At 54.5% G+C, this 115,343-nt stretch carries 103 protein-coding genes, 2 tRNA genes and 2 pseudogenes (1 of these 107 only partly in view); 46 read left to right on the top strand and 61 right to left on the bottom strand.

All coding sequences use genetic code 11. From position 1 onward, the window contains the following. The 4 genes from HS105_00800 to galU form a co-directional block, all read right to left on the bottom strand. Positions 1-2,325 carry the 5' portion of a BamA/TamA family outer membrane protein gene (locus HS105_00800; protein MBE7515140.1) on the bottom strand. The gene continues 936 nt to the left of window position 1, outside the view, so the window shows 2,325 of its 3,261 coding nt (coding positions 1-2,325); it begins with the start codon at positions 2,323-2,325; the stop codon falls past the left edge of the window. 45 nt (positions 2,326-2,370) lie between these two features. Further along, the gene (locus HS105_00795) at positions 2,371-7,467 is read right to left on the bottom strand and encodes a translocation/assembly module TamB domain-containing protein (GenBank protein MBE7515139.1); all 5,097 of its coding nucleotides are present in this window, start codon (positions 7,465-7,467) and stop codon (positions 2,371-2,373) included. A gap of 12 nt (positions 7,468-7,479) precedes the next feature. Next, complete coding sequence (gene ribB / locus HS105_00790; protein MBE7515138.1) at positions 7,480-8,607, bottom strand: 3,4-dihydroxy-2-butanone-4-phosphate synthase; 1,128 nt, start codon at positions 8,605-8,607, stop codon at positions 7,480-7,482. A gap of 119 nt (positions 8,608-8,726) precedes the next feature. Then, positions 8,727-9,602: a UTP--glucose-1-phosphate uridylyltransferase GalU gene (gene galU / locus HS105_00785; protein ID MBE7515137.1), complete on the bottom strand. Its 876-nt coding sequence runs from the start codon at positions 9,600-9,602 to the stop codon at positions 8,727-8,729. Positions 9,603-9,724: 122 nt separating this feature from the next. Between galU and serS the strand changes: the two genes are divergently transcribed. Genes serS through HS105_00770 form a run of 3 tightly spaced genes read left to right on the top strand, consistent with a single transcriptional unit; the run spans position 9,725 to position 11,601 of the window. Next, complete coding sequence (gene serS, locus HS105_00780; protein MBE7515136.1) at positions 9,725-11,008, top strand: serine--tRNA ligase; 1,284 nt, start codon at positions 9,725-9,727, stop codon at positions 11,006-11,008. A 33-nt stretch (positions 11,009-11,041) separates the two neighbouring features. Next, positions 11,042-11,290 (top strand): AbrB/MazE/SpoVT family DNA-binding domain-containing protein, encoded by a 249-nt coding sequence (locus HS105_00775; GenBank protein ID MBE7515135.1) that lies wholly within the window; start codon positions 11,042-11,044, stop codon positions 11,288-11,290. Further along, complete coding sequence (locus tag HS105_00770; protein ID MBE7515134.1) at positions 11,278-11,601, top strand: type II toxin-antitoxin system PemK/MazF family toxin; 324 nt, start codon at positions 11,278-11,280, stop codon at positions 11,599-11,601. Before HS105_00775 ends, HS105_00770 begins: the two co-directional genes overlap by 13 nt. A gap of 153 nt (positions 11,602-11,754) precedes the next feature. On the opposite strand, the gene HS105_00765 is transcribed toward HS105_00770, so the two are convergent. Together HS105_00765 and mazG are read right to left on the bottom strand one after the other, a co-directional pair. Next, the gene (locus HS105_00765) at positions 11,755-12,405 is read right to left on the bottom strand and encodes a hypothetical protein (GenBank protein MBE7515133.1); all 651 of its coding nucleotides are present in this window, start codon (positions 12,403-12,405) and stop codon (positions 11,755-11,757) included. 260 nt (positions 12,406-12,665) lie between these two features. Continuing rightward, on the bottom strand, positions 12,666-13,469 hold the full coding sequence (gene mazG, locus HS105_00760) for a nucleoside triphosphate pyrophosphohydrolase (protein MBE7515132.1): 804 nt from the start codon (positions 13,467-13,469) through the stop codon (positions 12,666-12,668). 80 nt (positions 13,470-13,549) lie between these two features. Here mazG and HS105_00755 point away from each other — a divergent pair, with 80 nt between their 5' ends. Then, positions 13,550-14,143 (top strand): DUF1844 domain-containing protein, encoded by a 594-nt coding sequence (locus HS105_00755; protein ID MBE7515131.1) that lies wholly within the window; start codon positions 13,550-13,552, stop codon positions 14,141-14,143. A 45-nt stretch (positions 14,144-14,188) separates the two neighbouring features. After that, on the top strand, positions 14,189-14,956 hold the full coding sequence (locus tag HS105_00750; GenBank protein MBE7515130.1) for an MBL fold metallo-hydrolase: 768 nt from the start codon (positions 14,189-14,191) through the stop codon (positions 14,954-14,956). A 54-nt stretch (positions 14,957-15,010) separates the two neighbouring features. Here HS105_00750 and HS105_00745 read toward each other — a convergent pair whose 3' ends face one another. The 7 genes from HS105_00745 to mqnC all read right to left on the bottom strand — a co-directional run bounded on the left by HS105_00745 (position 15,011) and on the right by mqnC (position 19,162). Then, a complete protein-coding gene (locus HS105_00745; protein MBE7515129.1) occupies positions 15,011-15,409 on the bottom strand; it encodes a type II toxin-antitoxin system VapC family toxin in 399 nt (132 codons plus the stop codon). Continuing rightward, the gene (locus HS105_00740) at positions 15,406-15,651 is read right to left on the bottom strand and encodes a type II toxin-antitoxin system Phd/YefM family antitoxin (GenBank protein ID MBE7515128.1); all 246 of its coding nucleotides are present in this window, start codon (positions 15,649-15,651) and stop codon (positions 15,406-15,408) included. The genes HS105_00745 and HS105_00740 overlap by 4 nt, the downstream gene beginning before the upstream one ends. A 60-nt stretch (positions 15,652-15,711) precedes the next feature. Next, entirely contained in the window at positions 15,712-16,344 is a 633-nt protein-coding gene (locus tag HS105_00735; protein ID MBE7515127.1) for a hypothetical protein, read from the bottom strand. A gap of 7 nt (positions 16,345-16,351) precedes the next feature. Continuing rightward, positions 16,352-17,212 (bottom strand): hypothetical protein, encoded by an 861-nt coding sequence (locus tag HS105_00730; protein ID MBE7515126.1) that lies wholly within the window; start codon positions 17,210-17,212, stop codon positions 16,352-16,354. Positions 17,213-17,346: 134 nt separating this feature from the next. Next, entirely contained in the window at positions 17,347-17,754 is a 408-nt protein-coding gene (locus HS105_00725) for a putative toxin-antitoxin system toxin component, PIN family (protein ID MBE7515125.1), read from the bottom strand. Further along, on the bottom strand, positions 17,751-17,966 hold the full coding sequence (locus HS105_00720; protein MBE7515124.1) for a hypothetical protein: 216 nt from the start codon (positions 17,964-17,966) through the stop codon (positions 17,751-17,753). Before HS105_00720 ends, HS105_00725 begins: the two co-directional genes overlap by 4 nt. Before the next feature lie 29 nt (positions 17,967-17,995). Then, positions 17,996-19,162, bottom strand: a complete 1,167-nt coding sequence (mqnC, locus tag HS105_00715) for a dehypoxanthine futalosine cyclase (protein MBE7515123.1) — start codon at positions 19,160-19,162, stop codon at positions 17,996-17,998. 133 nt (positions 19,163-19,295) lie between these two features. Here mqnC and HS105_00710 point away from each other — a divergent pair, with 133 nt between their 5' ends. Beyond that, the gene (locus HS105_00710) at positions 19,296-19,835 is read left to right on the top strand and encodes a DUF1905 domain-containing protein (protein MBE7515122.1); all 540 of its coding nucleotides are present in this window, start codon (positions 19,296-19,298) and stop codon (positions 19,833-19,835) included. Here HS105_00710 and HS105_00705 read toward each other — a convergent pair. Beyond that, positions 19,828-20,724 carry a menaquinone biosynthesis protein gene (locus tag HS105_00705; GenBank protein ID MBE7515121.1) on the bottom strand — a complete coding sequence of 299 codons (897 nt, stop codon included), beginning with the start codon at positions 20,722-20,724 and terminating at the stop codon, positions 19,828-19,830. The genes HS105_00710 and HS105_00705 overlap by 8 nt on opposite strands. A gap of 63 nt (positions 20,725-20,787) precedes the next feature. Here HS105_00705 and HS105_00700 point away from each other — a divergent pair, with 63 nt between their 5' ends. From HS105_00700 to HS105_00690, 3 genes are all read left to right on the top strand, one after another. Then, positions 20,788-21,495: a hypothetical protein gene (locus HS105_00700; protein ID MBE7515120.1), complete on the top strand. Its 708-nt coding sequence runs from the start codon at positions 20,788-20,790 to the stop codon at positions 21,493-21,495. Continuing rightward, on the top strand, positions 21,492-22,130 hold the full coding sequence (locus HS105_00695) for a cyclase family protein (GenBank protein ID MBE7515119.1): 639 nt from the start codon (positions 21,492-21,494) through the stop codon (positions 22,128-22,130). The genes HS105_00700 and HS105_00695 overlap by 4 nt, the downstream gene beginning before the upstream one ends. Before the next feature lie 110 nt (positions 22,131-22,240). Continuing rightward, positions 22,241-22,603 (top strand): MGMT family protein, encoded by a 363-nt coding sequence (locus HS105_00690; GenBank protein MBE7515118.1) that lies wholly within the window; start codon positions 22,241-22,243, stop codon positions 22,601-22,603. A gap of 11 nt (positions 22,604-22,614) precedes the next feature. Here the strand turns inward: HS105_00690 and HS105_00685 are convergent, their stop codons facing one another. Further along, positions 22,615-23,466 carry an NAD(+)/NADH kinase gene (locus tag HS105_00685; protein ID MBE7515117.1) on the bottom strand — a complete coding sequence of 284 codons (852 nt, stop codon included), beginning with the start codon at positions 23,464-23,466 and terminating at the stop codon, positions 22,615-22,617. Between the two features lie 173 nt (positions 23,467-23,639). Here HS105_00685 and HS105_00680 point away from each other — a divergent pair, with 173 nt between their 5' ends. From HS105_00680 to HS105_00670, 3 genes are all read left to right on the top strand, one after another. Continuing rightward, complete coding sequence (locus HS105_00680) at positions 23,640-25,634, top strand: SurA N-terminal domain-containing protein (protein ID MBE7515116.1); 1,995 nt, start codon at positions 23,640-23,642, stop codon at positions 25,632-25,634. Positions 25,635-25,712: 78 nt separating this feature from the next. Beyond that, positions 25,713-27,560, top strand: coding sequence for an asparagine synthase (glutamine-hydrolyzing) (asnB, locus tag HS105_00675; protein MBE7515115.1), 1,848 nt, complete (start codon positions 25,713-25,715; stop codon positions 27,558-27,560). 1 nt (position 27,561) lies between these two features. After that, positions 27,562-28,674, top strand: coding sequence for a glycosyltransferase (locus tag HS105_00670; protein MBE7515114.1), 1,113 nt, complete (start codon positions 27,562-27,564; stop codon positions 28,672-28,674). A gap of 51 nt (positions 28,675-28,725) precedes the next feature. Here HS105_00670 and HS105_00665 read toward each other — a convergent pair whose 3' ends face one another. Beyond that, positions 28,726-30,585, bottom strand: coding sequence for an amino acid permease (locus HS105_00665; protein ID MBE7515113.1), 1,860 nt, complete (start codon positions 30,583-30,585; stop codon positions 28,726-28,728). Positions 30,586-30,612: 27 nt separating this feature from the next. Further along, entirely contained in the window at positions 30,613-32,142 is a 1,530-nt protein-coding gene (locus HS105_00660; GenBank protein ID MBE7515112.1) for an amino acid permease, read from the bottom strand. 204 nt (positions 32,143-32,346) lie between these two features. Between HS105_00660 and HS105_00655 the strand changes: the two genes are divergently transcribed. Genes HS105_00655 through HS105_00645 form a run of 3 tightly spaced genes read left to right on the top strand, consistent with a single transcriptional unit; the run spans position 32,347 to position 34,629 of the window. Continuing rightward, positions 32,347-33,810 carry an amino acid decarboxylase gene (locus HS105_00655; GenBank protein ID MBE7515111.1) on the top strand — a complete coding sequence of 488 codons (1,464 nt, stop codon included), beginning with the start codon at positions 32,347-32,349 and terminating at the stop codon, positions 33,808-33,810. A 54-nt stretch (positions 33,811-33,864) separates the two neighbouring features. Further along, the gene (locus HS105_00650) at positions 33,865-34,323 is read left to right on the top strand and encodes a thioredoxin family protein (GenBank protein MBE7515110.1); all 459 of its coding nucleotides are present in this window, start codon (positions 33,865-33,867) and stop codon (positions 34,321-34,323) included. A 9-nt stretch (positions 34,324-34,332) separates the two neighbouring features. Beyond that, positions 34,333-34,629, top strand: a complete 297-nt coding sequence (locus HS105_00645) for a Dabb family protein (protein ID MBE7515109.1) — start codon at positions 34,333-34,335, stop codon at positions 34,627-34,629. A 6-nt stretch (positions 34,630-34,635) separates the two neighbouring features. On the opposite strand, the gene guaA is transcribed toward HS105_00645, so the two are convergent. Then, the gene (gene guaA / locus HS105_00640; protein MBE7515108.1) at positions 34,636-36,186 is read right to left on the bottom strand and encodes a glutamine-hydrolyzing GMP synthase; all 1,551 of its coding nucleotides are present in this window, start codon (positions 36,184-36,186) and stop codon (positions 34,636-34,638) included. A gap of 219 nt (positions 36,187-36,405) precedes the next feature. Here guaA and HS105_00635 point away from each other — a divergent pair. After that, positions 36,406-36,480, top strand: a tRNA-Asn gene (locus HS105_00635). A 416-nt stretch (positions 36,481-36,896) separates the two neighbouring features. After that, positions 36,897-40,340, top strand: coding sequence for a TM0106 family RecB-like putative nuclease (locus HS105_00630; protein MBE7515107.1), 3,444 nt, complete (start codon positions 36,897-36,899; stop codon positions 40,338-40,340). A gap of 134 nt (positions 40,341-40,474) precedes the next feature. Here the strand turns inward: HS105_00630 and HS105_00625 are convergent, their stop codons facing one another. The 6 genes and pseudogenes from HS105_00625 to HS105_00600 all read right to left on the bottom strand — a co-directional run bounded on the left by HS105_00625 (position 40,475) and on the right by HS105_00600 (position 45,332). Then, positions 40,475-41,371, bottom strand: a complete 897-nt coding sequence (locus HS105_00625; protein MBE7515106.1) for a pirin family protein — start codon at positions 41,369-41,371, stop codon at positions 40,475-40,477. Positions 41,372-42,066: 695 nt separating this feature from the next. Next, positions 42,067-42,358, bottom strand: a pseudogene (locus HS105_00620) (putative addiction module antidote protein). 257 nt (positions 42,359-42,615) lie between these two features. Next, positions 42,616-43,251 (bottom strand): class I SAM-dependent methyltransferase, encoded by a 636-nt coding sequence (locus HS105_00615; GenBank protein ID MBE7515105.1) that lies wholly within the window; start codon positions 43,249-43,251, stop codon positions 42,616-42,618. After that, a complete protein-coding gene (locus HS105_00610) occupies positions 43,248-43,877 on the bottom strand; it encodes a response regulator transcription factor (GenBank protein ID MBE7515104.1) in 630 nt (209 codons plus the stop codon). The genes HS105_00615 and HS105_00610 overlap by 4 nt, the downstream gene beginning before the upstream one ends. A gap of 6 nt (positions 43,878-43,883) precedes the next feature. Further along, complete coding sequence (locus tag HS105_00605; protein ID MBE7515103.1) at positions 43,884-44,726, bottom strand: hypothetical protein; 843 nt, start codon at positions 44,724-44,726, stop codon at positions 43,884-43,886. Positions 44,727-44,783: 57 nt separating this feature from the next. Beyond that, positions 44,784-45,332 (bottom strand): RecX family transcriptional regulator, encoded by a 549-nt coding sequence (locus HS105_00600; protein ID MBE7515102.1) that lies wholly within the window; start codon positions 45,330-45,332, stop codon positions 44,784-44,786. Between the two features lie 83 nt (positions 45,333-45,415). On the opposite strand from HS105_00600, the gene truB reads away from it, so the two are divergent. The 3 genes from truB to HS105_00585 are packed head-to-tail and all read left to right on the top strand — an operon-like array spanning position 45,416 to position 48,090. Further along, positions 45,416-46,309 (top strand): tRNA pseudouridine(55) synthase TruB, encoded by an 894-nt coding sequence (truB, locus tag HS105_00595; protein ID MBE7515101.1) that lies wholly within the window; start codon positions 45,416-45,418, stop codon positions 46,307-46,309. Between the two features lie 27 nt (positions 46,310-46,336). Continuing rightward, on the top strand, positions 46,337-47,338 hold the full coding sequence (locus HS105_00590; GenBank protein ID MBE7515100.1) for an alpha/beta hydrolase: 1,002 nt from the start codon (positions 46,337-46,339) through the stop codon (positions 47,336-47,338). After that, complete coding sequence (locus HS105_00585; protein MBE7515099.1) at positions 47,335-48,090, top strand: aminotransferase class IV; 756 nt, start codon at positions 47,335-47,337, stop codon at positions 48,088-48,090. The genes HS105_00590 and HS105_00585 overlap by 4 nt, the downstream gene beginning before the upstream one ends. Positions 48,091-48,148: 58 nt before the next feature. Here the strand turns inward: HS105_00585 and HS105_00580 are convergent, their stop codons facing one another. The 3 genes from HS105_00580 to HS105_00570 form a co-directional block, all read right to left on the bottom strand. Next, entirely contained in the window at positions 48,149-48,349 is a 201-nt protein-coding gene (locus HS105_00580; GenBank protein MBE7515098.1) for a hypothetical protein, read from the bottom strand. Positions 48,350-48,493: 144 nt separating this feature from the next. Continuing rightward, complete coding sequence (locus HS105_00575) at positions 48,494-50,059, bottom strand: serine hydrolase (GenBank protein ID MBE7515097.1); 1,566 nt, start codon at positions 50,057-50,059, stop codon at positions 48,494-48,496. 52 nt (positions 50,060-50,111) lie between these two features. After that, positions 50,112-51,146, bottom strand: a complete 1,035-nt coding sequence (locus HS105_00570; protein MBE7515096.1) for a flippase-like domain-containing protein — start codon at positions 51,144-51,146, stop codon at positions 50,112-50,114. A 95-nt stretch (positions 51,147-51,241) separates the two neighbouring features. Here HS105_00570 and HS105_00565 point away from each other — a divergent pair, with 95 nt between their 5' ends. Both HS105_00565 and HS105_00560 read left to right on the top strand, forming a co-directional pair. Next, a complete protein-coding gene (locus HS105_00565) occupies positions 51,242-52,417 on the top strand; it encodes an acyl-CoA dehydrogenase (GenBank protein MBE7515095.1) in 1,176 nt (391 codons plus the stop codon). A gap of 235 nt (positions 52,418-52,652) precedes the next feature. Continuing rightward, positions 52,653-53,177 carry a GNAT family N-acetyltransferase gene (locus HS105_00560; GenBank protein ID MBE7515094.1) on the top strand — a complete coding sequence of 175 codons (525 nt, stop codon included), beginning with the start codon at positions 52,653-52,655 and terminating at the stop codon, positions 53,175-53,177. 248 nt (positions 53,178-53,425) lie between these two features. On the opposite strand, the gene HS105_00555 is transcribed toward HS105_00560, so the two are convergent. The 9 genes from HS105_00555 to HS105_00515 all read right to left on the bottom strand — a co-directional run bounded on the left by HS105_00555 (position 53,426) and on the right by HS105_00515 (position 67,511). After that, complete coding sequence (locus HS105_00555) at positions 53,426-55,336, bottom strand: hypothetical protein (GenBank protein MBE7515093.1); 1,911 nt, start codon at positions 55,334-55,336, stop codon at positions 53,426-53,428. Between the two features lie 2 nt (positions 55,337-55,338). Then, entirely contained in the window at positions 55,339-56,037 is a 699-nt protein-coding gene (locus HS105_00550) for a DUF305 domain-containing protein (protein MBE7515092.1), read from the bottom strand. Positions 56,038-56,219: 182 nt separating this feature from the next. Continuing rightward, positions 56,220-58,361 carry a dehydrogenase gene (locus HS105_00545; GenBank protein ID MBE7515091.1) on the bottom strand — a complete coding sequence of 714 codons (2,142 nt, stop codon included), beginning with the start codon at positions 58,359-58,361 and terminating at the stop codon, positions 56,220-56,222. Between the two features lie 115 nt (positions 58,362-58,476). Beyond that, positions 58,477-59,547 carry an SDR family oxidoreductase gene (locus tag HS105_00540; protein ID MBE7515090.1) on the bottom strand — a complete coding sequence of 357 codons (1,071 nt, stop codon included), beginning with the start codon at positions 59,545-59,547 and terminating at the stop codon, positions 58,477-58,479. Positions 59,548-59,657: 110 nt separating this feature from the next. Beyond that, a complete protein-coding gene (locus HS105_00535) occupies positions 59,658-60,638 on the bottom strand; it encodes an NAD(P)H-quinone oxidoreductase (GenBank protein ID MBE7515089.1) in 981 nt (326 codons plus the stop codon). Next, the gene (locus tag HS105_00530) at positions 60,638-62,332 is read right to left on the bottom strand and encodes a TolC family protein (protein MBE7515088.1); all 1,695 of its coding nucleotides are present in this window, start codon (positions 62,330-62,332) and stop codon (positions 60,638-60,640) included. Before HS105_00530 ends, HS105_00535 begins: the two co-directional genes overlap by 1 nt. 5 nt (positions 62,333-62,337) lie before the next feature. After that, positions 62,338-65,529 (bottom strand): efflux RND transporter permease subunit, encoded by a 3,192-nt coding sequence (locus HS105_00525; GenBank protein ID MBE7515087.1) that lies wholly within the window; start codon positions 65,527-65,529, stop codon positions 62,338-62,340. Between the two features lie 11 nt (positions 65,530-65,540). Next, entirely contained in the window at positions 65,541-66,839 is a 1,299-nt protein-coding gene (locus HS105_00520; protein MBE7515086.1) for an efflux RND transporter periplasmic adaptor subunit, read from the bottom strand. Positions 66,840-66,860: 21 nt separating this feature from the next. Next, positions 66,861-67,511, bottom strand: coding sequence for a TetR/AcrR family transcriptional regulator (locus tag HS105_00515; protein MBE7515085.1), 651 nt, complete (start codon positions 67,509-67,511; stop codon positions 66,861-66,863). Between the two features lie 225 nt (positions 67,512-67,736). Here HS105_00515 and HS105_00510 point away from each other — a divergent pair, with 225 nt between their 5' ends. Beyond that, entirely contained in the window at positions 67,737-68,096 is a 360-nt protein-coding gene (locus HS105_00510) for a DUF883 family protein (GenBank protein MBE7515084.1), read from the top strand. Between the two features lie 64 nt (positions 68,097-68,160). Here the strand turns inward: HS105_00510 and HS105_00505 are convergent, their stop codons facing one another. Further along, positions 68,161-69,933 (bottom strand): M61 family metallopeptidase, encoded by a 1,773-nt coding sequence (locus HS105_00505; protein MBE7515083.1) that lies wholly within the window; start codon positions 69,931-69,933, stop codon positions 68,161-68,163. Positions 69,934-70,054: 121 nt separating this feature from the next. On the opposite strand from HS105_00505, the gene HS105_00500 reads away from it, so the two are divergent. The 4 genes from HS105_00500 to HS105_00485 all read left to right on the top strand — a co-directional run bounded on the left by HS105_00500 (position 70,055) and on the right by HS105_00485 (position 75,429). Then, complete coding sequence (locus tag HS105_00500) at positions 70,055-70,870, top strand: DUF3828 domain-containing protein (protein MBE7515082.1); 816 nt, start codon at positions 70,055-70,057, stop codon at positions 70,868-70,870. A gap of 1 nt (position 70,871) precedes the next feature. Then, positions 70,872-72,077 (top strand): hypothetical protein, encoded by a 1,206-nt coding sequence (locus tag HS105_00495; protein ID MBE7515081.1) that lies wholly within the window; start codon positions 70,872-70,874, stop codon positions 72,075-72,077. A 67-nt stretch (positions 72,078-72,144) separates the two neighbouring features. Next, positions 72,145-74,220, top strand: a complete 2,076-nt coding sequence (locus tag HS105_00490) for a tetratricopeptide repeat protein (protein ID MBE7515080.1) — start codon at positions 72,145-72,147, stop codon at positions 74,218-74,220. A 96-nt stretch (positions 74,221-74,316) separates the two neighbouring features. Continuing rightward, a complete protein-coding gene (locus tag HS105_00485; GenBank protein MBE7515079.1) occupies positions 74,317-75,429 on the top strand; it encodes a hypothetical protein in 1,113 nt (370 codons plus the stop codon). A 3-nt stretch (positions 75,430-75,432) separates the two neighbouring features. Here HS105_00485 and HS105_00480 read toward each other — a convergent pair whose 3' ends face one another. The 4 genes from HS105_00480 to HS105_00465 form a co-directional block, all read right to left on the bottom strand. Next, a complete protein-coding gene (locus tag HS105_00480; protein ID MBE7515078.1) occupies positions 75,433-76,209 on the bottom strand; it encodes a hypothetical protein in 777 nt (258 codons plus the stop codon). Between the two features lie 73 nt (positions 76,210-76,282). Continuing rightward, a complete protein-coding gene (locus HS105_00475; GenBank protein ID MBE7515077.1) occupies positions 76,283-77,026 on the bottom strand; it encodes a hypothetical protein in 744 nt (247 codons plus the stop codon). Between the two features lie 242 nt (positions 77,027-77,268). Then, positions 77,269-77,634 (bottom strand): helix-turn-helix domain-containing protein, encoded by a 366-nt coding sequence (locus tag HS105_00470; GenBank protein MBE7515076.1) that lies wholly within the window; start codon positions 77,632-77,634, stop codon positions 77,269-77,271. A 490-nt stretch (positions 77,635-78,124) separates the two neighbouring features. After that, entirely contained in the window at positions 78,125-78,928 is an 804-nt protein-coding gene (locus HS105_00465) for a CbbQ/NirQ/NorQ/GpvN family protein (protein MBE7515075.1), read from the bottom strand. A 60-nt stretch (positions 78,929-78,988) separates the two neighbouring features. On the opposite strand from HS105_00465, the gene HS105_00460 reads away from it, so the two are divergent. Next, complete coding sequence (locus HS105_00460) at positions 78,989-79,468, top strand: GNAT family N-acetyltransferase (GenBank protein ID MBE7515074.1); 480 nt, start codon at positions 78,989-78,991, stop codon at positions 79,466-79,468. Positions 79,469-79,558: 90 nt separating this feature from the next. Here the strand turns inward: HS105_00460 and HS105_00455 are convergent, their stop codons facing one another. The 8 genes from HS105_00455 to HS105_00420 form a co-directional block, all read right to left on the bottom strand. Beyond that, positions 79,559-81,322, bottom strand: a complete 1,764-nt coding sequence (locus HS105_00455) for a M20/M25/M40 family metallo-hydrolase (GenBank protein ID MBE7515073.1) — start codon at positions 81,320-81,322, stop codon at positions 79,559-79,561. A gap of 73 nt (positions 81,323-81,395) precedes the next feature. After that, positions 81,396-81,980, bottom strand: a complete 585-nt coding sequence (locus HS105_00450) for a hypothetical protein (protein MBE7515072.1) — start codon at positions 81,978-81,980, stop codon at positions 81,396-81,398. A gap of 174 nt (positions 81,981-82,154) precedes the next feature. Beyond that, entirely contained in the window at positions 82,155-84,719 is a 2,565-nt protein-coding gene (gene topA / locus HS105_00445; GenBank protein MBE7515071.1) for a type I DNA topoisomerase, read from the bottom strand. A gap of 348 nt (positions 84,720-85,067) precedes the next feature. Next, positions 85,068-86,186 carry a DNA-protecting protein DprA gene (gene dprA / locus HS105_00440; protein ID MBE7515070.1) on the bottom strand — a complete coding sequence of 373 codons (1,119 nt, stop codon included), beginning with the start codon at positions 86,184-86,186 and terminating at the stop codon, positions 85,068-85,070. 23 nt (positions 86,187-86,209) lie between these two features. Beyond that, positions 86,210-86,307, bottom strand: a tRNA-Sec gene (locus tag HS105_00435). Positions 86,308-86,333: 26 nt separating this feature from the next. After that, positions 86,334-87,485 (bottom strand): M20 family metallopeptidase, encoded by a 1,152-nt coding sequence (locus HS105_00430; GenBank protein ID MBE7515069.1) that lies wholly within the window; start codon positions 87,483-87,485, stop codon positions 86,334-86,336. Further along, the gene (locus tag HS105_00425; GenBank protein MBE7515068.1) at positions 87,486-88,457 is read right to left on the bottom strand and encodes a S1/P1 nuclease; all 972 of its coding nucleotides are present in this window, start codon (positions 88,455-88,457) and stop codon (positions 87,486-87,488) included. 540 nt (positions 88,458-88,997) lie between these two features. Then, positions 88,998-89,732: a hypothetical protein gene (locus HS105_00420; protein ID MBE7515067.1), complete on the bottom strand. Its 735-nt coding sequence runs from the start codon at positions 89,730-89,732 to the stop codon at positions 88,998-89,000. A 169-nt stretch (positions 89,733-89,901) separates the two neighbouring features. Here HS105_00420 and HS105_00415 point away from each other — a divergent pair, with 169 nt between their 5' ends. Continuing rightward, on the top strand, positions 89,902-91,365 hold the full coding sequence (locus HS105_00415) for an MATE family efflux transporter (GenBank protein MBE7515066.1): 1,464 nt from the start codon (positions 89,902-89,904) through the stop codon (positions 91,363-91,365). A gap of 44 nt (positions 91,366-91,409) precedes the next feature. Here the strand turns inward: HS105_00415 and dnaN are convergent, their stop codons facing one another. Both dnaN and dnaA read right to left on the bottom strand, forming a co-directional pair. After that, the gene (gene dnaN, locus HS105_00410; protein MBE7515065.1) at positions 91,410-92,615 is read right to left on the bottom strand and encodes a DNA polymerase III subunit beta; all 1,206 of its coding nucleotides are present in this window, start codon (positions 92,613-92,615) and stop codon (positions 91,410-91,412) included. 364 nt (positions 92,616-92,979) lie between these two features. Beyond that, positions 92,980-94,359, bottom strand: coding sequence for a chromosomal replication initiator protein DnaA (dnaA, locus tag HS105_00405; protein MBE7515064.1), 1,380 nt, complete (start codon positions 94,357-94,359; stop codon positions 92,980-92,982). Between the two features lie 459 nt (positions 94,360-94,818). Here dnaA and HS105_00400 point away from each other — a divergent pair, with 459 nt between their 5' ends. Beyond that, positions 94,819-95,211, top strand: coding sequence for a hypothetical protein (locus tag HS105_00400; protein MBE7515063.1), 393 nt, complete (start codon positions 94,819-94,821; stop codon positions 95,209-95,211). A 6-nt stretch (positions 95,212-95,217) separates the two neighbouring features. Here HS105_00400 and HS105_00395 read toward each other — a convergent pair whose 3' ends face one another. Both HS105_00395 and HS105_00390 read right to left on the bottom strand, forming a co-directional pair. Further along, the gene (locus HS105_00395) at positions 95,218-96,843 is read right to left on the bottom strand and encodes a DUF445 family protein (protein MBE7515062.1); all 1,626 of its coding nucleotides are present in this window, start codon (positions 96,841-96,843) and stop codon (positions 95,218-95,220) included. 51 nt (positions 96,844-96,894) lie between these two features. Next, positions 96,895-97,278, bottom strand: coding sequence for a hypothetical protein (locus tag HS105_00390; GenBank protein MBE7515061.1), 384 nt, complete (start codon positions 97,276-97,278; stop codon positions 96,895-96,897). Between the two features lie 177 nt (positions 97,279-97,455). On the opposite strand from HS105_00390, the gene HS105_00385 reads away from it, so the two are divergent. The 5 genes from HS105_00385 (at position 97,456) to HS105_00365 (ending at position 99,783) form a co-directional block, all read left to right on the top strand. Continuing rightward, positions 97,456-97,779, top strand: coding sequence for an AbrB/MazE/SpoVT family DNA-binding domain-containing protein (locus HS105_00385; GenBank protein ID MBE7515060.1), 324 nt, complete (start codon positions 97,456-97,458; stop codon positions 97,777-97,779). Continuing rightward, entirely contained in the window at positions 97,733-98,116 is a 384-nt protein-coding gene (locus HS105_00380) for a PIN domain-containing protein (protein ID MBE7515059.1), read from the top strand. Before HS105_00385 ends, HS105_00380 begins: the two co-directional genes overlap by 47 nt. A 4-nt stretch (positions 98,117-98,120) precedes the next feature. Then, on the top strand, positions 98,121-99,167 hold the full coding sequence (locus HS105_00375) for a phosphoribosylformylglycinamidine cyclo-ligase (protein ID MBE7515058.1): 1,047 nt from the start codon (positions 98,121-98,123) through the stop codon (positions 99,165-99,167). Positions 99,168-99,171: 4 nt separating this feature from the next. Continuing rightward, the gene (locus HS105_00370; protein ID MBE7515057.1) at positions 99,172-99,411 is read left to right on the top strand and encodes a DUF433 domain-containing protein; all 240 of its coding nucleotides are present in this window, start codon (positions 99,172-99,174) and stop codon (positions 99,409-99,411) included. A gap of 72 nt (positions 99,412-99,483) precedes the next feature. After that, a complete protein-coding gene (locus tag HS105_00365; GenBank protein ID MBE7515056.1) occupies positions 99,484-99,783 on the top strand; it encodes an HNH endonuclease in 300 nt (99 codons plus the stop codon). A 25-nt stretch (positions 99,784-99,808) separates the two neighbouring features. Here the strand turns inward: HS105_00365 and HS105_00360 are convergent, their stop codons facing one another. The 3 genes from HS105_00360 to HS105_00350 all read right to left on the bottom strand — a co-directional run bounded on the left by HS105_00360 (position 99,809) and on the right by HS105_00350 (position 101,330). Continuing rightward, positions 99,809-100,084 (bottom strand): Txe/YoeB family addiction module toxin, encoded by a 276-nt coding sequence (locus HS105_00360; GenBank protein ID MBE7515055.1) that lies wholly within the window; start codon positions 100,082-100,084, stop codon positions 99,809-99,811. After that, the gene (locus HS105_00355; protein MBE7515054.1) at positions 100,068-100,361 is read right to left on the bottom strand and encodes a type II toxin-antitoxin system prevent-host-death family antitoxin; all 294 of its coding nucleotides are present in this window, start codon (positions 100,359-100,361) and stop codon (positions 100,068-100,070) included. Before HS105_00355 ends, HS105_00360 begins: the two co-directional genes overlap by 17 nt. Positions 100,362-100,493: 132 nt before the next feature. Beyond that, a complete protein-coding gene (locus HS105_00350; GenBank protein MBE7515053.1) occupies positions 100,494-101,330 on the bottom strand; it encodes a hypothetical protein in 837 nt (278 codons plus the stop codon). Positions 101,331-101,440: 110 nt separating this feature from the next. On the opposite strand from HS105_00350, the gene HS105_00345 reads away from it, so the two are divergent. Further along, the gene (locus tag HS105_00345; protein MBE7515052.1) at positions 101,441-102,373 is read left to right on the top strand and encodes a tetratricopeptide repeat protein; all 933 of its coding nucleotides are present in this window, start codon (positions 101,441-101,443) and stop codon (positions 102,371-102,373) included. Positions 102,374-102,397: 24 nt separating this feature from the next. On the opposite strand, the pseudogene HS105_00340 reads toward HS105_00345, so the two are convergent. The 3 genes and pseudogenes from HS105_00340 to HS105_00330 form a co-directional block, all read right to left on the bottom strand. After that, positions 102,398-102,601, bottom strand: a pseudogene (locus HS105_00340) (nuclear transport factor 2 family protein). Positions 102,602-102,631: 30 nt separating this feature from the next. Next, positions 102,632-103,096: an SgcJ/EcaC family oxidoreductase gene (locus HS105_00335; GenBank protein ID MBE7515051.1), complete on the bottom strand. Its 465-nt coding sequence runs from the start codon at positions 103,094-103,096 to the stop codon at positions 102,632-102,634. Between the two features lie 111 nt (positions 103,097-103,207). Further along, entirely contained in the window at positions 103,208-103,765 is a 558-nt protein-coding gene (locus HS105_00330) for an NAD(P)H-dependent oxidoreductase (GenBank protein MBE7515050.1), read from the bottom strand. Positions 103,766-103,922: 157 nt separating this feature from the next. On the opposite strand from HS105_00330, the gene HS105_00325 reads away from it, so the two are divergent. Then, positions 103,923-104,135, top strand: coding sequence for a hypothetical protein (locus tag HS105_00325; GenBank protein MBE7515049.1), 213 nt, complete (start codon positions 103,923-103,925; stop codon positions 104,133-104,135). 16 nt (positions 104,136-104,151) lie between these two features. Here HS105_00325 and HS105_00320 read toward each other — a convergent pair whose 3' ends face one another. Further along, positions 104,152-105,174, bottom strand: coding sequence for a 4Fe-4S dicluster domain-containing protein (locus HS105_00320; protein ID MBE7515048.1), 1,023 nt, complete (start codon positions 105,172-105,174; stop codon positions 104,152-104,154). A 356-nt stretch (positions 105,175-105,530) separates the two neighbouring features. On the opposite strand from HS105_00320, the gene HS105_00315 reads away from it, so the two are divergent. Genes HS105_00315 through HS105_00305 form a run of 3 tightly spaced genes read left to right on the top strand, consistent with a single transcriptional unit; the run spans position 105,531 to position 108,091 of the window. Next, entirely contained in the window at positions 105,531-107,060 is a 1,530-nt protein-coding gene (locus HS105_00315; GenBank protein MBE7515047.1) for a glycosyltransferase family 39 protein, read from the top strand. Then, complete coding sequence (locus HS105_00310; GenBank protein ID MBE7515046.1) at positions 107,060-107,629, top strand: phosphoribosylglycinamide formyltransferase; 570 nt, start codon at positions 107,060-107,062, stop codon at positions 107,627-107,629. Before HS105_00315 ends, HS105_00310 begins: the two co-directional genes overlap by 1 nt. Then, positions 107,630-108,091: a GNAT family N-acetyltransferase gene (locus tag HS105_00305; protein ID MBE7515045.1), complete on the top strand. Its 462-nt coding sequence runs from the start codon at positions 107,630-107,632 to the stop codon at positions 108,089-108,091. Between the two features lie 45 nt (positions 108,092-108,136). Here HS105_00305 and HS105_00300 read toward each other — a convergent pair whose 3' ends face one another. Beyond that, the gene (locus tag HS105_00300) at positions 108,137-108,493 is read right to left on the bottom strand and encodes a hypothetical protein (protein MBE7515044.1); all 357 of its coding nucleotides are present in this window, start codon (positions 108,491-108,493) and stop codon (positions 108,137-108,139) included. 227 nt (positions 108,494-108,720) lie between these two features. Between HS105_00300 and rpmH the strand changes: the two genes are divergently transcribed. The 6 genes from rpmH to mnmG all read left to right on the top strand — a co-directional run bounded on the left by rpmH (position 108,721) and on the right by mnmG (position 115,251). After that, positions 108,721-108,867, top strand: a complete 147-nt coding sequence (gene rpmH, locus HS105_00295) for a 50S ribosomal protein L34 (protein ID MBE7515043.1) — start codon at positions 108,721-108,723, stop codon at positions 108,865-108,867. 380 nt (positions 108,868-109,247) lie between these two features. Next, positions 109,248-109,457, top strand: coding sequence for a membrane protein insertion efficiency factor YidD (gene yidD / locus HS105_00290; protein MBE7515042.1), 210 nt, complete (start codon positions 109,248-109,250; stop codon positions 109,455-109,457). Next, positions 109,457-111,364 carry a membrane protein insertase YidC gene (yidC, locus tag HS105_00285; protein MBE7515041.1) on the top strand — a complete coding sequence of 636 codons (1,908 nt, stop codon included), beginning with the start codon at positions 109,457-109,459 and terminating at the stop codon, positions 111,362-111,364. The genes yidD and yidC overlap by 1 nt, the downstream gene beginning before the upstream one ends. Positions 111,365-111,376: 12 nt before the next feature. After that, a complete protein-coding gene (locus tag HS105_00280; protein MBE7515040.1) occupies positions 111,377-111,826 on the top strand; it encodes an RNA-binding protein in 450 nt (149 codons plus the stop codon). An 86-nt stretch (positions 111,827-111,912) separates the two neighbouring features. Next, a complete protein-coding gene (mnmE, locus tag HS105_00275; GenBank protein MBE7515039.1) occupies positions 111,913-113,295 on the top strand; it encodes a tRNA uridine-5-carboxymethylaminomethyl(34) synthesis GTPase MnmE in 1,383 nt (460 codons plus the stop codon). 81 nt (positions 113,296-113,376) lie between these two features. Further along, positions 113,377-115,251 carry a tRNA uridine-5-carboxymethylaminomethyl(34) synthesis enzyme MnmG gene (gene mnmG / locus HS105_00270; GenBank protein MBE7515038.1) on the top strand — a complete coding sequence of 625 codons (1,875 nt, stop codon included), beginning with the start codon at positions 113,377-113,379 and terminating at the stop codon, positions 115,249-115,251. Positions 115,252-115,343: the final 92 nt, after the last annotated feature.

Raw genomic sequence — 115,343 nt, 5'->3', positions numbered from 1 at the left:
GCGGACGAAAAGGATGCTTCGGTCGCGGCGGCTGAGCGTCCGGCTCGTCTCGGCGGACAGCGTCAGACGGTTGATCGTAGGGCGGCCCGCGGCATTGCCGAATTCATCGATCGGCACGCCATGTTCATCAATTCGCTGCACAATGCCGAACGTGCCTTTATCAAAAGCTGACCTGAAGAACCGCGTTACGGTCGAGTCGCGTTGATACTGAACCGAAATGGTCAGCGGCGCGAACTTATCCTTTTCGCGGATGAACCGCGGGTTGAACAGGTCGAGCTGAGCAAGCTGCTGGCGTCGGCTCAGGCGAACTCGTGCGCCGCCCTGCCAAAGCTTGCCCAAAAGATCGACGTGCCTGATATCAAAAAAGCCGTTCGGGCCGAGTTCCGTCGAAAAGCCGCCGCCGTATGTCATAAGCCTTGCGGGCTGCTCAGAGACGTTGATGATAAGATCGCTAAGCTTCTCGCCGGAATCGGTACGGCCGACCTCACGCGGCTTGACCGTAACTTTATCGAATGCATCCGTCGCGTAGAGGTTCTGTTCGGTCGCATAGACATCGCGCGAACGCAGAAGGTTGCCGGTACGCAGCGGCGACGCCCGCAGCACCGCAGAAGGCCGTACATTCTTTTGACCGTCAACCAACACGCGGTTGATGCGTACCGGCGTACCCTCATTCTCTACCTTGAATTCGATATCGATCCGGCGTGTTTCGCTGTTCGGAATGGCAGGCACTTCAGATACGGTGAATGAGACCCGTGCGTCATAAAAGCCTTGCTCCGAATAATATTCCGAGAGTTTGCGCGTCGCATTTCGGAACTTCGCACGCGAATATGCCTCGCCCGCAAGCGGCGGAAGCACTGCACGCAGCGTTGCATCCGAAACGGCTTTATTGCCTGCTATCGTTACATTGCGGACGAATGTCCGCGGGCCTTCATCCACCTGAAAAGTGATAATGAGGTCGTCGCTTGTGATGCCGACACCTTGGTTGACATGAACCTCAGCCTCGCGATAACCAAGCTCCGCCATAAGCGATGCTATGGTCGCCGCATCTGCCTCGAGCGTTGGTGTGCTTGTATAGCCGCGGCCGTAGCCGAATAGCGGTATTACGCCGAGCAGATTTGCCTCCTGTGTGGAGAGCACGGTACGGATGTCCTCGATACTCATTGCGGACGTGCCGCGTATCGTCATACGCCGTAGGTTAAATTTGCGGTTGAGATAAGCGTTGTATTTTATATCGACCTTATGTTCTGCTAGGTCAGAACTGCCGAGCGCAGAACAAAGGAACTCATTGCCGTTCGCCATCGGTTGGCCGTTGCTGTCGATGAGCTGCGGTTCGACCGAGCATACGGCGCGGACGTCGGCAAAGAAGTAGCCCAATTCCTGAAAATGCGTTTCAAGCCTGCGTTCGCCTTCGACGATCGCCGCATAGTCGAGCGTACCCTCGCGTTTTACCGGCAGCAGCTTATTCAGGCTCCCTTCGGATACCTTTTGCTTCTTGCCCATTGCGTCGATCGAAACCTTGATGGCCGGCCCGACCCTGCCCGTGATCGAGACTGAAATAAGGTTCTTCTCGCTGTCATAAACGACTCGCGGATCATCAATGAACGGCGCGTAGAACTCCTTTTGACGCAGTACCTTACGTATTGTCTGCATTTCGCGGTCGAGCCGGTCGCGTGAATACAGGCCGCCCGCTTCAAGGCCGAGTTTCTCTGTCGAAAACGTACCGGGAAAGCCGTCGATCTTTATTTCGACACCCTCGACCCTCGCTTGTACACCCGGCGTTACCGTGAAGACGGCGTTGATGTCATTCACGTTCGCGGCTGTGGTCTTTACAAATGTAGCTTCACTCTGATAAAAGCCGCGCTCACGCAGGTATTCAAGTATCTGATCGACATTGTTACGCAAGACGTTGTCGCTAACGGCGACACCCGATTCGAGAATATTGAGTTTGAAGAGCAGCTCCTGCTCAGTCACCTTATCACCGACCGTCTCGCCTACCTTGACCGTTACCCTGTCGATCCTGGTCTTTTCGCGAACTTTGAAATCCAACGCGACACCGCCCTTGTCATTGAGCGATGCCGTAACCACTACCGACGCGGCAAGGCGTGTGTCATAGATGGCGGTTATCGCATCGTGGACGGCCGTCGATGAATATATCGTTCCGGCGAGCGGCGCAACGATCGCACGGATCCGCTCAGCGTCTGAAAGGTCCGGTTCGCCGACATCGAAAGACACCCGGGCCGAGTCGATCCTGCGAAACTCGTACTTGCTTTGCCCGAAGCCAAGGAGCACACACGCAAAGATCGACATCACGGCAAACATTGCCATTATCAAGCATTTATGACGTCTCGGATGTTCTTTCACTCTGAGGGCCTAGAATCTTCTCCTAAAACGTACTTCGAAGCTGAAGTTATCGCGGTTGCGTGTTACGTTCGTCAGCGAACGCTGCTCGTATTGGGCAACAAACGACAGTTTATTCGAGACCCTGTATTCGAGTGCGAGCACCTGATTCTGGTCCTGCGAAAGATTCGTCGCGTAAGTAACACGGAGATTGTTATTGATCTGCCGCCCGACCGTCAGCCGTGCCGAGGCACCGACGCCGGCCTGCTGTCCCGAGATGATCGGGTCGATCTCAAAGACGTTAAGCCCGAACAGCTTGTTCGTTGCACGCCGTGCCGGTGCATTTATTATAGAATCCGTAATTATCTCAGCAGCAGTGTTGATGCCGCTTTGTGCCAGCGTCGGAATGCCGCCTGCGGTGTTCGCAAGGCTTCCGGTCGTTATCAGCGAGACAACATCGTCGCTCGGCAGTGCAGGCACTGAGCGGACATTTGCGGTCAGCCTTTCAGTATCCTTAAGCGGCCCCGAAAGATTGACGAATATCTGATAGCCGTTTATTTCGCTCTCGGCCTGCAGATCGATGACAGGCTCGATGGTGGTGTCGGGCGGGAACTCCAGTACGCCGCGTTGGATGTCGTAGCGGTCGTTGCGGTAGAACATCGTGCCGCTGTTCGCCGTGATGCGGCCCGAAAGTCTCGGCTCATTTGCGTCGCCTGTGAGCACAAGCGAAACTGACGCGGTCAGATCGGCAATGTTATTTCTCACGGTCAAGGCATCGCGGCCCTCTATCACGAGGTCGAATCGCGGCGGTGCGATCGAACTCGGGCCGGATGAGATCGGCCGCTCGTGCCGGGCACCGATCACGTTAGCAAGGTCGATGTCATGCGAATAGAGGCTGCGGCGTGCATATACGCGGCCTCCGATAGTAACCTGCAAGACGTTCGCACTGCCGCCTCTTATGCCGGTGATGTCGATGCGCGCATCGCCCGTCGTTATAAAATCCTGCGGCAGCGGAACCGTAACATTGCTTCCGTTCAGCGAAAGGCGGAATGACTGTACGCTGAGGCCATTCAATATCGCACCGCCGCCGGCTGTGAATTTTCCCCCGCCTAGATAACCCGACATATTCTCGATATCGGCTTGATCGGATGAGAAAATGACCCGCGCTCGGATCCTGTCGAGCGTGAGGCGATCGGTGCCGATAAAAGCGGCGAACGATGCATTCTCGGTCGAAGCGGTACCGGAAAGGCGGCTTTGCGTATTCTGCCCCGTGATCCTGACCGCAACATCTGCAAGGCCCGCGTAGAATGTGTCCTTTGTAAAAAGATTGACCAGATTGAGACTGATACGGCCGTTGATCGAAAGGTCGTTGACGGCATCGGCGGCAAGCGCCTTCGTGCCCGCTATGGCCATGTTCGAGCCGCTGCCGGCGAACTTTGCATTCTCAAAGACGACCTCGCGTGCGTTGAACTTGATCGATACGGGTTCAGCGGCCGCAAGCGGCGTATCCTGGATCGTCATCGAGAGCTGTGAGAATTGAGCCGAACCGCTAAGGCCCCGGGAAGAAAATTCAGGCTGCCCGCTGCTGTTCGGCTGCCGCAGCGTTCCGCTCAGCTCGACACGGCCGGTGGCCTTGCCCGTGATCGGAATGTCCTTGAGCTGCGGAAAGAAGGCCAAATACGGCGTGAGCGAGTTATCGTTCAGTACGGTCGATGCCTCAAATGGCAGCATCGCATCGTCAAAGTGCATTGTTCCTGCGATGGTCTGGAGACGGCCGTCCAGCGTTGCCGAAAGGTTTGCGGTCAGCTTTTGATCGGCCGTTCTGCCCTCAAAAACAACATCGCCGAACGGGCTCTCGCCGATGGTTACGGCGCGTGCAACCCCGTTGAAGTTGATGTTGTATGTTGAGGTCATGTCGGCTTCGCCCTGTGCCGTGCCTTCGACATCAACAAGCCCTGTTATCGCAGGTATGCTGTCATTTGGCGGCAGCAGCGACAATACAAGCGGGAACGGCAACGCCTTTGCATCGAGGCTGAGGTCGAAGCGCGTGGTCGCTCGGTCGTATTCGCCGGTTGCGGCCATGTACCCTTGCCCGAGCTTGATATTCGCCGTTTCAAAGCGGATCAGCGTATTTTCAAATGTCGCCTTCGCGTGCAGCTCATCAAAATCGTGCTTAGCGATCTGGCCGTTGACGGCTGTCAGGTCAAGACTGCCCGTTGCCTTGTTCGGCAGGCCGGAGATCTTGACCGTCCCTGTGGTTCGGCCGTTGAGGTCGGCTATGCGGGACGGAAGGTCAATGGGCAAGGCCCCCAACAGGTCTCCGGCATTGACTCCATCAAGGACGGCATCGATCGCAACGCTGTTCGGTATCCCGAACGGTGCCTTTATCTCAAAGGCTGCCTTGCCTCCGCCCTGCTGTGTCAGCACACCATTGCGGAGCGTAACGGAATTGGCGTCGGTAAGAATATCTGCGGTTACCCTGCCGACAGCACGCTGCCTCATTATCACTTGCTCAGCCGATGCCTTTGCGTCCATATTCGGCTCGAAGATGTCGCCCGTAAGACGCGCCGTCATCGCAAAATTGCCCGCAACGCTAAGCTGCAGGTCGTGAAGCTGGTCATTCAACTCCGGGAACGCACCCGTAACCTCAAAGATCCGCTGCACCTCGCTTCCGTCCGTCGAGTTCAGCGACAGAGCAAGGTCGGAATCCTGCCCGCGCATATCAAAGCGTCCTGTTCCGGTCAGCTTTGATGACCCTGTTGAGAGGTCAAGATCGGCGATCGAAACAAGGCCGTTAGCGGCACTCAGGCCGAAACGGCCGCTGATAGGCACCCTGTCATCGCCGCTGCCGAGAGTATTCGCCGTTATGGTTCCTTTCACTTCACCGCTCGATGTACGGTAATCGGTTCCGCCGAATTTCAGATGGACCGAGCCGTTCGCGGTTCCGTCAAGCGGTACGATGCGGCCGGCCTGCACGGCGATAAGCTTTGATAGGTCGATGCCGGCAAAGTCAACGTCAACTGCCGAGCGTTTTCGGTTGCTCAGACCGACGCGGATCGTGCCGTCGATGCTGCCGTTCATCGCCTCGGCTGTGAGCGATGTAAGATCGACCGCGTCATTGTCGATCGTAACTTTGGCAGAGCCGCGGCCGAGCGCGATGCTGCCGACCGTTCCGCCGCCGATGCTCATATCGGCACTTGCACGATATCGGCCCGCGGGTTCGACAACAAAAACCGGCTGTCCGAACTTGACCGCATCAAGGCTGCCTCCGGGCGAGCCCTTGCCTTTTACAAGAGCTATATTGCCCGCATCTATGTCGTTCGAACTGCCTTGCACGATGCCGTTGCGGATCGAGAGGCGTATGCCGCCGATATTCACCTCGCCGAGGCGTGCCGAGCCTGTATCGATCGCAGCAACACGCGAATGGTCAGAGTAAATAGTTGTCAGGCCGGGCGTGTGGCCGATGGTTACTTCCGGAGCGTCAATGCCGCTTATGACCGTGCCGTCCGATTCGACCCTTGCGGCACTCACGTCGGAGAAGGTCATTTGCGTGTCGCGTTTCTTGTCCAGAAGGCGGAAAGCACCGGCGGTGAGATCTATGATGCCGGCACCCGCGATACTGCCGTTGGGCGAGTGAACATCATTTACCGCAACCTCTGTGTCCGAACCGGCGTGCTTTACTGTTATGCCGCGTCCGGTAACGCCGTCAAAGGCGTACTCAGGCGCGGCGAGGCGCTTCGCCGAAGCGGCCGGTGCGGAGATCTCAAGCCTTCCTTTCGGCAGCAGCAGCCGCATATCGCGTGTACGAAGTGCATCAAAGGTAAGGTCGCCGATGCTGAACTTTTGTGCAACGCCGTCACCGACCGCGGCCCGCAGTTCGCGGTCTTTATACTCGGCAAGCGCATCGCGCAGAAAGAGTTTCCCGAAGGTCAAAGCTCCCGTTTCGGCAGCTGCCGCCTGCAGTTCGCCGACCCACCGAAAGTCCGTTCCGGTGCCGCGAATGTTGCCGAAAAGGTTGAGCATATTGACCTTGAAGTCACCGAATGTCAGCATCTCGGCCACAGCACGTCCGTTGCCCTCATAGTTGGCATTTGTGCCGTTCATAGTTGCCGACACATTCACGGCTTTCAGGTAAACACCGTCGGCACGAAGGGCTTCCGAATCGATCGTCCCTTCGATCTTGTACTGTTCACCGGCCCCGCTGACCTTCCCTTTGAAATTGCCTACGCCGCGCAATGCTGTCGTGCTAGCAAGGAGCATCGAGGCTTGTGTAAGATCGACCGTCGAGTTGATATCGCCCGAATAGTTCAAGTTCTTCCAGTCGTCAAGCCGTCCGCTCGCAGAAGCCTCGCCCAGCGGCGAGCGGACAGTAACCTCAGTAAGGTCTGCACCCGTACCATCGATAACACCGTTCGCACGGATATCGAGGTTTTCGACCGTCCTGTCATCATAGGAGAAGGCAGAACCTGATGAAGACAAGTTGAATCGAAAACGCGGGTCACCCGCCGCCGTCCTTTCGCCGGTCGGTGTCAGCCCGATACCGAGATCCTTTGCCTCGCCGGCGATCTTGTGCGAAATGTCTCCAAAATGTACTACGCTGTCGCGCACGGCAACATTGACCGCATCATAGCGGAAGCTCAGGCGGCTGCCTTCCTCGCTTTCGATCAAGTGAATGCCTGAGAAATTCGAACGGCCGTTCTCGTCAAATTTTATAAAGAGTTCAGCTCCGTCGATCTCAGTTCTGTCGATGCTGATCTCGCGTGAGAGCTTCAACGCCAGCATATCGATGAGCGTGAATTTGAAACGCGCATCACGAACGATAAGCAGCGTCTCGCCGTTAGCCTTGTTGCTGAAAACGGCATTTTCGAGACGGAGTTCGAGCGGTGAAGGAAAAACGCGAAATGCGTCGGCCTTAAAGTCCACGCCCATTTCGTCGAGCCGCGCGATGAATTGGCTCTTTATGTAACCGTCAAAAACGCCCGCACGGAAGAGGCCGTAGATCAGAGCTGTGCCGAGAACGGCCAATATGGCCAGAAAGCCTGCCGCGGCCAGCAGTTTACGGCGTAGAGGGAAAGGCCTGCGATCTGCGTTCTCATCCGGCCTTTCCGAATTTTCATCCCTATCACTCATCAATTGTGCGGGTCAAACGTTAACCGTTCCGACGATCTCAAAACCGAACGCGTCCACAGCATGTCCTTTCGGCGGACGGTTCGTAAGAAGCCTGATCTTTTGTATGCCGAGGTCTTTAAGTATCTGAGCACCGATGCCGATGTCGTGATGTTTGCCGTAACCGGTCTCTTTTCGTGCTGTCGCAAGGTCAACGCCCTTTTCCTGCATAACCTTATAGGTGCGAAGTTGGTGCACAAGGTCGAGGTTGTTCTCACGCTGCCGCAGATAAAGGATGACGCCGCGGCCCTCCTTTTCTATCTCTCGAAAAGCGGCCTGCATGGCATTTCCCGCCTCGCCGATCTTTGAACCGAACATTGCGAACGTAACGTTCTCGGTTTGGACGCGGACGAGTATCGGCACCGTTGCATCGGAAATGTCGCCCATGATAAAAACTGCGTGGATCTCGCCGTTCATCACGTTCTCGTAAAGTATGGTTCGCCATGTGCCGTGATCGGACGGCAGATCGGCTTCAATAAGGCGGCGAACCAGCGTCTCTTTCGAGATGCGGTATTTTACAAGGTCGGCGACCGATATGATCTTGAGGCCGTGCTTTTCCGCAAATGCGGTCAACTGCGGCATTCGGGCCATCGTGCCGTCATCATTCATTATCTCGCAAATAACGGCCGCAGGCTTGAGACCCGCGATGCGTGCAATATCTACGCTCGCTTCGGTTTGGCCGACGCGCACGAGGACACCGCCGCGCTTTGCCCGCAGCGGGAAAACATGGCCCGGACGCGCCAGATCGCTCGGCTTTGATGCGGGATCAACGGCCGTAAGTATGGTCTTGGCACGGTCAGCGGCCGAGATGCCCGTCGTAACACCCTCGCGCGCCTCGATCGAGACTGTGAACGCCGTCCCCATGCTCGATGTATTCTCGGAAGTTTGAGCCGTCAGCTGCAACTCGTCGCAGCGTTCCTCGGTAAGCGGCAGGCAGATGAGGCCGCGGCCGTGTACGGCCATGAAGTTGATGATATCCGGCGTTACCTTCTCGGCCGCGCAAACAAGGTCGCCCTCGTTCTCGCGATCTTCATCATCGACAATGATGATCATCTTGCCGTCACGGATGTCTTGAACGGCCGCTTCGATGGGGTCAAGGGACATATTTTTTGCTTTCGAACACGGCAAATGCCGGCGCGTCAGTGCCTTGCCTAAATCTTATCGAAACCCTTGAAAATAAGCCACTAAATGCTGTACCGGCGGCTCCTTTCTGCTGTACGGCATCATTGATCGAGATCGAGGCCTTTTAGGTATTCGCGAAAACCTTCGCCGAGGTCGTCGCGCTTGAGCGCATATTCGACCGTTGCGATCAAAAAGCCCATCTTATCTCCGGCATCGTGCCGCTTGCCGTCAAGCTTTACGGCATACATCGGCCGCGATCTGAGCAATATCCGCATCGCATCGGTTATCTGGATCTCGCCGCCCGCTCCGGGCTGTGTATCCTCAATAGCGGCAAAGATATCAGGTGTAAAAATATAGCGGCCGATGATCGCAAGGTCGGACGGCGCGTCCTCAAAACGCGGTTTCTCGACCATATCCTTTATACGAAAGATGTTCGGCTCTACCTCATCCGCGTCAATTACGCCGAAGCGCGAGATCGCCTCACCCTCGACCTGCATCGTCGCAATAACCGGTGCATGAAAGCGCTCATAAACATCCATCATTTGACGAAGTGCGGGCACCTCTGCATCGACAAGGTCATCAGCAAGCAGCACCGCGAACGGCTCGTCGCCGACAAAATCACCTGCCTGCTGTATCGCATGCCCGAGGCCGAGTGCTTGTTTCTGCCGAGTGTAGCTTATCTTTGCTATGTCGGAGACCGCCCGCACTTGGTCGAACATGGCTGTCTTGCCCTTTTCTTTGAGCAATTGTTCAAGTTCGAATGAGATGTCGAAGTGATTCTCGATCGCGCTCTTGTCGCGGCCTGTGATGATCAGGATCGATTCAATGCCTGATGTGACAGCTTCTTCTACCGCATATTGGATCAATGGCTTATCAACGAGCGGCAGCATTTCCTTCGGCGAGGCTTTTGTCGCCGGAAGAAAGCGGGTGCCAAGTCCCGCTGCAGGGAAAACGGCCTTACGAATTTTATTTGTCATATCAACTTTGTTAAATTCGATGAGTCTTAACAGCGCAACAAGACCTTGATTTTAGGGCAAAATGTCGCGCCGACCAAGTTAGGAAAAGATGGGCTTGATCGAACGAAGATAAGCAGTTTAGTATGTTAGACCTCAATTTTGTCAGAGAGAATATCGACAGCGTACGTTCGGCGCTCCGAAATCGCAATTTTCCCGCGGATGCGCTCGATCGATTCACCGAACTGGATGCCGAACGCCGCCGCGTTATCGGCGAAGCCGACCGCACGAATCAGCTTAGAAATGCTGCGAGCAAAGAGATCGGTGCGTTGATGCAGACAGGCGACACGGCCGCCGCGGAAGCGAAAAAGAGCGAGGTCGCCGGACTCAAAGAAAAGCAGGCCGAGCTTGAAAAGCTCCGTGACGAGGCCGATGCCGCGATGCACGAGCTGCTTGCAGGCCTGCCGAACATTCCTGCTGACGACGTCCCTGTCGGCGCTGATGAAACGGCGAATAAGGAGATACGCCGCATCGGTGAACCGCCCATTTTCGACTTCGAACCGAAGGATCATGTCGATCTCGGCGAGGCTCTCGGCATTCTCGATTTTGAACGCGCGGTAAAGATCGCAGGCTCGCGTTTCGCGATACTGACCGGTGCCGGAGCAAGGCTCGAGCGCGCTTTGGTCAATTTCATGCTGGATATCCACACGGGAAAGAACAATTATGTCGAGACGCTGCCGCCGTTCCTCGTAAACCGGCAGGCACTTTTCGGCACCAATCAGCTCCCGAAATTTGAAGAAGATCTCTTTCACATAAAGGACGATCGCGGCTTTGCGCTTATACCGACCGCGGAAGTGCCCGTAACTAACTATCACGCTGGCGAGATACTTGATGCTTCGGCACTGCCGAAATATTTCGTCGCATACACGCCGTGCTTTCGCAGCGAAGCGGGCAGTTACGGCCGCGACACACGCGGGCTGATACGCCAGCATCAGTTCGAAAAGGTCGAGCTTGTAAAGCTCTGTATGCCCGAAAACTCCGAACAAGAGCACGAAAGGCTTACCGCTAATGCCGAACATATCCTCGATCTGCTTGGGCTGCCTTACAGGACGGTGGTTCTGTCAACGGGTGATATGGGCTTCGGGGCACGCAAGACGTACGACATCGAGGTTTGGCTGCCGAGCCAAAGAACGTACCGCGAGATATCGAGCTGCTCCAACTGCGGCGACTTTCAGGCTCGGCGTATGAATACGCGGTTTCGCCGCAGCGGCGATGCGAAACCTGAGTTCGTACATACGCTCAACGGAAGCGGTTTGGCCGTCGGCCGCACATGGATCGCCGTGCTGGAGAATTATCAGCAGGCAGACGGCTCGATCACGGTCCCCGACATCCTCGTTCCCTATATGAACGGTATGACAAAGATCGGTTGACGCCGGCTTGCTGCCGACATTACGATTGAAACGATGAAGACACAGATCATCCAGATCGGTAATTCGCAGGGCATCCGCATTCCGAAAGTGCTGCTCGAAGAAACCCGCATATCAGGCGAGGTTGAGCTTATCCGCACGGCTGACGGGATCCTGATAAAGCCTTCGCGACAGCCGCGTGACGGATGGGACGCCGAGTTCGCACGGATGGCTGAGAACGATGACGACGAGGTGCTTTTTACCGCCGGTGCTACTGACTTTGAGACGAAAGGATGGAAGTGGTAAAGCGATTCGACGTCCATTTGCTTGATCTGGATGCGGTTCCCGGCCGTGAGGCTCGGAACACGCGCCTGTGCGTCGTGATCTCGCCGGACGAGATGAACCGCCGGCTTTCAAGCGTCATTATCGCCCCCGTAACCTCATCAAATACGCCCTATCCGACACGTGTTCGGGTCGAGGTACTCAATGCCGAGCGTATGATCGTGCTGGATCAGATACAGACGGTTGACCGAAAAAGCCTTGTGAAAAAGGTCGGCGAACTCGATGCCGAAACGCAAACCGCCGTGCTCAGTATCCTTGCCGAGCTTTTTGCATAGGCCGATAACACGCAGCTCATTTGTGGCGTCGCTTCCTTCGCCGCATAATTCAGCAATTCGATCTGCCTTGCTGCCCGAACTCAACGTCCAAAATGAAAAAGAGGCCGCCATTGCAGACAGCCTCTCGTTCGTTTCAAGTAAAGACCAGATAAATTATCGACTCGGGCTTGCAACATCGTCATCGCGATTAACTGCCCAGATAATGATGACAGTTGCAACCGCAGCAGCGATAATACCGCCCCATATCCACGCTGCACGACGCCTTTTCCTATCGTTGTCCGTGTCGTCAGCCTTTTGGCCGTTGATCATAACGTTACCGGCCGCCGACTCAGCACTTGTTTTTCCGTTTGTAACATCAACAGTAAAATCCGCTGCTGACGCAGGATCGCTAGTAACGACATTGTCGCGAGAATTTATCTTGACGGCGACGCCTTCGTTGTTCATCACACGAATGTTGCCCGCAAGAAGCTCGCCGTTGATGGCGTTATCCGAAAGGCTAAGCGAAACGGCCGAATTCGGAAGCAAGCTGATCATACCCAAGCGGCCAAGGTCGATCGTTGCGCCGCTCTCCAAAGTGGCGATCGTTCCCGAACCGATAAAGGTACGGCCGCTAATGGCTTTTTCACCATTCAGCATGAAGACTGCCTGTGAATTTCCAATGCCGGTTCCGCTAACTGTTACTTCGCCCGAGAGCGCCGCAGTAGGAGCACCAGCGAGGACAAAAGTCGAAGACCCGACAAAAAGGGAGAATAATAATCCCAAGACCGTAATATGGCGAAGCCAATTACCCCTAAGTTGATGCATTTTCATGAAACCTCGCTAAGTTAGATTTTTAACAGCAAACACTTTATATCTGTTCTCTCGACTTTGTCAAACGGAAAATGAGGGAGACGTCGATCCGCGAGTCGTGCTTGTTATGCGGCTTGAACATCATCACGCACCGTAATAAACATTGGCATTCGACGCTGCTCTGTAAAGCGAGCTGAGGTTACTCCGCGCTAACGGGATCGATCAAACGAGGCCATCAGAAAGATCAAAACGCTGCAGGTCGAACATGGCAAAGTTCACTCGGCGGCCTTTGCGCGGTCCCACATCGCATCCATTTCTTCAAGCGATACGTCGTCGAACGTCTTGCCCGCCGATTTTAATTCAGCCTCGATCGCGGCAAAGCGCCGCCGGAACTTCCTGTTCGTTCGTTTGAGTGCCGTTTCAGGTTCGACATCGAGCCGCCGAGCGAGGTTGACGATAACGAACAAAAGATCACCGACCTCTTCGGCGGCGTTCTCGGCATCACCACGGGTCACAGCGTCGCGGAGTTCTGCAAGTTCCTCGTCGAATTTCTCAAAAATATCCGAGGTATCCTTCCAATCAAAACCTGCCTTTGCGGCCTTCTTTGAAACCTTTACGGCTTCGAGTAATGCGGGGAAATGCACAGGCACTTCGTCCAGTATCGAGTTACGCGGCTTCGCCTTCTTGCCCGTTGCGGCACGCTCGTCGGCCTTAAGCTTGTCCCAATTATCGACGACGTCCTGTGCCCTCTCCAGCTTGCCGTCGGCAAAAACGTGCGGATGCCGCAGCACGAGCTTTTGTGTTATTCCGGCGGCAATGTCATCGATGTCAAAATCGCCCCGTTCCTTGCCGATGGTTGCGTGAAATACGACTTGCAGCAAAAGGTCGCCGAGTTCTTCTTTCAGCGAAGCCGTTTCGCCGGTTTCTTCGGCCTCGTGTATCGCATCAAAGGTCTCGTAAGTTTCCTCGATCAGGTATTGGGCAAGCGAACCGTATGTCTGCTCACGATCCCACGGGCAGCCGCCCGGAGCACGCAATCGGGACATCACGGCGATCAATTCATCAAAACTTTTCGACATTTCTCAAGTTTACCAAGCGGCGACCGCGTTGGCAGTATAGCAAGTAGTTTCGCGAGGGTGATAGACTACATATAACTACTATGGACGAGAAAGACGAAAAGGACGAAGAGGTTCAATTCAAGGTCGCCGATCGGCGAAAATTCAATCCTGACGGCACCATCCGCGAAGGTGTGGTGCTTGACGAACCACCGCCGAAGCGTGAAGAAGAAGAAACGAATGAGGCCGCTGACGTACATCCTGCGCCTTCGAGTTCGGAAAATACTGAACCGCAAGCTGCGGAAGAGGTTCCGCCGCCCACGGTCGATGCATTCGAATTTGACGAAGAGGGGCGTGCGGACGAGGCTGACATTCCCGGTGCGGATGATCCCGCGAGCTTTGTTAATTTCCTGTCAACACTTGCCAGTAACGCTGCGATCTCGCTCGGTGCGATGCCGCATCCGTCAACGGGCCGTGCGGCAGTCGATCTTGACACCGGCAAATATTGGCTCGACGTACTCGGCATGATCCGCGACAAGACAAAGGGCAATCTTCATCCGCAGGAGGCCCGCTTGATAGAAGGCCTGTTAGCGGACCTGCGTATGCAGTACGTCCATCTCGTAAAAGCGACGGAAGAGAAACTGAAAACACAGGCGGCAAAGCGATTTTCGAGCGATGAGATCCTTGGCAAAAAGTAGCGTACGATCACGCTGTGAAATGCGGCGTTAGGCCGGCGGGTCTCTATGAAGTTCACATTTCTAGGAACAGGCACATCGACAGGCGTCCCGACGATCGCCTGCGACTGCGAGACCTGTATGTCAAATGACCCGCGTGATAAGCGGCTGCGTGTCTCGATACTCGTCGAACATCGCGACAAAAAGATCCTTGTCGATACCTCTTCAGACTTTCGTCAGCAGGCACTGCGGGCAAATATACGCCATCTCGACGCCGTTCTGATCACGCATTGCCATGTCGATCACGTCTTTGGGCTTGACGATATTAGGCCGCTCAATTTCAAGTTTGGCGCGATGCCGATCTTTGCCAACGAGACGGCGTGGGCCGACCTGCGGCGCATCTTTCAGTATGTTTTCGAGCCTTCGCACTTCGGCGGCGGGCTGCCGCGGCTGATCCCGCACACGGTTCATCCGAGAGCAGCTTTCTCGATCGGCAGTGATCTCGAAATAACCCCGATCGAGGTCATTCACGGTAAGCTGCCTGTCATCGCCTATCGCTTCAACGACTTCGCATACGCCACCGACCTTAAGGTCATTCCGCCCGAATCGATGGACGCACTTCGCGGCCTCGACGTTTTTGTACTTGACTGCGTGCGTGTAAAGCCGCATTCGACACACCTTTGCTTGGATGAGGCACTGGCCGTCATCGAAGAGCTAAAGCCGAAACGAGCATTCCTCACACACCTCAATCACGACATCCTCTACGAACGCGACTCGCGCCTCCTGCCGGATAATGTGCAATTCGCAGTGGACGGCCTGACCGTGTCCGACACCTAAGCCGAAACACCCGAAAAAGTACCGCCGCCCAAATGAGCGGGAACGGTGCAGTACTCAGTCCCAAAGCAGTCGCAGGCCGTCGGGTTTGAACCGTTCGAACTCGCGGTCTCCGCTGATAAGCACAAGGCCTCGGCTGATCGCCTGCCAGATCAACATCCGATCGAACGGGTCTAAATGCGTGTTTTCCGTAAGGTCCTTTGAGGTTACCGCTTCTTCCGGCAAGAGTGGAATAGTACGAAAGCCAAGCATCTCGACATAAGGGATCGGCGATTCCCAGTCACCGATCGGTTCAAGCCTACCGCTTCGAATCTTGATCGCCATCTCCCAAAAAGTGACGGCGCTGACATGCGACATATTTCTCGCGTCCTCAAGCACCAATTTCGTTTTCGCCGGTAGTCTCTTCGTATGGGTGAGAGCCCAGATCAATGTGTGGGTGTCGAGAAGGTAGTTCATCTGCGAAAGTCGAGCAGTTCCTCATCTGTCATCTTGAAGTTCTTTGCAAACTTGAATTTGACCTTGCCTTCTAGGATGCCGAGTTTTCGCTTCGCTTTTTGCTTCGGAGCATCAACCGGCACTAATTTTGCAACAGGCTTCTTGCCCTTGCCATACAATACACCGACACTCTCGCCCTGCTGAACGAGTTCCAATACTTCAGAAAAATGGGCTTTAAATTCTCCGACCGGTAGGCTTTTCATGATTTTATTATATCAGATCTTCTTGACAAGTTGACAAGAAAATTCTATTTGCCGCCTTACTTAGGAATGTAGCCGCGAAGGAATGAGCAAGTCTTTATTGGTCAATCGACACAACGCTGAGAAGCCGAGTTGCCGGGCAAGATGTTCATAGTTTTCGACGAACTTTGTCGCTCGTCTTTTGAGCTGAGCCGTGCGACCGTCCGACGCCCAACTGAACGGGACGAACACCTGGCTTACGAGAGCTAGGTCGAGTAGCATGGATTCCAACCAGCCTATCTCGTTCGTATATCCAGAGACCCACTTAGCTCCAGAAATATCAAGCAACGGCTCCAAGGTTTCCCGACGAGCACCCGATCTAACCATCTCGCAACATCCAAAATGGATAAATGAAATAGCTCCATCCTTTGCAGAACTAAGCACTTCTTGTAAGGCTTCCCAAGAGATACGCGAACGTTCACCCGCGGGTTTTAGCTCTGAGTCAACGCCGTGACAGGCGAAGTAAAGAAAGACACCAGAATTCTTTGGGATGCGAGATACGTAGTACGACACGTCGTCGGCATTTCGAAACGTGCGATGGCTGATATCTATTTCTCGGTGACTAATTTCCAAAGCGTGAAAGTAGGGCAGAACAAGAGGAACTTCATGCGTGTTCCACCAAGTTCCTTCAAGAATTACAATGCGAGCTTTTTTCATATGGATCTCAATCGGCTAATGCGACGGCGAGCTGGGCCCGCGGTTCTGCGGAGTAATTAAGTACGACATCTTGTCGTAGCCATTTCATATACGGAAAGTACTTAAATGAGCGGACCATCTCCTCGACATCGGTGACCAGTTGCTTGTCGTCTTTGCGTAGTGAACTGACGATGACAAATGCATCTCCGTGCGTCACAAAGACCCATTGACGCCAGATCACGCCGGGACGCGGTGCCGCAGTTTCAAAGTAGAGTGCGTCTGTATCTGCCACCTTCACAGTTTTCATGTCGGAGATCGAAACATCTCGTTTGAATGCCGAAGCGAATGAGATCGCCCACGTATCTCTGACCTTTTCCGATAGTTTTGCTTGCTCTTTAGGGTCGTCCGCAGTGTAAGACCCGTAATAGTAAATATCCATACCGACTGGGTACGTTGAGGGTACAAAGTTATCTGAGATCCCAGCGTCGGTTCTGGTCCATTTGTCTGCAAGCTTTACGAAATATGGCTTGGGGATGCTCGACCTCTTGAAGACCCAAAAATTCTTTGAGGCATCGTACGTCCAAGACGCGCCGGTTTGCATACCGATAGTGTCAAAAAGCTCCTTCCATGTCGGTTTATAAAAATCGGGAAATGGCGAATGGAGAACGGTCGATGCGATCGTCTTGTCTTCGGTATGGATCGCAACATCGGCCACCGCATTGAGAAAGCTACCGAATGAGGCAAAATTGCCCGTTATCTGGCCACTATTTACCCGCTCATGCAGGAAGGCGTTCTGCTGAGCAATAGTCAATCCCTTTTGTTCACCGGACTGACCGTAAGAAACGATCGACAAAGCCATCATCGCGACAAGAAGAATTCCGATCCTCATACCTTCATTATGCCTCCAAAGTGCGCTTTTTATATCGATTTCAATCTGCGAAGGCGAGCTCTTTGAGTTTCATCGAGCTCGGGTACTTTTATTCAACTCGCGATGCGTGCAACCTCCTCTTGGCTTCTGCCAGGTCAATTAGCAACCAATGCCATGAATTGCGAAACGTCAATTATTGTTGTTTCGACCAGGTCTACGGCGTCTTCCAGATCTTTGTCGCCCGATACTAAATATTTAGCCTCCGCTGCGATCGCGCATTCGAGAAAAATTGTATCCGTGCGATCGCGTTGAAAATCGACAGTTATATTGGGTTCGATACGCGTTGTAAATTGTTCAAATTTCTTCTGCCATTCCGTGAGTATTTCGTCGGGAAGCGCAAACTTTTTCCTCGCCAAGACTTCGTTGTATTCCTTCAGGATCGATGGCGATACAACCCACTCGTGATCTTTACTTTCGGAAACAAAAAGGACCAATTGTTCGGGTGTTCGGTCACGAAAGGCGGCTGAAACGACAACGCCTGTGTCTATGACGACTCGTATCATTTGCCGTTTCGACAGTCGTCGATCTCTTTTGAGATATCGTCGTCAGTAAGTGCACGAACGCTTGGGAGGGATTGAGTTCGCTTAAAGAGCCTTTTCAACTCGTTGATACGGTTGGTCAATTTGTCCGATTCGATCTCTTCCCACACTTCGATCGGAACGATCACGCCGACTTGTTTGCCATTTGCGTCTGAAATGTACTGAACATCGGTCATAGCCGAATTCTATCACAGTTTAAGAGAGCCTAATCTGCGAATGCGACGGTGAGTTCTTTGAGTTTCATCGAGTCGGTAGTGTCGAGGTTCGTGGCGGAGCGATTGACGTAGTTGTAGAGAATGTCACGCTGTTGGGGCGTGTACCCCGCCTCGCGGATCTGGTAGCGCAGGTCGCGTTCGTTGGCGTCGTTGTGTGCGCCGGCGGCGGAGACGACGTTCTCCTCGATCATTATCGAGCCCATATCATCGGCGCCGAAGCGCAGCGCGGCCTGGCCGAGCTTTATCCCCTGTGTGAGCCAGGATGCCTGAATGTGCTGAATGTTGTCGAGAAAGAGCCGCGAGACGGCAAGCATCGTCAGATAGTCGATGCCGGTCAGCTCCTCTGTGATCTTGCGTCCCAAGGCCGTATTCTCGCGTTGGAATGTCCACGGAATGAATGCCGTAAACTTGCCGCCGTCGCCCGTTTCGGCGATGCGTGCAAGGGCCTCGTCCTGAACCTCACGCACACGGTCGAGGTGCCGCACGCGATGCTCGATCCCATCGCCGATGCCGAACATCATTGTCGCCGTCGAGATCATCCCGACCTTATGAACGGCACGCATCACATCGAGCCACTGCTGCGTGGTGCACTTTGTCGAGACGCGTTTGCGAACCTCGTCATCGAGTATCTCGGCGCCGCCGCCGGGCATCGAATTGAGTCCCGCGGCACGCAGCCGACGAAGGATCGTCTCGTAATCGAGCTTTGAGATTAGCGAGATGTTGTGTATCTCGGGCGGCGAGAAGCAATGCAGCTGAAAGTCGGGATATTTTGCGTGGAGCGTGGATAAAAGCTCCTCGTACCACTCGATGTTGAAATCAGGATGCAGCCCGCCCTGCATCAGCACGCCTGTGCCGCCGAGTTCGATCGTCTCGTCGATGCGTTTTTCGATCTCTTCGATAGAATGGACGTAGGTTTCCGGCTTGCCCGGCCGCCGGTAGAAAGCGCAGAACGTGCATACGACGTTGCAGACGTTCGTATAGTTGATGTTGCGGTCGATGATGTATGTAACGACATCCGAGCCGTTCTTTCGGCGCCGTATCTCATCGGCGGCGAGGCCTATGCGTACAATATCCTTTGAACCAAGAAGGTGCGCTGCATCCTCGGTCGAAAGCCGTTCGCCCGCCAGAACTCTGTCCAATATCGGCTGAATATCCATCTTCACTAAAGTGATTTTAACGCATAACCGCACATTCGCAATTCAGATCTGCCGCAAATCGGCTAAATATCCGGCGTTATAAAAGCAAACCAATTTACAGTTCTGCAATTATCAATTTACAATTCGTAGAGCGATGGCGAAGCCGGTAAAGAGCCTAAAATTAAAGACCAAGCTGATGAAATGGGAAGATTCCGGCTGGCATTCGCTCGTGATCGACAAAAAGACTGTCGATAGGTTCGGTTTCGAGGGCATTTACAAGCGTATCGTATGTACGCTCGACGGCGGCGAACCTTTTCAGTGTGCGTTGATGCCGGCGCATGGTGATTTCTACATCATCATCAATCAGCAAAAGCGTGATGCGGTCGGTATAGCCGCCGGCGACATCGTCAGCGTACTCATCGAAAAGGACGAGAGCAAGTACGGCCTGCCGATGCCGGAGGAATTTCGCGAGGTGCTCGATCAAGACCCGCAGGGCGACAAGCTTTTTCACGCGCTCACGCCGGGAAAACAGCGTTCGCTCCTGCATCATCTCGGCACGGTCAAGGACATCGATATGCGGATCCGCCACGCGCTCATCATCGTCGAGCATTTGAAAGAGCACGGCAAAATCGTTGATAAGATCCTACACGCCGAATTGCGTGCGGCAGCGTGGCAGAACACGCGTTTCAGATGAATTCGAGCTTGCGGTTCCGCTCGATGAGGTGATGTTTTGCGGCTAATTCGAAATAGAGCCGCAGGCCGGCGCGCATTGTTTCATCCATCGAATAACTGATCTTCGAGCCGAGATATTCTTTCATTTCGGCAAGGCTGAGCCGCGTGTCGGAGATGTAATTTGCGGCTATCTCTGCGATGTGCGCGACACCTTCGTTGCGTGCGGCCGCAAGGTCGATCGGCATCGGGTCCTTTCGCGTCATCCACATAGCGAAAACGAAGCCGAGCCCCGTGTACTCGTGCCAAAGGCCGGCAAGATCGAACTTTCGATAGATAGACGTATCAAGACGCAGTGCAGGGTCGCCGATAAGAAGGGCGGCATCTGCCTTCTCCAACATTGAGGCAATGTCGGGAGCCGCCTCAGTGAATTTCGGCTCGCGGTTTATGAATTCGCGAAAGATGATCTTGGTCAGCGCCGCCGAGGTACGCGACGAAGTGTCGAGCGCGACTGTCGCAGCATCTGCTAGATCACAGCCTTTTGTAACGAGGCAGACGCTTTGAACAAGGTGCCGCGTACCGACGCACACATCAGGTATGAGCCTTACATTGTCGATCGATTGGTACGCAAAAACGGGCACCAATGCCGCATCGACGCGGCCTTCGGCCAATAATTGTGCTGAGCGTGCCGGTGCATTATCGAGTATCATCTCGGCGCGGCCACGCTGCGACCCGTAAAGGAAACTCCAAATAAGCGGTGCTGTGTTCGAATAGCTCGAAGCCGCCAGCCGTATGCCGGAAAGTAGCATACGTACATTATCGTCGCTAACCTGCGAGACCTCAACGAGCGGGCCTGATGAAAGGCTCTTGTTTTCTGCAAAGGTGCAGATACCGAAAACGGACGGTGGACGCAATTCTTCTTTCTATGTGCCTTTAGCGGATAGTCAATGCGTATTTGTTGTTATAATCTAAACGCGATGAAAGGCAATTTTTTGATCATTTCAACATTAGCGTTCATTTTGGGTACCGGCACGGCGTTCGGGCAAAGGATAATGGTGCATGATCCCACGGTTCAAGGCCCTGAATCTGTCGAGCCGTCAAAGGCGACCGCGAAAGTTTATGAATCGCGGGTGCTTCCGCCGGTGCGGAAAAAGCTTGTTTCTGAAGGGTGCCCCGACTCGCCGGAGTTCACGGGCGAAGTTAAGGGTTCGTTCACGCGTCGGAATTCTCATCAAACGGCGATCTTTTATCAAATGTGCCAAACGGGTAACGGCCTCGGCTGGGTCGGGCTTGCTGTCATCGAAAATTCGAAGGTCGTCGCGAACTTCGTGCAGGATTCGGGTTGGTCATTCGGCATCGGAAAGGTTGCCGATGTCAACCGCAACGGGCTGGATGAGATCACGCTTGAGTTCGGCGGCGCAATGCACCAAGGCCAAGGCGGCATCGGTGTTTCCATCATTGAGTTCAAGAACGGCAAGCCTGTCGAGATCGGCTGGTATCAAGCGGCAAAGCTCGTTGATTCGGAGATGTCGACGGCTTGGATACTCACCGCTCAGCCGGGCAAGACACCCGTTTACTATCGTCAGAAGGTTGTCGCGGGAAAGAACAACAAGTGGCCACGCATCGGGCCGAACAGCGTATTCCGCATGAAAAGGTTAGAGAGTATTTTTGAGGAAGTTAAATGACACGGATTCATGACGTCACTGTAACGATCTCGGCGAAAACACCAATTTATAAAGGTGATCCCGGCGTCGAAATGACCTCATTCAAGGCCATCGAACGCGGCGACTCGGCAAACGTCTCGCAGATCGGCTTCGGCGTCCACACTGCGACGCACGTCGATGCTCCCAACCACTTTATTCCGGGCAAAAAGCGTGTGCACGAGCTCGATCCGCACAAGCTTATCGGCCCGTGCCGTGTTATTTCGGTCCCGGAAGATGTAACCGCCGTTGAGCCGGAACATTTCGGCGATTTAAGCGGTGTTGAACGTGTTCTGCTGAAAACAAAGAACTCCGAATTCTGGGCAACGCCCGAGGATGGCTTTCGCAGCGATTTTGCATATCTGACGCCTGCGGCCGCCGACCATCTCGTCAGAAGCGGCGTCGTGCTGATCGGAATTGATTATCTTTCGATCGAGAAGAGCGGCTCGCCCGGTCATCCTGTTCACGTAACGCTGCTTTCGAATGAGATCGTAATAGTCGAAGGCCTTGACCTGCGTGGTATCACGCCGGGCGACTACGAACTGATCTGCGCGCCGCTAAAGTACGACGGAGCGACCGGCGACGGCTCGCCGGCAAGGACGTTCCTGATCGAGCGGTAAGAAATGCTTCATTTCGGGATGCGCTTTTCTGCCGCACAAATGCCGGTACATTCGCCGACAATAGGGTGGACGGCGTGCGAACCGGCCAATTTGAGAGTGTCTGAGGAAAAGTGAGTTTAGTTGACAGTTCAAATTACCGCGAACGCGTATATGAGCTTGTACGCGCGATACCGTCAGGCAGGGTAATGACCTACGGTCAGATCGCATTGATCCTCGGCGAAGGCTATACGCCGCGCACCGTCGGTTTTGTAATGCACGGCTCCGGCGAAGATGTGCCGTGGCAGCGTGTCATAAACTCGCAGGGGAAATGCTCGACCGGCAAACTCACAATTCCGGTAAATTTGCAGCAGGAAATGCTCGAAGCAGAAGGCGTCGTTTTCAATGCCGCCGGAAGGTGCGAGTTGGAGACGTACCAGTGGTGGCCGGAAGGCTATTTCGAGAGCACGGACGTGCAGCCGCAACTATTCGGCTGAGCTGGCGCTCCCTATCTGCCCCACTTAAGTTTATCGCGCAGGACGTCGAAGTAATTGCGGTTTGTCGGCTGCACAAGGTTGAGTGCCGTCTCGCTCTTGCGAATGATGACGCGGTCGCCTCCAAGCATCGGAAAGCCCGCTTGGCCGTCGAGATTGAGTGCGACGCCGTGATGCTCAGTATCGAGCGAGAGTTCGATCTCGGCGTCATCCGGCACAACTATGGGACGGTTCGTGAGCGTAAAAGGGCAGATCGGCGTCAACACAACGGCGTTCATCGAGGGGTAAATGATCGGCCCGCCCGACGAGAGATTATATGCCGTCGAGCCTGTCGGAGTTGCTACGATCAGGCCGTCGGCACGGAAGCGGTTCACAAAGAGCTTGTTGAGCCGGACCTCGATATTGATGATACGTGCAAGCGCGGCTTTGTCGATCACGACATCATTCAGCACACGCCCGCTGCCGACAACTTCGCCGCCGCGCCGCAGTTCGGCGTCGAGCATCACTCGGCTGTCGATCTTATAATCGCCCTCGACGATCGAGCTGATGGCCGCGAACATCTCCTCGATCCGAAACTCGGTCAAGTATCCGAGGCCGCCGTGATTGATGCCGAGCACTAGGGCGTCCGAGCGGCCGATCAGGCGTGCCGCAGCGATCATCGTACCGTCGCCGCCGAGCACGACGACAAGATCCGCATCGCCGACAGGCTGTCTTGCAGCGTCCGCGCCGTTCGCTATTTGAGGCGTGCCAATCTGTGTTAGCGAATTCGCCACGAGCCACGACGAAAGCTCATCGGCCGTTGCGAGGGCATCTTCGCTGTCCGGTTTTACGACTATCGCGACGGAATTGATCTTTCTGGCACTCATCAGCGTATTCAATAGTTGTAATAATCCGCTAAATATTGTCGAACTTCAAGCAGGTTCGTATGATGAACTGCCGTCGTAATGGGCCTTGCGCGTATTGGACATAGACAGCGCTTTTGTTAAAATCGCAATTTGTCTCAAATGACGGCCCTTTTGGTCATTGCAGGTATCTATAAATGTTAAAGTTCTTCAACCGTCTGGAGCGGACACGCAATTTCGTCCTCCTTTTGTTTTCCATTTTGATGGTCGTCAGCCTTATCTTTTGGGGCAGCGGCACCGGAGGAAATCAAACGAGTGAGAGTATGCTGCGAAGTACCGAAACCATTGCAAAGGTGTCGGGCGAAAAGATAACTCTCGGCGAAGTGATGCGGCAGAAGCAGAACTATGCTCAGTATATGCAGGGCCGCTCGATCCCGTCGAAAAGTATCATCGACGGGCTTATCGGCAGCCGCATCGTCCGGCTCGAAGCCGCACGTCTCGGCCTGACCGCGAGCGACCGCGAAGTTGCGGATGAGATACGCAAGCAGTCCGGCGTTGCTGAGGGCAAGGTGTTCGATCAGGAGAAGTATGAACTGAATGTGAGCGAGCAGTTCGGCAGCGTTGCCGCCTATGAACAAAGTCTGCGCGACGACATCAGCTCGAAAAAACTTGATGCCTACATCACATCGGGCGTTACTGTCTCGGATGCAGAGGTACTTAGCGACTATCAGCGTAAGAACACCAAGTTCGACATCTCGTACGTTACGCTCAATGCAAGCGACCTTGCCAAGACCATCACGCCCAGCGATGAGGAACTGCACGCCTATTTTGATAAGAATAAGGCGAGCTACTACATAAATACGCCGCAAAAGAAGATCAAATATCTTTTTATCAATATAAGTAAGCTCGGCGAAAAGCTTCAGATACCAGATGCGGATCTTCGTGCGGAATACGACGCATTGCCTGCCGATAAGAAGATAGCGGGCGTGCTTGGGCAAGAGATCGTCCTGCGTATCGCCAACCCTGATCTTGAAACGCAGGTACAGGCAAAGGCCGCACAGCTCGTCCAAGAGCTGAAGGCAAAGGGCAGCGACGGCACCGTAAGCGAAGAAGAATTCGCAAAGATGGCAAAGGGCCAGTCGGAAGATAGGGTATCGGCCCCATTGGGCGGGAAACTCCGCGGTCCCGTGCGTGAAGATCCGAATAAGAAAGAAGATCCTTACCAGCGGCTGATCGCAATGAAGCCGGGCGAGGTTTCAGAACCGATCCTTTATCAGAACCGCTACTTCATTCTCCGCCGCGGCGAGGCCGTGCCGAAGAGCTTTGAGGAAGCGAAAAAAGAGATAGAGGTAAGCTTGCGGAACAGGCGTGCGTATGCAGCGGCCGCAGAACTCGCACAAAAGGCCGACGATGCCCTTAAGGCCTCTAAGGATATCCAAAAGGTAGCTGATGAATTTGCACCGCAGGCGAATATGAAGCCCGCCGAGATGATAAAGGAAACTGCGTATGTGAAGCCGGGCGATGACATTCCGGGCATCGGCATCTCGCCGCAGTTCGAGGAAGGCATTGCCACGCTCGAGGCTGTGAATGATGTCGGCGAAAAGACGCCGATCCAGAATGGCTTCGCGATACCTATGCTGGCTGACCGCAAAGAGCCGCGTGACGCCGATTTTGACGAGGTCAAGGCTCAGATCACGGATGTCGTAAAACTCGAAAAAGCTCAGGCCGAGATAGAGAACATTGCAAAGGCGATAGCCGCCGGAGCTCCGAATGCAACTGCATTGGCGGCCGCCGCAAGTGCAAAGGGTATGAAGGTCAAGGATCAGAAAGCATTTGTGCTCGGCTCGCCGCTTGGCGAAGGCTCATCGGCATCGACCAGCGAAGCTCTCGAGGATGCGATCTATGCAATGAAGCCGGGCGATGTTACAAAAACGCCCATCAAGAGCGGTGACAACTGGTATGTCGTCGGCGTTACCGGCCGTACTGAGGCCGACAGCGCGGAGTTCGCAAAGCAGCGTGACACGCTTCGCGAGCAAATGCTCGACAGCCGCCGCATGGCGATCTTCACCGACTATATCGCCTCGGTCAAGAAACGCTTGAGCGACGGCGGCTATATCACCATCTATCAAAACGTGGTTGAGAAGGCAGATGCTCCGCAGCCCGGCGAGGAACAGAACGGCCTTAATTTTTAGTTCGGATTGAGTTTGAGGTCAAAGGCCGTGCGTTCCGATGCGCACGGCCTTTGTGCTATCAGTTATCATATTTAGTTTATGTGCGGTATCGCAGGCATTGTCGGGTTGACTGATCGTGAGGACGCTTCGCGCCGCATCCGCACGATGACGGACCGCCTCGCGCATCGGGGCCCTGATGCAGAAGGCATCTTTACGGACGATCGGATCGCACTCGGCCACAGACGCCTCTCGATCATCGACCTTTCCGAGAACGCCAACCATCCGCTATTCGATGCTTCGGGCCGTTACGCTGTCATCCTGAACGGCGAGATCTACAACTACCGCGAACTTAAAGCCGAGCTCAAGGGCTATCCGTGGACGACCGAGAGCGACACCGAGGCCGTCCTTGCCGCCTACATTGCACACGGGCCGGCGTGCCTTCAGATGCTCAAGGGTATGTTCGCGCTCGCCGTATGGGACAATGTCGAAAAGACCCTCTTCATCGCACGCGACCGGTTCGGCGTAAAGCCGCTCTATTATGCAATGACGCCTGACGGCGTTTTCGTTTTTGCATCGGAGATACGCGCGATACTTGCTTCCGGCATCGTCAAAGCCGAATTGAGCAGAGCTGCCCTTGCTGAATATGTGATGTTCCAGTCGGTCTATTCGCCCGACACGATCATCGACGGCATACATCAGATCGGCGCAGGCGAATTCGCTTTCGTCAAAGCCGGCAAGATCGAGACGCAGCCGTTTTGGCGTATCGAGCGAACAACGGCCGAGGTTGAAATCAGCGTCGAAGAGGTGCGAAAGCATATTCTCGATCTGCTTCTCGCATCCGTTGAGCGGCGAATGATCAGCGATGTTCCGCTCGGAGCGTTCCTTTCAGGCGGTATTGATTCGAGTGCGGTCGTCGCGCTGATGTCCGAAGTATCGACACAGCCGGTAAGCACATTCTCGGTAACGTTTGATGAAAAGGAGTATGACGAATCGCCTTACTCTGACATTATCGCCAAGCGCTTCAACACAAAGCATCAGAGTATAAAGCTGCGTGCCGACGACTTTCTCAACGCTCTTCCTGCGGCACTTCAAGCGATCGATGCACCGAGCGGCGACGGACTTAATACCTACGTTGTTTCAAAAGCGGCACGCGAGGCCGGCCTGCGGGTCGCGTTATCGGGCGTCGGCGGCGATGAGCTTTTTGCGGGCTATCATTATTTCGGGCAGTGGCTTCGCACACGCAGCGGCATTACGCCGAAAGTGCCGCATTTTGTACGCAAGGCCGCGGCGGCAGTGCTGTCGGCTTCGGCAAGTTCGAAATATCAGCGTATGTCAGATGTGTTGGCCGTCAGGTCATTCGACATCGCAACTGTATATCCTATGACACGGCAGGTGCTGTCGCGGCGGACCGTTGAGCGGTATCTCGGCAACACAGTACGCGAACCGCTTATCGGGCGAACGCTGCGTGAGCGGCTCGAGGATATCGAACACTTCCCGCTGCTCAGCCAATTTACCATTGCCGAGCTGCTCGGTTATACGCAAAATCTGCTGCTGCGCGACACCGACCAATTCGCGATGGCGTCGGCGCTCGAGGTACGCGAGCCATTCTTTGATGACAAGCTTGTTGAGTACGTTCTCCGCGTCCCGGATGCGATGAAACTGTCTTCGACGCCTAAGGGCCTGCTTGTCGATTCACTCGGTACGCTGCTGCCCGCCGAGATCGTGCATCGGCCGAAAATGGGCTTCGTACTTCCATTTGAAAAATGGATGCGCGGCCCGTTGCGTGCCTTCTGTCAGGAGCGTATCGAGCAGCTTGCCGGACGCGAAATTCTCGATGCCGATCTGCTTCGCTCAAAATGGAAGCTGTTCGTTGACGGGCGTGTACGATGGTCGGAGCTTTGGCACTTGATCGTGCTGGCCGAGTGGCTCGAGATCAATGGCATCTGAAATGAAAGTATTTTTCCCGCTTCAGGTATTCTTTCCTTCGCAGGCGGGCGGCCCCGCGAACTCGGTCTATTGGCTCGCAAAATATCTAAAGCGGAACGGTATCGAACCGACCGTCATCTCGACCGATCAAGGCGTGAATACACCAGTACGGCTCAACCGCTTTAACGAAACCGAGGCAGGCTGCGTGATGCATGTGCGTACACGGATCACCTATTTCCCGTTCGTGCAGATGTTGAGATCGCTCCGCGGGGTGATAGGTGCGGATGTGGTACAGGTCTCGTCCGTTTTCTTCCCCGCGGCCGTAGTGTCGGCTCTCGCCGCGCGAATATTACATAAAAAGCTGGTCGTCTCGCCGCGGGATGAGCTTTCGCAGTACGGCCTGACACGATCGCGGGGCCGCAAGCGGCCCATACTCTGGATGTATCGTAATTTCATCGCGCGTCATGCCGTTTTTCACGCGACTGCCGAGAAAGAGGTCGCTGACATCAAGGGATATTTCACATTTGATGTGCCGGTGGTGCATATACCGAACCTGATCGAGATGCCGCCGCTTATCGAAACGGATGACGAACCCTATTTGCTCTTTATCGGCAGGCTTGATCGTAAAAAAGGCGTGGATAAGCTCATTGAAGCAGCAGCACGATCCGAACACTTCCGCAACGGCACGATAAAGCTCAAGGTCGCGGGCAAAGGCGATGCGGCGTATGAGGAAAAGCTCAGGCAGCTTTCGGCGAAGCTCGGTATTGAGGGACGCGTCGAATTCCTCGGCCAGGTCGAGGGCGGCGAAAAGCAGCGTCTGCTTGCCGGTGCAGCTTGGACCTTTATGCCGTCAGAGAGCGAGAATTTCGGTGTCGTGGTTCTCGAATCGCTCGCACAGAATACGCCAGTTGTCGCTTCGAAAGGCACACCCTGGGCTGTACTGGACGCCGAAAAGATCGGTTATTGGGTCGAAAATTCGCCCGTTGAGCTTGCCGCAATACTCGATCGGCTGATAATGCTGCCTGAGGACGAATATGCCGCTTACCGCGGCAGATGCCGTGCTTTTGTAGAACGCAATTTCGAGATCAATGCGAACGGCCGAGCCTGGCTCGATCTTTACAATAGCCTCAAATAAGGGAGGCCGCCTCGAAAGAGCGGCCTCCGTCCGATCCGTCTGTCCAAAGGCCTAGTTGCCGTGAATATGCTGGAAGAACCAGAAAGTAATGCCTGCCCAAACCACGATATTGAGGATGGCGACAATCAATCCGATCTTTTGCGTGCTTGCCTTGCGAAGGCTGCCACGGTCGCTCTTACCGTAAAGCATCACATAGACAAGTACGCCCGTAAGCAGCCATGCGAACAGCCGGATGAAAAGATTCAGCGCAATATTGTCGGTTGCCTTCTCATCAGGCTTCAGCCCCAGGCCAAGCATCGCTGACGGCTGCAGCACCTGCCAAAGCGTCAGTATGAAGACCAGCATGATACCGATCATTGCTGCTACAGGCGGCCTGTAGTTGTCAGGCCGCGGATCGGGGTCAGCACCCTCGGTCGCCAGTCGGCTGTGCGAATAGCTGTAACCGAAGTAGATCACAAGCCCGATCGCCATCCAGTCGATAAGCCTGATCCACGTATCGAGCGGCAGGCTGTTCATAAGGAACGCGGCCGATACGACCGTGATGATCGGCACGACCGGCGAGAACGGAACCTTGAACGGCCGCTTGAGCGCCGGAGCCGACGAACGCAGGATGATGATGCCCGTTCCGACGATCACGAATGCGAACAGCGTACCGATGCTGACGAGTTCGCCGAGCAGGCTGATCGGGACAAAGCCGGCAAGTATCGCAACGATGGTGCCGGTGATGATAGTTGTGATGTGCGGCGTTTGGTACTTGGGATGGATCTTTGCGGCCCATGGCGGCAGAAGCCCGTCCTTGGACATCGAATAGAAAACACGCGGCTGTCCCATGGTCATAACGACCATCGTCGAGCTGAGGCCGAGTACAGCTCCGATCTTGATGATCCATGACGAAAAGATCGCGAGTATCTTGCCCATTACGCCCTCGGTCGCACCTTGATTAGCATTCAGTGCATGATCGATGGCAGCCGCGAGCGGCGCAGCCGCTTCCTTAAGAGCTTTATAGTCAACAAGGCCGACCATAACGCCCGAGACGAGGATGTAAAGCACCGTACAGATCGCGAGCGAACCGAGAATACCGCGAGGCATATCACGCTGCGGGTTCTTTGCTTCCTGCGCGGCGGTCGAGACCGCATCAAAACCGATGTAGGCAAAGAAAATGACCGCAGCACCCGTGATAATGCCGCTAAAGCCGAACGGCATAAAGGGCGTACAGCCTGCGTTATTATCAGGACACGGCGGATTAAAGATATTGTCCGGCATCACATAACCGACACCGGCGACAATGAAGAGGATGACGACGATCACTTTGACTATAACGATGATCGTGTTAAAGCTGGCCGATTCTTTAATGCCGCGTATCAACAGCAGCGTAACCGCAACAGCTATCAATGCGGCGGGCAGGTTAAAGATGCCTTGGGCGATCACTTTTCCGGAACTGTCCACGATAGCTCCGGGCGGAGCACTGAGCGCCAGAGGGAACTGTATGCCAAGGTTCTCGCGCATAAAGCTGACAACATAGCCCGACCAGCCGACCGCTACCGTTGCCGCACCAAACGCATATTCGAGGATAAGATCCCAGCCTATGATCCACGCGACGAATTCGCCGAGAGTGCCGTAGCCATACGCATACGCCGAGCCCGAGATCGGTATCGTTGCTGCAAATTCTGAATAGCAAAGTGCTGCACAGGCGCTCACGATGCCTGCCAGCACCATGGAGATCACCACGGCAGGCCCGGCATGCTTACCTGCCGCTTGGCCTGTTAGAACGAAGATGCCCGTTCCGATAATGGCACCGATACCGAGCATCGTAAGGTCGAGCGCGCTTAACGCCTTTTTAAGGGCGTGCTCGCCGGTCTCTTCAGCCTCGGCAATGATCCTCGAAATGGGTTTGGTCGCAAAAAGTGACATCGAAACCTCCGAAATTAAGTTATTGACCTAGGACGCCGGCTCAGTTGCCGCCGACCTCCTCCAAATGAAATAAACCGGCACGCCTGTAAGAACAATGAGCAGGCCGGGCCACGTCGCCGTGGTTTGATAAATGAACAGAATTGCCAGGATGACGGCCGCTCCGACACAATAGAGTGCCGGTATTACGGGGTATCCAAATGCTTTATACGGACGTTCGGCATCAGGTTGTTTCACGCGAAGCACAAAAACGGCCGCGATCGCCAAGATGTAAAAGATCAAGGCGGATGAAATAACGTATGTCAGCAGGTCGCCATAGAGATTGCCGTAACTGACAGTACCGTCGGCTCCGGTCTTTATCGTACGCGGCAGAACGTAAAATGCTGACCAGATGCCTTGGACGACAATTCCCCAAGCAGGCACATGGAACTTGTTCAGCCGCCCGACCGCCTGAAAGAAAAGGCCGTCCTTCGCCATTGCGTAATAGGCACGCGGCCCCGCAAGTATCAAGCCGTTGTTGCAGCCGAAGGTCGAGATCATGATCGCGACAGCCATCAATGCTGCACCGAATCCGGGAAAGATAACATCGGCCGTGAACGAGCCGATACGGCTGCTGTGATTGACGGAAATATCCTGGATCGAATCGAAACGAAGCGTAACCAAGTAGGCGATATTCGCCAAAAGGTAAAGCAGGATCACGCCGCCGGTTCCAAAAAGCAGTGAAAGCGGCAAGTTGCGTTTCGGGTTCTGAACCTCGCCGGCAGTGAACGTTACGTTGTGCCACGCATCGGCTGAAAACAGAGAGTTCGTTTGGGCGACACAGATGGCGACAAAAAGACCGAATGCGGAAACCGCCGTCAGGCTGCCTTCGTCCACGTTCGAGAGCGAACCGCGGACGGTCCAGAGGTCGCTGAAATTCGCCGCCGCAATATCGGGATACCAAAACAAACCGACAATTATTCCGAGCACTATCAACGCGATCAGCGAACCGGTCTTTGCGAACGTAAAGATATTCTGGACGATCTTGCCGAGCTTTAGCCCGCGCGTATTCAGCCAGGTCAGAAGTGCGATCATCAATACGCCGACGAGCTGCGCGGTCGAGAGCGATAATGCGTAACTCGACGAACCGATACGGACAGGTGCGATCAAGTAGCTCGTCTCGGAGATCGAAGGAAACAGAATACCCGAGAAGCGTGCGAAGGCGACGGCCACGGCTGCGATGGTCGCCGTACCGATCACGAGAAAGTGCGTCCATCCGTAGAGAAAGCCCCAAAACGGTGCATACGCTTCCTTGAGATAAACGTACATTCCGCCGGCCTTTGGCATCATCGCGGCAAGTTCGCCGTACGAAAGAGCCGCTCCGACGGTTAGCATACCCGTAATGATCCACACCACGAGCAGCCAGCCGGGCGAGCCGACCTGCCGTGCGATGTCGGCGGATACGATGAAAATGCCCGACCCGATCATCGAACCTGCGACGATCATCGTAGAATCAAGCAACCCGAGGCCGCGTATGAATCCTTCTCGAGTTTGTTCTTCGGCGGCTGACTCAGTTGTCATATTCTCTTCCGCTTCGGCATCCCGCATGGGCCGCTTTCAGCATTTCATTCAGTTCCGTTTTCTTGTGTTGCCGCCGGCTGCCGCAGGCAGTTCTCACGTATTGTCGTTGGCGAGATTATCGTTGGCAATATTATACTTGGAATAACCGTCCTGTCGAGTGTGAGATTTAATTTTGAGGACTGCCATTCGACACCGGTGCAAACAATGACATCAAACAATGCACCGTTCGGCGATATGCCCGCCGATGAGTTTCGCCGCTACGGCCACCGGCTCGTTGAGCGGCTTGCCGAGTATTTCGAGCATATCGAAGAGTTTCCCGTTCTTTCACAAAACGAATACGGCCGTTTGAAAGACGCGCTCCCTGCCGCTCCGCCCGACAAAGGCGAGGACTTCAGCGACGTGCTGGACGACGTTGATACGCTGATAATGCCCGCAGTAACGCATTGGAATCACCCTAACTTTCACGGCTTCTTTTCGACATCGGCAAGCAGCGTCGGCATATTTGCAGATATGTTCGCAGCGGCCTTCGATATGAAAGCGATGCTCTGGAGGGCCGCTCCCGCGTCTGCCGAGCTTGAAGATCTCGTCCTCGACTGGCTTCGGCAAATGACGCATCTGCCGGAAACGTTTGAAGGGATCATTTATGACACCGCATCGGTCTCGACAATGCATGCGGTAGCCGCTGCCCGCGAACGCGCGTGTTCGAACAGCCGTGAACTGGGCCTTTCGGGGCGTGATGACGTGCCGCTGATGCGTGTTTACGCGAGTGAACATGTTCACTCATCGATCGACAAAGGCGTCATTACACTCGGCCTCGGCACACGATCGCTTCGAAAGATCGAGAGCGATGAGGCCTTCCGGATGATCCCTCAAAAGCTTGCGGAGGCGATCGAGGACGATCTCGCTGACGGCTATCAGCCAATTTGCGTAATACCGACCATCGGCACGACCTCGACATCAAGCGTCGATCCCGTGGAACGCGTCGCTGATATCTGCGAGCGGTACGGCATTTGGATGCACGTCGATGCGGCGTACGCGGGTTCGGCGGCGATCTTGCCGGAGATGAGCGGGCATTTTAAGGGTTGGGAGCGTGCAGATTCGATCGTGATGAATCCGCACAAGTGGCTGTTTACGCCGTTCGACCTCTCGGTTCTGTATTGCAGGGATCTCGAAGCTCTGAAAACCGCCTTTTCGCTTGTGCCGGAATATCTGCGGACGAACGATCTGTCGAACGTAAAGAACGGTATGGACTACGGCATCCAACTCGGCCGTCGGTTCCGTGCGCTCAAGCTTTGGTTCGCGATACGCTACTTCGGTGTTGAAGGGATGCAGGCACGCCTGCGTGAGCATTGCCGGCTCGCGAGGCTTCTGGCAGATAAGGTCGAGGCAAGCAGCGATTGGGAACTCGCTGCCGACGTGCCGTTCGCATTGGTCTGTTTTCGTACCCGCAAAGAAGGGCTTACCAATGAGCAGCAGGACACGTTGACCGGGAAGATCCTGGAACGAGTGAACTCCTCGGGCGGAGCATTTCTCTCCCATACCAAGCTTAACGGCCGCTTCGCGATACGGCTTTCGGTCGGCAGCATCCGTGTCGAGGAGCGGCACATTACGCGAGTCTGGAAGCTTTTGAACGATGCATTCCGTGAGGAAGCAAAGGTGTATGAATAAACTCACTATTTCGGTACTGTGCCTGCTGCTGCTCGGCTCCGCAGCGAATGCTCAATCAAAAGCTGCTTCGAAGCGAAGGGCAAACGTATCCCGAAGGCAAAAGCCGCAGAGTTCATCCGTGAACGCTTTGACCCGACGCGCGACCCGAACGCCGACCTCGCCGTTGCCGTCGAAAAGGCTTCCGTGTCGGGCAGCAATATCATCCTCGACCTCGGCGGCGAGTGGTGTATCTGGTGCGTCCATATGGATAAGTTCTTTTTCGAGCATCCGGAACTGGCTAAACTCCGCGACGAGAATTTTGTTTGGGTAAAGGTCAATTTCAGCCCTGAGAATGAGAACCGGGCCTTTCTGTCGATATATCCGCCCGCGGCCGGCTACCCTCATCTGTATGTCTTGGAAAGCGAGGGTAAGCTGCTTCATTCCCAAGACACGGCCCTGCTCGAATACAAGTCAACGTACGACCTCGAGAAGTTTACGGAATTCTTAATAAAATGGTCGCCCGCAAAGAAATAGCGTGAGGTAATGATGCTGACACATATCGTTTGCTGGAAATACAAACCGGACGCCACTGTCGAAGAGCGTCAACGGCATATCGCTGCCTTGAAGGCGTTGAAAGGCGTGATCCCCGAGATCGTCTCGCTCGATGCGGGCGCCGACATCCTGCACCTCGACCGTTCATTCGATACCGGCCTGGTCGCGGTCTTTGCCGATCGCGCGGCTCTTGACCGTTACAGCACTCACGCTGAGCATCTAAAGGTCATTGATATGGGACGCGAACTTACAGAACGCGCGGTCTCGGTTGATTTTATCTCTGAGTAGCCGAGCCTATTCCCACTCGATCGTACTTGGCGGCTTTGATGAAATATCGTAAACGACACGGTTGATGCCGCGCACCTCGCTTGTGATGCGTGAGGAGACCGCCGCGAGAAGTTCGTGCGGCAGCCGAGCCCAATCCGCCGTCATGCCGTCGGTCGAGGTAACGGCGCGAAGAGCGATCGTCTTTTCATAAGTGCGGAAATCGCCCATTACGCCGACCGAATGTATCGGCAGCAGCACCGCAAATGCTTGCCACACATCCTTATATGCGCCGCTTCGCTTAAGCTCTTCGTTAAAGATACGGTCAGCCTTTTGCAGCAGTTCGACCTTTTCAGGCGTAACCTCGCCGAGAATGCGAACGGCAAGCCCCGGCCCGGGGAACGGGTGCCGCTGCAGTATCTCATCGGGAATGTTGAGTGTCTTGCCGATAAGCCGGACCTCGTCCTTGAAAAGCTCGCGGAGCGGCTCGAGCAGCCGCAGATCCATCTTTTCGGGCAGGCCGCCGACGTTGTGGTGCGATTTGATCGTAACGGACGAGCCGCGCAGGCTGACCGATTCGATAACGTCCGGATAGAGCGTCCCTTGCACGAGCCACTTTGCACCGCCGACCTTATCTGCCTCAGCCTGAAATATATCGATGAACTTTGCCCCGATCGCCTTTCGCTTCTTTTCAGGGTCTTCGACACCGGCGAGTACGCTGTAAAAATCCTGCGATGCATCGACACCGATGACATTCAGGTGCAGTTTGTCGCGGTAAAGAGCGAGCGTGTCCTCAAATTCGCGATAACGCAGAAGCCCGTTGTTGACAAATATGCACGTCTGCCGTTCGCCGATCGCCTCGTGTACAAGCACGGCCGCGACCGTCGAATCAACGCCGCCGGAAAGCCCGCATATCACTTTCTGATCCGGCCCGACCTCAGCGCGTATCTTGTCGATCTCTTCGCGTTGAAAGCCGGCAGGCGTCCAATCGCCCCGACAGCCGCAAATGTCGAAAACAAAATTTCGCAATATCTCTTTGCCGAGCGGCGTATGGCTGACCTCAGGATGGAACTGTACGCAGTATATGCCGCGTTCATTACTCTCCATCGCGGTGATGACATCGCCGGTCGTCGCTGTTGTCTCAAAACCTTTCGGCAGCGCAGTAACGTGATCGCCGTGGCTCATCCAAACATCCAGCTCGAACGGCAGGTTGCTGAAAAGCGCGGTCTTGCCGCTCAGCACTTTTAACTTTGCATGGCCGTATTCGCGACGGGCCGCAGGTTCGCTCCTGCCGCCGAGATCGACCGCGACAAGCTGCATTCCGTAACAGATGCCGAGGATCGGCACGCCCGCCGCCTCGTAGATCGAAGTGTCGATCCGCGGTGCCCCTTCATCACTCACACTCGAAGGCCCGCCCGAAAGAATGATGCCCTTCGGCCGCCGCGATGCGATAGCCTGAGCCGCAGAATGGAACGGATGTATCTCGCAATAAACGCCCTGTTCACGTATCCGCCGGGCGATCAACTGTGTGTATTGCGAGCCGAGATCCAGTATCAGAATGTATTCGTGTTCAACGGTCATATTGCCGATATTCGAGCCGCCGCCCGGCACCTTTCCGGCACGTCAAAAGCCGCTTCTGCCGCCCTTCTGACACACCTCGCATCGCCGCTGCAAAGCCCGCACCAACCACAAGTTTAACCGACACCCTCACTATGCAAAAGCACGCTGAACTCGCGCTTGACAACACCTTGAGGAACCCATAACCTTAAGGTTCGCCTTTCTCTAAGGCGTGCCGCATCTTCCGCAGTAGCTCAATGGCAGAGCATTCGGCTGTTAACCGAAGGGTTGTAGGTTCGAGTCCTACCTGCGGAGCCAATATTTTCAATAACTTACCGTGACGGATTCAACGCAATGGATCCGTCTCGTTTTTTTGCCCGCAGAGAAGCGGTTCATCCGCTCTTGACCCGGAGGAGCCGGAAGCGTTCATCCGCAGATTAGCATTCGGCATCTAAATGCCCCATCACATCAATTCGTAGAATTTACAACTCAACGTCCGCAGATCGACAAATTTATGCGGCCGGCAGCACCACACTGCCGCGGGAGGCTAAAATCGCGCAGCGTGTGCCTACTTTCGGTTTCACCGCTCAACGGCTAAACTACGAATACGCTTTCTTTTTGAATAATGTCGGCTGAGGAGCGGATGGCCAAAGTTCGGCCGAATGCGAAGAATGTTTTTGTGATCTTCGATAAGAAGCCATTGAATTGATCACGATCTCGATAGCGACAAGCATATGAAAAAGTTTTCCGAGCGTTTGATCTATTCACCGACGGATATCGTGCGGTTCCTTGAGTCGCCGTTTGCGTCGTGGATGGATCGGCACCACATCGAGAATCCGGGCGTCTTGGCACCAAAAGCGATATCGGAAGATGCCCGGCTGATCATCGAGACCGGTCAGGCCCACGAGAGGAAGATACTCGAACAGCTTCGCGGTTCGGAAGGTCTGCTTTACGAAGTTGAATATGGCGATCAGCTCGGCGTGACGCTCGAGGCTATCCGCCGACGCGACCCCATCATCTATCAGGCAAAGCTCGCAAACGAGTTCTTTGAAGGCTATGCCGACTTCATGATCCTCGACGAAGCTACCGGCCGTTACCAGATCTGGGATGCGAAGCTCGCCCATTCACCCAAGCCGTATTACGCGGTCCAGCTCTGCGCCTATTCGGAACTCTATGCCGAAATGACCGGCGAGCCGCTCCCCGAAAAGTTCGGCCTTATCCTCGGGGCCGATGCCCACGGCATTTCGGAGCGTATCGAGATGCGCAGCGAAGATTTTATCCATTATTACCGCAACCTTAAGGAGCGTTTCCTTGAGATGCAGGGTGCATACGACGCCGACCTCGATCAATGCCCGATCCCAGATCCCGGGGCAGATCACTATGAGTGGCAGGAATATGCCGACGCATACCTTGATGAAAGAGACCATTTGATACGCGTTGCCGGTATCACGGCAGGACAGATCAAAAAGCTTGCCGAGGTGGGCATCTGTACACTAACCGCACTTGCCGAGACCGCGATCTCCAACGTGAGCAAGCTGCCGTCCGCATCTCTTGAAAAGCTGAAACACCAAGCGCGGCTGCAGAATGAAACGCGCAAACTGCGGACGATCGATAAGAACGCTGCCGCGCTCTTCGACATTCTCCCGACGGTTGACGAGAATGGCCGTCCCGTAGGGCTTGCCGCACTTCCGGAAGAGGATCCGTATGATGTTTTCTTTGATATGGAAGGCTATCCGCTTATACCCGGCGGCCTTGAATATCTGTTCGGCAATACGATCATCGATCCCGTGACCGGCGAATACCAATTCATAGACTTTTGGGCACACGACAGAGAGGGCGAAAAAGAGGCGTTCGAGCAATTCATCGACTGGGTCTTTGACCGCTGGCAAAAGCACCCTTTGATGCACATATATCATTACGCCGCCTATGAGGTCGCTGCGGTACGGCGGCTGAGCACTTTCCATGACACGCGGCAAGAAGAGGTCGATCAGCTGCTGAAGCGCGAGGTCTTTTGCGATCTTTATAAGATCGTAAGGCAGGGCGTCCGGATCGGCGAGCAGGGATATTCGATCAAAAAGGTCGAGGGAATCTATTGGCCGCAAGGCCGCACCGGCGTCGTTACGCTGTCGATCGGTTCGGTGGTACATTACGCACGCTGGATCGGAAGCGGCGAACCTCGCGATTGGCAGAATAGCCCTATTCTCAAGGAGATACGCGATTACAACAAGGACGACTGCGACTCTACCGCGATGCTCGCCAAGTGGCTGAGAGGGCTCGCGGCCGAGAAAGGCATTCCGCCGGTGCGGGCGGCCGCCGCTGATCTGTCACCCAACGAACTTGAGATCAAGCCGCTCGACCCGGTCATACAAGCACGGCTTGAGATCGGAGAGAGGCTTCGGGAAAAGGCGGATGATATATCGCTTACGCTTGCCGATCTTATCGACTTTCACCGCCGCGAGCAAAAACCCGTCTGGTGGAAGTTCTTCGAAAGATGCGGCTCGGATGCCGATGTCCTGCGCGATGACAGCGAATGTATCGCCGATGTGGAGGCTGAAGGCGAGCCGTATCCCGAAAAAAAGTCGCTGGCACAGCGGTACCGTTTTGATCCTACCCAGGAGTGTAAGCTCCATGCTGCCAAAGAAACTACTATCTTTTTCTCGCATGCAAATAAAGTAGAGTTCACTCTCATCTCGCTCGACCTCGATTCAGGCACACTGGAATTGAAGATCACTGCAGATAAGCTTGCGGCACTCGGAGGCGAATTCCCTCAGCGAGGTTCGCTAGTGCCCTTGGAGTATGTTAGACAAAAGCCGATCCAGGAGGCGCTGACCGCCGTTGCGGCTTCTCATCTCAACGGAAATTTGAACGCGGCGGCAAACTCGCTGCTTACGCGCAAAGTCCCGCCCGGCCTGCCTCAAAAGCAGGGCGAGACGACGGTCGATCTTGCCATAAGGGTCGCCAGGCAGATGGACGGCGACTGCCTTGTCATTCAAGGCCCGCCCGGAACGGGAAAAACCTATACGGCCTCGCATATGATCGCGGCCCTGCTCGCAGACGGCAAGCGTATCGGCATTACGTCCAACAGCCATAAAGCGATCATCAACCTGCTTGACGCATGCGGCCGCACACTGAAAGAACAAGGACGCTCGTTGGCCGGCTTCAAGGTCGGCGGTAATAAGGATGACGCGGTCTTTCGCGACAATCCCGATCTCCTTTGTGAAGACAAACCCGCCGAAGCTGTCAAAAATTATCATGAAGGCGTCCTTGCCGGCACCGCATGGCTTTTTTCACGGGATGACTTTCCCGAACCGGTTGACCATCTGTTCATCGACGAGGCAGGGCAGGTGCCGCTTGCGAACGTGATCGCAATGAGCGGCAACGCAAAGAACCTCGTCCTGCTCGGCGATCAGATGCAGTTGGAGCAGCCGATCCAAGGCTCGCACCCCGGCGACGCGAGGCTTTCGGCTCTGCAATATGCTTTAAAGGACATCGAGAACAGCCGCGAGGACGATGTGGTGCTCCACGCGGTGGTTCGTGACGACTACGGCATCTTTCTCGGCGAATCGAGGCGTATGCATCCTGCGGTCTGCCAATTCATATCCGAAAGCGTTTACGAGGGCCGCCTTCACGCCTTTGAGGATTGTGCGAGACAGGCAATAGCATCAGCGGACACGGCGGATGGCGGATGGCGGCAAAACGGCATCGTGTTCCTTGGTGTCGAACACGACGGCGACATCCAATCGAGCGATGAAGAGGCCGAGAAGATCACTGAGATCTACGAACACCTCCGCGGCCGCCTCTATACCGACAAGGCCGGTACGACCGTGCCTATTGAACTGTCTGACTTTCTCTTTATCGCACCTTATAACGCACAAGTGCGCAAACTTGAGCAGATGCTGCCGCATGGTGCACGCATCGGCAGCGTTGATCTGTTCCAAGGGCAGGAAGCGCCGGTCTGCATACTGTCGCTGTGTTCGAGTTTCGGCGAATACGGCTCACGCGGCATCAATTTCATCCTCAATAAGAACCGTGTGAATGTCGCGGTCTCACGGGCAAAATGCCTTGCCGTTGTGGTCGCCGATCCGCGGATCGCGACAACGCCGCCGAATTCGATCGAGACGATGCAGCTCCTTAACCTATTCTGCAAGCTTTTGCCGTTTCAGCACATGCCCGCGTGATGGCCCTCACACCGGCACTAAACCTTCATTGAAGGAAAACTAGCCCCGAATGCACTAATACGAATGCACAAATAATGTGCGGCCCGCATTTATTCGTGCATTCGTGGCGTCATTCACCGTTCGGCTGGTTTCGATCAATCGTCAAGATGGCCGAATTTGCCCGATCGATAGTCGTCGAACGCCTGTTCGAGTTCTTCGCGCGTGTTCATCAGGAACGGCCCGTACTGTGCGATCGGCTCGTTAAGCGGTTCGCCGCTCATCATTAGCAGCACACTGTCTTCGGGTGTTTCGATCGAGACGGTCTCTCCCGAACGTTCGAACAGCGCAAGGTGATCGAGCGGCAGCGTTTCTCCGCCGTTGATCAAGGCCGAGCCTTCGACCGCCAAGATCGCCGTCGTGTAGCTCGCCGGATACGACAACTCGAATTTCTCGCCCGCCTTCGTACGGAAATTGATCAGGTGCACGGGCGTAAATGTCGTTGCCGGGCCCTTTTGGCCGTTGTACTCGCCTGCGATGATCTCGGCTTCGCCGCCGAGCGGCAGAGCGACGCGGCCCATCTCGGCATTCGTGATCGCCTGATACTTCGGCGGCGTCATCTTGTCTTTCGCGGGCAAGTTTACCCAAAGCTGCACGACGTGGAACGTCCCGCCGCGGCTTGAGAACTCCTTTTCGTAATACTCTTTGTGGAGCAGGCCGCTGCCCGCCGTCATCCATTGAACATCGCCCTCATCGATCACGCCGCCGCCGCCCCGACTGTCGTGGTGCGCGACCCTGCCCTTGTATGCGATCGTTACCGTCTCAAATCCGCGATGCGGATGCGGCCCGACACCGTACGGCCGTTCACGCGGAGCGAACGTCATCTTCGCGTTGTAATCAAGTAAAAAGAACGGACTCATCCGCTCGCCGGTCAGCGGCCCGTGCGGAAAAAATCCGCTCACATGAAACCCGTCGCCTACCCAATGCCTCGGCGGCGGCGCCACAATCCTCTCAACTAGCTTCATATCTCTTGCCGCAACTGTCTTTACTGTCATCTTATCCTCCTTGTCCTTCTTTGCGGCTTCGCGGCTTAGTGGCTGACAATTGCCGCTAAGATACGAAGACGCGAAGTCATTACAAGAAGTTTACCGCGTCAGCAACCGAATGTAATCATCAATTGCGGCGATTAGGAATTAATACTTTCGGGTGATTATTTTGAGAGGCTAATTTCTGTCATAACATCGGCCGATCGTTATCGCTGCAAGACCGCAACCGGTCAATGTTACAACTGCGAAGACAACCGAAAGGAGGCCAATAGCGGCCGCAGTCGCTGAAAGATCGGGCGGAGGCGTTTGGAAAGAGCCTCTATCGCCGAAAGCCATGATCGATGAGAAGTGGACACTAAAGATTAGTACGATCGACAACATTGTGGAGCCAAAAATACAAACTGGTATCCACGAGGCACTATATCGTGAAAATAGATCGCTGCCGCGCCACACAACGATCGCTGAAATAAAATATGACGTAAAAACGAAAGCAAGGAACTTCAAATATGCCATCATCTCGATAAGCACATTGTTATAGAAGCCCGGATGGGGAGTCATTTGGGCATAAAGGAATAGCAGAAAAACCACCGAAAAGATCACGCTACTACTCGCGACCGCACCGTAAAATATTACGCGTCGAAGCCGATAGGTCTCACGGAAACACTGCTGCCCATTCATATTGGTAGTATCGAATGCCAACCCTTTCAGCTTCGGCCGGGCGACGTGTGCCGGTTAAGCCCTAACGCCCGTATCACCTTGATCATGGTCGAGAACCCCGGGTTGCCATTAGACGAAAGCGCTTTATAAAGACTCTCGCCCAAGATCGGTCTCCCGCGCAAGTTGCGTCATTCCGCGAGCACGAGCAATATCGCCCAGCGCCGCCGCAACCAGTGCAGGCTCGCCGTACTCAAGCGCGGCCTCAAGATATATGGCCATATCTTCCTCAGTCTCAAGGTGTTCGGCAGGATCCCACGGTAAAATTTTAGTCTTGGCCATACTCTTTAACCCGGATTACACATTTGGCCGCTTCAGCGGTCTTTTCCTGTATAGCCACGTCCGTTTACGGCGTGGGCAGTGCGGACGCGAAAAACAAAGGGCGTTTTAACGTCCTTACCTGCTATTGGCTTAAGCCGCCGATTTTAAGGCGCGTTAAAACGGGCTAAGAGTCGTTTTGGCACCTTCACCCACGCCGTAAACAGGCGTGGCTATGCCAAAGCCAAGCCTCGTAAACGAGGCTAAGGCGTAATCCCGGTTTAAAGTTTCCGCATCACCATCAACCCATCCCTAACGGGCAGCAGAAGATTCTCGACGCGTGTGTCTGCTTGTATCTTTTGATTAAAGTCGTGCATGGCTTGGGTCTCCGTGTCCTTTTCGCGGTCGAGGACGCGGCCGCTCCATAGGACGTTATCAGCGATGATAAAGCCGCCCGATCGCACCTTTTCGAAGACGATGTCGTAATAGGCCGCGTAATTCAGCTTGTCAGCGTCGATAAAGACGAGGTCGAATACTTCATCGAGCGTCGGGATGATCTCCAGAGCTTGGCCGAGAAGGAAATCAATGCGGCCGGCGTATTCGGTACGTGCCGCATATGAGCGCGCAACTTTATTCGTCTCTTCTTGTATGTCTATTGTAATTACTTTTCCGTCATCGGTAAGGCCTTCGGCAAAACAAAGTGCGGAATATCCGAGATAGGTGCCGATCTCGAGCACTCTTCGCGGGCGTATCATATTCGAGAACATCGACAAGATCCGTCCCTGCACGAACCCCGAGAGCATCGACGAATTGCTGTAATTCGCAAAGCAATTCTCACGAAGCTCTTTCAAAACCAGGCTTTCAGGCGATGTGAACAGCTCTGCGTAGTCGGTCAAAGCGTTCTTTATGTCGTTCATATATCCAGCCTAACCATTCCGCGGCGTATCGCCATCGTCGCGGCCGAAGTGCGGTCCGAGACGCCCAACTTATCGAAAATATTGCTTGCGTGCGATTTTATCGTGTTCTCCGAGACATCGAGGGCAAAGGCGATCTCTTTGTTCGACATTCCGCCGACGATCATTCTCAGAACGTTCGATTCCGTCGGCGTAAGTTCTTCCTGGCCAATGTGTTCGCTCAATACTGCGGCTATCTCGTCCGGAATATATTTGCGGCCTGTGGCCACCTTGCGGATCGCTTTTACAAGCTCATCAGGGGCGATATCCTTGCAGACATAGCCCGCCGCACCTTTTCTCAACGCCTTTGTGATCTCGACATCACCGGCGTGATCCGCAAGGACGATTATTTTTGCCTTTGGTGTAATTACAAAGTATTTATCAAGATCGTCTATTGCACAAGACTCAGGGAACCGCAGCCCTAAAAGCGTTACATCAGGTCGAAGCTCCTTGAATTTGACGGCACCATTCTCAAGATCTCCGGCGTCGCCGACCAACTCAATATCATTTTCTTCCGCCAAAACCGCGCGAATACCGATTCGCGTGAGCGGTTGGCTTTCGATCAAAAGCAATCTTATGGGCTGTTCCACTTGTAATTACTTTGTACGCTCGGACAGCTCCGTGCCGATCTGCGCGGCGAATTCAACGATCGGCTTTATGAGATCGGTGTCGTAATTCGTCTTTACGTGCTGCATAACGGCGGCCATACGTTCGAGTCCCATGCCGGTATCGACTGACGGTGCGGGCAGCGGCGTAAGCGTAAACGTGCCGTCGTCATTCTGCGAGCGGTTGTATTGCATAAAGACGAGGTTCCATATCTCCATCGTCGTATCGCCCGGGCCGTTGACCCAGTGCGGCGAGTTCTGTTCGGGGTTGGATGGGTCTTCGCCCATATAATAGTGTATCTCGGAGCAAGGCCCGCACGGGCCGGTGTCGCCCATCTGCCAAAAATTGTCTTTACGTCCGAAGCCCAGCACGCGTTCGGGCCGTGCGCCTGCCTTGATCCACAGTTCACGTGCCTCATCGTCAGGGCCGACCTCGTCGTCGCCCTCGAACACCGAGAACCAAAGGCGTTCGGGATCGAGTTTGAATTCATTTACAAGCAGATCCCACGCATATTTGATCGCTTCCTCCTTGAAATAATCGCCGAATGAGAAGTTGCCCAACATCTCGAAGAACGTGTGGTGGCGTGCCGTCTTGCCGACCTCGTCGAGATCGTTGTGTTTGCCGCCTGCGCGAATGCACTTTTGCGAGGTGGCGGCCCGCGTATAGTCGCGTTTTTCTACACCGAGAAAGACATCTTTGAATTGATTCATCCCGGCGTTCGTGAATAAAAGCGTCGGGTCGTTGGCCGGCAAGAGCGGCGATGAATGCACGATCTTGTGGCCATTCTGCTCAAAGTAAGCAAGGAATTTTGCTCTGATCTCGTCACCTGTCATACGCTGAAAAGGTTATCACATCAGCCGCAGAAATCGCTCCACGCGATGCGATACAAATTACTGCTCGCCGCTTTCATAAGATCCTGATATATCACCGAGCGAACTGATCTTACTGCGGACGAGGTCGAGGTCGAAGCCGCGGCGGAGCAGATGATCGAACAGCTTTTTACGATCTTCGAAGGTTTCGGGACGGCCTCGCAAACGCAAACGCCTTTCTATGGCCGTATCGATCAGATCACTCTCAGGCAGCTTTTCGAATGCGTCATCGAGCGCGGCATCGACCGTGTGCGGATCGATCTTCTTTTGCGACATTGAGTAACGAAGCCTTCGCCGCCCTTGAGCTTTTTGCCTGAGCTTTGACACCGCGAGATCACGTGCGAATTGCTCATCATCGAGGTATCTGTACTCTTTGAGCTTTTCTATCACGGCATCGACTATCTCGCCGTCGGTCCAGAGCTTTTCCAAAAGGCATTCGCGCAGCTCTTCAACCGAACGGGCCTTTGCGGCAAGCAGCCGCACCGCGCGGTCCATCGTACGCTTTCGCGACCTTTCGCGATCGGCAACGCAGCGTTCGTCTTCGCTGATCTTTGTACGTCTTCGCCGCACCAGTGAACATTGTCAGCCTAAATGTGATGCGTGACAAGCATACGGCCGGTCTCTCTCGCTTCCGGCCCGGCAAGTGAAATAGAATGTACGCAGTGGACGGCATTCTGGTGATCGACAAACCGGCTGGCATCACTTCGCACGATGTGGTCGCACGGGTTCGGCGCATATTGAGGACAAAGCGTGTCGGCCACACGGGCACGCTCGATCCGTTCGCCACCGGAGTTATGGCGGTGCTCGTCGGCCGTGCTACGCGGCTCGCGCAGTTCCTCGAAAAGGACGAGAAGGAATACTTTGCGACAGCCGCATTCGGATTCGAGACCGACACGGGTGATGCGGACGGCAAACCGACGCGCGAGTGCAGGCTGCCTGTCCCTGCCGGAGCGGTCGAGGCCGTGCTGCCGCGTTTTATCGGCGAGATCGAGCAGCTTCCGCCGATGTATTCGGCAAAAAAGATCGGCGGCACGAAGCTTTATGAGCTTGCACGAAAGGGCATTGAGGTTCAGCGAGAGCCGATAAAGATCCGCATCGATGCCCTCGAGATCGTACGGCCGTTAACCGACGCAGATCCGGCTGCGATGCAGTTTCGCGTTGTGTGTTCGGCAGGCACGTATGTGCGAACTCTTGCCGAAGATATTGCACGGGCGGCCGGTACACTTGCCCATCTTGTCGAATTGCGGCGAGTACGCTCGGGTCGGTTCGGTATTGAACAGAGCATTGCACTCGAGAGGCTTGCCGAAGCGGGCGATCCTTCGGCACTATTGCTGCCGATGAAGCGTGCGGTCGAACATCTGCCTGTTTACGCCCTCGACGCCGAACGCTCAAAGCGGACGCTTAGCGGCCTCTCGACAAGGGTTTTCGGGCATACATTTGCCGATAACGAAACGGCGGCTATGATATCCGACACGGGTGAATTGATCGCCGTCGGGCGTTATGATGCTGAGAAAAATGCTCTATGCCCAAAGGTCGTTCTGGTATAAAATCAGCGTCATAAGGAACCTGCAGGTATGAAAAAACGCAATATCGCTATCGCTATCGGAGGAGCTGTCGGCGCAGCCGTCGCCGTAAAATTGCTGACGCGGCCGGCGACGGTAACATGGGAAGAAGCGTCGCCATTCGTGGCTCACGCTGAGCGGTCAAAGTTCATCCATGTTGACGGCGTAAAGATGCATTATCAGGAATTCGGCTCGCATTCGGCGCCGACGATCCTGTTGATCCACGGCTACACTGCATCGGCAAATGTTTGGAAGACGGTCGCTCCGATGCTGGCCGAGAATGGGTTTCACGTCATCGCACCCGATCTTGTCGGATTCGGCTATACGGAAAAGCCGCGTTGGTTCGACTACTCGATCCAGACGCAGGCGCGCATGCTCGCACGGTTGCTGGTACGTCTCGGCGTAGGCCGATGCGTCGTGATCGGCAGTTCGTACGGCGGCGCTGTCGCGATGGAATTGACGCTCGATAACGACGAAAAGGTCGAAAAGCTCGTGCTCGTCGATACGGTCATCAATGACGGCATCAAGCGGCACCCGATATTACGCCTGGCATCGGTTCCCGGACTTGGCGAGGCAATTACACCGTTCCTTTGCGACTCAAAGGCCCTTACGCGATTGCGTATGAACGGCTCGCTGGCAGCGGCGAACCGTTCGATGGTTACCGATGAACGTGTCGCGTCAGCCGTAAGGCCGCTTGCCGCCGCCGATGCGCATCATTCGGTGCTTGCGACGGCACGCAACTGGAACGCCGCACGCTTCGAACGCGATGCACAGCTCATCACGCAGCCGACGCTCATCATTTGGGGCGACAGCGACACGATCATTCCGGCTTCCAATGGCCATAAGCTGCATCAAGAGATGCTGAACTCACGCTTCGTCATACTCAAGGACTGCGGCCATATGCCGCAAGAGGAAAAAAGCGGCCTGTTCGCCGCACTTGTTACCGAATTCTGCAATGATAAGAAAGGCCATATCGCCGAACCGTCGGGCGGTGCTGCGGACCTTATAGCATGATGGCGGACAACAGCTTTCTCTACGGAAAAGGCGTCTTTACGACGGTTGCCGTCCGCGGCGGCGAGCCATTTCTTTGGGATAAGCATTGGCGGCGTCTTAAATTGGCCGCAGAACGAACTGGCATTGGCCTTAACGGCTTTGCAGAAGCGGACGTACTTGCCGGCGTAAAGGCCAAGATCGCCGCAAGTTCATTCGATGCGGCACGCGTACGCATAACCTTTAGCGACAGAACGCCGAGCAGCCTTTGGCCGTCAGAAGCCGATCCGGGCGACGGCCCGGAATTATCGCTCATTGCTGGGGCGATCAGGCCGGTGCCGACGCCGTTCCGCGTCACATTCTCGCCGTTTCCGGTGAATTCACGTTCGCCGATTGCCGGCATAAAGACCTGCAACTACCTTGAGCCGCTACTTGCGATCGAAGAGGCCCGCGGCCGCGGCTATAACGAAGCGATACGGATGAATGAGCGCGGACACATCGTCGGCGGTTGTATGGCAAACATTTTCTGGGGAAAAGGCGGCCGATTGTTCACGCCGGCACTTGTGACGGGATGCCTTGCCGGCACGACCAGAGAGTTCGTTACGGAAGCTCTGGAATGTAATGAGATCGCCGCCGGAGCTGATGAACTGATCGGAGCGGATATGATCTGCTTTACGTCAGCGGGACTGGGCGTAACGGCCGTCAATACCCTCGACGGCCGCGAACTGCGGGACGTGAGCCACCCGATCATGAGCCTTTTGGGTCAGCGCACCTGACCCCGCACACGCAGGCGGTGCAGAGCAACTATTTTTCGAGCGGAAATATTGCGGCCGATCAGCCTGCGGTTTCGAACAATGCAAGTATCTGCTTGCCCTCTGCCGAACGCGGATCGATAGTGCGCAGATGCTTCTGGCCCTGCATTTCCCAAATGGCGGTTACTACGCCTTCTTTTTCAACGGCTTGATACGAAACATCCTCGGTGTGTTGGGGTGTTTCTGCTGCCGTATCGGTTGCTTGTACTGCTTCTTCTGACATTTAAGGATCGGGTCTCCTGAAAACTTATCTCTGACTGAACAGAAATAGGATTCTTACATATTCGCCTCGCCTTTGTCGAACGCGCGGCCGACGTCGGCGTACGGTTTCAGGCCGCGGCGGCGGCGAAAAGCCCCTAAGATCAACTTATCGCCCTGAGCCTGTCGGCGGCACTCGATAGAGTTCTAGCTCGTAGAACCAGAAATCACTGTTCGGCTGGTCGATCTTGAGCTGATATGTATCTGCGTTCTTATCGATCGTAAATGTAACGAATCCGCGCGGGAAGTTGTAATGCACTGATGGCCGCCAATGTATCTGCCACGTGTCGTAATGCCAATGTTCGAGGTCCGCAACAAAGTTCGGTGTCGGGCCGAAACGCATCACAAGCCCGCCATTCTCAACACCTACCGTAACATCGCCATACATCTGGCTTCTGTACGTTCCCGCATATTTTGTCATATCGAGCGAAGGTTTTGTGCCTTGAACGCGTGCGGCATCAACCCTTTTGATCTCGGCCTCATCCGCAACTTTGTTCGCGGCGGTCTGCTTGACGGCCTCGGCATTCCAATCGCGCGGCTTAGCACCTACGAGCACATCGCGTATCTTTGCCATCATTATCTGGAATGCGGGCGATTCGTTATTGGTAAGCACGACAAAGCCGATGTTGTCTTCGGGGATCAGCACCGTGTAGGACAGCATGCCGTCGAGGCCGCCGCTGTGGTTCACGATCTTTCGGCCGTAATAATCGTACGTTCCCCAGCCCATCGCGTAAGCGCTGTAATGCCGCGTCGGGTTAGCCCGTGATGCCGGTTCCGATATGTACTGCAGAGTATTCGGCGACCACATCTGCCAGCTTTGGGCTTGGCTGAAAACGGTTTTGCCCTCAAAGGTGCCGCGGCCGAGCTGAAGGCGGATCCACTTCGAGAGGTCGTGTACCGATGAATTGAGCCGTACGGCGCCGATCGCGTGGTCAAGCATACCGAGCGGCAACGCACGCAGCTTGCCGCCCGACTCGTTATGCGGCGATGCGAAATTATCCTTGATATCGCGGATGCTCGTCGTTGTACGGTTCATCCCGAGCGGCGTCAGTATCCGATCATGCACGAATTCAGCCCAAGGCTTGCCCGACACTTTCTCGACGATGCGGCCTGCGGCGATATACATCAGGTTCTGGTAGCCGTACCCGCTGCGGAAGCCGTAAACGGGCTTCAGATACCGGACGCGCCGCAGCATCTCATCGGTCGTGTATGTTGTGTCGTACCAAAGAAGGTCGCCGCTGAACGTCGCAAGCCCGACGCGATGCGAGACAATGTCGCGGATCGTCAACTCGCTCGTTACCCAAGGGTCATACATCTCAAAGTCCGTCAGGTACTTTGAGACCTTGTCGTCCCATTTGATCTTCCCTTCGTCAACGAGTATCGCCAGGCACGCGGTCGTGAAGGCCTTTGAATTCGAGGCGATGGCAAAGAGCGTGTCGGGATCGACCTTTTCGTCGGGTTTATTGATGTCACGCAGGCCGTAGCCCTTTTCAAAGACGACCTTGTCATCCTTTACGATCGCGATCGCCATGCCGACGGCGTTGGGCTTCCACGTATCCATTACGGTGTTGGCATAGTCATCGATCTCTTTGAGTTTCGCGTCAAGCGTCTGCTGGCCGAAAGCCACTGTGCAGAGAAATAGCGTTGCGAGTAACGACAAACTGAACTTTTTCATAATGCCTAAATATAACAGAAAACGCCGCGCCTTTCGCCTGATGAGTAAGCGATCAGGTATTAGTTTTTGGCCTACTGCTAAAGCGAAGGCCGCGTTTTACGATCAGGAGAAAGCCTATAGCCGTCCAGAACAGCATCCTGCCCTTTCGTATGAGGGCAAGCGTTACACCGACGCCTGCGGCAAGAGCGACGGTTTCGCCGACGAACTTCGCACCCGCCTCATCCACGCCGATCGTGAGCGGTATCAGCTTGAAGAGTATCGCCATCAGCCGGCTTACCGATTCGAGCAGGAACGAGGTCATAACACTGTTCCGCAGCGGGTCGAGCCGCTCAAGGATATAGTAGGTCTCGGCAATGCCCGCAGCATGATAAAGCACTTCGAAGAGGCAGATGGGCAGGAACCGCTTCGGATATCGGCGATAAAAACCGAAGATCATATTCTCGAAAAGCCGAACTTCGAGCCGCCCGTTCTCGAGTATCGAGCGGAAATGCCCGCGTCTGTAAAGGCGTTCGCACGCCTCGCTGGCGAAATGCCATTGCTTTACGACAAGCAGTATCAGGAAAAGCAGCACGGCGGCGATGCCGACGATCAGGACATTGATCGTCCACACCCAGCCTTCATCCACCGCCGAGACGCGCAGGAACGTTACGGCTCCGGCAACGAGAAATATGCTTGTAACAAGGCTGTAGAAAAGATTCTCGGTCGCCACCGACGATAGGCCGACCGCGAGCGGCACACGGTCGCGGACCGCAACTGCCTTTGCCGTGCCGCTCATCAATATGCCGAGCGGAATGACGCTGCTCGTCGCTTCACCGATAACGACCGCCGGCACGGTTTGCCGCATTTTCAGGTAATACGGCCCGTAAACGGACAGCGACCAGGCATATGCCCGGATGACGATCCTCACGAAAAAGAGAGCTAGGATCACGGCAAAGCCGACCGCACCAAAACGCTCGATCCCGCCCCAAAGCTCATCCAAGCCGACTGTCCACAACATATCCGCGAACAAAACGACGCCGATGACGGTCAAAATTGCTGCGGCGATCTTGATCTTACTTATATGTTCGGTGGAAATGCCTATATGCACGCTGGTCGATCTCTGCGTTGCCTAAAACTAACGGCTAGGACTAAAATATCATTTTACAGAAATTACTGAATAACCATTAAGGAACAACCATAAATATGAGCACAGCAGGAGCAGCACTTGCAGCAACAGGATTGACCGTACTATCGGAAGAAGAGGAATTGTTTCGCCAGGCAGTTCGCGAATTTGCCGAGGGCGAGGTTCGGCCGCGCGTCGAGCATATGGAAAAAGACGCCAAGCTCGACCCTGAACTTATAAAGCAATGCTTCGAACTCGGCCTCATGGCGATCGAATCGCCCGAGGAATACGGCGGTGCCGGGTCGACCATCTTCAACGCGATACTTGCGATCGAGGAACTGGCTCGAGTTGACGCCAGCATCTCGGTATTCGTTGACGTTCACAACACGCTTGTAACGAATGCCTTCTTAAAATGGGGCAGCGATGAACTGAAGAAAAAGTATATGCCGCAGCTTGCTTCGGGCCGTGTCGGCGCCTATGCATTGTCTGAGGCAGGCTCGGGTTCAGACGCTTTTGCCCTTACGACACGTGCTGCGGATAATGGCGACCATTACGAGATAACGGGCCAAAAGCTCTGGATCACGAACGGCAATGAGGCTGAAATATTCATCATCTTTGCAACGCTCGACCCCGAAGCTGGCTACAAGGGCATCACGGCATTCATCGTCGAGAAAGGCTTTGGGGGCTTTACCGTCGGCAAGAAAGAGGACAAGCTCGGCATACGCGCATCCTCGACGACCGAGCTTATACTCGATAACTGCAAAGTGCCGAAGGAGAACGTTCTCGGCGAGATCGGCAAAGGCTACAAGGTCTCGATCGAAACTCTTAACGAAGGCCGCATCGGCATCGCCGCCCAAATGCTCGGCATCGCCCAAGGCGCGTACGAGGCCGCGCTCAACTACACCGCCGAACGCGAACAGTTCGGCTCGACACTCAATTCATTCCAGGCCGTTCAGTTCCAGCTTGCCGAAATGGCCGTTGAGATCGAGGCGACACGTCTGCTCGTCTATAATGCCGCGAGATTAAAGGATGCCGGAAAATCGTTTTTGAAGGAAGCCGCGATCGCAAAGCTCTACTCGTCACGCTGCGCCGAGGCCGTCGCCTCAAAGGCCATCGAACTCTACGGCGGCTACGGCTACGTCAAAGACTATCCGGTCGAAAAATTTTGGCGCGACTCCAAGATCGGCTCCATCTACGAAGGCACGTCGAATATGCAGCTCCAAACTATCGCAAAACTCATAACCAGCGGAAAATAGGCGATCATATCATAAAATAACTGTCGCAAAACTCTATGTGCCCTAATGTTCCTATGTGGTTGATACTACTTCTTAGAACCACATAGACACATTAGGACACATAGGAAATCGCCAAACAGGCAACGTTGCTTTAATAAACGAAATGAGCTTGTGATCTCGGATCGGAAAAAGAACGCAAATGCGAAGTCGGCGCATCGGCTTGACGCCGTGACAAAAGAGAGCGATTCTGAGCACGATGCCCGAAGTTAAGATCAGAAAGGCCGCGGCAGAGGATGCGAAGCTTTTGACCGACCTGTCGTACACGACATTTTGGGATGCTTTTGCGCATCATCCGAAGAACGCGCCCGACGACCTTGCACACTATATGCGGCAGGCGTTCTCGATCGAGCAGATCACGGAAGAATTAGCCGACGAGCGGAACATCTTCCTCGTCGCGCACATCGGCGAAAAGCCCGCAGGTTACGCAAAACTCATCATCGAAAGTCGTGAAGAGGGCATTACCGCCGAGCGTCCGATCGAGCTCGCACGCCTCTATTCGCATCAGGAATACATAGGCAAAGGCGTCGGCCAAGACCTTATGGACGAGTGCTTTCGGCTTGCGGCCGAGGGCTTGCACGATGTGATGTGGCTCGGCGTGTGGGAGTTCAATCCGCGTGCGATCCGCTTCTATGAAAAGAACGGCTTCCGTATCGTCGGCAAACACAATTTCCGGCTCGGCTCCGACCCGCAGATCGACCTGCTGATGCAGCGCGGCATCTGAAGCACGAACAACTGCGGCTTATCTCGCCGTATCAGCCTGCGGTAACGGGTTTACGATCGATACTCCGCGGTACGAGGCTCCGTCCGCGAGATCCTCTGAAAAAATGCTCTCACAGCGGGCCTTTTCGGCGGCCGCATTTCAAGGGTTCTTCATCGATCGATAGCGTAATATTCTTCACAATAAACCCTGTGCGCGCATATCATGTGCGCACAGGGTTTGTCATCAATATATTTTGCAGCACTTTTGCGTTAGAACGTTGGGCTGCGCAGGACCTCGGCGAGGGCCTTGAGCCTAGCGGTGTCGGCAGCGTTCTTCGATGCGGCCTGCGCCTTTTCTACCACGGCTACGGACCTCTTCAAGCCTTTCCCAGATCGCTTTTTCTCCGCCGATACAAGTGCCGTACGGATCGCTGCTATATCCTTCGCGGACATCGCTTTCGAGCGTTCAAGCTGATCGAGATATGCACGTGCGATCACCGGCTTTTTCGACCACATAAGCCGCTGCTGGCTCTGTACGTTAAGTTGAGCGACCTGTACGGATCTTGCCGCGTCGATCTCGTTCTGCGAAAGGAACTTTGTTGGTGTAAGCTCAAAAACATCCAGACCGCGTGCGATCTCAGACGAATATATGTTGCCGTTGTACCAATACGCCGACCACGAGCCGCCCATGACAAGCGCCTTGGCGTCGATAGGGCCGCGGTCAAAATACGCGATCTCGAACGGCTTTGCCCCATCGGTGAAATCCATGATCGAGATGCCGCCTTGATACCAGGCCTGCACCTTGATGTCGCGTCCGGGTACGGGAATGAGCGAGCCATTGTGTGCGACGCAATTCTCTTCCTCGGTCTGGGCAGCAGGCATCTTGTAGTAGCTTTCGAACTTCAGCTTGTCATCGACGATACCGAACACCGCGTCGGCTCCCCATACGTTCGGGTCGTTCTCGCGGCAGCGTGGGCCCATGCCGCCGCCCCATTCGTCGGTGAAGACGACCTTTGAGCCGTCATTCGAGAACGCAGCCGAGTGCCAGTAGGCGTAGTTCGGATCGTTGACCGCGTCGATACGCTTCGGGTTCGCAGGGTCTTTGATATCAAGCAGCAGCCCGTTACCCGAACACGCTCCGGCAGCAAGCCCGATCTCCGGATACACGGTAATATCGTGGCACTGATCGCTGTCGGTCGGCTTGCCCTTATTCTCATGCGATCCGCCGTCGCTGAGGCCGTTATAGGCGCCTGTTCGAGGGTCGATGAAAAGGCGCGGACTCGCTACGATCTTTGCGTCCGGCGGAGCGGCCAGCGGCACCTTTATAACGTCTATACGGAAAAGTGCGGTGTTCGGGTCCTTATCCGGTGCTCCGCCGGAGCAGCCGGCGAGCTCCTCGTCCTGGCGGACGAACGACGTACCCGAAACATAAACGTAAATGTTGTTCGGGTCTTTCGGATCCGGAACCAGCGTGTGGGTGTGCGAACCTCGGCAGGTCTGTATGGCCGCGACCTGTTTCGGGGCCTTGATGTCCGTAATATCGAATATGCGCACACCGCGAAATCGGTCTTTATTTGCTGATGGCAATCCCGGAGCGGTCTGCGGCGGAAATCCTTGTTCCCCGCAGTCCAGGCGGCCGTTCGGCATCTCGACCGACATGAAAAGAAGGTTGCCGTAAACCGAAACATCGCCCTGTCCGCCCGGGCACTGCATCGAGGTGATTAGCTGCGTCTTCGCGGGGTCGCTGATGTCATAGATGTTGATGCCGTAAAAATTGCCGAGAAAAAGGTGCTTTCCTTGGAAGGCAATGTCCGAGTTCGCGAAGGCGAGCGGCGCGAATGACAGCTTCATCGCCTCGGGGATCTTTGCGTCCGGCGGAATGCCAAGGGCTGTAAGAGCTTTACCCATCATCGGGCTGTTCGGATCGGTGCCGACATCGAACGCAGCCGGTTTCTTGAGCAGCGTCAAGTGCTTGATGCCGAATGCCGCTTCGCCTGCATCAAAAAGCCCCGCCTTGAGCTTTGCACGCGGATCTTTCGCATCAGAGCCTTTCATTCCCGGCGGCAAGGTCGGCGCCGGCTGTGGCTGGCCTTGTGCAACCGCATCGGCAGAAAGCCCAAAGGACACGAATGCCGCCGCTGCCAGTATAAGAACACCATTTATCAGAACTCTTTTATTCATCATCACTTTTTCTCCCCCAGCATCTTCTCCATTATTCGGATCTCGGCCCGTTGTCCGCTGTCAACGTCAGTTGCGAAATTAAAAAGTTCGGCGTCTTGGCCGCTGCCCGGGGCCGCGAACAGTTCCTTGACCATCGTGAGCGCTCCGCCGTGGTGCTGGATCATCCCGGTCAGGAACAGGCGGTCGAATTCGGCACCTTTTGCCGCCTTCAACGCCGCCATCTGCGCAGATGTGAGCATACCGGGCATCAGCATTGAGTCGCTCATTTTGTGATGATCGTGCTCGCCGCCCGAGCTGGGCATATCCATCTTCATTCCCATCTGCATTTCGGCCGGGCGTCCGCGGGCGGTCAGCCATCGTTTCATAAAGTTCATTTCGTCCGCTTGCGACTGGCTGATACGCGCTCCGAGGAGGCGAAGCGCTTTGTTGGTCGTGCGGCCCTCCATCAAGGCGACCATCTCGACCGCCTGTGCGTGGTGATGGATCATACCCTGCATGAACTCGACATCCTGTTTCGACAGTGGCGGCGGTACAGGGCGTGTGTCCGCGGGCAGAACCGTCGTTGGCTGCCCCGGAGCTCCGGGGCGCACGACAACCGGCCCGCTCGTCTGTGAAAGGCCCGCACCGGCCATCACGGTCAAGAACAGAATAGAAACGGACAAGATCGCATTCGTCCTCGGTGATCGAATTGGAAACGCCATATTTTTTGCACGCATACTTTAGGATTAGTACGCACAATGAAGTGAAATGTTCAGACATTGTTCGCCGAAACTCGGCGAGCGCCATCCGCAAATGAACGCAGATAGACGCAGATATCTCTCGTCTCTCGTCTTTGCTCTCTCGCCGGTCTGCGCTCATTCGCGGCAGATACGGCGATGCTGTCTTAATATTTCATCAGTTCGACAATGGCATTTTCGACGTCCTCGGACTGCGGCAGTATGAAGTCCTCGACCTGAGGAGCGTATGCAACGAACGTATCGGTAGCACCGACCCTGCGAACCGGTGCGTCGATGTATTCGAAAAGGTCGTTCGAGATGCGGGCAGCGATCTCGGCACCGTATCCGTAAGAGATCGGGTCTTCGTGGGCAACGATCACACGCGACGTCTTTTTGACAGATGCGGCGATCGCTTCCCAATCGTAGGGGACCAGGGTGCGCAGGTCGATCAGCTCGACCGAGATGCCTTGCTGTTCGAGGCGTTTGGCGGCTTGATTTGAACGCTCGACGAGTGCGCCGAAAGTAATGATCGTTACGTCCGTGCCCTCACGTACGGTCTTTGCCTTGCCGAACGGGATGAGGAATTCATTCGAAGGATACTGCGATTTGTTATAGACCTGGCGATAGAGATGCTTGTGTTCCAGGAACATCACGGGGTCGTCGCAGCGTATCGCCGTTCGCAGCAGGCCGTTCGCATCGAGGGCGTTCGACGGATAGGCGATCATAATGCCCGGCGTGTGCGCAAAGAGTGTCGTGCCGGATTGCGAGTGATAAACGGCGCCGCCTTTTAAGTAGCCGCCGACGGGAACGCGGATCACAAGCGGGCATTTGGTCTCGCCGTCAGACCGCCAACGTGTTACTGCGACCTCATTCCTGATCTGCATCATCGCGGGGAAGATGTAGTCGAAGAATTGTATCTCGACAACCGGTTTCAGGCCGCGGATGGCCATGCCGACGGCGCGGCCTACTATGTTGGCTTCGGCCAGCGGCGAATTAAAAACACGTGCCGAGCCGTACGCTCTTTGCAGGTTCGCAGTAACCTTAAAGACGCCGCCTTTGCCTTTGACCGTGTCGAGATATTCCTCACGCGAACAGTCGGCAACATCCTCACCAAAGATGACGATGCGCTGGTCTCGCTCCATCTCTTCGTGAAGGCAGCGGTTGATGAGATCGACCATTGTACCCGGATTGCCGCTCAGTTCAGCACCATCTTCTGTATCAAAAAGCGAGCGGTCGGTCGGATCGACATCCGGCGAGAAAACATTGCGAAGCGCGCTCTCGGGCGGCGGCTGCGGAGTTTCGAGTGCGATATCGGCGGCCGCATTAACCTCTTCGTCGACGCTGCTGCGCAGGCGGCCTAGATCCTCGGCTGAAATTATGCCTTCCGTCATCAGGAATTCCGCATAGGTCTTCAGCGGATCGACAGCCGCTTCAGCCTCGCGTTCCTCTTCGGGGCGGTAGAGTTTTTCATCGTCCGAGAGCGAATGCGAATACGGGCGGATCACCTTGCCGCGTATGAATGCCGGGCCTTTACGCTCGCGGCAGTATTCCACCGCTCTCTTAAAAGCCGCATAAGAGGCAAGCGGATCGGTGCCGTCAACATTCTGTATGTAAAGGTCAGGAAATCCGGCGACAAGCTTCGAGACATCGCCGCCGGCGGTACCGACCTCGACCGGCGTCGAGATCGCATAGCCGTTGTCCTCGACAACGAAAATGACCGGCAGCTTGAGATTTGACGCGGTGTTAAGGGCTTCCCACCATTCACCCTCGCTCGTCGTACCGTCGCCTACCGACATATAAACGACCTCATCGCCCTTGTAGCCGACGATCTTATCCTGCAGACCCTTAACGAGTGCCGCTCGATAGCTCGCCTCTGCGGCACCGACCGAGTGAAGCGCCTGCGAGCCGGTGCATGAGGACTGCGACGGCACATTGAATTCCTTCTTGCCCCAGTGCGAAGGCATCTGGCGGCCGTGCGAATTCGGGTCAGCCTCGGCTCCGACCGATGAATAGAGCATTTCGAGCGGCGTCATTCCCAGCCCGAGCATCAATGCGCGGTCACGATAATAGGGAAAGAACCAATCATACGCCGGCCTCATCGCAAGGGCGGCCCCTGTCAGGAACGCTTCGTGTCCCGCACCTGAGATCTGAAAAAAGATCTTGTTCTGGCCTTTTAGCTGTATCTCTTTGTCATCGATCCGCCGCGACATATACATCGTGCGATAGATGCCGATCAATGTGTCGTTATCCAGACCGTGGCGGTCATGTGCTGCGGATGCATCGCTAGTGCCGGCGTTGCCTTTGTTCATTTTTTCAGATGCAGTTGCCATAAGAAGGATTCCTTAGAAGCGGCCAATGTCTTGTAAAACAAACTTACACCATATCAAATCGCCAATTAACGGGCAATTCTGCCTGCCCCGTTGTTCAGAGTTCAGGATGGTGCTCGACAAAGTCTGTCAGCTTGTCAACATAGTCGCCGAAACGCGGACATTTGATGCCGTGCGGTGCAAGCAGCTTGTCAGCAGACGCCGTATCGTAGGTTTGCGGTAAAAAGAAATACGGCACACCGGAACGCGGCAAACCCGTGATCACAGGCGACAAACGTGTATTCAGGAACCACTCCGTCAACTGCGGTGAAGGGTTGAATTCTGAACGGCGTCCCGTCAAATCCTCGGCGATGACATCAAAAAGCTCGGCGGTCGTCAGCGGCGAAGGATCTGCCAAGGCGAGCGTACGCCCGACAGCCGCTTTATCCGTTGAGAGGGCCGCAATCGCATCAACTACAAAGTCCACGGGCACAAGATTGAGCCGTACTTTCGGATTGCCGACGTTAAGAACGCGAAGCACCATCGGCGCTTTACGCAGATAACGGATCAGATGATAAATGCCGTCATACTTCGCCGTCTCGCCGGTCTTTGAGTCGCCGACGACGACGGCGGGCCGATAGATCGTGACGGGAAGCTCAGCTTTCAGCCGCTCGACCTCAACCTCGGCCAGGTATTTCGTTTCCTCGTAATAGTTGCGGAAACCTGCGGTATGTTCGAGCTCGGTCTCGGCGATGCGGCCCTCGCGTCTGCCTGCAACATAGCAGGTCGAAATGTAATTGTAGCGGCGCAGCTCGCTTACCTTTTGGGCAAAACTGTTAACGTTCTTTGTGCCTTCGAGGTTTACGCGAAAAGCGAGATCTTTCTCGACCGCAAGGTCATAGACAGCCGCGAGGTGAAAAACATCCGTTGTTTCAAATAGAATGGTTTCGAGGTCTTCACCGCTGATACCGAGGTCACTCTGGGTAATGTCACCCGCAACAAGTGCGAAGTTCTCAGGCGGGACAAGTGCTGTTTCGGCGATGAGCGACACTCTTTCCATTGCCTGTTCGAGAAAGCGTTCCTCGACAAGCAAAAAGAACTGCGTCTCACTGTTCGCCAGCCGTTCGACAAGGCGAGCCGTTATAAAACCCGGAAAGCCTGTTACAAAGATCGACCGTCGAAACATCATATGACAACTGCCGTTCCCGTTATAATAAACGCAAATACACTTAGGACAGAAGGGTTGGCACGAACCGCGGCCGAAACGGCGTCAAAGCCGGCGACGCAAGCCGCTGACCGCTAAAACTCCAATATCACTTTACCAAAGCTCTTGTTCGACGCTAAATATCGGTAAGCTTCGCGAACCTCGGCGGCAGGAAAAATCCGGTCAATTACCGGCGTGATCTCGCCGGAGGCTATCTTCGGGATGAATTGCGATGCAAAGGCTCGCGTTGCCGCCGCCTTTTCCGCCATTGAGCGTGCCCGGAGCGTTGTGCCGATCACCGCTGCACGTTTTGTCAGCAGCATTCCCAGATCGATCTCAGATCTTCGCCCCGATGTGAGGCCGACGAGCATCAAGCGACCTTTGTGTGCGAGCGACCTTACGTTCTCCGCAAAATACGCCCCGCCGACGAGGTCAAGTATCACGTCGGCGCCGCGGCCGTCCGTCGCCGCAAGCACCTTATCCGCAAATGCGGGTTCAGTTGCGACGATCGCCGAATCAAGCCCCAGATCGAGGCAACGATCAGTTTTTTCGGCTGTTCGCGATGTTCCGACGACCTTTATTCCTGCGGCCTTTGCCATTTGAAGCGCGGCAAGCCCGACACCCGATCCGACCGCATGGATAAGAAGCGTTTCGCCTGCTGTAAGACGTGCTTGTGTAAAGACAGCATCGTGCGCCGTAATGAATGCTTCGGGTACTGCTGCCGCTTGTGTGAAGGAAAGTCTGTCGGGTATTCGCTCGATCACGCTTGTGTTGGTCAATACGTATTCTGCCTGCGCCTCGCCCGCAACTATGCCGAATACGCGATCGCCTATACGCCACGCATCCGCAGAACTGCCGCATGCGGCTACCTCGCCCGCGAATTCCAGCCCCGGAATATACGGCGAATAACCTTCGGGAGGCGGATATTTGCCCGCGGCCTGTATAAGATCGGCACGGTTGACGCCCGCAGCCTTGACACGCACAAGAACCTGTCCGGCATTTGGCCCCGATGGTTCGGGCACGTCGCGAAATTCGATCGCCGTGCCCGTAAAGTCGCTGAAATGAACGGCTTTCATCAATGATGCAGCTTTGTCTCTATATTATTTACCTTAAGCGTCGTGCCGGTCGCGCGTTCAAATTCGGCGATCGCCTTATTAAGCTCGGTCCGCGCCCGCAGCTCACCGCTCTTGGCTGCGGTCAAAGCCGTCTGCCGATCGAGTACGCGATAGACATCTGATTGGCCCGCGTCGAGCTTGCGCTGTTCGGAATCATATTGCCGCTCCGAATTCTCGCGTGCGATGGCCGCCGCACGGAGCCGTGCCTCGGCGGTGCGTATCGCCTGCAGGGCATTGCGAACCTCGACCTGTATGCCTTGTTCGAGTTGCTCACGCTGCGTCTCAATACGTTCGGCCTCGACCTTTGCATGTCCCAGCTGTGCTGCGGCCGTCTTGTCGCCGAAGAGCGGAATGTTGAAGTTCAGGCCTACGCGAAATGTCGGATACCGATTCGCAAAAACACCCGTGAACGGATTGCCCGTGAGAAGCGCCATATTCGCCTGCTGCTGCTGACACGCGGGCGACGTCGGATCTGTCGAACACGCCGATGGGAATATCGGGCTGAAGTGCGGGTTCTGCCCGCCGCCGATGCCCGCCGATGCATAGCTCGCGACAAGGTCGATCTGCGGCTTCTTCTGATCGCGATATAAACGCTGGTCGAGCTTATTTATCTCTTTCTGGGTGTTATTAAGCACGATCTCAGGCCGATTTTGCATTGCATCGTCGATCGCATCTGCAAGCGTAACGGTCGGTACGGTTTGTTCGACCGGATCGACCGGCGTTAGAGATTGGCGCCAGATGTTATCGGCGCGGTTCGGTGCGATAAGATTCTTGAGCAGATTTTCCGTAAGGTTGACCGTGTTTAGCGCGTCGTAAACCGCCTGCTCGAAGTTTGCGACCTGCGTTTCGGCTGCGACGATGTCTATCGGCGCGAGCTGGCCTTCTTCCACAAGCCGCCGATTATGTTCGAGCTGATTCTTGGCATCGCGCACTGCGTCACGCTGCACCTGCAGGTTTCGCAGGGCATATGTAAGATCCCAATACGCCTTCTCGACCTGCGCTACCGATTCGATCGAACGCTGACGGAACTGCGTATCCGTAAGCTCATAGTTTCGTTTTGCGATCTCGATAGTGCGGCGCTGTGCATCAAATCGGCGCCCGCGAAACAGAGGCTGCGTAAGCGAAAATCCGAGCGCCACGTTCTCCTGCGGGCTTAGAATGCTTATGGGGTTGTCGGTCGTTACGCGGCTGCTCTGTAAGTTCGCCGAAAATATCGTGCCGAATCTCGGCAGCGGCGCGATCACGCCCGCATTTCCCGCAAGTGTGCCGACGGTCGTCGTCCGATTATTGCTGAAGATGCTGACGTTCGGCGTTGTTGTATGATCGTAGAATGTCTGACCGCTAAGCCTCGGCTGATAGATGCCGCGTGCGGCTTTAAGGTCCCAGCCGGCGATCGAATGTGTCTTGCGCGCGACCTCAATATCCTTGTTGTTCTCCAGTGCAAGCTCGATCGCTTCCTGTTTGGTAAGCGGGCGTTGATCCATCGCGTCAACACCGACGCGTTCGAGATTTGGCAGATCGCGGTCATCCGATCGAAAGGACTCCGCAACCGGCGGCACGACGACCGTCTCGGGCACAGGTATCGGCGTGGGAGTCTGCGAATATCCTCCGACCGCCGCAAATAAAAGAAATATAAAGCCAAGATGCCTTTTCATAAGGACTATTGCCTGCCGACAAGCGATGTAGCCGCCGTCGAGAAACGGCGTTTCAGGCCGCCGAAAAGCCGGTTCGAAAAGCGATTGACGTATTTGAAGAGTTTCATCTCCGCAATATCATCAAAGATCGAGTAGAAAACAGGTACCGCCAAAAGCGTCAGCAGAAGGCAGAGCGTTTGGCCGCCGACCACAAGCACGCCGATCGAGCGGTTCGTGCCTGAACCGACGCCCGAACTTATAACAAGCGGAAGCATGCCCGAAACGAGAGCGATCGTCGTCATAAGGATCGGCCGCAGGCGGTCGCGATTTGCCTGAATGATCGCGTCATAGCGTGACATACCCTTTGAACGCAGGTTGTTCGTATGGTCGATCTGAAGGATGGCGTTCTTCTTGACGACACCGAACAGCAGCAGCAGGCCGAGGCCCGAAAAAATGTTCACCGTCTGCCCCATTACCAGCAGGCTGAAAATGCCGAACGGTATCGACAGCGGCAGCGTCAACAAGATCGTTATCGGGTGGATGAACGATTCGAACTGCGCCGCCAGCACTATGTACATAAAGATAAAGGACAGCATGAACGCGAGCAGGAAGTAGAATCCTGCTTTACCCATTTCTTTTGACTGGCCGATATATGCCGTGCGGTATCCCGCAGGAAGCTGAAGCCCCTTTACAAAGCTGTCGATGCCGGCGGTGATATTCGCTGCCGATCCGCCGGGCTTTGTGTTCGCAAGCAACGTTACCTGCCGCTGCCGGTTGGTTCGATCGATCGAACTCGGCCCTGTGCCGCTCTTAGCGGTTACAACGCGGTCGAGTGTTACCCAGCCGAGTTTGGCGGAAGGCACAATAAGGCGTTTCAGGCCTTCTTCGCTTGTTCGAAACGAATTTATCGCCCGAACATAAACATCATATTGATCGGCTCCTGAGTTATACGTGGTCGCCTGCTGGCCCGCAACGAGCGTGTTGAGCGCCTGCGAGACATCACCGATGCGGACTCCGAGATCCGCTGCCGTGTCGCGATCGATCTGAAGCTGCAGCTCGGGCTTTCCCGCGATAAGTGTCGAGTCGATATCGACCGCATCCGGGATCGTCTTCATCTTGTCGAGGATCTTTTGTGAATATTCCTCGAGCTTCTGAAAATCAGGCCCAGCGACCATTAATTGAACCGTTGCGTTCCGGAAGCCACCGCCCGAGAACGCCTGCACCTGCTGAACGCTCGTACGAAGGTCGCCGGGAAACTGCTTGAGCATCTCGCGGGTATCGGCCATCAATTCTTCCTGCGACTTCGACCTTTTATTGATATCGCTCAACTTCACATAGATCGAACCCGAATTGACCACAAGCTGCGAGCCGCCGCCTACTGTTGACAGCGTGTCGGTTACGCCCGGCATCTTGCGGATCTCGGCAGCAACCCTCTCGAACATCAGCGAGGTAGCGGACAAACTCATCCCTTCGGGCGTCCTTATCGAGACCTCGAACTGCGATTGGTCGTCAACCGGCAGGAAATTCTTGCCGACGAACATGAACATCGGGATGATGCTCAGAAATACCAGAACGACGAGTGTAATGATCACCCAGCGGCGGGCAAGCGAGAACCGCAGCATCCATGAATACACTGCATCGACATGGCGGAACCAGCCTTTGTAGTGTGTGTCGCGTTCGCCCTCGGCGATCATACCGTCGCCCTTGATCTCTTCGATATCCTTTTTCGGTTCGCTCTTCGCGGGTTTGATAAGCCGCGCCGCAAGCATCGGAGTCAGCGTGAAGGACACGATCAGCGAAACAGCAACCGCAAATGATGAGGTCAGGCCGAAACTCGACATGAACTTGCCTACGATGCCCTGCATAAAGCCGATCGGCACAAAAACCGCCATCAGCGATAACGTCGTTGCAAGCACCGCAAGGCCGATCTCACGCGTGCCCTCGATCGCCGCTTGGAAGGGGTTCATTCCCTTTTCTTCGACAAAGCGATAGATGTTTTCGAGCACGACTATGGCGTCATCGATGACGATGCCGACCATCAATGTCAGGGCGAGCATCGTGATCGAGTTGAGCGTATAGCCCATCACATAGATCAAAGCAAATGTCGAAATTATCGATGTCGGGATCGCAAGTGCGGCGATGATCGTCGATCTGAAATTCCAAAGGAACAGGAAAACAACGATCGACGCAAGCGTCGCACCGACGATCAAATGTTCCTCGATCGCATGAAGCGATGCCTCGATGAACATCGAGTTATCGCCGATGACCCGCATCTGATAGCCTGCCGGCAGTGTGTCCTTTATCTCGGTGAGCCGCTCTTTGATATCGCGTGCGACCGTTACCGTATTTTGGCCCGACTGCTTTGAGACGATCAGGGTTACGGCAGGCTCGCCGTTCAGCCGAGCTTCGGAGCGCACCTCTTCGCCGCCGTCCTCGGTATAGCCGATGTCCTTTACCTTTACCTGATAATTGCCGCGTGTCGCTACTACGATGTCATCGAACTGCTCGGGCTTGTCGATCTTGCCGAGGGTACGCACCGCCGTCTCTTTCTGCCCCTCGTCCAATCGGCCCGAAGGGAACTCCATATTCTGTATCCGCAGCGCTCCTGCGACCTCGGCCGGCGTGATGTTGTACGCCCGCATTTTGTCCGGATCGACCCAGACGTTTATCTGTCGCTCCTGTCCGCCGATGATCGTTATCTGGCCAACACCGTTTATTGTTTCGATGCGTTCCTTGACCTTGTGTTTAGCAATATCGGTTACTTCACGCAGCGGCTTCGGGGCCGAGATCGATATGCGGAGCACCGGCGCCGCATCGGTATCAAGCTTTTGGACCGTCGGCTGCTTTGCCGTCTCAGGCAGCTTCGGAATGACCATCTGGACGCGATTCTCGACCTCTTGTGCGGCGACGTTCACATCTTTTTCAAGCACGAATTGGACAAAGACCTGCGAAAGGCCCTCGATGGATGTTGAACGCAGCTCGTCGATACCGCTGATGGTATTGACCGCCTCTTCGATCTTATCGGTGATCTCGGTCTCGATCTCCTGCGGCGATGCTCCGGGATTGACGACCGTAACCGTGATCGTCGGAAAGTCGATCTTAGGAAAGAGATCGACGCCGAGACTAAAGAATGAGAACGCACCGACAACGACCAACGACATTATCAACATCGTTGCGAATACGGGGCGTTTAACGCAGATCTCTGCGAGCCATTGCATGATCCGATCTCCTAATTCATCTGCCTGACGAGCACGCCGTCATAGAGTTCGCTGAGGTTGTTCGTTGCGATCACGTCGCCCTCTGCAAGTCCTGTTTTGATCTGCAGCATACCGTCCTCGACGAGCAGCCCTACCTGAACGAGGTGTTCGCGTGCCGCGCCGTCCTTGATGATATAGACCTTGTTCACGTCGCCGTCGGCCTTTACCGCTGCGGCGGGTATCATCACGGCATTTTCGGGCTGCGGCTGCGTAACGCGGACCGTCGCGAATTGGCCCGGCTTCAGAAGGCCTTCGCCGTTAGGAACCTCGGCCTCGACCGTCAAGGTGCGTGCCGTCGCATTCAAGCCCGGCAGGATCCGCGCGACCTTGCCCGCAAAGCTCCGATCGGGATATGCACTCGTCTGAAGGCTTATGTTTTGGCCTGCAGCGACCTTGCCGATGGATGCCTCCGGAATGTCGATCTTAAGCCGCAGAACAGATGTGCGGACTATGGTCGCTACCTTCGTATTCGGTGCGTTCGGGCTGACATACTCGCCCGGATCGGCAACCCGCTCTGAAATGTAGCCGCTTATAGGCGCCAATATCGCCGTGTCGGACACCGCTTTTCGTGCCTGATCAACGACCGCCTGTGCGGTGCGGATGCCGCTCCTTGCCGCAGCGACCTGAGCCTGTGCGGAGTCTATCGCCTTTACCGCAACCGAAGCGGCAAGGCGTGCATCCTCGAGCTGCGCCAGCAAAGCGTCCCGCTGGGCACGCCTCTGATCGAGCACCGACTTTGACGCATCGCCGGTGTTATAAAGACGCTGTGTCCGAACCAATTCCTTTTCGGCAAGATCAAGATTGGCCTTGACCGAACGTACCTGCGAAAAACTGTCCACGTTATAGCTGTCGCCCTCTTTTATACCAAGCCGTGCCTGCGCCTGCCGAAGCCCTGCGACCGCCGTTTCTTCGGCACGCCGCTGCTGAACAAGCTGTGCCTCTGCCTGCTCAAGCCGAAGCTGAGCGTCGCGCGGGTCGAGACGCACAAGGACACTGCCTTTGGTCACATAGCTGCCCACGTCGAAGTTGACCTGTGCGATCTTGCCGGCTATCACGGGAGCAACGTCCGTCGATTCGTCACCGACCAAGTTGCCGGTCGCCTCAAAGTAGGTCGGGATCGGCTTTACGACGGCTTGCGTTGTTGTTACGTCAATGGTCGTCGGTGTCGATGCGGTGTTCGCATTCGTATTCGCGGCACCCGATCGGCAGCCTGTTGCCAGCGATACTGAAACCGCGATCAACGCCGAAAAATAGAAGATTCTGCTTTTCATTATTTTTGAATAGAGGCAGGGCTATGCCATTATCCCCTTCAATAAGATCTCTGTGAAATTTTTCGCGGCCTCTTCATTTGAAAGATCGAGGATCTTGCCGCCCTTGTCCCATAAAATAACGTTGATCGAGTGGTGAATGATCATTCCCATGAACGCGCGCACGGCCACTTTTGGGTCTAATTGGCGATACCCACCGTCGCGCTGACGTTCCTTGATGTATTCGCCGATAAAGCTGTACATCCTCATTACGAAGCCGTTAAAAAACCGTGCGGCAAGCTCGTGCTCTTCGAGCGCGGAATAGAACAGCAGCCTGATAAAGCTTACATCGGCCTGCTGTTTGTTGAGGGCGATCAGCGCAAGCGTGTAAAAGAGCGTGAAATCATCCTTTTCGCGTATCGCACGCAATATCCGCTCATCATTCTCCCACGGAAAGCGCATTCCTTCATGCGCGGCACGATTGTCCAAGATCGCGTCGTAGATATCTGATTTTCGTGCAAAATGTCGAAAGACCATCGCCTCGGAAACGCCGGCCCGCTGAGCGATCTCCTTTGTGGTCGTGCCGCTGAAACCTTTTTCGGCAAAGAGGGATATCGCCGTCTGCAATATCTGGCAGCGACGCTCTTCGCCCGACATCCTGCATGAATGCTCAGTTTTATGGTCTGCTTTCTTCAAAACTTTCCTTTTACAATAAGTAAGTGCTTACTTACTTTGAACAAGATTGTCATTTGGCCGAATATTTGTCAACCGCAAAATGTTCGGCGCCCGCAATTTTCTGCGAAAAAACTTTCGGAACCGGCCTCAATAGAAATTCGTTACAACCATAGATGGGCAATTACCATCAGAAAGCACGCGAAACGCGGCATTTTTGACCCGTATCGACCAGGAGGAATAGCTTTTATGTCAGAGTTTGAAGCAGAAGTTAAGAAAGCAGAGAAAGAATTGGAGCAAGGCCTTATGACAACAGATAGCGAACCGTTCAACGAAACGGCCGGAACCGACGAGTTCCTGGGCGACATCAAGGCTCAGGCGCAAGAGTACGGCCAGAAATTGCAGGAAGCCGGCCGTAAGGCGTACGATTTTGCCCACGACAAATTCGACCGCGCGGGTGATAAATTCAAGGAGCTTTCAAATAAGGACCCGAAGGAACTGATCGACGACGCGAAAGAATTCGCACGTCAGAAGCCGGGCCAGACGATCCTTATCTCGGCAGCCGTCGGCCTCGTGCTCGGCTTGCTGCTTCGCGGCGGCCGCAAATAATTTCGGCCCGAATGTCAGACTGGAAAGGCCCGCTGCAAAGCGGGCCTTTTCGCTCTTACAACGCTCAATGCTTGAGCCACGCGTTCCGTATCTTCAATTGCCGCGGCGTCGCATTCGGCACCTCGACAAGCGAGAAAGCGATGCGGTCGCGCGTTCCGACGGTCATCTTCATTTCGCTCTGCTTGCCGCCGCGGTCAACGAGCAGCATTACCTCTTTTCCGGCCAGCGATTGCAGCGGAACCTCGAACGGGCCGGTTCCGTTGATCTTTACGATGATATCGCCTTCGTGCAGGCCGGCTTTATCCGCAGGGCCGTTCGCCGTCACGGCGCTTATGCGAAAGCCTCCGTTTCGCGGCCGTGCCGAAAATCCGAGGTCGGCCTCTGCTTCGGCCCTCTTTTCGATCCGATAGCCTGCATAGCCGAAGATCTTGTCGTAATCGGGCGTTTCGGTTCCCCAGACGTAGCGGTCGTAAAGATCGGTGTGATCCTTCCCTGTGAGCTTCTTTATGATCTGCACTGTGTCCTCGGTAGTAAAGCCGCGGCCGCGTTTGTAGTGGTCGTTGTATAACGAGCGCATCACATCATCGAGGCCGTACTTGCCGTCAGAATCGTTGAGGATCGACAGGTCAAGGATCGAACCTAAGTTCTGCCCTTGCGAATAATACGAGATGCCGAACGCAACAGGTGTATCGTATCCGACCCAAGTCGAAACCGAGGAATTCGACGGAGAAATGTACTTGCGAGCCTCAGTATTCTCAACGTAATCAGCGACACCCGCGGCACGCGCAAGGAATTGTTCGGTGCTTGTCAGTCCGGCGCGGTAGGTTCCTACAACACTGTAGTAGCTTGTCAAACCTTCCGAGAACCACAGCAGCGGCGTCTCGTCCTCACGTGAGTAGTCGTACGGCCACATTCCGCTCGGACGGATGCGCTTTACGTTCCAAAGGTGGAAATACTCGTGCGCAGCCGTCCCGATGATGCCTTCGGGCGTTGCACGCTCACCCGCCGGAGCAAAAGCGACATACGAACTCAGATGTTCCAGCGCACCGCTTGCGTTCGATTCCGCGGGCTGGAAAAAGTAGAAAGCCGTGTAATCGTCATACGGCAGCCCGCCGAACATCTTTGAGAAGACCTTTATCACCTTTGTCCATTGATCGATGAAACGCTGCGTCTTTTCCTTGTTGAAAGCTCCTGCGGGAACGGCAGCGAAATAGTGCGGCTTGCCTTCAACATCGAATTTCGTCAGGTCAAATTTGCCCATTAATACGGGCGAATCTACAAGCACATCATAATTTGCCGCAGTGAACGTCATCGGATCAGCGGTTGCCTTCAACGGTGTTTGAAGCCGCCAGCCCGCGGGAATATTGAACTTTACACTGCTCGGAACCTCGCGGTGGCCGACAGGCTCGAGAAACAGCTCGATGCCCGTAAAGAACGCATAATCGTTCGTTACTTTTGCCTGATTCAGAGCCAGAACCTCGGCACGGTAGTCATAGTCGATCCTCAGATCGGTAAGGCCGCGTGTATCGACGCTCCAAGTTTGCTTTTTCGTCATTCTGAGCGGCAGTATTTTGCCGCTCTTGTCCTTTATCTCGAATCGGAGCACATTCTTGTAATAATTCTCTATCGTGTACCAGCCCGGCGCCCATGTCGGCAGGCTGAGCGACAGTTGCGGCTGATGGATATTCGAGATCTCTGTAGTGATGTGCAGTTGGCGGCTCGAAACATCGCTCAGCGAAACGGTGTGTCCGATCTTTAGGCCATTTTGGGCGAACGTACCCGTTGCCGCTAACATTACTGCCAATATGGCGGCAAGCAAATTTATTTGACGCTTCATAAGAACTTGTTACCTCTGTACTGTCTTGTACTCGATAATGGGCTAATATGTTTCATGATCACAAAAACTTCCCGTAATATCGGCATGGCACAGTTTGCAAGCCGTCTACGCGACCGAAGATATGAAGATACGATCTCTGTACAGCATTCTCGCCATCACGCTGCTTGGCTTTGCGTGTTCCGCTCCGCCAAAGAGCACAACGGTTGAAACGACCGCGACCGCAACGCCGCAGGCGGCAGCACCGCCCGAAGCAGCTTCGGGACAGGCGAATTTATCCTCGCCCGAATCGCTCGTTTCCGATCTTTATAAGGCTCACGATGCGGGACGCGGGCCATTCTTTCAAAAGAAGGACCGCGCCTTGGTCGATAAGTATTTTACAAAGCCGCTCGCCGACCTGATCTGGAAGCAAGCGAACACCGAGAGCGACGACGTTCTGACGCTCGACGGCGACCCTCTTTACAACGCGCAGGATCTCGAGATCAAGGATCTTTCGATCGGCAAAGGCGATGTGAAGGGTGACGCGGCGACCGTTGCCGTTACCTTTCTCAACTTCGGACAAAAGCAGAGCATTACACACAAGCTCAAGCTCGTCGGTGATGCTTGGAAGATCGACGATATAATGTACAGCCCCGCGGACAGCCTTTTGAAATGGCTCCGCGAAACCTACGAGACGAAACCCGCGGCCAACGGCCGTTTTGAGGGCAAATACATCGTCGGGCCGACAAGCTGTACCGTTAAATTGACCGATGCCGGTTATGAGGTCCGATGGGAAAAGGGTGCCGGCGTTGAAATTTTCTTTCCGATGGATGATATGCGTTTTGAGTCATCGAATAAGGATGGCTCCGTCAACCAGTTCTCGTTTGATAACAAGAGCTATGATACAGGTACATTCAACCGTGACGACGGCAAGTCGTTCGCGGTAAAGCGAAGCAAATAACTTGGCAAGCATCCGCAAGATCATCAAAAAGACGACGCTGAGCCTGATCGCTCTTCTGCTGGCATTGCAGGTACCGTTCATCTACCGCCGCTACGAGCTTGGGCGCATCGCGTCCGCTGTTGCCGAGGGCGACCGGCACCGCACCGTACGCACCGACGCCGGATTTGACGAATACAAGGGCATAATCCACGCACACACGCGCCTTGGAGGCCACAGCACGGGCAGCTTTGATGAGCTTATTTCGGGCGCGAAAGAGGCAGGTGTTGATTTTGTCGTAATGACCGAACATTGGTCGGATGATTATGACACTTCGGCATTGACGCTGAACGGCAATTTCGGCGGCACTCTTTTTGTGGGCGGCAACGAGATCGACACTGCCGACAGTGACCGCCTTTTGATGCTGCCCGGCGGCGCCGAAGCCGCATCACTCCGCCGCCTTTCGACCGACAACGTACTCGAGAAACTGCACGCCGAGGGCCGCCTCGGGATGATAACCTATCCTGAGAAGTTCCGCTCTTGGGGCTCCGATTTTGACGGGATCGAGGTCTTTAACCTGCATACCGCTGCGAAGCAGATGAATTGGTTCACTGCATTTTTCGATATCATCTGGTCGGGCAGGGCATATCCGGAGCTGACATTTGCACAGTATTTCCGGCGGCCCGAAGCAGATCTTCAGCGGTTCGATGCATCAGCGGCACAGCGGCCGAGGGTATTGTTCGCCGGCACTGATGCACATTCCAATCTCGGGATACACATTTTAGGCGACGACGCCGGCCACAAGTGGCTTAGCCTGAAGGCCGATCCGTATCGTGCGAGCTTTTCGGCGATGCGTGTGCATCTGCTCGTGCCTAAGGGCACACAGCTTACGAGAGAAAGCCTTATGGCCGCGATCGGCGCGGGACGATCCTTCGTCGGTATTGACTGCTTTGGCGACACCACAGGATTTTCATTTACAGCAGGCGACAGGACGCTCGGCGACGAGCTGCGGTACAGCGAAGGGATGTCGCTTGACGCAGCGGTGCCTTTGCCGGCAAAGATCGCCGTGATGAAGGACGGTGCATTGTTCGCCGAGTTCGACAACACGGCACAAGCGTCGGTAAATCCGGACGGCCCGGGCGTTTACAGGGTCGAAGTTTACCGCACAAGCCTTGGCGAGCCGTTCTCAAAGATGCCTTGGATACTCTCAGGGCCGATATATCTCAGGTAAAGCAAACGCTTCGAGCCCGCTGAACATCAAAACTACGCATAGAAGGCAGCTATCAATGCATTGGAAAATGACGAAGATCATAAGGGGATCAATTATTGCGGCGGTTTTCATCGCCGCGCTTTCACTTTCGGCCGCCGCACAGCAGATCAAGCGGACGCCTTTCGACGTTACAAATTACGTCATTGACGCCGCGATACTGAATAAGGAACGTAAACTTGCGGCTACGGCGGATGTTACGTTCGTGCCCCTTGAAGACACGCGGTCCGTCTCGTTCGAGCTGAACGGCAGCCTGAAGATCGATTCGATCACCCGCATCGGTGCAGAACCGCTGCCGACGCCGGCAAAAACGCCGCGTACAAAGGCGCAGCCGGCTGCACCGGCCGGCCCGCAGATCACTTTCGTGCAGGATCAGGCCGGCGTCTCGGACCTCGGCCCGAGCGTACGGATCGACCTCGGCGACAATGTCCCAAAGGATGTGCCGATAACGCTGCGGTTCAAATACGCAGGCATTCTAGATACGGCGGCAGGCGGCCCGCTGCTGAACAAGAGGCTTGCATACATCGGCGACATTCATGGTTATCTGCTGTACGCCGCACGTTGGTTCCCGTTTCATGACTATGCTGCCGACCGCGCGACCGCCGATATCACGATCACGACACCGGCGGATATTCAGATCATCGGTTACAGCGACCGGCCCGTGACGAACGCCGGCGGCAAATTCCGCTTTACGCAGACGCAGCCCGGCCTGATCGGTAACTTTGCATACGGCCGCTATGTGACCAAGAACCTGAAGTACGGCAATTTTGATCTCGAGTTCCACGCCCGCGTCGGTGCGGGTGAACAGCAAGTTAACGCATACGCCGAGACGCTCGGCAAGGCTCTCGACAATTACACAAAACGCTTCGGCCCGTCCGATATGGGCAGCAAACTGACCGTTGTCGAGATAGATGACGAAAGCCTCGATTACTATTCATCCACAGGAATGCTCTTTGTCGGCTCACGTCAGTTCGAAGAGGGCCGCGACATTACAAAGGAACGTCTTCAGCGGGAGGCCGCGTACCAATGGTGGGGCCTTACGGCAGGCCTTAAGTCGTTCGATGATGCGTGGCTCTCGCAGGGCCTTGCGGAGTACTGCGCATTCAGTTTACGCGAAAGCGAAGCGAGCGGTGCGAAAGCCGATGACCTTCGCCGCGAACTGCTGGAACGTGCGCTGACGTTTGAGCAGTCGGCATCGCTGCTGCGTGCTCCTGCGTCGCTCGATGATCAATCGACCGCCTATCAGTACCTTATGTACGGGAAAGGCGCATTCGTCTTCAAGCTGCTGCAGGAGACGATGGGAAAGGATAAGTTCGATCAGCTCCTGCGTACATTCCTTCAACAGTATCGAAATAAGAACGCCTCGATCGACGACCTCGAAAAGCTCGCGACCAAGATCAACGGTAGCGACCTGCGGTACTTCTTCGCCCGTTGGGTCGAAAGCACCGGCGTCCCCGAATTCGAGGCCGACTATCAGATACTGCGAACGCGCGGCGGCAAGTTCGTCGCACGCGGAACCGTCAAGCAGAACTACGACAACCTGCGGCTGCCGGTCGATGTGCAGCTTCGTTCCGAGGGCGAAGCGGGCATAAAGACCGAGACCGTTCGTATAGATGACGCCAGTGCGGATTTCAATATCGAATCTGACGGAATGCCGCTAAGTGTCATTATCGACCCTGATTTCAAACTGCTGCGCATCTCGCCCGACCTGCGCGTATCATCTGTCGCCCGCCGCGGCATCGAGCAGTTCAAGGAAGGGAATTATGTCGAGGCGCAGCAGCAGTTCGAAGCCGCGTTGAAGCTCGACCGCTCAAATTCGTGGATCTACTATCATCTCGGCCTTTTGTTCCTCGAACAGCGTAATTACGACCTGGCGATAGATAACTTCAAGGCCGCTCTCGGCGGCCGCCTCGAACCTGCATGGCTCGCCGTCTGGTCAAACATCAAGATGGGCAATGCCTACGATGCAAAAGGCGACCGTGCGCGTGCGACCTCGGCATATCTGCGTGCACAAAAGCTCGGCGACGACCACGACGGCGCGCAGGCCGCGGCTAAGATGTATCAGGCCACGCCCTACGATCCGAGAACCAGTTCGGCAACACGCTGATTTTCGGCAAAAGGCGTCTCGTTGACAATGCACCGAATGGCCTTACGATTCGCAACTCTTGCCAAAGGCTTATCTTGGGTGTAAAACTGGCGCGTGATGTCCACACGTAACCGCAGCGGCCGGCCCCGTAAAGCACTTCGACATATTGTGACGGCAGCTGCCGCCGCGGCGGCGATTGCGGCATTTGCCGTATTCACGATCGCACAGGATACGGCTGGAGCAGCGGCGCCAAAAACCGTTTCGCGTGCAGAAAAGATACGTCGCTGGTTCGTACTCGATGCTCTGTCTGTTGCGACCCGCATCAAGGCCGTTCGAACTCACAGCGGTACGGACATTACCGATACGGCGCAGTGGCAGTTCATCGCAAAAGGCCACTTCAACTTCGACCGTAAGGGCCGCTATCGGATAAATGCCGCGCTTGCGACAGGCAATTCGTTCACGGCGAGTTGGAATAACAGCGGCATCGGCCCTGCTCCGGCGCAAACGAACCTTTATCTGAAGCAGCTTTATCTCTCCGCAAGGCCGATAGACAGTGTCGAATTTCAGGTCGGCGGCATCATCGCGAATAACGGCGAGAATTCCGAGATAACTGCTTACGATAATGACGGATTTATGACGGGCGAACGCATCATCCTCCGCAGCCCGAAGCATCTGTTCTTTGACGAGATATCGCTGACTAACGGATTTTTGGGCGACCCGACGCGGCCTGATGTTTTCTACCGCTTTCGGCGTATGAACAAGGCGAACTATCGGCAAGTGCTTGCGCGGAAACTTCTCGGCAAGCGACTCTCATTCTCAGGCGATTATACCTTCGAGGCCGGAAGGCATACGCTGCGTGAGGCCGTAAAATATCGTTTCCCGAAAGGGAAAATTCTGGATTCGGTCTTGTTCGAGAATTATCAGCGGGTCTCGCCGCACAAGGCTTTCGGCTTTGCAATCTGGGGCGAAAAATCGCTTGCAAAGAGGTTCTCGCTCAGCGGCGGTTTTGCCCGCATCGACCGCGAGCTAAGGCTAAATACCGACCGCTTTCCGCCGGGCAAACGTGTCTTCGTCATCGCTTCATATAAACCGATACGCGAACTCGCATTTACTGCGGCTTTGATCCAAGGCGTCGGCGGCCTTGCATCGCCCGCAACACCGCGAACGCGCCTTGACCTCGTATTGACCTACAATATTTTAGAAACGCTTAAACGGCTGAGACTGCAGTAGTTATCACTTCTTAAAGCCGCTCGTCAGGTCTGAGCCGACGATCCGAAGACGGACAACATGCGGCGGGCCTTCATAACCGCGCCATACCTCGGCGGCGACAACCGCGACGCGGCTTTGGTAAGGGCTTTTGACGCTGCCGATCATGCCGGCGTCAAGCATGAACCAATAATCGTCTCTTGTGTGATCTTCTGATGTAAAGAGCGTCTTAGTGCCGAGCTTTGGCGATGTCATCAGGACGCTGTATAGGTTCACACGGCTGTCCTCGCCGTCCTCGTTCTTGCCCGGCTGCTTTGTCAGGGCCGCCGTAAAACTGCTGCCGCCAAAAGTGAAACTTTTTCCAAGCAGTACGGATCGCGAAGCAACAATACCGTGCTTGGCAAGTTTTTGTGAGAACAGCCGCCGGTTCTTTGCCCACAGTGAGCGAAGATCCTTTGGCGCATTCTTCCGCTGATTATCACTCTCATCGAACTCGAACTTCCAAAGCACCTCATCGGTCCGCATATTCTGTATCACGAGCTTGGCAAAGTAACATCCGCAGGCTTCGTCAACAGGTTCAATAAGATACGCGAAATTGCCGCTGCGCGACCAGCCGATAGGGAAGAACTTCTCGGCCTCAAGCTGCGGAAAGGCGAATCTGCTGCCAAAATATTGCGGAAACGCCTGCTTAACTCGCGCGGCTGTCGCAACTTCATTCGGAACGCCATAATTCTGCGCGCGTAGCGTAGGCGGCATGGCGGCGAGCACGGCAACGGCAAAAACAGCCAACAATGATCTTTTCATATCTTCCCGGATGATAGCCTTTACCGTCTCGCGCGTCGAACGTCACGCGCGCCGCGGCAGGCCGACTTCGCGTTCATCGTCTCAGCTCTGAACGCATCTGCATCCAGATCTCGTTGTATTTCCACTCGGGCGGTGCGTCTGCGTCGCCGTAGTGATCGGGCTTGAGGATGAGGTCGCCCGTGGCAAGGAGAACGCGTTTGACTTCGGGGTTTTGTTCGAGCTTGGCACGCATCGCGGCGACGATCAGCTTGTAATGTTCGCCGGGCGTTGCGGAGCGGTATGGAAACTTCTTGCCCTGATACGTTACCCAGTCGATGGCGAGCTTTCTCATATTCTCTTCGGCGAGCGTGCCCGCCTGTTTCGCTTCGAAGGCCGTCATCTGCGCGACTTGGTCGCGCGTATATTTCCAAACTACGGCCTTACCGTCTTTTCCACTCGTCACTCGCCTCTCGTCACTCGTCACTTCTTCCGGATAAAGCATCATCTGCCAAAAGCCCTCGACGCTCGCGTACCGCTTACCCTCCAACTCGAACGGCGTAGCCGCAAAATTCGACAGTATCCCAAGCTCATTCCGCTTCGACAATATGACCTCGCCCGCCTTTGCCTCCTGCGGCAATATCTCCCATTCAGGCTTGTTCGGATCATTGATAGGAGCGAACCAAGAATCAGGATAGGTGGAGCCGATACTACGGAAACGAACCACCTCCATGAGAACTCTGGTTTTGTGTGAATGACTAAATCGATGGAATAACCTTCCGGTAACAACAACACGCCCAGGTTTTCGGAGCTTAAGAGCGTCCCAATATTCGGGTTTCATGGCGATCTGTAATTGTCGTACTCTTTGCTCTGGATTGAAACCGGTCTGATCACGACCAGTCGTACAGATCGAGCGGTCTAATGTAAACATCAACACCTTTTCTTCGTTGCGGTTGTTATACAACCGCAACCTAACATTTCCGGTTAACGAAACGATCGAACCGTAACGCAAGCATTTTTGAGCCTCAATCGTGATAGATAGCGACGCGAGGACTGCAACGATAAGACTAAATCTTCTAATCATTATTCGCTAGCCGCTTCACTACCCTTCGAGTTCATCTCCGCCAGCATCTCACCGAGCTTTTCCAGTTTATCGAGCGGGAGTTCGCGGAGGGTGGTTTGGATGTCGTTTTTCTGTTTGATGAGTGTGCGGAGGGCGTGGGTGTCGTGGACGATGGTTTTGCCGTCCTCGCGCCAGTCGAAAAGGTCGTTCGGCGTGCAGTTGAGCAGCAGGCAGAGGCGTTCGAGGTGGTCGGGCTTGATGTAGCCGAGCTGATAATTGAGCCACGAATGCACCGTCTGAGGCACAAAACCATTCTTGACCAGCCAACGATACGGCTCATCGATCCCGCGTGTCTTTAAGATCCTCTCAAGGTCGAAGTAAAGCATCTCTCATCCTCGCTGAAGAGAAAGATAACATGTTTTTTGAAATGTGAGGAGCTTTTTTCCAATAGTCACGTACGTCGAATCAAATGTGGGGTGTGTGGAATAAAATCTGACGTGTTGTGTTTCAATAGTGAAGTGTTTTTTCTTCATCCTGACGTACTTTTTATCAATTCTTATGACATTTTTCTTAATAATGACGCAATAGGGATAAAAGATGACGTTACGCGAGACAATATTTACACAACTAGAATTAATTCCGCACGATCCGGACGACGTTTTTATTGACTTTCAAATGATCAAGACTGCCGCCTTTGGCTAGATGAACACGCTTTACTATCTCAGTAGTGGCGCTCATCCGATCTGATGAAGATAGGCCCTGCCAAAACCGTATTCGATCAATATGGTCAAAATCCGGTAGTTCCTTGATCAAGCCAAGCTAGATATTAACGGCTCGGTTGATATACGTTTCTTTCTGTTTCTCGAGATCCATATCTTAAATGATCGTCGTAACGATCTCGCGTATGCTGCGCTGCAGCTCGCGGTCATCAGTTATCGGAGAGCAGATCGCGACCTCGGCGGCCGCAACCGGTGCGATGCCTTTGGCGATAAGCTGCGCCGCGTAGATGAGCAGCCGTGTCGAGACGCCTTCCTCGAGGCCGTGCCCGCGAAGGTTGCGCACCTTTTGGCCGATCTTTACGAGGTCGGCCGCGATGCCTTCCTCGATGCCGCCTTCCTTTGCAACGATCTTTGTTTCGGCATCAGCGTCGGGGTAATCGAATTCCATCGCGACGAAACGCTGCCGTGTCGATTGCTTCAGATCCTTTAGGATCGATTGATAGCCGGGATTGTATGAGACGACGAGCATAAATTCATCGGGTGCCTCGATGATAGTGCCGCGTTTTTCGATGGGCAGTCGGCGGCGATCGTCCGTCAAAGGATGAATGATGACGACCGTGTCCTTGCGTGCCTCGACGACCTCGTCCAAATAACAGATCGCTCCCGAGCGTACAGCCGCCGTCAGCGGCCCGTCATGCCAGACCGTCTCCTCGCCTTCGAGCAGGAAACGTCCGACGAGATCGGTAGAAGAAAGATCCTCGTGGCACGCGACCGTTATAAGCGGCCGTCCGAGCCGATGAGCCATATATTCGACAAAACGCGTTTTTCCGCAGCCCGTCGGGCCTTTAAGCAACGCAGGCAGCTTTGCCGCATAGGCCGCCTCGAACAATTCGACCTCGCTGCCGACCGGCAGGTAGAACGGCTCTTCCTTGACCTTGTACTTTTCAACCGCAAGTTCCATAAAACCTGTATTTTATATCATTTGTCGCAGGAAAGCCTTTGCCGCGATAATATCCTGAGTATGGAAAAGGTTCAGATCAGCCTGATCAATGCCGAGAGCGGCGACACGATCGACGATGCCCGCATGATCTTTCGTGAGTACGAACGCTCGCTCGGCATCGACCTGTGCTTTCAGGATTTTGAGAACGAAATGGCGTCGCTGCCGGGCAAATACGCACCGCCCGACGGAAGGCTCATACTTGCATACAAGGGCGGCGAAGTGTTGGGCTGTATCGCGATGCGTAAGATCGGCGACGGTGTTTGTGAGATGAAGAGGTTATATGTGCGCGAGAACGCCCGCGGCACCGGGCTGGGCAGGATGCTTGTCGAAAAGATCATCGCCGAGGCCCGCCTCGCGGGTTACAAAAGGATGCTGCTTGATACTTTTCCGCAAAAAATGGAGGCAGCGGTCGCGTTGTACCGCTCATACGGATTCGAAGAGACCGAACCGTATTACAAAAATCCTTATCCGAACGTCCTCTTTATGGCGAAGAAACTTTAGGCATAAACACCGCCGATGTTCAGGCTGCCCTGAGGAGGAAAGGCCGCCGGCGGTTGCCGGACGGCCTATTCTCGTAATACCCGTACCCGATCATTTGGTCGGTATCTTCTCATCCATCATCGCGGTCTGATAGACGAATGAGGCAACGATGATCGCCATTTGCTTCATATCATCCGCTTGGATGCGGTCATAAACGTCCATATTCGAATGATGCGTACGGGTGCCGTATTCGACATCATCCTGTATGAACTGGAAGCCCGGCAGCCCGATACCGTCAAAGCTGAGGTGATCGGTGCCGCCCGTATTGCTGAGCGTCAGCGTGTTGGCCGCATAGCTCGTGTCCTTGGTCGGGTCAAAGTCCTCCTTCCACCAGGTCGGCCGGCTGAACGGCTCAAGCCATGTGCGGAAGATCGGCCGGACGTTGTTATTGCCCTGCAAATAGACACCGCGGAGCTTGCCCGTACCGTTGTCGATGTTGTAGTAAGCCGACAGTTTGTCGTATTCGGGAAGTTTGGTCAGCGGAAGCGTCGCCGGATTCGGCCCGCCGAAGAATGGCGTATTACCGTCGCCGCGATACCCGAAGTGCTGTTTTACATAAGCACGCGAACCGAGCAAACCCTGCTCCTCACCCGTCCACAGAGCAACCCTGATAGTACGACGCGGCTTTAGGTCGAGAGCTTTTAGTATTCGCACCGCTTCCATCATTACCGCACAACCTGCCGCATTGTCGGTCGCACCAGTGCCTGACTGCCACGAATCAAGATGTCCGCCAAGCATCACGAGCTGATCTTTGAGATCACCGCCCGGCAGCTCTGCGATGGTGTTGTAGTTGTTCAGGTCCTCATCCTGAAACTCGACAGCAAGATCGACGGTCATCGTTACTTTCTGGCCCGCATCGATCATTCTGACCAAGCGATTGTACTGTTCGGCGGCGGCACTGATCTGGATCGGAACGACCGTGCCCTTGTCGTAAAGCCTTGCGGGCGGCCTCGGTTGTTCTCCGGCGGCAGGCGGCGGAGGCTGAACGGCCGTCGCCTGCTGAACAAAGATGGTTCCGCCGTCGCCGCGTCCTGCATCTACCAAGACGGCTGCGCCTTCATCAACCAGAAACCGCATCCTTGCGTTGTTGAACTGCATCATCTGCCCGAAATTCCGCGGCATATTGAACCCGGGAGCCTGTATCAATGCCGGATCCTGGGCATTTGCCATATCGAGAAGCTGTGTGTCGGTCCAACGCGTGGCCTCCGGTGCAAAGTGTGCTTTTAAGTCGCGAATAGGGCCGACCAGCACTATCTTGCCCTTCAGCTTGCCCTTGTACTGTGCAAGCTCCGCTTCATTCTTGGCATCAAAGTGAACGACCTCGCCGGTGTATGCAGTGCTCGTGGGAGCCGCCGGTGCGGCGGCCTTTTTCGATGCCTTTGCTTTAGGGTCAACTGCCGGAGCAGGAAAAAGCGTGTCGGTTCCGGGCGTCCATGCCTTCGGATATGCGATCAGCGGGAACGCCGTCGGGCCGTCAACCATCGCGGAGAATCGTTTCAGTGTCCAGCCGCGGCCGAATGGCCCCCACGCCTCCAAATGTGCGTTCTCGAGGCCCCATTTAGCCATCGTGTCGCGCGTCCATTCATTAGCACGCTTCAAGCCCGGCGATCCCGTAAGCCTCGGGCCGTTCACATCCGACAAGTAGCGGACGATGTCCATTACCTGCGAACGTTTCGTCCCTTCTTCCTTAATGCGGGCGATCACCTCTTTCGGTGCGGCATATATCGATTTTGCGGCCGGGGCCTGCGCAAGCGCGACCGTCGGAAGCAGCATTGCGCAAAGCGAAATTGCGCCTATGAACTTACGTCTAAGCATCGTTTTGGTACTCCTTGAGTGATATCTGTCAAAAGATCAACTAGATTAATACCGTACCGGCGCGGAAAAGGTTTCAAACTATAGTTGACCAGGTTAGCGTGAATGCTGGCGGCACGTTCTTAAGCACAAGCGGACTTCGGCGTGAGTGGCCATAGCGGTTGCGCATAAATTCGCGCAGTTTGATCGCCGGAGGAAGATAGTAGCCATGTGCATACTGGAATATGCGAAGCTCGCAGCCGTCTGCCATAAAAAGTTCCAGTTCCTTGAGGATACTGTCGCTGATCTCCTTCGGCAGCGAAACGAAAGGCAGGCAGCAGACCAGATAACGCACCTTGCCGAGGCCGTGCTGCTTGTGGATCGAGTAAGCTTCGGCGGCGTTGCCGCTGATCACGTTCATATCCGGCAGCGTCTTGTTGATCATCTTTACGAGCCGTTCGTCGAGCTCAAGCCCGAGGTATGATTCGCGATTAGGAATAATGTCGGCAAGGAACCTCGTTATCGCGCCTGTACCGACACCGAGTTCGAGGACAATGTTGTTCTCATCGGGTGTGATACCACGCAGCATCTCGGCCGCAAGCTCCGGCGAGCTGGGCGTTATCGCACCTACCTTTAACGGATTCTTCAGGAACGCATGAATAAAGTGTAGCTTTTCTTTCATTGCCGGACAGCCTGCGGCCGAACCGTTCTGCCGGGTCGCGGCCTATTGTAAAATCGAGCTTATAACGACAGCAATTTTATAACCACAATTATCATTTTGGCAATAACGCGCGTTCAACCTCTTTAGTGTCGGCCATTTCCGGCGGGAACGGTTTCGGGCGTTCATCCGATCCGATCACTTGCCCTTGCGTCTTGCCGCGGTCTTCGAAGCGGATCTGCCGGCCGCCGCCTTTGTCTTCTTTGCAAAAGCATTCGGCACTGCGGCCTCGATCAACGCCTTTACTTGCTCAAGCGTCAAGGCTGCTGCATCTTCTGCCGTAGGGCGTGTGCCGTCCGCCTTTTTTGGAAGTGAAATGGTCTTTTTGCCGAATTTGACGACAGGGCCCCAACGAGCATTTTCAACCGATATCTTCTCATCTTCCCAGCGTTGGATATAGCGATTTGCCTCTTTGCTGACCTTTGCTTCGATAAGTTCGTTCATCTCGGCCTGGGTCAGCTCAGACAGTTGGTAGCGGCGCGGCACGTTGATGAACATACCGTCCCATTTAATGAACGGCCCAAAACGTCCCGTTCCTTTTGTGATCGGCTTGCCGTCATACTCACCGACAGGAGCATCAGCCGCTTTCTTTGCCCTTATGTAGCTTATCGCTTTTTCTGCATCAACTGTCGTCAGGTCTGTGCCGCGCGGTATAGGGACAAATTCATCGCCCCATTTTACGTACGGGCCAAATCGGCCGACGCCAACGGACATATCCTTGCCTTCAAAACTGCCCATCGCAGACTGGAGTTTGAAGAGCGTCAAGGCCTCTTCAAAAGTGATCGTCTCAATACTTTGTCCCGCGGGGATCTTTGCAAACCTCGGCTTTTCTTCATGATCGACGATGCCGATCTGTATTATCGGGCCGTAGCGGGCCATCCGTGCGATCACAGGTTTGCCGCTTTCCGGATCAGTGCCCAGCAGCCGCTCGCCCTTAACACGCTCAGCGGTCTCGATCGTGCTGTCAACGTGTTTTTTGAAAGGGGTGTAAAACTCCTCGATCATCTCATTCCATTGCAGTTTGCCGCCGGCGACCTCGTCAAACTCGCCTTCGATCTTGGCAGTAAAGCCGTAATCCATGATGTCGTCGAAATACTGCTTCAGGAAATCCGTAACGACCAGGCCAAGGTCCGTCGGGAACAGCTTTGATCTTTTCGCACCCGTGGTCTCCGAGCCGTCCTGCTTGCTGATCCGGTCATCTTTTAAGACCAGTATCCTAAAGGGCCGCTGTACGCCGTCCTTATCTCTTTTCTCGATGTAGCCGCGTTTCTGGATAGTGGATATCGTCGGTGCGTACGTTGACGGACGGCCGATGCCAAGCTCCTCAAGTTTCTTTACCAGAGAAGCTTCGGTATATCTCGGCTGGGCACGACTGAACCTTTCCGTTGCCCGCAGCTCGGACAGCGGCAAAAGCTGCCCGACGGCCATCGGCGGCAAAAGCCCCTCTGATGATTCTTCGGGTTCGTCCTCGTCCTTACCTTCCCTATAAACTTTCAGAAAGCCGTCAAATTTCAATACTTCGCCCGATGCGGTCAGTTCTTCCTTATTCGTTGAGATCTCGATGCTGACAGTGGTCTTTTCAAGTTCGGCATCGGCCATTTGTGATGCCATCGTCCGCTTCCAGATGAGTTCGTACAGCTTTTGCCACTCTTCGTCCCGGATGGTTGCGGCGTTCGCGTTGGTGGGGCGAATTGCCTCGTGTGCCTCTTGTGCGGATTCATTCTTGTTCTTGAATTTGCGTGCTTGATGATACTGACTGCCGTAAAGGCTGCTCACCGTATTCGCAATTTCTGCGAGGGCGGTCGAACTCAGGCTTACGCTGTCGGTTCGCATGTAAGTGATATGCCCGTTCTCATAAAGCTTCTGGGCGATAAGCATTGTCTTTGCAACACCGTAACCAAGCTTTCTAGAGGCTTCCTGCTGAAGGGTCGATGTTGTGAACGGCGGAGCGGGCGAGCGCTTGCCCGGCTTTACACGCACATCAGCCACTCTATATTGCGCGCCGGCACAGCTCTGCAGGAACTTTTCCGCATCGTCGGCACTGTCCTGTTTCTTGCCCTCAGCCTTGAAAGTTACCGGCTTCCCCGTAATGTCATTTGCCGTAAAAATGCCTTCGATCTTGAAGTGGCTGACAGGCTGAAATGCGTTGATCTCGCGTTCACGGTCGGCGATAAGGCGTACCGCAACGCTCTGTACGCGTCCGGCACTTAGGCTTTTATTACTTGTGCTGATCTTGCGCCAGAGTACGGGGCTAAGCTCAAAGCCGACTATCCGGTCAAGTACGCGGCGGGCTTGCTGCGCCATTACGAGGTCCATGTTCACCGTACGCGGATTTTTTACAGCCGCCTCGATGGCCGGTTTGGTTATCTCGTGAAAAACGATCCGCTTAGTAACACGCGGATCGAGGCCGAGCACCTCACACAGATGCCAGCTTATGGCTTCGCCCTCGCGGTCTTCGTCAGTTGCGAGCCATACTTCATTCGATCTTTTTGCCAAAGATCTCAGTTCATTCACGACCTTGTATTTTTCTTCAGGAACGATATAACGAGGCTCGAAATCATTTTCGATGTCAATGCCCATTCCTGTTTTTTCCAGGTCGCGGATGTGGCCATAGCAGCTGTTCACCTGAAAATCATTCCCGAGGATCTTTTCTATGGTCTTGGCCTTTGCAGGGCTTTCGACTATTAGCAAATTCTTTGACATAGCTTGGTTCGGTATTTAGCAAAGCCCTTTTTCCGGCAGCTTTGCTATTACTAAACTCTTTTCAATCTTGAAAAAAATAGTCAGAGCAATATATGCTCTGACGTTCTGACTTCTAACACCATATTGTTGCCGCTGTCAATAAGCAACGCGAGTTGACCGGTGTTTCGGACCGGTCCGCATAAATTTCATTTACCATTTCATGGTGCTTTGTCCGCCCGGATCAGATACCCAAGGCCCGCGGCCTCGCCCGAAACTGTGCCTGCCGCATTGCTCAGAATCCTCACGCAGCGTGGTTTCGCAAGTATTCTTCGCCCGAACCTGAAATATGTCAACAGGGGAGTGCTCGTCTCAGCTTCTCCGAGCGTAGTTCTTGCCGGGAAGGACGCGGATCAGATCGCGAAGGTCGAGGCCGACAAGGGCGGAGTTTAGGTCGCCGAACGAGAGTTCGGTGGCTTCGAGCAGCACGTCGATGTGCGTCGGCTCGTCTGCACTGAGGGCTTTCCAGACGGCCTGTTCGTGTTCGTTCATATCGAACGGAAGGCTCGGTGACCGTTCGGCCTCGGTCTGCCGTTCGATCCGCGGCGGCAGTATCGCTGCAGCGATCTCGCTCGGCAGTTCCGCTGCGACGTCCTGCCACTGCTGCACGAGCTTGGCTCCGCTCTTTATAAGATAATTCGTCCCAAAAGAATTGCCTGAAGTGATGTTGCCCGGAATAGCCATTACCTCGCGGCCCTGCTCTGCGGCAAGCCGTGCGGTTATGAGCGAGCCGCTGCGTTCGGATGCCTCAACGATCAGAATGCCGTAGCTTAGGCCGCTGATGATGCGGTTGCGGTAAGGAAAATTGTCCTTCAGCGGCGGTGTGCCGAGCGGGAACTGCGTGATAAGACTGCCGCCCGCAGCAAGTATGTCGCGGCTGAGGCCGTTATTCTCGCGCGGATAGATGCTGTCGAGGCCTGTTCCCATAATGGCGGCCGTACGCCCCTGACCCGCGAGCGCACCGCGATGCGCAGCCGAATCTATCCCGCGTGCAAGCCCCGAAACGATCGTCACGCCGCGTGAAGCAAGGTCGCGTGCGATCATCTCGGCCGCGTTTTGCCCGTAGGTCGAGCAGTTTCGCGAACCGACGATACCGACGCACGGGCCGTCGAGGCACGCCTGCCAATCGCCTTTGACATAAAGCACGGGCGGCGGATCGTCTATCTCGCGAAGCAATGCCGGATAGCTGCCGTCATCGAGTATCAAGACATCGCCGCCAAGCTCACGCACCTGCTGAAGCTCACCTGCCGCACGATCTCGAAACTCATGCTTTATGATGCTGTCAACAGTTTCCGGCCGCAGCCCCATCGACTCGAGCTGTGAGCGCGCGGCACTAAAAACGCCGTCGGGCGAACCAAACCGCTCAAGCAACTTTGTCGCCGCACGCGGCCCGATACCCGGCGTCATATTTAATGCTATCCAGTCCTTCATCCCCGATCTTGCTGACGTGCGGTTGGCGGAGGCGTGTGGGAGTCGAACCCACCTAACGACGCTCTCACGCCGTTACAACGGTTTTGAAGACCGCGCCCATCACCGGACAGGCCGCGCCTCCGCAAAAATCCGGCCGCAGGCCGAAAGCTATTCTGCCGCGCCGTCATCTGCAAGCAGAAGTGTCAGAAGTGTTGCACGCTTTGCGATATCGGCGACCTCGATATACTCATCAAGAGTATGAGCACCGTTACCTGCAACGCCAAGCCCGTCGAGCACCGGAATGCCCATTGCCGCGATGAAATTGCCGTCCGAAGCGCCGCCGACAGACGTTTCACCGAGCGAATAGCCGAACGATGCCGCAAGGCCGCGGGCATGCGCGAACAATGCTGCAACTTCGGGCGTACGCTCGAGCGGCGGGCGATTGATGCCGCCGAGAATATTCAGCTTCACGCTCTCATTCGGGGAGGCGAGCGAGCGGATAGCCGCATCTACACGTTCAGCCTCAACGGCAGCCGCAAAACGTACATCAATATCACACGCGGCAAATTCCGGTATGACGTTGGTCGCCGTTCCGCCGCTGAAGGTCGTAACATTCACGGTGGTACCTGCCGAGGGCATCGCCAAAGCATGTATCTCGCCGACGAGGCCTGCCAGAGCCGCTACGGCATTCGCTCCCTTTTCAGGCTCAAGCCCGGCGTGTGCGGGCGAGCCGTGTGCCTCAATGCGATATACTCCCGTACCTTTGCGGCCTGTTTTTACACATCCGCCGGCAGACGGTTCGAGAACAAAGCAGCGCACCGCCCCCTTTGCTTCGCGCTCGGCGATCGGCCTTCCGGTTTGGCTGCCTACCTCTTCATCGCACGTAAGCACAATGGTTATCGGCGTCGCCGGCATGGTGCCAGATGCGGCAAAATACCGCAACGCCTCGATCATCAGGACGACACCGGCCTTCATATCAAAGATGCCGCAGCCGTAGAACCGCCCGTTCTCGATCCGCGTCGGATTCGCTCCGTTCGAGCCTTTCGGATGAACGGTGTCAGTATGTCCGAGCATCAACGTCCTTCCCGCACCGGCACGCTCGAACGCCCGTATGATCAGATGTTCGCCATCCTTGACCGCTATACGCTCTGCGGTCATATCCGCACCGATGCCGGCCGCCATCTCTTCGACAAGGTCGGCCGCCATGCGGCTCGAGCCCGAGTCGTGCGAAGGTGATTCGACATCAACGAGCCGACCGATCGCATCAACGATCGCCGCTTCGCGTTCGCGAAAGTATTCGAGCACTCCTGCAGCGTCCATTTACTTCGGCGGTGCAGGGCTTGGCTTGGCGAACACTTCGTTGAACAAGGCCGCCATGCGGTAGCCCGCAAGGGCGAGCCGCTTTTCCGATATCTCGAATGCCTTCTTTTTGTAACCGTCCGACGGCAGCGAGAAGAACCGAACCCCTCGATAAACTTCCTGCTGCGAGATTTCGAGGCTTTCCTTTGCCCACTGGCTAAAGTTGTCGGCGGCGAGCTCACCTTTCATCTTGTCGTATGGATACATCTTCATTATCCTTTCGCCTATCGGATCGAGATAGTCGCTGTCGCAGACATCCTTGGTATTCGGCTCATACCGCATGAGGATCGAATCCCAAAACCAGTGAAGGTTCAACTCCTCGGCCCTTGGCGTACCCTTTGGCGTGAGCAGAAAACGGTTGCCGCCTTGGTCACCTTTGGGCGATGAATTAGTCACTCTGCCCGATGCATGCAGCGGCTGGTGTATGTCGCCGATTATGTGTTCAAGCCACGCGATCGCAAGCGCCTTGTCTGCCGATGATGCCGCGGAAGACCGTATGACCTCGCTGAAGTCCTTCAGCTTCTGCAGGGCAAGTCCGTTCGGTGCAAGGTCTGTAACAGGCACGGCCTTGCCGTCCTCCCATTTCCAGAACGTATCGCTGTAATGCCAGCTCGAGTTGTGATATTTCTCTGCCCTGACCTTGAAACGCTTATCACGAACAATGTCGGGCCACGTCGCCGCCGTCATAAAGAAGTCGAGCTGGCGCGACTCGAGCGATCGTGAGCCATAGTTCGCGAAAAAGGTCGCAAGCTGCGAGTCTTCCGGCGCATCGAGCAGTATATTTATCACTGCCGCCCGCGTCTCCGGCGTCATCTGCTGCCACGCAATGTAGGCTGTCGTTTTGTGGCCTGCATCATCCCAGCCGAACGCCGCAGGTGCTGAAATGGTGATCAAAAGGAGAATAACGGTGAATATGTTCGATCGTAGCCGCATAGTTGGTACCTCTCTTGTCGGTCTAATGACTGATATTATCGGAATTATCCGATATTGCGAAATTGTTGGCATTAGTGTTTTTGCTGTCAAGACAACTAAAGTTCGATCTTTCTCATCCCAGAGATGCAAAAAGAACGCGCCGAAGCGTTCTAAGCAATGGAGGGACGCGGAATGCGTCAAAAAATTTCAAAAATGTACGCAGTTTTGGAACAAAATGCCATTGCGAAGCGTCTAATAGATAGGACGCAGGGTGAATTCGGGGCTAAGATCGGGATCTTTGGTAAGGTCTTCGGTTGCTGGCACAAAGAATTGAGCCGCCCATTCACTTCGAAAAGAGTTTCGTATCGTGTTTGCACAGAGTGCGGAGCACGTACAAAGTTTGACATTTCAAACTTCAAAACATCGGGGATCTTTTATTATCCCCCTTCGGTGTCCGCTCGGCCGTAACTTGTGGCGGATTCATAATACCCTGTCTATAATACCTACCAAACAAACCTACCGGGTGCGGACTTACAAAAAAGGCCGCACCCTTTCTCTTAGCTAATAGATAAGATACGCATCATAGACCCAGCCTGTCATGCCTGAATAAGATGCCTGACACCATCGGCCGGGACGTTTTGACCCTTCCATCACAGGGCCGCATACTCCGACGCGGATCGTCGCCCCGTGAGGGATCTTTGCTATACGGTCGCCGATCTGACTGCTCGGCAGCGTCCTGAGGGCTAGAAATCCGTCGCCCGGCGAGTTGACGCGAGCCGTCCGATCCATCGGCAAGCCGCCCGGGCCGGCTGTTGTTGAGTTCGCAGGGCTGCCGTTCTTGCTTTGTTCCTCGATCTGCTTTTGCAGATTCGCGATCTGTTTTTCGAGGTCACTTGCCTTATCGGGCGTGGTGCTTGGGCTTGGATTGGGCGTCGCCGTGTTCGTCGGCGTCGGTGAGGTGTTCTTATTCTGTTCCCCGACACCGAGGCCTGAAAGTTTATCGAGATTGAAATAGATCAATGCCCCGCCTGCCGCAACGACGATCAATCCCAGGACCGCGAGAATTGCCAGCACCGCTAATATCTTCTTACCGCTGCCGGCTTTCTTTTGATGAATCGGCGGCGGCATATTCAGTTGCGGGTCCGATAGCTGCGGTATATCGACGCGCATACGGTCATTCGGGCCGCTAAACACCGTTGCGGTTTCGGCAGTATCGACGAGCGGGGTTCCGTCGGTCAAGCAGTACCGAAGTGTTTCGTCTGTATAGGTCGTATGACAAGCAGGACACTCTCGCATAAACGCCGTCTTGGATGAGTCCTTAGGATATCACAAGACCCTCGGCCGGCTTACACTGCCTTGCTCAGGTCAACGGCAATCGGTTAGAGTTTTTCTAAGTTCGTTGTGAAAGGCTCTGTCCGGCTGGCCGCTGCAGAATTGATCACAGTTCGCCCGTGCATCTGTAATTATGTCCGATCTTTCGGCTGCCGCCGTTGAAAATCAAGAGCTTCGCGAATCTGCGGAACAACGGAAAAGGCCGTCAAAATATGATCCTTCGATCACCGAAGGCCCGCTCGGGCGTGCTGTTTGGAACATCGCTTGGCCCTCGATGCTGACCAATATGATCGGCGGCCTTCAACTGATGGTCGATCACATAATGGTCGGCCATTTGATCGGCTTTCGGGCTAATGCTGCGATCGGCGTCAGTAATCAGATCATTCTGGTCGTAATAGTTTTTGTTGCTTCGATCTTTGCGGGAATGAATGTCCTCGTCGCGCGTTTTGCCGGTGCCCGCAATGAGGAAAAGGTAAACCGAACTGTCTATCATGCATTTCTTACGACAGCCGTCCTGTCCCTTTTCATACTCGCACCGCTTGGATTTCTTCTTTCGCCGTATCTGCTCGACCTCGTGAATGCCGACCCGACGGTCAAAACAGAGGCATTGCCATTTTTGCGGATAACCTTCGCTTTCAACATAGGGCTTCTTATCTTCTTTATGCTGAGCGGAGCACTGCGATCGGCAGGCGATGCCAGAACGCCGATGCAGATCGGAATTGTGATGACCGTCTTGAATATGATCCTCAACATCATCTTCATAAACGGATTCGGCCCTATACCGTCATTCGGTGTCGCCGGTTCGGCAATGGGCTCGGCCATTGCTTCGGGTTCGGTCGGTATCTGGTCTTTGTGGAGCCTCACAACGGGCCGCTGGGTCGTCCGTTTTCCAAGAGGCATCGGTTGGGGGCCGGATTGGCAGATCATACGGCAGCTTTTCCGCTTTGGGCTGCCGACCGGCATTCAAGGTATTGCAATGAATATCGGCGGTGTTATGATGCTGTCATTTGTAGGCTCGCTTGCACAGAGTGCCGCTGCTCAAGCCGCGTTCGCGGTCAGCTATTCACAGCTCTTTTCACTCGTAACATGGACATCCGTCGGGCTTATGGGTGCCGCGGCGGCCGTCGCGGGACAGAACCTCGGTGCAAAAAAGCCCGACCGCACTATATCCGCCGTTAACATTGCGGCAAAATTTGCATCACTCGGCTCGATCTTCGTAGGAATATTCTTTTTCTTCTTTCCGGAACAGCTTCTGTCGATCTTTGGTATGACCGACCCCGAAGCCGTATCGCTCGGAGTACATCTACTGCGTGTCCTCGCATTTTCAGGCCTGTTCGTATCGGTCGCTCTGACGTACACCGGCGGGCTTCAAGGTACCGGTGATACAAAAAGCCCTCTCTACATCTCGATAATTTCGCAGGTCGTCGTGCCGGTGGGCATCTGCCTTGTGATACGAGAATTAGGGACGCTTGCACCGATGCATATCTGGTTGTCGATACTCATCGGCCACGTTATCCGATGTGTAATGAGCGTTGCCATATTCCGACAAGGAAAATGGCGGAATATCAGCGTCGATATACACACGACGCGTGCATAAAAATAGGCCCTTCCGGGCCCATTTTTATCGGATCGTTGTACTTCTCATATTCTGAGCGGCATAACGATATATTTGTAATCGTACGGTGAATCACCGTCGAATGACATCTGTGTCTGAGAGTTCGAGTCTTTGAACTCGAACGCTATCTTGAATGATGATGAGCCGGAGTCGCGTGCCGGAGCAGCGGCCGTACCGCCCGCATCCGCGGCGGCGGCTTCCGGTTCCTCGCCCGCAACTATACCGTCAAGCGTACCGGCGTTATTGAGAAATTCGAGCAGGTATTGCCAATTGAACCCAAGTTGGAACTCCTCGCCCGTATAATCCGCCTGAACGATCTCGCTGCCCTCGCCTTCTTCGCTCGATTGAGCCGAAAGTTCGATCTCGCCGTTGTTCACACGCATTTTTATCGAACGGTTGCGGTCATCCGCCATAAGGCTTACGCGGCGAACGGCCGAACGCATCTCGTCGAGGTCAAAGACAGCCTTTTTATCGTTATCACGAGGCATAACCATCTCGTAATTAGGGAATGTGCCTTGCAATTTTCTGCTGATCAGCAGCCGGCCTTCCATTTCAAAGAACAAGTGGTTCTCATCCTCACCAAAGCTGATGTCGCTCGATGTTTCACGCGAGATCTTCGCAAGTTCGAGCAAAGCCTTTTTTGGCACAAGCGTCTCGATCGTGTCGCCCGAGCTTTTTTCGTCAAGGGCTGTCTCGATATACGCGAGGCGATGGCCGTCGGTAGTTACCATTTTGGCAGTGCCGTTGCCTACGATGAACTTTGCCCCCGAAAGCGTGAAGCGAGACACCTCGTTCGTGATGGCAAAAGCGGTCTTCTGGATAAAGTAATTGAAAACCGATGCCGGCAGCTTCATCGGCGTACTCTTGAACGAAGGCATCTCGGGAAACTGGCTGCGTGCCAGGCCTGCGAGGCGAAAGTTCGCCCTGCCGCAGGTCATCTTGACCCACTCATTATCCTCTTTCTTGAAATGCACATCGCCGGCATCGAGTGCACGGACGATGTCGAAGAGTTTGCGTGCCTGTACGCACATCGCCCCTTTGGTAACGATGTTCGCTTCCACATCACAGCGGATCGTTACATCAAGGTCCGTGCCGACGATCCGTATCTCGTTATCGCCGATCGATTCGATCAGTATGTTGGCGAGCACAGGTATCGTCGTCTTTCGTTCGACAACTCCTTGGATAAATCCGAGTTCGTCCTTGAGTACGCTTTGCTTGATCTTGAATTCCATTTTTGCCTCCTTCGTTCCGATCGCCGATCGGGCCTTTAACTACCAAGAATAATTTATAACAAAGAGATAAAAATCAGTATTAATAGTTCCTGTTAAAATGTTGAAAATGGGTCTAACTCCTTATATTTCTTGCAGTTTTAATTCCACAATACACTGTGGAAAACCTGTGGAAAAGTATGGTATCCAAACGGTACGGCGAAATTTTTGATATTTCCACAGGTTTCTTACCATAGTCTTTTTCATTGACATAGGAAAAGTGGAAAACTTTTCAACAAACCTTTCAAATTCAATTAGTTACAGACGATCATCGCGAGTTTTGCCTGTGGAACGATCTTTGGCCGGCAATGCTGCGAAAAACCGCTAACTAATTGCAAATATTATCAATTAACTCTTCGATCATGTTGTGGAAAACAGGATCGCTCGCCACCATCGAATTTATCTTCTCAAAAGAGTGCATCACGGTAGTATGATGCTTGCCGCCAAGCTCGCGTCCGATCTCAGGATAACTATTCCGCGTGAGACGTTTGCATAGATACATTGCGACTTGGCGAGGTACGGCCACCGATCGCGAATTGTTCTTTGATTTCATCTCTTCGACGGTCATTTTAAAGTGCGACGCGACGGCACGGGCAATACGCTCGATCGTTAGTCCGGCCGGATGCACGGCATCGAGAACGTTCTTCATAGCCTCACGAGCGAGTTGCCGCGTCAGAGGCTCTTTCTTCATCGATGCGATTGCGACGAGGCGTACGAGCGAACCCTCAAGCTCGCGTACGTTGCTGCGTACCTTGCTTGCGATATACATCGCAACGTCGTCAGTAAGTTCGAGCGCATCATGTTCTGCCTTACGTTTCAGGATCGCTACTTTTGTTTCGAGATCAGGCGGCTCGATGTCGGCGATCAGCCCCCATTCAAAACGCGAGTGGAGACGCTCCTGCAGCGTCGGTATCTCACGCGGCGGACAGTCGCTGGAGACAACTATCTGCTTTTGATCGTTATGAAGCGTGTTGAACGTGTGGAAGAACTCCTCCTGCGTTCGCTCCTTTCCGGCGAGGAACTGTACGTCGTCGATCAGCAGTATATCGATAGACCTGTATTTATCGCGAAACAGAGACGTCTTGTCATAGCGGATAGCGTTGATCAGGTCGTTAGTGAACTTCTCGCTCGTAACGTATGCTACTCGAGCTTTCGGATTGCGTGATTGTATGCTGTGGCCGATGGCGTGCATCAGATGAGTCTTGCCGAGCCCGACGCCGCCGTAGATGAACAGAGGATTGTAAGCCGTCCCCGGTGCTTCCGAGACGCTGAGAGCCGCGGCATGAGCGAACTCATTGCTAGACCCGACAACGAATTTATCGAACGTGTACTTTGAATTGAGCGAAGGTTCGAGCGACTCGAAATTAGCGTAGTTCACAACACCGGGCAGCGGTGCGTTCCGAGGGGCGGTCTCAAAGTATATCTCGGCCTCATCGGTATGATCGTTGTCATTGATAACGAACCAGTCAAGCGAGTAGCCTGAAAGGCCGGCCTCCTCCATGGCTTCCTCGATAATGGCGCGATAGTAACGGCAAACCCAGTCCTTTGTATTTTCTGTAGCCGATATCGAGATGGAACGTGCTTTAGGGTTCGACTCGATAAATGTTATCGGCCTGAACCACGTATCGAAGACCTGCTGGCTTAACCTGCTCGAAACCGCGCCGAGCAGGTCGTCCCATACTGATACTTGTGCAAAAGAAAGTTCCAAGTTGATCCTGAATGCCTTTGATATTGGTCGTTATTCGCACCGGCTCACAGACAACCGCAAGCCAAAAACCTCGCTAAGGTTTTTCCAGTAAAAAGCTTCTCTTGCGACGATATGCCCAAGAGTCGCCGAACGGCTATTCACAGCCTTTTCCACAACTATTTCCACAGTATATGAAAATCCGGGAGAAAAACCTAATGTAAAGCATTAACCTTTTTATTATCAACACTTTACAGAACATTAAAGGTTGAAAGCGTGTATCAGACTAACACGAAAAAATGCCTTGTGCAAACGGAATTCCACAGCTTATTTTTGAGTGCTTTAACATGGATTTAACTCTCATTTTAACAAGAACTTGAGTTGCATTCGGTCGAAGCAAGCGTTAACTTTTCAGTGTGTTTAAGCGCTCCGTTTTAAGCAGAAAATTCAATATTTTTTTCGCCCGGTAGAAAGTTTTCAGCAATGCAGGACGAACTCTCGGAACTCAAGAACATCATAACGGATCTCGTTTATATCAGCGAGACGGACTCGGCCTGGGAGGCGTTCGATCTTGGCGGATCGAAGAGCGTTTCGGAAAAGAAAGTAAAGGCTGCGGCCGACAGAGCAAACTCAAAGGCCGTAACAACTGAAGACGCTAAAAAATTCTTTGCACATCTGACGGAGATAAAAGATCACTTCGGTGCTGCGGAACGCAAAGCCGCTAAGAAATATACAGAACTCTACGCTTACCTCAGTAAGAATTTGAGCGGCCTTAAGATCATCAAGGTCGGCGATATTCGAAAGGACATCTTTGCGGTCGGGATCGACCAGCGCGGACACCTGACAGGCGTTAAGACGTACGCCGTCGAGACCTGATCTGCGTCAGTGCGCGTAGAAGTAGAATTGCACCGCCTGAACAAGCCCTATCAAAAACCCGAACAAGGCTCCGAAAGCCTCGATAGTACGCAGGTGCTCACGGGCGACCGACATAACGAGCGATTCGAGTTTTTCGGGCGGATAGCCGCGGATCTTTTCGCGAACCATTCCGCCGACGTCAAAGTCGCGTATCGCGTCGGGAAGCCTTGCGGCGGTAACGGCGATCATCGCATCGGTCAGTGATTCGGAGAGTGCCCGCAGCTTTTCTTCCGGCATCAGCTCGCCGAGTTTGCCCAGCGGGGCGGCGAGCATACGTTCGATCTGCAGGCCGATGAGTTCGTTGATGGCATTGAGCGTATCATCGCGATTAAGAACATCGATGAGGCCGCGTGCGAGCATTTGTTTGAGCTTGGCTTCGGCATCGGGGTGTGCGATCTGAAGCACCGCATCGATACTGTGCGGCCGCAGTTTTTCAATAACGCCGTTGATATAACGCGAAACTCCCGTGACAGTCTCTTCGTTGCGGAGCAGCGAAAGCACGGCCATTGTGATCTGTTCCTTGAGCCGCGACAGTTGCTGCGGGTCGAGCGTGCCGATGATGACGGGCAGCGGCTTTTCCAATGCGTTGTCGATCGTCGTGTCGATGAATGCCCGTGCTTCCTCGGCGAATGACGCCGTACGGAGGGTTTCTTCGATCCGCTTCGGAAAGCTCTCGTTGACAAGCTCATCGACCTCATCCAGCAGGTTCTCACGCGAGACGAATATTTTCTTGAAGAACGAAAGGTTCTCGTAATAATCATGCACCTCGTGCTTGATCAGAGCGCTGATCTGCGAGCGTGTGCGTTCGGCGGCCGCAAGGTCGGTGATCTGGCGGATCGCCGGTTCGATCTGCTCGCCAGCCTTTTCCTTTAGCAAGGCAACGGCATCCGGAGTGAACATCGTGCCTATGGGCGTGTCTGAAGTCAGCAGGCCGTCAAGCCGGCGGCTGATCAGATCGCGGACGCTGTCCTCGAAGATCTTGGAATTGACGCCTGACCGAAGCCGCCCGTCGATGAATCGGATCAGATCGGCAAACGATCCGTCATCTACCACTTCGGCTATGCGTTTGCCGAGGAACTCATCAACTCGGTGCGTAACAAAACGCCCGATCGCAGCCGTTGACCCCTCGCTTGAAATGACCGTGCGTATATGATCGGCGAGTTTGTATTGCAGGGCAGCGACCATCTCCAGCAGCGGCGTGCGAAGGCTTGCCGGCAGCATCTCGATAAGCGACGGTTGATCCTCGGACAAAAGACCGTTCAGATACGAATCGACGACCGCGCGCAGTTTCGTCCGTAGGAGATCCTTTGCGATAAGGTGTTCGTGTATCGTATCTGACGTGATGAGTTCGTTGCCGACGGCCTTGCCGATAGCATTTGCGAGGCGTTCGCGGTGCCGCGGGATCATTCCCTGCGGAAATATCGTGATGCCGAAGAACTTCACGGGATGACGGGGCCGAAACAGCATTCTTACCGCAAGCCATGCGCCGCCGTAGCCGTGAATCGTCGCAAACGCGATGAGGAGGCCCATTTGGAGCCAGATATTTTTCAGGAACGGTGCGACGAGATCGTGGATGTCAGCGAGAATTTCCATCGAGCACCAATTAGAAAGCAGGGCAAAACCCGAGCGAACGGTGAATTCTGCCTAAAACACCTGGAAGCCTTTCGAGCGAAGACAAAAATCCGAGAACTCCGTGAGCCACTCACGATCGACGCTGTAGTTCTTCCACTGATCATCGTGATCGCGGTGAAGCGTCATATCGTCGGGAGCATCAGTAACGCTCAGGTCGGCAAAGATACGACTTCCTGCAGGCACTTTCGGAAGGATCTCCGAGCGGATCCTCGACCCGATCTCGTGAGCATCGTCGCGCGAGACCTTAACGCCCGTAGCGTTATAGCCCATTTGCTTGAGCGATCCTTCGCTGAGGACGTCCAGGCTGCGAATGATCTCGACCGCCGCCTTCCAGTGCCATACGTTGGCATAAAACTCAAAGTTCTCGCTGCCCATGTCCGTCAATGTAAAGCTCATCTTCTCTTCCTGTAAAAATGCTAAACGCGAAGTGCTCATTCGGTCAATGAGTTTCGGTACTAAAAGCGATATTATTTGCTGTCCGTTCGATGAGAGTCTCCTGCGTGATGCCGGATCGGAGGATAACACCAATGAAAGAAATAGACATTATGTAATACATTCGATAAAATGTAATACATGAAATATGAGTCGACGATCACCAGCAAAGGAACGATAACCATTGCGGCTCCTATTAGAGAAGCTCTCGGTCTAACACCGGGTAGGAAGGTTCGGCTGTCGCTTATGAAGGATCGACGGATCTTGCTGGAACCGGCGATCTCGGTGGACGAATTCATCAAGTTTCGCGACGAAGTGTTGAGCAAATTGCCCGAAACACCTCGCCTCTCGCAAGCAGAGATCGACGCAGCCAAATTGAAAGCGAAATCACAAGAATACAGACGGAGGAACAAGCCGAGTGATCAGCCTCGACACAAACGTCGTTCTACACCTTCTGTTAGGTGATGTACCGGTTCAGGCGGCCAAGGTCGCGGAGCTTTTGCGAAAAGAGAAATGCTATCTCACGGACGCCGTAGCGGTCGAGGTCGTGTATGTGCTTGAAAAGGTTTACGAGCATCCGCGGTCATATATCACAGCCTTGCTGAGGAAGCTGCTGGCCATCGACAATCTGCAATGCAGCGAGTTTGTTTTCATCGAGGTGTTAGATCTTTATTTAAAGCGGCCGTCGCTATCGATCATCGATTGCTACGCAGCTGTGGAGGCGGGAACAACCGCCAACCACCTTGCCACGTTCGATGCAAAATTGCTCAAGCATGGCGGTGATCACGTGGTTATAGTTTGAAGTCATGCAACCAATCTCATACGCCGATGCAGGCGTTTCGATAGACAATGCGAACCAGGCGGTCGCGAAGATCCGCGAGTACGCACGTTCAACATTCAACGAGCGTACACTGACCGAGATCGGCAGCTTCGGCGGGATGTTCGCGGGTGCTTTCCCTGATATGGCCGAGCCGATCTTGGTCGCCTCGGCGGACGGTGTTGGGACGAAGCTCAAGATCGCCTTCGAGACGGGCATACACAATACGGTCGGCGCCGACCTCGTGAACCATTGCGTCAACGACATTCTCGTCCAAGGTGCGCGGCCGCTCTTCTTCCTCGATTATTTTGCGACCGGAAAACTCGAACCCGAAGTAACGGCGTCTGTCGTCGAGGGAATGGCTCGTGCCTGCCGCGAGAACGGCTGTGTCCTGCTCGGCGGCGAAACGGCCGAGATGCCGTCAATGTACGCGGACGGTGAATATGACCTCGCGGGGTTTATCGTCGGTGTCGTCGATAAAGCAAAGGTCATCGACGGCAAGTCGATCGTGCCCGGCGATGTCGTGCTTGGCCTGCCATCGACGGGCCTGCAGACGAACGGATATTCACTCGCCCGCAAGCTATTCTTTGAGGTCGGCGGCTACAAGGTTGATTCCTACATTGACGAATTAGGTTCCACGGTCGGCGAGGCACTGCTAGCGACGCACTCATCGTTCCTGCCGCAGATCGGCCCGTTGCTGGATAAGAAATTCGTTGCGGACGACGGTACCGCCGCCCCGCTGATCAAAGGCCTTGCGCACATCACCGGCGGCGGCTTCCTCGAGAACATTCCGCGAATCCTGCCCGAAGGCGTCGGCGTCGAGATCGACCGCGGCTCCTGGCCCGAACCGCCCATCTTCGGCCTAATGCAACGCCTCGGCAACGTCTCAGACACCGAAATGTTCCGCACCTTCAACATGGGCATCGGCATGATCGTCGTTTGCTCGGAAAACTGTGGTTCGGAAATTCAAAAGGCCGCTAACGCATTGGTTATCGGAAAAGTGACGACCGGAGATAAGGCGGTTGTGATAAGATGAACGCATGGATTACCGAGAGATCATAACGATCGAGCCCGGCAAACGGAGCGGAAAACCGTGCATTCGCGGGATGCGCATTACGGTTCAGGACGTGCTCGAATATCTCGCGGGTGGAATGACGGAGGGAGAAATTCTGTCTGATTTTCCTGAACTCACCCGTGAAGACATCCGTGCCTGCATTGCTTTTGCCGCAAACCGCGAACGTCAATTAGCGGTCGCTCAGCAATATGAAATTGTTGCTTGATCAAAATCTCTCACGAAAGATCGTCAAGCAGATCGACGAGATCTATCCCGACAGCACCCACATTGCTCTTGTATTGTCAGAAACAAGTTCAGATCAGGATATTCGGTCAAGAGGAAGAAGGAAGAGGTTCTTCGAAAGAAGGGGAAGCTGGAATGCGAAGTATGCGGATTCAATTTCAAAGCCGAGTACGGCGAGATTGGTGAAGGATTTTGCGAAGTTCATCACTTATTGCCACTTGCTCAATCAAACAAGGGTCGTCGCACATTGCTATCTGACCTTGCGATAATTTGCTCGAACTGTCATCGAATGATCCACAAGACAAAGCCTATTAAGGGCATAAAGGCGTTCCGACGAATGCTAGGAAAAGGATAGGATCGGCTTTGCGGGACGCGTGAAGCTAGTAGTGGAATCTCGCCTGAAGAAAATTGATCTTCTCATCAGATACGCGATACACGATCCGGTGTTCTTTGGTTATGCGCCGCGACCAGATGTTGGCGCCGATATGACGCATTGGTTCCGGTTTGCCGATCCCGGTGAAAGGGTCGCGCAACACGGCCTCAACCAAGCTGAAAATGCGGATCAGGGTTTTACGATCGGTCTCAGCCCAATAGCGAAGGTCATCCCGGAATTCGGGTTCGAAAACCGAATCGCGACCCTTACTTCCGCTTGTCATTCTCGATCCCGAATTCTTTCCTAAGTTCGTCAATGGAAGTGGGCTTGGTCGTTCCTGCCTCTGCCCTTTCGATGGCACTCATTAGACGCCGTGCATTCTTTGGAGAGCGCAGTAAGTATAAGCTTTCAAGGACACTGTTCAACTCGTCGGCGCTGATCACCGCAACCTTTTCGTGGCCGCGTCGATTTATGACCACTACTTCGCGGTTGTCCGTGACCCGGTCGAGTAGTGACGCTAAATTGTTCCTGGCTTCGCTGTAGCTGATCTCTAATGACATAATTCTTCCCCAAACCTGTACAGTATTATTGTACGTTTAATCGATGATGTCAATGAAAAGAAGTATCGCGTCGAGCTTGGCCGGATGCATGATCTATTGGCAAGGTCGTGTCAGGTGACGGTTGACCGAAGTCTAATAATAAGTCAGTTTCCGATACAAGGCCTCGCGTGGCTTAAGTACAGGCCCGGTTGTATCGTCTGCTGCGAAAACTATCCGTTTCGTCCAGTTTCCTTTCGCATCAAACCTCAGATATTTATAAGTTTCCTTACCGTTAGGTTTATCGGTTGCGACGTCGTACGCGATCATCTCTATCTCGTTTCCCTTATCATCGAGCTTATAGATGTATTTCTGGTTCAGGGAGCCGTCGTCAGAATAGACGAGTTTTTCTCTCTGACCTGGCTTATAGTTATAGACGTACCTTAGCCATAGATCGCCGTTGCTTTGAATCATCGCCTTTTCTGATACATTTCCGTCGTTGTCATATTTGTATGTGAATTTGTAGTCAAATCGCGGGTCAAAGGGTTTTTGTGGTGTCTTCTCCGGATCAGGCATCGCGGTGATCTTATTCGGATTAGCAACGTCCTGATAGATCGAAACCTTTTCGCCGTCAATTCGGCTATAAATTACTGAATCAAACAAATCTCCGGTTAGGTAATCATAACTTTTCCAGGTCAAACGATTGCCGGCCTTATCGTAGGTATATTCACTCGCGCTTCTGCGTTTGGTTTCAACCAATTTGCGAGAGACCCTTTTTAGGTCGGCCCTTTCAGTAAATACAGATTTGACCAAACCCTTCAAGCCGTCGGTTTCTCTGTCCGTTTTCTGTTTTTGGGCAAGGCCAGAGATAGCAAGCAGTAGCACGAATGCGACCGGCGCAGTCAGGAGTCTTATCGTTTGTAAATACATACCTTTTGTTTCGGCGATCAATGTATCAGCCATCGGCCGATATCTTAACTCTTCACGATCCATAACCTCGAGAAGACCTAATACAGGTCCAATGTTACGGCCAAACGCGAACCAATGCTAACGGCGGCATACGACGAGTTTGTAATGTGACGGTTTCGTATATAATTTCCTAGATGAGAAAACGAATACTACTCGCGGTCTTGCTCCTGTTCGTCGTGTCGGCGACTGCTTATTCACAGACTGCGGAGCAACATTTCAAAACGGGCCTTCAGCACTACAAGAACAAGGATTATGCTCGGGCCATCGTGAGTTTCACGACGGCGTTGCAGTCTGTGCAGAACTCGGCGGCTCTCTGGTTCAACCGTGGTCAGGCATACTACTTCTCTGGGAACTATGACGCAGCGATCTCGGATTACTCGCGAAGTCTCGCGATCGATCCTCGAAACGTAGATGCGTTATTCCAGCGAGGGCTTTCGAAGAGCAAGCTCGGGCGACATCGTGATGCGGTCGCCGATTACACTTCCGCGATCGCGATCAATCCGGCGGATGCGACGATCTGGTACAACCGAGGCATCTCATACAAGGATCAGGGGCTTTATCAGGACGCGTTGAACGATTACTCGACGGCAATAAGGCTCGTGCCAAGATATGCCAAGGCCTATATGAATCGGGGTGCGGTGTACTACGTGTTGAAAAAGTGGCCCGAAGCGTTGGCAGATGCGAACAAGTCGATCGAACTCGATCCGTCCGAGCTGGAGGCGTGGAACAACCGAGCCGTCGTGTATTCGAGTTCGGGTTCACCGGACCTCGCTATCGCCGATCTGAACTATGTGATATCCAAGGACCCGAGCCGAGAGAAGGCATTTCTCGACCGCGGCATCGCATACTATCGTAAAAAGCAGATCGATACGGCGATCGAAGACCTTTCGGCCGCGATCTCTCTGAATCCAAAGTACTTTCAGGCGTACCTGATGCGCGGTGCTATCTGCTTGGAGATAAAACGATATGCCCAGGCACGAGCCGATGCAGAGAAGGTTCTCGCGATCGTTCCCGGTAACGAGCTTGCTACCCGGATCCTCAACCGACTCAAGGCTTTGGGTAAGTAACAATAACCTCCCACTAAGGGCCTCTCAGGGGTTGTTGGGCAGCGGCAGGCCGTGGAGACGTAAGAAAGAAAGCCTGTCCCAATAACCGCGTTGGAACACGATAAGGCCGTCGATGATGTGGAAAAAACCGCAACCGCGAAGCCCGAGCGGATCACGCCATTCAAGGATCACCCATTCTCCGTCTTCGAAAATACTCTCGACCTCGCAGACCATTGTTGCTGAAGCAAAGACCTGACAGCGTTATCGAGACGCGGAATTCTAAGACGGCTCTTTTTTGCGGTAATCTGCAGGTCTTAGATCGCCGCTTTCGCTGCGGATGTAGGTTTCGGCACCTGCTACGATGTCGGTGTTTTGGGCTGAGGCACACAGCCAAAAGCCGTCCCTCTTGCGAACGACAAAGGTAAATACTGTTTGCCTGATCCCGGCGTCCTTTTCGATAGGGGTTTGTCCGGCTAGGGTCATCCTGACGTGAAGCACCGCGACATCATCGGCCAGCAGTTTGGTCTTAATACGGCCGGACCTTAGCGTCGAATCCTTGAAGATGACCTTGAGTCCGTAATCGTGAGCCTTGAAAATAGAGCGGCGATCTTCCCACCAAAACCCGACCACATTGACAAAGTCAGCCTCTTCTTCGAAGAGTTCGGCCAAGAGGTCCGCCCGTCGGTTGTTCCAGTTTTCGACAAATAGCCTTGGAATATCTTCGGGGCGTTCGGCTTTGTTCATATCAGTTGTGAGTACATCGACCGATGTCGTGCCGGGATCAAAGCGAGGCCGCGAGTGAGTATGAGACTTCGTTCGTGGCCGGTTAAAATTTGAGCGGTCGTCACGGTGCTGTTACGAGATGTTCGAGTGAGTCTTCACCCAATCGACGTACCTGTCCATCCAGGCCTGGAGAAACGGTTTGCTTGCTTCGCCGATATTGCCTTCGTCATCGAACAACCCGTCCTTTGCGTGTATGAAGGCTTCAGGCTGTCCCATCGTGGGAACATCGAGATACGCGAGACTGTTGCGAAGATGCTGTTGTGCGAGCGCGGTGCCGATACTTCCGATCGAAACGCCGAGCACCCCGGCAGGCTTGCCGGCCCAAGAGTTCTGCCCATATGGGCGCGAGGCATGGTCGATCGCGTTCTTGAGAACGCCCGGCATTGACCGGTTGTATTCGGGCGTGACAAAGATCAGGCCGTCGGCAGCCGAGATCTGCTCCTTCAGCCGCTTGACCGGATCTGCCTGATCGTCGTCATCATCCTGATCGTAAAGCGGCAAATCGCCGATCTCGACCTGGTTGAACACAAAATCGGCAGGCCCAAGCTTGCAAACGGCACTGGCCAATTTGCGGTTCAGAGACTCTTTTCGAAGGCTGCCTACAATAACGGCAATTTGTTTTTGACTCATGATCGACCCCCTTGTGTGGCTGTTGACAGGAGCCTCGCTTAAGCGACGACATCCCCTCTCTTTAAGAAATCACAAGCCGACGCAATCTTCAAGCGCGATGCGGTTTTACAGGCTACCATGCGATCGGGAGCTGTTGGTTGTAGAATGTGATGCGGCAATGAAAATAGGGATACTCATTTCCGGGCGTGGGTCGAATATGGCGGCGATCGCGGATGCGGTGGCGAGCGGCGAGATCGCGGGGGCATCGTTCACCGTCGAAGCCGAACGCGCCGGTAAGGTGGCCTTCTGCCTCGGGGCCGAGGCGTTCGGAAAGCAGATTCCTTGCGCCGAAATAGCGGCTGCCTATAACGCAGTCAATTTACAGAACTGAGTTGTGCCGTTCGAGATCAGGCAGGCGTCCTCGAGGTTCGGTCTGTGAGTTTGCTCGGCCATAATGCCCAAGCCATTGCGACGGCGGGCGGTACCAGCATCGCCGGTATTGACCAGAACGGTAAGGACCACGCCTCGCGTATTTCCGGTGCAACGCCAAGGTAATATGCGGTGAAAGCGGATAGCGCGATCGCTCGAAATAGCGTCCGTTCTTTCAACCGACGTCGCAGCACGAAGAATGCGGCCCATGAGACGACGAATCCGGCGGCCATCCATCCGTAAACCGCGCCGGCCAATCTGAGAAGATCTGATCCTTGCGCGCCGGTTCCTGCGAAAAATGCGTGCTCGATGTCGCAGACATTCAAAAGATCTAAAAGGAAATAGGCCGCTACGAACCCCGGAAATCCCATAGCAATGTTCGCCGTCAATGAGCTTCGATGCAGTTCACTGTGGCTGTTTTCAGGAACCAGACGTTGGCAGCTCGGGATGCATGCCGAGCAATCGGTACATTTCTCAGGTCGGTTCTTGTCAAGGGCGAACTGGCCGTACAGAACCTCGATCGGACGTATGGGGCACGCTCCGACGCACCATCCGCTAAGCGACTTAAAAAGAAAGCCTGCCGCAAGGACAACGGCAAGGATGGCCAAAGCTGTCCAGAATGTTGCCCAACCTACCGAGTTGAAAAACAGATGGCGGGTGGGAATGCCGGCAATCATCAGGACCCAGCCGAATGCCTGAAGTTTGGCGGTAATGCGAGGCGACAGGCGGCGATGCGGGTTTTGGCCAAAACGATGACTGAACGTTTGTACAGTAGATATTGGACAAATGCTGACCCACGCGTTCGGCGCCACGAGCAGGATCATCGGCGCGAGCGGGATCGTTGCGAACCAGAGCAGCCGCAATCCCAGCGATGGCTCAGAGTAGATAAGGGCCATTTCGACGATGAATACGACGAACGCGAGTACCATCGAGATCCGCAGAAGCCGTTGGACAGGTAATGGATAAATGCGATCAATGATCTTTGCGTTGGTTACGGACATGGATGCCTCCAAAGATGTGTTTAGACGGAGGGAACTTTGTTTACTTCTGACAAAGTTCGGTTAAGGCACCTGCGCATCGCATTCGGTTGCCTTCCCAAAGCCAAATGTTGAGATTAAGACGCACCGATGCTCCGTTTCGGTCTTAATAATATTCGTTAAATGATCGCGTCGAGGCCAAAAGTTGTAAGGCAGGATCTCTGCTATGTGTTTAATGTCGAATGTAAAGATTCGAGACCTTAGTATTGACGGCCGCGCCGTTGAACGCTAAATACATAATGTTATTTGATGAATTCGGTTAGACTGTTGTCAGTTTAGTAGTCGACTGACAATGGCTGTAATTGGCGTTTATGGGATCAATGATTCGCCTATTTAAGAACCCGCTCGGTATTGCCTTCGCGTTTGCGGCATTAAAGGTCGTGCTTTATCTGATCGCCGGCGCGAATTACGGGTACTTCCGTGACGAACTCTATTTTCTTGCCTGTACCGAACATCTTGCGTGGGGCTATCCCGATCATGCTCCGCTGAGCATCTTTATTGCGTGGGCGGGCCGAGGCATTTTCGGCGATTCGCTCTATGCGATCCACTTGCTGCCCACGCTCGGCGGCGCATTGAAGATCATCCTAACCGGCCTCATCGTGCGCGAGCTGGGCGGCCGTCATTTTGGGATGCTCCTTGCGTGCCTCTGTGTTCTTGCCGCACCGGTTTACCTCAGCATCGATATGATGTTGTCAATGAACGTGTACGAACCGATCTTCTGGATGGGATGTGTTCTAAGTTACATCTGGACGGTCAAGCGTGAAGATCCGCGATTCTGGCTGCTGTTCGGGGCGTTTGCCGGCTTAGGCGTGATGAACAAGCACTCGCTGATCTTCTTCGGAGCCGCGTTCGTCATCGGGATAATGGCGACGAGGGATCGACGGGCATTCGCGAACGGATACTTTTGGCTCGGCGGTGTCCTGGCATTCGCTCTTTTTCTGCCGAATCTCATCTGGGAGTATAAAAATGACTGGGCGACGTTGGAATTACTGAGGAACGTACAGGAAAGCGGAAAGAACGTTTTGCTTTCGCCGCTCGAATTCATTTGGCAGCAGGTCTTCATACTTCTTCCGCTCAGCGCGGTAGTCTGGCTTGCGGGGCTTTGGTACTTTCTCGCGGATCGCGACGGCAAGCGGTTTCGGACCATCGGCATCCTATATTTGGTCACGCTCGTGCTGATGATCGTCCTCAAGGCAAAGAACTATTACCTCGTACCGGTCTATCCGGTCTTGTTTGCGGCTGGCGGCGTGCTCTGGGAATCCGCGGCGTCGCGTTTTCGGTTCGGCAAGACCGCGATCGTCGGTTACGCCGTACTCGTATTCGCAGTTGCCGCACTATTTGCGCCGATCGCCGTACCTCTGCTGCCGCCGGAGGCCTTCATTGCCTATCAAGCGAGTTTGGGCATCGCACCGCCAAAGACGGAGGTCGGGCATAGCGGCCCGATGCCGCAGTACTTCGGCGACCGCTTCGGTTGGGAGGAGATGGCTGAAGCGACGGCCGCGGTGTATGATTCCCTGCCGGAGGCCGAGCGTCAGAAGGCTGCGATCTTGACGGAAAACTATGGCCAGGCCGGAGCCATCGACTTCTTCGGGCGCAAATCCGGATTGCCAACTGCTATAAGTGGCCATCAAAGCTACTACCTTTGGGGGCCGCGGGATTATGATGGCTCTGTTGTGGTGATCTTGGGTTCGAAAAAGGAGGATGTCGAAAGTTCGTGTGATACCGTCGAGGAGCGAACGCCCGTCGGCCATCCATACGCAATGCCGACAGAACATTTCAACATCCTTGTTTGCCGCGGAACAAAGGAGCCGTTGTCTCGGCTTTGGCCCAAATTGAAGCATTGGAATTGATGAACATTGGAATTTTGATATCGGGGCGTGGGTCGAATATGGCGGCGATCGCGGATGCGGTGGCGAGCGGCGAGATCGCGGATTCGCGGGTCGCGGTCGTTGTAAGCGACAGGGCGGATGCGGCGGGCTTGGCGAAGGCGATGGAACGCGGCATCGAGACAGTCGTTGTCGAAAGGCGAGGGCGAACGCGGGCCGAACACGATGCCGAGATCGGCGATGAACTGGAGAAGCGCGGCGTCGAGCTTGTCTGCCTCGCGGGGTATATGCGACTATTGTCGCCGGAATTCGTAAGGCGCTTTGCGGGCAAGATCGTGAATATTCATCCGAGCCTGCTTCCGGCGTTTCCGGGCCTCGACGCACAAAAACAGGCATTTGACGCCGGCGTGAAGGCCACAGGCTGCACGGTCCATTACGTCGATGAACTGCTCGACCACGGCCCGACGATCTTGCAGTGTGAAGTGCCGCGGCTTGAGGACGATACCGTCGCGTCTCTTACGGCACGGATCCTCGAACAGGAACACGGGCTTTATATCGCGGCGCTGAAAAAGTTGCAGAATACGGGTGGATAAATGGAGTTAAGGATACTTGACCTGGCCGAAAAGGCCGACGAACTGTTCGCTTCGGATGATTGCCAAGCCATTTTTGCGATGTACGAGGACTTTTATCCGACGATCGGCTTTGTTCCGCCGTGGGTCGGATATTTCGTCGTGCGGGACGGCCTCGTGGTCGGCTGCTGCGGTTTTGTAGGACAGCCGCAGGACGGAAAGGTTGAGGTCGCTTATGCGACGTTCAAAGAGTTCGAAGGCCGCGGGATCGCATCCTTTTCATGCAGTGAACTACTAAAGATCGCATACGCCAACGACCCGTCACTGATGGTAACGGCAAAGACGGCTCCGGAAGAGAACGCCTCCGTCGCGATCCTGCGCAAGAACGGATTCATTTATTCCGGAATAGTTCAAGATCACGAGATCGGCAACGCGTGGCTTTGGATCCACGATAAAGACGGCCAACGCACGTTTGACGTGAATTGACGTTTGAGATCGGCTTCCGCAGATCATGCGTTCGGGCGGTCAGGTTTACGAATCGCCGTCAACGAGTGATTCGAAATGGAGTTGTGTCATATCGCCGTCGTGGTTCATAAACTCCATCGTATTCTCGCTGCCGTCGGTATCGTATTGCACGGTGATACCGTGCACATCGTTGATCTCGTCGGTCTCAAGGCGGCGGCCGCTCGCGGCCTCATAGCTGCGTTCGACGGTTACGCGGTGGCCGTTCAGTGCGGCGCGTTCAAACACGCCCTCGGCACTTTCTTCCTCGGTTTGGCCGCTCTGTTCAAAGAGATCAAAGCGTGCACGCCGCCCGCGGTTCCGCTCGCTGAATTCCGCCAAAAAATCTTCCCATTCCGATGGTTCGATGATTCTTCTCTCAGTCATATTGGACTCCTTCGCGCTTACGCGCGCGGCGCTCGCTCCCCAAACTCACAAGTTATTGTGGCCGCGGCCGCTGTTCCTATAAAAAATATACACCATATCGCGGCGGTTGGTAAGGCGAACCGGAAATGAGCTAAGTGCCCATTTTTACGCGCTTTGCTTTGACATCCGGGCGGCATTTCAATAAACTTTGAGTTTTCACTTTCGAGTGAATTTCATGGAGAGCAATTATGCCGAAGAGAACATATCAGCCAAACAATCGTCGCCGCGCCAAAAAGCACGGCTTTCGCGCCCGCATGGCGACGAAGAACGGCCGAGCCGTACTCAAGCGCCGCCGCGCGAAGGGCCGCAAGCGATTAACGGTACATCACTATTAGGTTTTTCGTTACCGAAGGAGGCTCGGCTCGCTAAGCGCGCCGAGTTTCTTCGCGTTTACGAACAAGGCGAGCGTGTCGAAGGCCGTTTTATGACGGTTTTTGTTTTGCCCAACAAACGAGCATCACATCGTATCGGTGTTACCGCAACGAAAAAGGCGATCGGCAAGGCACACGACCGCAATCGTGCGAAGCGGCTGCTTCGCGAGGCATTTCGCCTCAGCCGAGCGGAATTGAGCAAGGCGGCGCCGAATTCTGATTGGGTTTTGAACGCAAGGCGTTCGCTGCTTTACACAAAGCTCGACAAGCCTTTAGCGGAATTTCGTGCGATCGTTGCAAAGCTCTCGCAACGCAGTGAAAGCTCAGATCGTAACGGTTAGATAATGAAGTTTCTCGTCATCGACATATTGGGCGTTTACAAGGCGATGGTGTCGCCATTCTTACCGCCTGCGTGCCGTTTCGAGCCGACATGCTCCGAATACGCAAGCCAGGCAGTGGCGAAGTACGGCGTTATAAAAGGGGTTTGGATGGGCGCAAAGCGCATCTTGCGGTGCCAACCGCTCTGTAGGGGCGGGCACGACCCGGTCAAATAATGGAAGATAATAACAATACCGGCAACGCCGGCCGCTTCATGATCGCTGCGGCACTTTCTATGGCTGTTCTTTTCGGTTGGCAATACTTTTTTGCTCCGAAGCAGACGCCTCAGCCACAGAATACAGAGGTGGCCGCTACGGTTACGCCGACGCCCGCCGCCGTTCCGACGCCCGGGTCAAAACCGGTCGAACCGCCAACGGCAAACGAAGCATCGGCGCGTACGTTAACGGTCAAGACGCCGCTTTACGAGGTTATTCTCGATTCAAAGGGAGCCGTTGCCACAAGCTGGATCATCCTCCGCAACAAAACGCCGAAGGCTGACAGCCAAGTTTACGCCGATGGTTCGACGCTTGCGGATGAAAAGCCTTTGCAGCTAATTTCGCCCGAAGGCCTTGCTCGCGACCCGCGTGAACTGCCTTTCCGCCTCGTTACCGATGACGCCAACCTGACAGCCGCTGCGAACGGCCGCAATTATCAGATCTCGGTGCCGGAAAATGAGATAACGCTGACCGGCAGCGAAGAGCGAAGGATCGACTTTACATTAACTGATCCTTCGGGAGCAGAAGTAAAGAAAAGCTTTGTTTTCCGAGCTGACGGATATGTTTCCGACCTTGCGGTCACAATGACGGCGAATGGCCGGACGGTGCCGAACGTGAGGTTGCTCATCGGCCCCAGCATCGGCGACCATGCGATAAATAACCATAACTTCTACCATATCGAACCGGAGGCGGTCGTATCGGTCAACGGTGATATCAAACGCCACCAGGGCGGCTATGCGTTCACCTATGATGCGGCCGGCAATGCCGTATTGTCCGACAGCGGCACGATCAATTGGGCGGGCGTTGCCGATGCGTATTTCGCAATGGCGGCGATCCCGGCATCACCGGCACAAGCCGTTGAGTATCACGCCTTTAAGTACGACGTTGATACAAGGCCCTTTTACAGCAGCCTTTTCAGTTGGGTCATGCGTAATCCTTCGACAAAGGAGACGCGCCACCTTGTTACCACATATTTGCCCATTTCTGCGGACGGCTCGGTAACACGCATCTTCACCGGCACAAAGGATTATTTCCTGCTGTCATCGCTCAGCCCGTCGCTTACAAAGGATGTAGGCCGTCCGGTCGAGCTGACGAATCTTATAAACTTCAGCAACTATTGGTGGCTCCGCTGGGCAACGCGTCCGCTGGCGATCCCGATCCTTTACGCACTCAATTTCTTCAATATCGTTACGCACAACTACGGTGTCGCGATCATCGTCTTTACATTCCTTTTCTATATGCTGCTGTTCCCGCTTCGGTGGTCGCAGTCGCGCTCGTTCAAAAAGGCTTCAGGCAACGCGCCTAAGATGAAGGAGATCCAGGATCAGATCAAAGAGCTGCAAAAGAAGGGCGTACCGAATGATGACCCGCGTATGCGCGACCTGCAAATGCAGCAGCTGCGCATAACAAAGGATGCACTGCCCATCGGCGGCTGTCTGCCGATGCTGCTTCAGTTCCCGCTTCTGATCGCGTTTTATACAGCAGTTACGGTTTCGCTCGAAGTGCGGCAGGCGACATTCCTTTGGCTGCCAGACCTTTCGGCCGCCGACCCGTGGCATTTGCTCGAATTCGCATTTGCGGTGTCGATGATACTGTCGATGAAATTTACGCCGCAGGCCGCAACCGTAACGCCGGAACAGCAGATGCAGCAGAAGATAATGACCTACATTATGCCCGTAATGATGCTGTGGGTGATGTGGGCGGCTCCGTCCGGCCTCTTGCTATATTGGTTCTTTGGCAATATAGTCAGCTTCGGCCAGCAGATGGTGATCAATCGGTTCAACAAGCCGAATACGCCTTCGGGCACAGAGTTGGTCGATACCGTGCCGAAAGGTGCAAAACAGGTCAAGCCGAAATTCTTGACCTAAGGAGCGTGTAAGATGGAACAGGTATGTGAGAACGCAAGAGGCTTTCTCGAAGGCATTTTGACCGAGCTGCATTTTGACCTCGCGGCCACCTCAAGTTGGACGGAAGACGGCTGCGTCATCGACCTCAGCGGCAACGATACGCACCTTGCATTGCTCGAGAACGGCGAACTGCTTGACGCGTTGGAGATCCTGCTTTTTCAGATCTACGGTCGCGAGATCGAACGTCAGCACCGCTTCATCGTCGATGCCGACGGTTTTCGCCAGACACGAAAGGCCGAACTCCACGCAATGGCCCGCTTTGCCGCCGATCAGGTACGCAAGAACGGCCGGCCGTTCACATTCGGCGTGCTGAATTCGACCGAACGCCGCATCATCCACATGACGCTTCAAAAGGAAGAAGACCTCTTTACGGAATCCGTCGGCGACGGCCGCGACAGGCGTCTGCAAGTAAGACTGCAATAATAAACTTACCACAGAGAACACAGAGAAAACGGAGTTTAGAGACAAATTCCTCAATTACTCTGTGTGCTCTGTGGTGAAATGTCTTTATGCCGGATACTATCGTCGCACTTGCAACACCGACAGGCCGAAGCGGCATCGGCGTCATACGCTTGAGCGGCGGCGATGCGCTCGAATATGTCCGCAAGCTGTGTGCTGAGCCTGAACTCGACCTTCCGCCGCGCCATGCGACACTCAAAGGTCTGGTCGATCCTGATTCGCAGCAGGTGATAGACGAGGCGATCGTAACGTTTTTCAAGGGCCCGCATTCTTTTACGGGTGAAGATGTCATCGAGATAAGCTGCCACGGTTCGCCCGTGTTGCTGCGGCTTGTCATTGATGCGTGTTTGCAGTTCGGTGCGAGGCTGGCCGAAGCCGGCGAATTCACGCTGCGTGCGCTCGGCAGCGGCCGCATTGACCTGACCGAGGCCGAAGCGATACGCGACCTCATAGATGCGCAGACAACCGCATCGGCACGGCAGGCCGTGAGGCAGATGCGCGGTGAATTCTCCGAACGGCTACAGCCCTTCAAGGATGAACTGCTGAACATCATCGTCGTGCTTGAGTCGGCATTGGAGTTTGTTGAGGACGATCTGCCGGAAGCACAGACCGAAAAGATCCGTGAGTCGCTGACCGATTTGACGGCCGATATCGAAATATTGGCGGCAACGTTCAGGTCGGGGCACCTGATACGTGAAGGGCTGCGTGTCGCGATCGTAGGGCGGCCGAATGTCGGTAAGTCCAGTCTTTTCAATGCGTTACTTGGAAGTGAGCGTGCCATTGTAACTGATATTGCGGGCACGACGCGTGACCATCTGGATGCGGTCTTCATGATCGGCGACATTCCGGTCTCGCTGATCGACACTGCGGGCCTGCGGCAAACCGATGACGTTGTCGAGAGCATCGGCGTTGAACGCTCAAAGGCGCAGATGGCCGATGCCGACCTTGTTATCGTGATACTCGATGCCTCGGACGAGATCTCACGCGAGGATCACGAGATCATCGAAAGCGTTGCGGGGCTGACATACATCGTCGCACTCAACAAGGTAGACAAGGAGCCTTCGTACGATATCGACCATTTGATCGCCGCTGAGCACTCGGCACTTGCTTACCTTCGCGAGAAGCTCATTCCGATATCGGCAAAGACTGGCGAAGGGTTGGATGATCTGCGCCAGTCCATCGTTACTCCATTCTCCGCGGATGATCCAACCGCGGGCGGTTTTCTTGTAACAGATGCCCGGCACTACGACCTATTGAAACGTACGGCGACCGAGATAGCATCTTCGGTAGATTCGCTTGACGCCGGAATGTCCGAAGAGATCATTCTCGTCGGGCTGCATAATGCCCTTCGATATCTCGGTGAGATCACCGGCGAAACCACAACTGAAGATGTCCTAACTCGTATATTTTCAACGTTTTGCATCGGTAAATGATCTAAATACCAACAATTTTCTTGGCAAAGCACACATTCGCGCAGTAAAATCAGTAGTTTTGGCGTTTACTTGAGAACCGCTATGTTTGACGAGAGTTTTGATGTGATAGTGATCGGCGGCGGACACGCGGGTTGTGAGGCCGCGTCAGTCGCCGCGCGGCTTGGTGCGCGTACTGCTCTCGTTACTCTAAACCTTGATCTGATCGGCCAGATGTCGTGTAATCCGGCGATCGGCGGAATCGCAAAAGGCCATGTCGTCCGCGAGATCGATGCACTTGGCGGCGTGATGGGCCGCGTGATCGACCGTGCCGGAATACAGTTCAGACTGCTAAACCGTTCACGCGGGCCTGCGGTTCGTTCGCCGAGGGCGCAGGCGGACCGCGCACTGTACCGCACAGAGATGCGGCGTATACTTGAATTGACGAACAGCCTTTATCTGAGACAAGGCACAGTTACAAATGTAATTGTTGAAAACAAAGGTGTTATCGGTGTCGAGCTGCAAGATTCGCGACGTCTTATGGCAAAGGCCGTTGTCGTTGCGACAGGAACCTTTCTTAACGGAACGATCCACACCGGCAACAAGACATTCTCGGCGGGAAGGGCGGGCGAGCCTGCTTCGATAGAACTCGCGGATGCTCTGCGCGGCTTGGGCTTTCCTGTCGGACGGCTGAAAACAGGAACACCGCCGCGCATCGACGGCCGTACGATAGATTGGGACGCTTTTGAGCCGCAGGAGCCGGACGTAAAGGCCGTGCCGTTCTCATTCTCTACCGATCGTATAGAGCAGGATCAAATAAGGTGTTTTATCGGTTATACCGACAAACGTGTCCATGACGCGATCCGCGCCAATCTGCACCGCTCACCGCTGTATTCCGGCAAGATCACAGGCATCGGGCCGCGGTATTGTCCGTCGATCGAGGACAAGGTCGTAAAATTCGCCGATAAGGAGCGGCATCAGTTGTTTCTCGAACCCGAAGGCCGGCACACGAACGAGGTCTATCTCAACGGTTTTTCGACCTCGCTGCCCGCAGATCTGCAAGCGGAATTGCTGCGTATGATCCCGGGCCTCGAGAATGTGAACGTCATTCGTCCGGGCTATGCCATCGAATATGACTTTGTCGATCCTCGCGAGCTTTTGCCGACAATGGCGACATCGAGGCTCGGAGGGTTGTATTTCGCAGGCCAAATAAACGGAACGACGGGTTATGAAGAAGCGGCATGCCAAGGTTTTCTTGCGGGTGTGAATGCCGCGATCAGTGTTAAGGGCGGCGAGCCGCTGACATTGCGGCGTGACGAGGCATATATCGGCGTACTTGCCGATGACCTTATAAGACATGGTGTTGATGAGCCTTACAGACTGTTCACCTCGCGGGCCGAGGCACGTTTGACGCTGCGGCATGACAATGCGGACGAACGCTTGACCAAGAAGGGGCGCGATCTGGGGTTGGTCGGCGATCTCGATTGGGAGCGCTTCAATTCAAAACGTGAGCGTATCGCTGAGATCAGGGAAGCTCTTGAAACCACGCGGTTCAAGCGGTCGTCGGTAGAATATGCCGCTGTATCGGGAATCTTGGGTGTCGAACTCGGCGATTCATTCCTGCTTTCAAATCTGGGTATTCGGCCGGATGTAACACCGGATCTTGTGAGGCGGCTGCTGCCGAACGACATCGGAAAGGACTGCAAAGACGAAGATGTGGAGTCGGCATTGGCGGATCTGCTGTATGCGGGCTATATCGTCAAGCAAAAGGCCGCAAATGAGCGTGTAAATAAGCACGACAGCCTGAAAGTGCCTGAAAATTATGATTTTCGGCGGATCAGCGAGCTTTCTAACGAAATGGTCGAGCGGCTCGAACGTGCGAAGCCGAAGACCTTTGGCCAGGTACGCAGCATCGCGGGCCTTACTCCGGCAGCCTTGTCGTCAGTGCTTGTCGGCCTGACATCCGCGAATGCGTCCTAGAAGTTGTGGTACGTACCACAAAACCGCTCAATTATGTGGTACGTACCACATTCTCCTTCCATTTAGCCCTGAAATTGTGCTAATTTCATAAT

The sequence above is a fragment of the Chloracidobacterium sp. genome (assembly GCA_015075585.1).
Classification (GTDB): Bacteria; Acidobacteriota; Blastocatellia; order Pyrinomonadales; family Pyrinomonadaceae; genus OLB17.
Note: the sequence above shows the minus strand (reverse complement) of the source record. Positions and strands in the feature narration are given on the sequence as shown.

Coding starts and splice junctions, on each gene's coding strand:
- HS105_00795 (MBE7515139.1), bottom strand. CDS start 7,467: ATGAGTGATAGGGATGAAAATTCGGAAAGGCCGGATGAGAACGCAGAT.
- ribB (MBE7515138.1), bottom strand. CDS start 8,607: ATGTCCCTTGACCCCATCGAAGCGGCCGTTCAAGACATCCGTGACGGC.
- galU (MBE7515137.1), bottom strand. CDS start 9,602: ATGACAAATAAAATTCGTAAGGCCGTTTTCCCTGCAGCGGGACTTGGC.
- serS (MBE7515136.1), top strand. CDS start 9,725: ATGTTAGACCTCAATTTTGTCAGAGAGAATATCGACAGCGTACGTTCG.
- HS105_00775 (MBE7515135.1), top strand. CDS start 11,042: ATGAAGACACAGATCATCCAGATCGGTAATTCGCAGGGCATCCGCATT.
- HS105_00770 (MBE7515134.1), top strand. CDS start 11,278: ATGGAAGTGGTAAAGCGATTCGACGTCCATTTGCTTGATCTGGATGCG.
- HS105_00765 (MBE7515133.1), bottom strand. CDS start 12,405: ATGCATCAACTTAGGGGTAATTGGCTTCGCCATATTACGGTCTTGGGA.
- mazG (MBE7515132.1), bottom strand. CDS start 13,469: ATGTCGAAAAGTTTTGATGAATTGATCGCCGTGATGTCCCGATTGCGT.
- HS105_00755 (MBE7515131.1), top strand. CDS start 13,550: ATGGACGAGAAAGACGAAAAGGACGAAGAGGTTCAATTCAAGGTCGCC.
- HS105_00750 (MBE7515130.1), top strand. CDS start 14,189: ATGAAGTTCACATTTCTAGGAACAGGCACATCGACAGGCGTCCCGACG.
- HS105_00745 (MBE7515129.1), bottom strand. CDS start 15,409: ATGAACTACCTTCTCGACACCCACACATTGATCTGGGCTCTCACCCAT.
- HS105_00740 (MBE7515128.1), bottom strand. CDS start 15,651: ATGAAAAGCCTACCGGTCGGAGAATTTAAAGCCCATTTTTCTGAAGTA.
- HS105_00735 (MBE7515127.1), bottom strand. CDS start 16,344: ATGAAAAAAGCTCGCATTGTAATTCTTGAAGGAACTTGGTGGAACACG.
- HS105_00730 (MBE7515126.1), bottom strand. CDS start 17,212: ATGAGGATCGGAATTCTTCTTGTCGCGATGATGGCTTTGTCGATCGTT.
- HS105_00725 (MBE7515125.1), bottom strand. CDS start 17,754: ATGATACGAGTCGTCATAGACACAGGCGTTGTCGTTTCAGCCGCCTTT.
- HS105_00720 (MBE7515124.1), bottom strand. CDS start 17,966: ATGACCGATGTTCAGTACATTTCAGACGCAAATGGCAAACAAGTCGGC.
- mqnC (MBE7515123.1), bottom strand. CDS start 19,162: ATGGATATTCAGCCGATATTGGACAGAGTTCTGGCGGGCGAACGGCTT.
- HS105_00710 (MBE7515122.1), top strand. CDS start 19,296: ATGGCGAAGCCGGTAAAGAGCCTAAAATTAAAGACCAAGCTGATGAAA.
- HS105_00700 (MBE7515120.1), top strand. CDS start 20,788: ATGAAAGGCAATTTTTTGATCATTTCAACATTAGCGTTCATTTTGGGT.
- HS105_00695 (MBE7515119.1), top strand. CDS start 21,492: ATGACACGGATTCATGACGTCACTGTAACGATCTCGGCGAAAACACCA.
- HS105_00685 (MBE7515117.1), bottom strand. CDS start 23,466: ATGAGTGCCAGAAAGATCAATTCCGTCGCGATAGTCGTAAAACCGGAC.
- HS105_00680 (MBE7515116.1), top strand. CDS start 23,640: ATGTTAAAGTTCTTCAACCGTCTGGAGCGGACACGCAATTTCGTCCTC.
- asnB (MBE7515115.1), top strand. CDS start 25,713: ATGTGCGGTATCGCAGGCATTGTCGGGTTGACTGATCGTGAGGACGCT.
- HS105_00670 (MBE7515114.1), top strand. CDS start 27,562: ATGAAAGTATTTTTCCCGCTTCAGGTATTCTTTCCTTCGCAGGCGGGC.
- HS105_00665 (MBE7515113.1), bottom strand. CDS start 30,585: ATGTCACTTTTTGCGACCAAACCCATTTCGAGGATCATTGCCGAGGCT.
- HS105_00660 (MBE7515112.1), bottom strand. CDS start 32,142: ATGACAACTGAGTCAGCCGCCGAAGAACAAACTCGAGAAGGATTCATA.
- HS105_00655 (MBE7515111.1), top strand. CDS start 32,347: ATGACATCAAACAATGCACCGTTCGGCGATATGCCCGCCGATGAGTTT.
- HS105_00645 (MBE7515109.1), top strand. CDS start 34,333: ATGATGCTGACACATATCGTTTGCTGGAAATACAAACCGGACGCCACT.
- guaA (MBE7515108.1), bottom strand. CDS start 36,186: ATGACCGTTGAACACGAATACATTCTGATACTGGATCTCGGCTCGCAA.
- HS105_00630 (MBE7515107.1), top strand. CDS start 36,897: ATGAAAAAGTTTTCCGAGCGTTTGATCTATTCACCGACGGATATCGTG.
- HS105_00625 (MBE7515106.1), bottom strand. CDS start 41,371: ATGACAGTAAAGACAGTTGCGGCAAGAGATATGAAGCTAGTTGAGAGG.
- HS105_00615 (MBE7515105.1), bottom strand. CDS start 43,251: ATGAACGACATAAAGAACGCTTTGACCGACTACGCAGAGCTGTTCACA.
- HS105_00605 (MBE7515103.1), bottom strand. CDS start 44,726: ATGACAGGTGACGAGATCAGAGCAAAATTCCTTGCTTACTTTGAGCAG.
- truB (MBE7515101.1), top strand. CDS start 45,416: ATGTACGCAGTGGACGGCATTCTGGTGATCGACAAACCGGCTGGCATC.
- HS105_00590 (MBE7515100.1), top strand. CDS start 46,337: ATGAAAAAACGCAATATCGCTATCGCTATCGGAGGAGCTGTCGGCGCA.
- HS105_00585 (MBE7515099.1), top strand. CDS start 47,335: ATGATGGCGGACAACAGCTTTCTCTACGGAAAAGGCGTCTTTACGACG.
- HS105_00580 (MBE7515098.1), bottom strand. CDS start 48,349: ATGTCAGAAGAAGCAGTACAAGCAACCGATACGGCAGCAGAAACACCC.
- HS105_00575 (MBE7515097.1), bottom strand. CDS start 50,059: ATGAAAAAGTTCAGTTTGTCGTTACTCGCAACGCTATTTCTCTGCACA.
- HS105_00565 (MBE7515095.1), top strand. CDS start 51,242: ATGAGCACAGCAGGAGCAGCACTTGCAGCAACAGGATTGACCGTACTA.
- HS105_00560 (MBE7515094.1), top strand. CDS start 52,653: ATGCCCGAAGTTAAGATCAGAAAGGCCGCGGCAGAGGATGCGAAGCTT.
- HS105_00555 (MBE7515093.1), bottom strand. CDS start 55,336: ATGAATAAAAGAGTTCTGATAAATGGTGTTCTTATACTGGCAGCGGCG.
- HS105_00550 (MBE7515092.1), bottom strand. CDS start 56,037: ATGGCGTTTCCAATTCGATCACCGAGGACGAATGCGATCTTGTCCGTT.
- HS105_00545 (MBE7515091.1), bottom strand. CDS start 58,361: ATGAACAAAGGCAACGCCGGCACTAGCGATGCATCCGCAGCACATGAC.
- HS105_00540 (MBE7515090.1), bottom strand. CDS start 59,547: ATGATGTTTCGACGGTCGATCTTTGTAACAGGCTTTCCGGGTTTTATA.
- HS105_00535 (MBE7515089.1), bottom strand. CDS start 60,638: ATGAAAGCCGTTCATTTCAGCGACTTTACGGGCACGGCGATCGAATTT.
- HS105_00530 (MBE7515088.1), bottom strand. CDS start 62,332: ATGAAAAGGCATCTTGGCTTTATATTTCTTTTATTTGCGGCGGTCGGA.
- HS105_00525 (MBE7515087.1), bottom strand. CDS start 65,529: ATGCAATGGCTCGCAGAGATCTGCGTTAAACGCCCCGTATTCGCAACG.
- HS105_00520 (MBE7515086.1), bottom strand. CDS start 66,839: ATGAAAAGCAGAATCTTCTATTTTTCGGCGTTGATCGCGGTTTCAGTA.
- HS105_00510 (MBE7515084.1), top strand. CDS start 67,737: ATGTCAGAGTTTGAAGCAGAAGTTAAGAAAGCAGAGAAAGAATTGGAG.
- HS105_00505 (MBE7515083.1), bottom strand. CDS start 69,933: ATGAAGCGTCAAATAAATTTGCTTGCCGCCATATTGGCAGTAATGTTA.
- HS105_00500 (MBE7515082.1), top strand. CDS start 70,055: ATGAAGATACGATCTCTGTACAGCATTCTCGCCATCACGCTGCTTGGC.
- HS105_00490 (MBE7515080.1), top strand. CDS start 72,145: ATGACGAAGATCATAAGGGGATCAATTATTGCGGCGGTTTTCATCGCC.
- HS105_00485 (MBE7515079.1), top strand. CDS start 74,317: ATGTCCACACGTAACCGCAGCGGCCGGCCCCGTAAAGCACTTCGACAT.
- HS105_00480 (MBE7515078.1), bottom strand. CDS start 76,209: ATGAAAAGATCATTGTTGGCTGTTTTTGCCGTTGCCGTGCTCGCCGCC.
- HS105_00475 (MBE7515077.1), bottom strand. CDS start 77,026: ATGAAACCCGAATATTGGGACGCTCTTAAGCTCCGAAAACCTGGGCGT.
- HS105_00470 (MBE7515076.1), bottom strand. CDS start 77,634: ATGCTTTACTTCGACCTTGAGAGGATCTTAAAGACACGCGGGATCGAT.
- HS105_00465 (MBE7515075.1), bottom strand. CDS start 78,928: ATGGAACTTGCGGTTGAAAAGTACAAGGTCAAGGAAGAGCCGTTCTAC.
- HS105_00460 (MBE7515074.1), top strand. CDS start 78,989: ATGGAAAAGGTTCAGATCAGCCTGATCAATGCCGAGAGCGGCGACACG.
- HS105_00455 (MBE7515073.1), bottom strand. CDS start 81,322: ATGCTTAGACGTAAGTTCATAGGCGCAATTTCGCTTTGCGCAATGCTG.
- HS105_00450 (MBE7515072.1), bottom strand. CDS start 81,980: ATGAAAGAAAAGCTACACTTTATTCATGCGTTCCTGAAGAATCCGTTA.
- topA (MBE7515071.1), bottom strand. CDS start 84,719: ATGTCAAAGAATTTGCTAATAGTCGAAAGCCCTGCAAAGGCCAAGACC.
- dprA (MBE7515070.1), bottom strand. CDS start 86,186: ATGAAGGACTGGATAGCATTAAATATGACGCCGGGTATCGGGCCGCGT.
- HS105_00430 (MBE7515069.1), bottom strand. CDS start 87,485: ATGGACGCTGCAGGAGTGCTCGAATACTTTCGCGAACGCGAAGCGGCG.
- HS105_00425 (MBE7515068.1), bottom strand. CDS start 88,457: ATGCGGCTACGATCGAACATATTCACCGTTATTCTCCTTTTGATCACC.
- HS105_00420 (MBE7515067.1), bottom strand. CDS start 89,732: ATGCGAGAGTGTCCTGCTTGTCATACGACCTATACAGACGAAACACTT.
- HS105_00415 (MBE7515066.1), top strand. CDS start 89,902: ATGTCCGATCTTTCGGCTGCCGCCGTTGAAAATCAAGAGCTTCGCGAA.
- dnaN (MBE7515065.1), bottom strand. CDS start 92,615: ATGGAATTCAAGATCAAGCAAAGCGTACTCAAGGACGAACTCGGATTT.
- HS105_00400 (MBE7515063.1), top strand. CDS start 94,819: ATGCAGGACGAACTCTCGGAACTCAAGAACATCATAACGGATCTCGTT.
- HS105_00395 (MBE7515062.1), bottom strand. CDS start 96,843: ATGGAAATTCTCGCTGACATCCACGATCTCGTCGCACCGTTCCTGAAA.
- HS105_00390 (MBE7515061.1), bottom strand. CDS start 97,278: ATGAGCTTTACATTGACGGACATGGGCAGCGAGAACTTTGAGTTTTAT.
- HS105_00385 (MBE7515060.1), top strand. CDS start 97,456: ATGAAATATGAGTCGACGATCACCAGCAAAGGAACGATAACCATTGCG.
- HS105_00375 (MBE7515058.1), top strand. CDS start 98,121: ATGCAACCAATCTCATACGCCGATGCAGGCGTTTCGATAGACAATGCG.
- HS105_00370 (MBE7515057.1), top strand. CDS start 99,172: ATGGATTACCGAGAGATCATAACGATCGAGCCCGGCAAACGGAGCGGA.
- HS105_00360 (MBE7515055.1), bottom strand. CDS start 100,084: ATGACAAGCGGAAGTAAGGGTCGCGATTCGGTTTTCGAACCCGAATTC.
- HS105_00355 (MBE7515054.1), bottom strand. CDS start 100,361: ATGTCATTAGAGATCAGCTACAGCGAAGCCAGGAACAATTTAGCGTCA.
- HS105_00350 (MBE7515053.1), bottom strand. CDS start 101,330: ATGGATCGTGAAGAGTTAAGATATCGGCCGATGGCTGATACATTGATC.
- HS105_00345 (MBE7515052.1), top strand. CDS start 101,441: ATGAGAAAACGAATACTACTCGCGGTCTTGCTCCTGTTCGTCGTGTCG.
- HS105_00335 (MBE7515051.1), bottom strand. CDS start 103,096: ATGAACAAAGCCGAACGCCCCGAAGATATTCCAAGGCTATTTGTCGAA.
- HS105_00330 (MBE7515050.1), bottom strand. CDS start 103,765: ATGAGTCAAAAACAAATTGCCGTTATTGTAGGCAGCCTTCGAAAAGAG.
- HS105_00325 (MBE7515049.1), top strand. CDS start 103,923: ATGAAAATAGGGATACTCATTTCCGGGCGTGGGTCGAATATGGCGGCG.
- HS105_00320 (MBE7515048.1), bottom strand. CDS start 105,174: ATGTCCGTAACCAACGCAAAGATCATTGATCGCATTTATCCATTACCT.
- HS105_00315 (MBE7515047.1), top strand. CDS start 105,531: ATGATTCGCCTATTTAAGAACCCGCTCGGTATTGCCTTCGCGTTTGCG.
- HS105_00310 (MBE7515046.1), top strand. CDS start 107,060: ATGAACATTGGAATTTTGATATCGGGGCGTGGGTCGAATATGGCGGCG.
- HS105_00305 (MBE7515045.1), top strand. CDS start 107,630: ATGGAGTTAAGGATACTTGACCTGGCCGAAAAGGCCGACGAACTGTTC.
- HS105_00300 (MBE7515044.1), bottom strand. CDS start 108,493: ATGACTGAGAGAAGAATCATCGAACCATCGGAATGGGAAGATTTTTTG.
- rpmH (MBE7515043.1), top strand. CDS start 108,721: ATGCCGAAGAGAACATATCAGCCAAACAATCGTCGCCGCGCCAAAAAG.
- yidD (MBE7515042.1), top strand. CDS start 109,248: ATGAAGTTTCTCGTCATCGACATATTGGGCGTTTACAAGGCGATGGTG.
- yidC (MBE7515041.1), top strand. CDS start 109,457: ATGGAAGATAATAACAATACCGGCAACGCCGGCCGCTTCATGATCGCT.
- HS105_00280 (MBE7515040.1), top strand. CDS start 111,377: ATGGAACAGGTATGTGAGAACGCAAGAGGCTTTCTCGAAGGCATTTTG.
- mnmE (MBE7515039.1), top strand. CDS start 111,913: ATGCCGGATACTATCGTCGCACTTGCAACACCGACAGGCCGAAGCGGC.
- mnmG (MBE7515038.1), top strand. CDS start 113,377: ATGTTTGACGAGAGTTTTGATGTGATAGTGATCGGCGGCGGACACGCG.